The sequence below is a fragment of the Haloarcula salina genome (assembly GCF_049603855.1).
Taxonomy (GTDB): domain Archaea; phylum Halobacteriota; class Halobacteria; order Halobacteriales; family Haloarculaceae; genus Haloarcula; species Haloarcula salina_A.
On the sequence record NZ_CP187146.1, the window covers coordinates 2,706,949 to 2,816,375 of the forward strand.

At 67.0% G+C, this 109,427-nt stretch carries 113 protein-coding genes and 1 pseudogene (2 of these 114 only partly in view); 65 read left to right on the forward strand and 49 right to left on the reverse strand.

Features of this window, described 5'->3' with window-relative positions; genetic code table 11:
• Positions 1-159, reverse strand: partial view of a DUF2332 domain-containing protein gene (locus ACOZ4I_RS13735; protein ID WP_424000466.1) — the start only. Its footprint begins 867 nt before the window's first position; 159 of the gene's 1,026 nt are visible here — the first part of the coding sequence; it begins with the start codon at positions 157-159; its stop codon lies beyond the left edge, outside the window.
• Positions 160-243: 84 nt separating this feature from the next.
• Here ACOZ4I_RS13735 and ACOZ4I_RS13740 point away from each other — a divergent pair, with 84 nt between their 5' ends.
• Positions 244-894: a DUF7095 family protein gene (locus ACOZ4I_RS13740; protein WP_424000468.1), complete on the forward strand. Its 651-nt coding sequence runs from the start codon at positions 244-246 to the stop codon at positions 892-894.
• A gap of 31 nt (positions 895-925) precedes the next feature.
• On the opposite strand, the gene ACOZ4I_RS13745 is transcribed toward ACOZ4I_RS13740, so the two are convergent.
• Complete coding sequence (locus tag ACOZ4I_RS13745; protein WP_424000470.1) at positions 926-1,078, reverse strand: hypothetical protein; 153 nt, start codon at positions 1,076-1,078, stop codon at positions 926-928.
• Positions 1,079-1,229: 151 nt separating this feature from the next.
• Between ACOZ4I_RS13745 and ACOZ4I_RS13750 the strand changes: the two genes are divergently transcribed.
• From ACOZ4I_RS13750 to ACOZ4I_RS13760, 3 genes are read left to right on the forward strand one after another with little or no spacing between them, the layout of a single operon-like run.
• Positions 1,230-2,060: a hypothetical protein gene (locus tag ACOZ4I_RS13750; protein ID WP_424000472.1), complete on the forward strand. Its 831-nt coding sequence runs from the start codon at positions 1,230-1,232 to the stop codon at positions 2,058-2,060.
• A gap of 44 nt (positions 2,061-2,104) precedes the next feature.
• Positions 2,105-2,614 carry a CopD family protein gene (locus ACOZ4I_RS13755; protein ID WP_424000474.1) on the forward strand — a complete coding sequence of 170 codons (510 nt, stop codon included), beginning with the start codon at positions 2,105-2,107 and terminating at the stop codon, positions 2,612-2,614.
• Complete coding sequence (locus ACOZ4I_RS13760; protein WP_424000476.1) at positions 2,607-3,179, forward strand: hypothetical protein; 573 nt, start codon at positions 2,607-2,609, stop codon at positions 3,177-3,179. The genes ACOZ4I_RS13755 and ACOZ4I_RS13760 overlap by 8 nt, the downstream gene beginning before the upstream one ends.
• A 35-nt stretch (positions 3,180-3,214) precedes the next feature.
• Here the strand turns inward: ACOZ4I_RS13760 and ACOZ4I_RS13765 are convergent, their stop codons facing one another.
• The 5 genes from ACOZ4I_RS13765 to ACOZ4I_RS13785 all read right to left on the reverse strand — a co-directional run bounded on the left by ACOZ4I_RS13765 (position 3,215) and on the right by ACOZ4I_RS13785 (position 7,138).
• The gene (locus ACOZ4I_RS13765) at positions 3,215-3,958 is read right to left on the reverse strand and encodes a class I SAM-dependent methyltransferase (RefSeq protein WP_424004817.1); all 744 of its coding nucleotides are present in this window, start codon (positions 3,956-3,958) and stop codon (positions 3,215-3,217) included.
• 174 nt (positions 3,959-4,132) lie between these two features.
• On the reverse strand, positions 4,133-4,966 hold the full coding sequence (locus ACOZ4I_RS13770; RefSeq protein ID WP_424000478.1) for a deoxyribonuclease IV: 834 nt from the start codon (positions 4,964-4,966) through the stop codon (positions 4,133-4,135).
• 41 nt (positions 4,967-5,007) lie between these two features.
• Entirely contained in the window at positions 5,008-5,322 is a 315-nt protein-coding gene (locus ACOZ4I_RS13775; RefSeq protein WP_424000480.1) for a hypothetical protein, read from the reverse strand.
• Between the two features lie 64 nt (positions 5,323-5,386).
• Positions 5,387-6,181 (reverse strand): lipoate--protein ligase family protein, encoded by a 795-nt coding sequence (locus ACOZ4I_RS13780; protein ID WP_424000482.1) that lies wholly within the window; start codon positions 6,179-6,181, stop codon positions 5,387-5,389.
• Between the two features lie 270 nt (positions 6,182-6,451).
• Entirely contained in the window at positions 6,452-7,138 is a 687-nt protein-coding gene (locus tag ACOZ4I_RS13785; protein ID WP_424000484.1) for a helix-turn-helix domain-containing protein, read from the reverse strand.
• Between the two features lie 87 nt (positions 7,139-7,225).
• Between ACOZ4I_RS13785 and ACOZ4I_RS13790 the strand changes: the two genes are divergently transcribed.
• The 4 genes from ACOZ4I_RS13790 (at position 7,226) to ACOZ4I_RS13805 (ending at position 11,136) form a co-directional block, all read left to right on the forward strand.
• Positions 7,226-8,863: an NADH-quinone oxidoreductase subunit D gene (locus ACOZ4I_RS13790; RefSeq protein ID WP_424004818.1), complete on the forward strand. Its 1,638-nt coding sequence runs from the start codon at positions 7,226-7,228 to the stop codon at positions 8,861-8,863.
• Between the two features lie 43 nt (positions 8,864-8,906).
• A complete protein-coding gene (msrA, locus tag ACOZ4I_RS13795; RefSeq protein WP_424000486.1) occupies positions 8,907-9,431 on the forward strand; it encodes a peptide-methionine (S)-S-oxide reductase MsrA in 525 nt (174 codons plus the stop codon).
• On the forward strand, positions 9,428-9,847 hold the full coding sequence (locus ACOZ4I_RS13800) for an acyl-CoA thioesterase (protein ID WP_424000488.1): 420 nt from the start codon (positions 9,428-9,430) through the stop codon (positions 9,845-9,847). The genes msrA and ACOZ4I_RS13800 overlap by 4 nt, the downstream gene beginning before the upstream one ends.
• Positions 9,848-9,936: 89 nt before the next feature.
• Positions 9,937-11,136, forward strand: coding sequence for an AI-2E family transporter (locus tag ACOZ4I_RS13805; RefSeq protein WP_424000490.1), 1,200 nt, complete (start codon positions 9,937-9,939; stop codon positions 11,134-11,136).
• Positions 11,137-11,143: 7 nt separating this feature from the next.
• Here ACOZ4I_RS13805 and ACOZ4I_RS13810 read toward each other — a convergent pair whose 3' ends face one another.
• Positions 11,144-12,376, reverse strand: a complete 1,233-nt coding sequence (locus ACOZ4I_RS13810) for a DolP-mannose mannosyltransferase (protein ID WP_424004819.1) — start codon at positions 12,374-12,376, stop codon at positions 11,144-11,146.
• A 732-nt stretch (positions 12,377-13,108) separates the two neighbouring features.
• Here ACOZ4I_RS13810 and ACOZ4I_RS13815 point away from each other — a divergent pair.
• The 9 genes from ACOZ4I_RS13815 (at position 13,109) to ACOZ4I_RS13855 (ending at position 22,156) form a co-directional block, all read left to right on the forward strand.
• Entirely contained in the window at positions 13,109-14,017 is a 909-nt protein-coding gene (locus ACOZ4I_RS13815; protein ID WP_424000492.1) for a serine/threonine-protein kinase RIO2, read from the forward strand.
• A 391-nt stretch (positions 14,018-14,408) separates the two neighbouring features.
• Positions 14,409-16,358 (forward strand): ABC transporter substrate-binding protein, encoded by a 1,950-nt coding sequence (locus ACOZ4I_RS13820; protein ID WP_424000494.1) that lies wholly within the window; start codon positions 14,409-14,411, stop codon positions 16,356-16,358.
• Between the two features lie 4 nt (positions 16,359-16,362).
• Positions 16,363-17,316, forward strand: coding sequence for an ABC transporter permease (locus ACOZ4I_RS13825; RefSeq protein ID WP_424000496.1), 954 nt, complete (start codon positions 16,363-16,365; stop codon positions 17,314-17,316).
• Positions 17,316-18,353: an ABC transporter permease gene (locus ACOZ4I_RS13830; RefSeq protein ID WP_424000498.1), complete on the forward strand. Its 1,038-nt coding sequence runs from the start codon at positions 17,316-17,318 to the stop codon at positions 18,351-18,353. Before ACOZ4I_RS13825 ends, ACOZ4I_RS13830 begins: the two co-directional genes overlap by 1 nt.
• Entirely contained in the window at positions 18,353-19,501 is a 1,149-nt protein-coding gene (locus tag ACOZ4I_RS13835; RefSeq protein ID WP_424000500.1) for an ABC transporter ATP-binding protein, read from the forward strand. Before ACOZ4I_RS13830 ends, ACOZ4I_RS13835 begins: the two co-directional genes overlap by 1 nt.
• Complete coding sequence (locus ACOZ4I_RS13840; RefSeq protein ID WP_424000502.1) at positions 19,498-20,811, forward strand: ABC transporter ATP-binding protein; 1,314 nt, start codon at positions 19,498-19,500, stop codon at positions 20,809-20,811. The genes ACOZ4I_RS13835 and ACOZ4I_RS13840 overlap by 4 nt, the downstream gene beginning before the upstream one ends.
• A gap of 146 nt (positions 20,812-20,957) precedes the next feature.
• A complete protein-coding gene (locus ACOZ4I_RS13845; protein ID WP_424000503.1) occupies positions 20,958-21,203 on the forward strand; it encodes a UPF0175 family protein in 246 nt (81 codons plus the stop codon).
• Between the two features lie 155 nt (positions 21,204-21,358).
• Entirely contained in the window at positions 21,359-21,562 is a 204-nt protein-coding gene (locus tag ACOZ4I_RS13850; protein WP_424000505.1) for a hypothetical protein, read from the forward strand.
• Between the two features lie 69 nt (positions 21,563-21,631).
• Positions 21,632-22,156, forward strand: coding sequence for a hypothetical protein (locus ACOZ4I_RS13855; RefSeq protein WP_424000507.1), 525 nt, complete (start codon positions 21,632-21,634; stop codon positions 22,154-22,156).
• 22 nt (positions 22,157-22,178) lie between these two features.
• Here ACOZ4I_RS13855 and ACOZ4I_RS13860 read toward each other — a convergent pair whose 3' ends face one another.
• On the reverse strand, positions 22,179-23,267 hold the full coding sequence (locus tag ACOZ4I_RS13860) for a DUF4350 domain-containing protein (protein WP_424000509.1): 1,089 nt from the start codon (positions 23,265-23,267) through the stop codon (positions 22,179-22,181).
• Entirely contained in the window at positions 23,260-24,219 is a 960-nt protein-coding gene (locus ACOZ4I_RS13865) for a S49 family peptidase (RefSeq protein WP_424000511.1), read from the reverse strand. The genes ACOZ4I_RS13860 and ACOZ4I_RS13865 overlap by 8 nt, the downstream gene beginning before the upstream one ends.
• Before the next feature lie 177 nt (positions 24,220-24,396).
• Between ACOZ4I_RS13865 and ACOZ4I_RS13870 the strand changes: the two genes are divergently transcribed.
• The 4 genes from ACOZ4I_RS13870 to ACOZ4I_RS13885 all read left to right on the forward strand — a co-directional run bounded on the left by ACOZ4I_RS13870 (position 24,397) and on the right by ACOZ4I_RS13885 (position 27,496).
• A complete protein-coding gene (locus tag ACOZ4I_RS13870) occupies positions 24,397-25,281 on the forward strand; it encodes an aldo/keto reductase (RefSeq protein WP_424000513.1) in 885 nt (294 codons plus the stop codon).
• 1 nt (position 25,282) lies between these two features.
• Positions 25,283-26,017 (forward strand): class I SAM-dependent methyltransferase, encoded by a 735-nt coding sequence (locus ACOZ4I_RS13875; RefSeq protein ID WP_424000515.1) that lies wholly within the window; start codon positions 25,283-25,285, stop codon positions 26,015-26,017.
• Between the two features lie 289 nt (positions 26,018-26,306).
• Positions 26,307-26,633, forward strand: coding sequence for a cupin domain-containing protein (locus ACOZ4I_RS13880; RefSeq protein ID WP_424000517.1), 327 nt, complete (start codon positions 26,307-26,309; stop codon positions 26,631-26,633).
• Positions 26,634-26,701: 68 nt separating this feature from the next.
• A complete protein-coding gene (locus ACOZ4I_RS13885; protein ID WP_424000519.1) occupies positions 26,702-27,496 on the forward strand; it encodes an HpcH/HpaI aldolase family protein in 795 nt (264 codons plus the stop codon).
• An 81-nt stretch (positions 27,497-27,577) separates the two neighbouring features.
• On the opposite strand, the gene ACOZ4I_RS13890 is transcribed toward ACOZ4I_RS13885, so the two are convergent.
• Positions 27,578-28,597: a transcription initiation factor IIB gene (locus tag ACOZ4I_RS13890; RefSeq protein ID WP_424000521.1), complete on the reverse strand. Its 1,020-nt coding sequence runs from the start codon at positions 28,595-28,597 to the stop codon at positions 27,578-27,580.
• A gap of 269 nt (positions 28,598-28,866) precedes the next feature.
• Complete coding sequence (locus tag ACOZ4I_RS13895; RefSeq protein ID WP_424000523.1) at positions 28,867-29,652, reverse strand: helix-turn-helix domain-containing protein; 786 nt, start codon at positions 29,650-29,652, stop codon at positions 28,867-28,869.
• A 94-nt stretch (positions 29,653-29,746) separates the two neighbouring features.
• Between ACOZ4I_RS13895 and ACOZ4I_RS13900 the strand changes: the two genes are divergently transcribed.
• Positions 29,747-30,142 carry a hypothetical protein gene (locus ACOZ4I_RS13900; protein WP_424000525.1) on the forward strand — a complete coding sequence of 132 codons (396 nt, stop codon included), beginning with the start codon at positions 29,747-29,749 and terminating at the stop codon, positions 30,140-30,142.
• Between the two features lie 24 nt (positions 30,143-30,166).
• Here ACOZ4I_RS13900 and ACOZ4I_RS13905 read toward each other — a convergent pair whose 3' ends face one another.
• The 4 genes from ACOZ4I_RS13905 to dgoD form a co-directional block, all read right to left on the reverse strand.
• Complete coding sequence (locus tag ACOZ4I_RS13905; protein ID WP_424000527.1) at positions 30,167-30,997, reverse strand: DUF7537 family lipoprotein; 831 nt, start codon at positions 30,995-30,997, stop codon at positions 30,167-30,169.
• A gap of 156 nt (positions 30,998-31,153) precedes the next feature.
• Complete coding sequence (locus ACOZ4I_RS13910) at positions 31,154-32,116, reverse strand: C-terminal binding protein (protein ID WP_424000529.1); 963 nt, start codon at positions 32,114-32,116, stop codon at positions 31,154-31,156.
• 384 nt (positions 32,117-32,500) lie between these two features.
• Positions 32,501-33,541: an NAD(P)-dependent alcohol dehydrogenase gene (locus ACOZ4I_RS13915; RefSeq protein WP_424000531.1), complete on the reverse strand. Its 1,041-nt coding sequence runs from the start codon at positions 33,539-33,541 to the stop codon at positions 32,501-32,503.
• A 69-nt stretch (positions 33,542-33,610) separates the two neighbouring features.
• The gene (dgoD, locus tag ACOZ4I_RS13920) at positions 33,611-34,762 is read right to left on the reverse strand and encodes a galactonate dehydratase (RefSeq protein ID WP_424000533.1); all 1,152 of its coding nucleotides are present in this window, start codon (positions 34,760-34,762) and stop codon (positions 33,611-33,613) included.
• Positions 34,763-34,923: 161 nt separating this feature from the next.
• Here dgoD and ACOZ4I_RS13925 point away from each other — a divergent pair, with 161 nt between their 5' ends.
• Entirely contained in the window at positions 34,924-35,697 is a 774-nt protein-coding gene (locus tag ACOZ4I_RS13925; protein WP_424000535.1) for an SDR family NAD(P)-dependent oxidoreductase, read from the forward strand.
• A gap of 20 nt (positions 35,698-35,717) precedes the next feature.
• On the opposite strand, the gene ACOZ4I_RS13930 is transcribed toward ACOZ4I_RS13925, so the two are convergent.
• From ACOZ4I_RS13930 to ACOZ4I_RS13955, 6 genes are all read right to left on the reverse strand, one after another.
• On the reverse strand, positions 35,718-37,172 hold the full coding sequence (locus ACOZ4I_RS13930) for a rhamnulokinase (protein ID WP_424000537.1): 1,455 nt from the start codon (positions 37,170-37,172) through the stop codon (positions 35,718-35,720).
• A 21-nt stretch (positions 37,173-37,193) separates the two neighbouring features.
• Positions 37,194-37,847 (reverse strand): class II aldolase/adducin family protein, encoded by a 654-nt coding sequence (locus ACOZ4I_RS13935; protein WP_424000539.1) that lies wholly within the window; start codon positions 37,845-37,847, stop codon positions 37,194-37,196.
• A 211-nt stretch (positions 37,848-38,058) separates the two neighbouring features.
• Entirely contained in the window at positions 38,059-39,225 is a 1,167-nt protein-coding gene (locus ACOZ4I_RS13940; RefSeq protein WP_424000541.1) for an ABC transporter ATP-binding protein, read from the reverse strand.
• 91 nt (positions 39,226-39,316) lie between these two features.
• The gene (locus tag ACOZ4I_RS13945) at positions 39,317-40,189 is read right to left on the reverse strand and encodes a carbohydrate ABC transporter permease (protein ID WP_424000543.1); all 873 of its coding nucleotides are present in this window, start codon (positions 40,187-40,189) and stop codon (positions 39,317-39,319) included.
• The gene (locus ACOZ4I_RS13950; RefSeq protein ID WP_424000545.1) at positions 40,189-41,121 is read right to left on the reverse strand and encodes a carbohydrate ABC transporter permease; all 933 of its coding nucleotides are present in this window, start codon (positions 41,119-41,121) and stop codon (positions 40,189-40,191) included. Before ACOZ4I_RS13950 ends, ACOZ4I_RS13945 begins: the two co-directional genes overlap by 1 nt.
• 45 nt (positions 41,122-41,166) lie before the next feature.
• Complete coding sequence (locus ACOZ4I_RS13955; RefSeq protein WP_424000547.1) at positions 41,167-42,615, reverse strand: extracellular solute-binding protein; 1,449 nt, start codon at positions 42,613-42,615, stop codon at positions 41,167-41,169.
• 336 nt (positions 42,616-42,951) lie between these two features.
• Between ACOZ4I_RS13955 and ACOZ4I_RS13960 the strand changes: the two genes are divergently transcribed.
• From ACOZ4I_RS13960 to ACOZ4I_RS13980, 5 genes are all read left to right on the forward strand, one after another.
• Positions 42,952-43,986: a zinc-dependent alcohol dehydrogenase family protein gene (locus ACOZ4I_RS13960; RefSeq protein ID WP_424000549.1), complete on the forward strand. Its 1,035-nt coding sequence runs from the start codon at positions 42,952-42,954 to the stop codon at positions 43,984-43,986.
• Positions 43,983-44,786 (forward strand): class I fructose-bisphosphate aldolase, encoded by an 804-nt coding sequence (locus tag ACOZ4I_RS13965; RefSeq protein ID WP_424000551.1) that lies wholly within the window; start codon positions 43,983-43,985, stop codon positions 44,784-44,786. The genes ACOZ4I_RS13960 and ACOZ4I_RS13965 overlap by 4 nt, the downstream gene beginning before the upstream one ends.
• A gap of 223 nt (positions 44,787-45,009) precedes the next feature.
• Complete coding sequence (locus ACOZ4I_RS13970; RefSeq protein WP_424000553.1) at positions 45,010-45,777, forward strand: IclR family transcriptional regulator; 768 nt, start codon at positions 45,010-45,012, stop codon at positions 45,775-45,777.
• Positions 45,778-46,403: 626 nt separating this feature from the next.
• Positions 46,404-46,994, forward strand: a complete 591-nt coding sequence (locus ACOZ4I_RS13975; RefSeq protein ID WP_424000555.1) for a 50S ribosomal protein L15e — start codon at positions 46,404-46,406, stop codon at positions 46,992-46,994.
• Between the two features lie 169 nt (positions 46,995-47,163).
• Positions 47,164-47,310 (forward strand): hypothetical protein, encoded by a 147-nt coding sequence (locus ACOZ4I_RS13980; protein ID WP_424000557.1) that lies wholly within the window; start codon positions 47,164-47,166, stop codon positions 47,308-47,310.
• Between the two features lie 146 nt (positions 47,311-47,456).
• On the opposite strand, the gene ACOZ4I_RS13985 is transcribed toward ACOZ4I_RS13980, so the two are convergent.
• From ACOZ4I_RS13985 to ACOZ4I_RS14000, 4 genes are all read right to left on the reverse strand, one after another.
• Positions 47,457-48,488: a Brp/Blh family beta-carotene 15,15'-dioxygenase gene (locus ACOZ4I_RS13985; protein ID WP_424000559.1), complete on the reverse strand. Its 1,032-nt coding sequence runs from the start codon at positions 48,486-48,488 to the stop codon at positions 47,457-47,459.
• Positions 48,485-49,204 carry a lycopene cyclase domain-containing protein gene (locus tag ACOZ4I_RS13990; RefSeq protein ID WP_424000561.1) on the reverse strand — a complete coding sequence of 240 codons (720 nt, stop codon included), beginning with the start codon at positions 49,202-49,204 and terminating at the stop codon, positions 48,485-48,487. Before ACOZ4I_RS13990 ends, ACOZ4I_RS13985 begins: the two co-directional genes overlap by 4 nt.
• A 49-nt stretch (positions 49,205-49,253) precedes the next feature.
• A complete protein-coding gene (locus ACOZ4I_RS13995) occupies positions 49,254-50,225 on the reverse strand; it encodes a phytoene/squalene synthase family protein (protein WP_424000563.1) in 972 nt (323 codons plus the stop codon).
• Positions 50,226-50,495: 270 nt separating this feature from the next.
• The gene (locus ACOZ4I_RS14000) at positions 50,496-52,073 is read right to left on the reverse strand and encodes a bacterio-opsin activator domain-containing protein (protein ID WP_424000565.1); all 1,578 of its coding nucleotides are present in this window, start codon (positions 52,071-52,073) and stop codon (positions 50,496-50,498) included.
• 182 nt (positions 52,074-52,255) lie between these two features.
• Here ACOZ4I_RS14000 and ACOZ4I_RS14005 point away from each other — a divergent pair, with 182 nt between their 5' ends.
• The 4 genes from ACOZ4I_RS14005 to ACOZ4I_RS14020 all read left to right on the forward strand — a co-directional run bounded on the left by ACOZ4I_RS14005 (position 52,256) and on the right by ACOZ4I_RS14020 (position 56,374).
• Positions 52,256-52,540 carry a DUF7562 family protein gene (locus ACOZ4I_RS14005; RefSeq protein WP_424000567.1) on the forward strand — a complete coding sequence of 95 codons (285 nt, stop codon included), beginning with the start codon at positions 52,256-52,258 and terminating at the stop codon, positions 52,538-52,540.
• Between the two features lie 40 nt (positions 52,541-52,580).
• Entirely contained in the window at positions 52,581-53,951 is a 1,371-nt protein-coding gene (locus ACOZ4I_RS14010; RefSeq protein WP_424000569.1) for an RNB domain-containing ribonuclease, read from the forward strand.
• A gap of 75 nt (positions 53,952-54,026) precedes the next feature.
• Positions 54,027-54,767: an ABC transporter ATP-binding protein gene (locus tag ACOZ4I_RS14015; protein ID WP_424000571.1), complete on the forward strand. Its 741-nt coding sequence runs from the start codon at positions 54,027-54,029 to the stop codon at positions 54,765-54,767.
• Positions 54,764-56,374, forward strand: coding sequence for a hypothetical protein (locus ACOZ4I_RS14020; protein ID WP_424000573.1), 1,611 nt, complete (start codon positions 54,764-54,766; stop codon positions 56,372-56,374). Before ACOZ4I_RS14015 ends, ACOZ4I_RS14020 begins: the two co-directional genes overlap by 4 nt.
• Before the next feature lie 79 nt (positions 56,375-56,453).
• Here the strand turns inward: ACOZ4I_RS14020 and ACOZ4I_RS14025 are convergent, their stop codons facing one another.
• Positions 56,454-57,074, reverse strand: a complete 621-nt coding sequence (locus ACOZ4I_RS14025) for a transcription antitermination protein (protein ID WP_424000575.1) — start codon at positions 57,072-57,074, stop codon at positions 56,454-56,456.
• Positions 57,075-57,144: 70 nt separating this feature from the next.
• Here ACOZ4I_RS14025 and ACOZ4I_RS14030 point away from each other — a divergent pair, with 70 nt between their 5' ends.
• A complete protein-coding gene (locus tag ACOZ4I_RS14030) occupies positions 57,145-58,326 on the forward strand; it encodes an MBL fold metallo-hydrolase (RefSeq protein WP_424000577.1) in 1,182 nt (393 codons plus the stop codon).
• Between the two features lie 9 nt (positions 58,327-58,335).
• On the opposite strand, the gene ACOZ4I_RS14035 is transcribed toward ACOZ4I_RS14030, so the two are convergent.
• From ACOZ4I_RS14035 to ACOZ4I_RS14045, 3 genes are all read right to left on the reverse strand, one after another.
• Positions 58,336-58,629 carry a DUF6432 family protein gene (locus ACOZ4I_RS14035; RefSeq protein WP_424000579.1) on the reverse strand — a complete coding sequence of 98 codons (294 nt, stop codon included), beginning with the start codon at positions 58,627-58,629 and terminating at the stop codon, positions 58,336-58,338.
• A gap of 146 nt (positions 58,630-58,775) precedes the next feature.
• Positions 58,776-59,435 (reverse strand): hypothetical protein, encoded by a 660-nt coding sequence (locus tag ACOZ4I_RS14040; RefSeq protein WP_424000581.1) that lies wholly within the window; start codon positions 59,433-59,435, stop codon positions 58,776-58,778.
• Positions 59,436-59,518: 83 nt separating this feature from the next.
• Entirely contained in the window at positions 59,519-60,643 is a 1,125-nt protein-coding gene (locus tag ACOZ4I_RS14045) for a PKD domain-containing protein (RefSeq protein WP_424000583.1), read from the reverse strand.
• A 126-nt stretch (positions 60,644-60,769) separates the two neighbouring features.
• Between ACOZ4I_RS14045 and ACOZ4I_RS14050 the strand changes: the two genes are divergently transcribed.
• Both ACOZ4I_RS14050 and ACOZ4I_RS14055 read left to right on the forward strand, forming a co-directional pair.
• On the forward strand, positions 60,770-61,618 hold the full coding sequence (locus tag ACOZ4I_RS14050; RefSeq protein WP_424000585.1) for a DUF7093 family protein: 849 nt from the start codon (positions 60,770-60,772) through the stop codon (positions 61,616-61,618).
• 38 nt (positions 61,619-61,656) lie between these two features.
• Complete coding sequence (locus ACOZ4I_RS14055; RefSeq protein WP_162414694.1) at positions 61,657-62,049, forward strand: DUF5611 family protein; 393 nt, start codon at positions 61,657-61,659, stop codon at positions 62,047-62,049.
• Between the two features lie 441 nt (positions 62,050-62,490).
• On the opposite strand, the gene ACOZ4I_RS14060 is transcribed toward ACOZ4I_RS14055, so the two are convergent.
• The 3 genes from ACOZ4I_RS14060 to ACOZ4I_RS14070 all read right to left on the reverse strand — a co-directional run bounded on the left by ACOZ4I_RS14060 (position 62,491) and on the right by ACOZ4I_RS14070 (position 64,648).
• The gene (locus ACOZ4I_RS14060; RefSeq protein ID WP_424000587.1) at positions 62,491-63,258 is read right to left on the reverse strand and encodes an ABC transporter permease; all 768 of its coding nucleotides are present in this window, start codon (positions 63,256-63,258) and stop codon (positions 62,491-62,493) included.
• On the reverse strand, positions 63,255-64,199 hold the full coding sequence (locus tag ACOZ4I_RS14065; protein WP_424000589.1) for an ATP-binding cassette domain-containing protein: 945 nt from the start codon (positions 64,197-64,199) through the stop codon (positions 63,255-63,257). The genes ACOZ4I_RS14060 and ACOZ4I_RS14065 overlap by 4 nt, the downstream gene beginning before the upstream one ends.
• Before the next feature lie 89 nt (positions 64,200-64,288).
• Entirely contained in the window at positions 64,289-64,648 is a 360-nt protein-coding gene (locus ACOZ4I_RS14070) for a cell division protein SepF (RefSeq protein ID WP_424000591.1), read from the reverse strand.
• Between the two features lie 145 nt (positions 64,649-64,793).
• On the opposite strand from ACOZ4I_RS14070, the gene ACOZ4I_RS14075 reads away from it, so the two are divergent.
• Positions 64,794-65,213: a hypothetical protein gene (locus tag ACOZ4I_RS14075; protein ID WP_424000593.1), complete on the forward strand. Its 420-nt coding sequence runs from the start codon at positions 64,794-64,796 to the stop codon at positions 65,211-65,213.
• 3 nt (positions 65,214-65,216) lie between these two features.
• Here the strand turns inward: ACOZ4I_RS14075 and ACOZ4I_RS14080 are convergent, their stop codons facing one another.
• Positions 65,217-65,696: an RNA-binding protein gene (locus ACOZ4I_RS14080; protein WP_424000595.1), complete on the reverse strand. Its 480-nt coding sequence runs from the start codon at positions 65,694-65,696 to the stop codon at positions 65,217-65,219.
• A gap of 87 nt (positions 65,697-65,783) precedes the next feature.
• Between ACOZ4I_RS14080 and ACOZ4I_RS14085 the strand changes: the two genes are divergently transcribed.
• On the forward strand, positions 65,784-66,695 hold the full coding sequence (locus ACOZ4I_RS14085; protein ID WP_424000596.1) for a cobalamin-binding protein: 912 nt from the start codon (positions 65,784-65,786) through the stop codon (positions 66,693-66,695).
• Here ACOZ4I_RS14085 and ACOZ4I_RS14090 read toward each other — a convergent pair.
• The 5 genes from ACOZ4I_RS14090 to ACOZ4I_RS14110 all read right to left on the reverse strand — a co-directional run bounded on the left by ACOZ4I_RS14090 (position 66,692) and on the right by ACOZ4I_RS14110 (position 71,768).
• Entirely contained in the window at positions 66,692-67,057 is a 366-nt protein-coding gene (locus tag ACOZ4I_RS14090; protein ID WP_424000598.1) for a DUF5658 family protein, read from the reverse strand. The two genes, ACOZ4I_RS14085 and ACOZ4I_RS14090, sit on opposite strands and share 4 nt — an antisense overlap.
• Before the next feature lie 92 nt (positions 67,058-67,149).
• The gene (gene ubaA, locus ACOZ4I_RS14095; RefSeq protein ID WP_424000600.1) at positions 67,150-67,965 is read right to left on the reverse strand and encodes an SAMP-activating enzyme E1; all 816 of its coding nucleotides are present in this window, start codon (positions 67,963-67,965) and stop codon (positions 67,150-67,152) included.
• Between the two features lie 47 nt (positions 67,966-68,012).
• Positions 68,013-68,999 (reverse strand): methyl-accepting chemotaxis protein, encoded by a 987-nt coding sequence (locus ACOZ4I_RS14100; protein ID WP_424000602.1) that lies wholly within the window; start codon positions 68,997-68,999, stop codon positions 68,013-68,015.
• 77 nt (positions 69,000-69,076) lie between these two features.
• On the reverse strand, positions 69,077-70,579 hold the full coding sequence (locus ACOZ4I_RS14105) for a carboxypeptidase M32 (RefSeq protein ID WP_424000604.1): 1,503 nt from the start codon (positions 70,577-70,579) through the stop codon (positions 69,077-69,079).
• A gap of 106 nt (positions 70,580-70,685) precedes the next feature.
• On the reverse strand, positions 70,686-71,768 hold the full coding sequence (locus ACOZ4I_RS14110) for a M20 family metallopeptidase (RefSeq protein WP_424000606.1): 1,083 nt from the start codon (positions 71,766-71,768) through the stop codon (positions 70,686-70,688).
• A gap of 128 nt (positions 71,769-71,896) precedes the next feature.
• On the opposite strand from ACOZ4I_RS14110, the gene ACOZ4I_RS14115 reads away from it, so the two are divergent.
• The 5 genes from ACOZ4I_RS14115 to ACOZ4I_RS14135 all read left to right on the forward strand — a co-directional run bounded on the left by ACOZ4I_RS14115 (position 71,897) and on the right by ACOZ4I_RS14135 (position 75,994).
• The gene (locus ACOZ4I_RS14115; protein ID WP_424000608.1) at positions 71,897-72,151 is read left to right on the forward strand and encodes a hypothetical protein; all 255 of its coding nucleotides are present in this window, start codon (positions 71,897-71,899) and stop codon (positions 72,149-72,151) included.
• 61 nt (positions 72,152-72,212) lie between these two features.
• Entirely contained in the window at positions 72,213-74,090 is a 1,878-nt protein-coding gene (locus tag ACOZ4I_RS14120) for a PINc/VapC family ATPase (protein WP_424000610.1), read from the forward strand.
• Between the two features lie 9 nt (positions 74,091-74,099).
• Positions 74,100-74,582, forward strand: a complete 483-nt coding sequence (locus tag ACOZ4I_RS14125; protein WP_424000612.1) for an MOSC domain-containing protein — start codon at positions 74,100-74,102, stop codon at positions 74,580-74,582.
• Between the two features lie 27 nt (positions 74,583-74,609).
• A complete protein-coding gene (locus ACOZ4I_RS14130; protein WP_424000614.1) occupies positions 74,610-75,431 on the forward strand; it encodes a YqcI/YcgG family protein in 822 nt (273 codons plus the stop codon).
• On the forward strand, positions 75,431-75,994 hold the full coding sequence (locus tag ACOZ4I_RS14135) for a cysteine hydrolase family protein (protein ID WP_424000616.1): 564 nt from the start codon (positions 75,431-75,433) through the stop codon (positions 75,992-75,994). Before ACOZ4I_RS14130 ends, ACOZ4I_RS14135 begins: the two co-directional genes overlap by 1 nt.
• Positions 75,995-76,047: 53 nt before the next feature.
• On the opposite strand, the gene ACOZ4I_RS14140 is transcribed toward ACOZ4I_RS14135, so the two are convergent.
• A complete protein-coding gene (locus tag ACOZ4I_RS14140) occupies positions 76,048-76,311 on the reverse strand; it encodes an ArsR family transcriptional regulator (protein ID WP_162414711.1) in 264 nt (87 codons plus the stop codon).
• A gap of 114 nt (positions 76,312-76,425) precedes the next feature.
• Between ACOZ4I_RS14140 and ACOZ4I_RS14145 the strand changes: the two genes are divergently transcribed.
• A complete protein-coding gene (locus tag ACOZ4I_RS14145) occupies positions 76,426-76,722 on the forward strand; it encodes a hypothetical protein (protein ID WP_424000619.1) in 297 nt (98 codons plus the stop codon).
• Positions 76,723-76,724: 2 nt separating this feature from the next.
• Complete coding sequence (locus ACOZ4I_RS14150) at positions 76,725-78,557, forward strand: ribosome biogenesis/translation initiation ATPase RLI (RefSeq protein ID WP_424000621.1); 1,833 nt, start codon at positions 76,725-76,727, stop codon at positions 78,555-78,557.
• Between the two features lie 251 nt (positions 78,558-78,808).
• Here ACOZ4I_RS14150 and ACOZ4I_RS14155 read toward each other — a convergent pair whose 3' ends face one another.
• Positions 78,809-79,600, reverse strand: coding sequence for a hypothetical protein (locus ACOZ4I_RS14155; RefSeq protein ID WP_424000623.1), 792 nt, complete (start codon positions 79,598-79,600; stop codon positions 78,809-78,811).
• Positions 79,601-79,831: 231 nt separating this feature from the next.
• A complete protein-coding gene (locus tag ACOZ4I_RS14160) occupies positions 79,832-80,353 on the reverse strand; it encodes an archaemetzincin family Zn-dependent metalloprotease (RefSeq protein WP_424000625.1) in 522 nt (173 codons plus the stop codon).
• A 39-nt stretch (positions 80,354-80,392) separates the two neighbouring features.
• Here ACOZ4I_RS14160 and ACOZ4I_RS14165 point away from each other — a divergent pair, with 39 nt between their 5' ends.
• The 4 genes from ACOZ4I_RS14165 to npdG all read left to right on the forward strand — a co-directional run bounded on the left by ACOZ4I_RS14165 (position 80,393) and on the right by npdG (position 82,869).
• Positions 80,393-80,797 (forward strand): UPF0146 family protein, encoded by a 405-nt coding sequence (locus ACOZ4I_RS14165; protein ID WP_424000627.1) that lies wholly within the window; start codon positions 80,393-80,395, stop codon positions 80,795-80,797.
• A gap of 19 nt (positions 80,798-80,816) precedes the next feature.
• Positions 80,817-81,689: a TIGR01548 family HAD-type hydrolase gene (locus ACOZ4I_RS14170; protein WP_424000629.1), complete on the forward strand. Its 873-nt coding sequence runs from the start codon at positions 80,817-80,819 to the stop codon at positions 81,687-81,689.
• A 68-nt stretch (positions 81,690-81,757) separates the two neighbouring features.
• On the forward strand, positions 81,758-82,147 hold the full coding sequence (locus tag ACOZ4I_RS14175) for a hypothetical protein (RefSeq protein ID WP_424000631.1): 390 nt from the start codon (positions 81,758-81,760) through the stop codon (positions 82,145-82,147).
• A gap of 53 nt (positions 82,148-82,200) precedes the next feature.
• Positions 82,201-82,869 (forward strand): NADPH-dependent F420 reductase, encoded by a 669-nt coding sequence (npdG, locus tag ACOZ4I_RS14180; protein WP_424000633.1) that lies wholly within the window; start codon positions 82,201-82,203, stop codon positions 82,867-82,869.
• A gap of 288 nt (positions 82,870-83,157) precedes the next feature.
• Here the strand turns inward: npdG and ACOZ4I_RS14185 are convergent, their stop codons facing one another.
• Positions 83,158-83,424, reverse strand: a complete 267-nt coding sequence (locus tag ACOZ4I_RS14185; protein ID WP_424000635.1) for a thioredoxin family protein — start codon at positions 83,422-83,424, stop codon at positions 83,158-83,160.
• A gap of 118 nt (positions 83,425-83,542) precedes the next feature.
• Here ACOZ4I_RS14185 and ACOZ4I_RS14190 point away from each other — a divergent pair, with 118 nt between their 5' ends.
• Genes ACOZ4I_RS14190 through ACOZ4I_RS14200 form a run of 3 tightly spaced genes read left to right on the forward strand, consistent with a single transcriptional unit; the run spans position 83,543 to position 85,514 of the window.
• A complete protein-coding gene (locus ACOZ4I_RS14190) occupies positions 83,543-83,701 on the forward strand; it encodes a preprotein translocase subunit Sec61beta (protein ID WP_162414720.1) in 159 nt (52 codons plus the stop codon).
• A 41-nt stretch (positions 83,702-83,742) separates the two neighbouring features.
• Positions 83,743-84,117, forward strand: a complete 375-nt coding sequence (locus ACOZ4I_RS14195) for a DUF7532 family protein (RefSeq protein ID WP_424000638.1) — start codon at positions 83,743-83,745, stop codon at positions 84,115-84,117.
• Positions 84,114-85,514, forward strand: coding sequence for a DUF402 domain-containing protein (locus ACOZ4I_RS14200; RefSeq protein WP_424000640.1), 1,401 nt, complete (start codon positions 84,114-84,116; stop codon positions 85,512-85,514). Before ACOZ4I_RS14195 ends, ACOZ4I_RS14200 begins: the two co-directional genes overlap by 4 nt.
• Before the next feature lie 27 nt (positions 85,515-85,541).
• Here the strand turns inward: ACOZ4I_RS14200 and ACOZ4I_RS14205 are convergent, their stop codons facing one another.
• Positions 85,542-86,936: an LVIVD repeat-containing protein gene (locus ACOZ4I_RS14205; protein WP_424000642.1), complete on the reverse strand. Its 1,395-nt coding sequence runs from the start codon at positions 86,934-86,936 to the stop codon at positions 85,542-85,544.
• A 77-nt stretch (positions 86,937-87,013) separates the two neighbouring features.
• Positions 87,014-87,595 (reverse strand): LURP-one-related/scramblase family protein, encoded by a 582-nt coding sequence (locus ACOZ4I_RS14210; protein ID WP_424000644.1) that lies wholly within the window; start codon positions 87,593-87,595, stop codon positions 87,014-87,016.
• Positions 87,596-87,806: 211 nt separating this feature from the next.
• Between ACOZ4I_RS14210 and uvrA the strand changes: the two genes are divergently transcribed.
• The 10 genes from uvrA (at position 87,807) to ACOZ4I_RS14260 (ending at position 99,718) form a co-directional block, all read left to right on the forward strand.
• Positions 87,807-90,767, forward strand: coding sequence for an excinuclease ABC subunit UvrA (gene uvrA, locus ACOZ4I_RS14215; RefSeq protein WP_424000646.1), 2,961 nt, complete (start codon positions 87,807-87,809; stop codon positions 90,765-90,767).
• Between the two features lie 87 nt (positions 90,768-90,854).
• The gene (locus ACOZ4I_RS14220; RefSeq protein WP_424000648.1) at positions 90,855-91,622 is read left to right on the forward strand and encodes a hypothetical protein; all 768 of its coding nucleotides are present in this window, start codon (positions 90,855-90,857) and stop codon (positions 91,620-91,622) included.
• Positions 91,623-91,711: 89 nt separating this feature from the next.
• Complete coding sequence (locus tag ACOZ4I_RS14225) at positions 91,712-92,689, forward strand: WD40/YVTN/BNR-like repeat-containing protein (RefSeq protein ID WP_424004820.1); 978 nt, start codon at positions 91,712-91,714, stop codon at positions 92,687-92,689.
• Between the two features lie 67 nt (positions 92,690-92,756).
• Complete coding sequence (locus ACOZ4I_RS14230; protein WP_424004821.1) at positions 92,757-93,731, forward strand: AAA family ATPase; 975 nt, start codon at positions 92,757-92,759, stop codon at positions 93,729-93,731.
• A gap of 67 nt (positions 93,732-93,798) precedes the next feature.
• The gene (locus ACOZ4I_RS14235) at positions 93,799-94,476 is read left to right on the forward strand and encodes a DUF4129 domain-containing protein (protein WP_424000650.1); all 678 of its coding nucleotides are present in this window, start codon (positions 93,799-93,801) and stop codon (positions 94,474-94,476) included.
• Positions 94,473-96,431: a DUF58 domain-containing protein gene (locus ACOZ4I_RS14240; RefSeq protein WP_424000652.1), complete on the forward strand. Its 1,959-nt coding sequence runs from the start codon at positions 94,473-94,475 to the stop codon at positions 96,429-96,431. The genes ACOZ4I_RS14235 and ACOZ4I_RS14240 overlap by 4 nt, the downstream gene beginning before the upstream one ends.
• Positions 96,418-96,921 (forward strand): DUF7519 family protein, encoded by a 504-nt coding sequence (locus ACOZ4I_RS14245; RefSeq protein ID WP_424000654.1) that lies wholly within the window; start codon positions 96,418-96,420, stop codon positions 96,919-96,921. Before ACOZ4I_RS14240 ends, ACOZ4I_RS14245 begins: the two co-directional genes overlap by 14 nt.
• Positions 96,922-97,019: 98 nt before the next feature.
• Positions 97,020-97,445, forward strand: coding sequence for a DUF5518 domain-containing protein (locus tag ACOZ4I_RS14250; RefSeq protein WP_424000656.1), 426 nt, complete (start codon positions 97,020-97,022; stop codon positions 97,443-97,445).
• A 75-nt stretch (positions 97,446-97,520) separates the two neighbouring features.
• A complete protein-coding gene (locus ACOZ4I_RS14255; protein ID WP_424000658.1) occupies positions 97,521-98,603 on the forward strand; it encodes a geranylgeranyl reductase family protein in 1,083 nt (360 codons plus the stop codon).
• A gap of 110 nt (positions 98,604-98,713) precedes the next feature.
• Complete coding sequence (locus ACOZ4I_RS14260) at positions 98,714-99,718, forward strand: AI-2E family transporter (protein WP_424000660.1); 1,005 nt, start codon at positions 98,714-98,716, stop codon at positions 99,716-99,718.
• A gap of 3 nt (positions 99,719-99,721) precedes the next feature.
• Here ACOZ4I_RS14260 and ACOZ4I_RS14265 read toward each other — a convergent pair whose 3' ends face one another.
• A complete protein-coding gene (locus tag ACOZ4I_RS14265) occupies positions 99,722-100,519 on the reverse strand; it encodes a sulfurtransferase (RefSeq protein ID WP_424000662.1) in 798 nt (265 codons plus the stop codon).
• A gap of 264 nt (positions 100,520-100,783) precedes the next feature.
• Between ACOZ4I_RS14265 and ACOZ4I_RS14270 the strand changes: the two genes are divergently transcribed.
• The 4 genes and pseudogenes from ACOZ4I_RS14270 to ACOZ4I_RS14285 all read left to right on the forward strand — a co-directional run bounded on the left by ACOZ4I_RS14270 (position 100,784) and on the right by ACOZ4I_RS14285 (position 105,056).
• A complete protein-coding gene (locus ACOZ4I_RS14270) occupies positions 100,784-101,638 on the forward strand; it encodes a sulfurtransferase (RefSeq protein ID WP_424000664.1) in 855 nt (284 codons plus the stop codon).
• Positions 101,639-101,927: 289 nt separating this feature from the next.
• Positions 101,928-102,212, forward strand: a complete 285-nt coding sequence (locus ACOZ4I_RS14275; RefSeq protein WP_424000666.1) for a hypothetical protein — start codon at positions 101,928-101,930, stop codon at positions 102,210-102,212.
• Between the two features lie 429 nt (positions 102,213-102,641).
• Positions 102,642-103,532: pseudogene (locus tag ACOZ4I_RS14280) on the forward strand (MBL fold metallo-hydrolase); the annotation flags it as partial.
• 201 nt (positions 103,533-103,733) lie between these two features.
• Complete coding sequence (locus ACOZ4I_RS14285) at positions 103,734-105,056, forward strand: hypothetical protein (RefSeq protein ID WP_424000668.1); 1,323 nt, start codon at positions 103,734-103,736, stop codon at positions 105,054-105,056.
• A 13-nt stretch (positions 105,057-105,069) separates the two neighbouring features.
• On the opposite strand, the gene ACOZ4I_RS14290 is transcribed toward ACOZ4I_RS14285, so the two are convergent.
• The 3 genes from ACOZ4I_RS14290 to ACOZ4I_RS14300 form a co-directional block, all read right to left on the reverse strand.
• The gene (locus ACOZ4I_RS14290) at positions 105,070-107,769 is read right to left on the reverse strand and encodes a DUF262 domain-containing protein (RefSeq protein WP_424000670.1); all 2,700 of its coding nucleotides are present in this window, start codon (positions 107,767-107,769) and stop codon (positions 105,070-105,072) included.
• 135 nt (positions 107,770-107,904) lie between these two features.
• Entirely contained in the window at positions 107,905-109,050 is a 1,146-nt protein-coding gene (locus tag ACOZ4I_RS14295) for a tyrosine-type recombinase/integrase (protein ID WP_424000672.1), read from the reverse strand.
• 5 nt (positions 109,051-109,055) lie between these two features.
• Positions 109,056-109,427: the 3' portion of a hypothetical protein gene (locus ACOZ4I_RS14300; RefSeq protein WP_424000674.1), read on the reverse strand. Its footprint extends 90 nt past the window's final position; only the last 372 of its 462 coding nucleotides appear in the window; its start codon lies off the right edge, out of view; its stop codon occupies positions 109,056-109,058.

A 109,427-nucleotide genomic window follows, 5' to 3' on the forward strand; every position in this document is an offset into this window, starting at 1 on the left:
GAGCAGCACGTGTGGGGCCTGCCGGCCCTCGGGGACCGCCGACGCCAGGTCGAGGACCGCGGCGTCTTCGGCGGCCTCCCGACAGAGGTGGGCGTACAGCGGCGAGGTGTCGGCGGCCCACGGGGCGAGGTCGCGGAACTGCGTCTGGAGGTCGGACATGCGCACAGACTGGCGGCGCTGGCTCATCAGTGTTCTCCGCCGGAGAGTCAGGGTTTTGCCCGCTGACCCGGTACGGGGTAAACGATGAGTCTGGACCGTCCGGAGGCAGTCGAGCGGGTCGAAGAGATCGTCGACGCCGTCGAGGAGGAGACGATGCCGGTCCCGGTCCGCGAGGTATGGGTGTACGGCGACGTGGCACTGGGACTGGACCCCGTCGATCGCCTCGACGTGTACGTGACGAAGGACATCCTGTTCAAGGACGCCCCCGAGCGCGCCGCCGAGTTCCAGCGCAGCCACGGCGTCGACGGGGTCGGCAAGACGGTCCGGGCCGCGTGGGCCGACGAACATCCGGAGTACATCCGGGCGAACGCGAGCGGCCACGCCGCCCCGGAGAAGTGTCTGGCGGCGCACCTCTTGCGAGACGACGAGCCGGTCCACCTCGAAGTGTGTAACGCCTCCTTCGAGGACAACGTCACCCAGCGGCTGAAGGGGGCCACGATGCGAGACGACTACGAGCAGATCCTCGACCCCCGCGGGGCCTGCCTGTGGCTCGACGGCGAGCGCTCGACGGACGCCTTCCGGAAGCTCCGGGACAACGAGTTCGTCTTCCCGACGCTGTCCCAGTCGCTGTCGATGCTCGGGCTGGAGGACGACGAGGCGAGCGAGGCCGCCGACGCCGTGAAGGCCTACCGCGAGCGCCAGGAGGGCGCGACGGTTCGCGGCGACGTGGTCTGACGGAAGAGAGCGACAACGGGCGGCGACGCCGTCACTGGAGCCACGGCGAATCCGCGACGGCGAACTCGTGGCCGCAGTCGGGACAGGCAACGCGTCGCGGAGCGCCGTCCTCGACGACGGTGAACCGGCGGCTCCAGCCGAGGTGGCCGCAGTCGGGACAGCGGCGGACGAGCGGTGGGATCATGGGTCGAGGGACCGCATCGCCGCCGGCTACGTGTCCGCGGCACATGGGTCTGCTGTCTCGGCCGACCCGACAGGCGCGCTCGACCATGACAACTACAACTGGCGTTTGAGCGTACGGAAAGGCTACACCCTCGCCGCGCGGAGCACGGGATATGAACCGAACGAGACGCGAGGCGCTGGGACTGGTCGGCGGCCTCGCGGCGGGCGTCCTGAGCGGGTGTCTGGCACCCGGTGGCGGCGACGGCCGCGACGGGACGGACAGCGGCGGCGGCGAGGAGTCACCGACGCTCCCGCCGCCCGTCACCGAAACCGACGACGGAACGCCGACCGATACCGGGGACGAAACGCCGACCGAGACCGAGGACGGAACGCCGTCCCAGACGCCCAGGGGCCTCCCCGACGGCGTCGAGCGGGTCGACACGCCGCCGTACGACATCGAGGACCCACCCGAGTGCGCGGGAGACGGGCAAGACGAGGATTACGACCCCCGCTATCTCTGTGCGAACATGCCGGCCGAGCCGTCGCTCGCGTTCGAACAGCAGCCGACGCGGGGCACGGTGTTTCGCGACGAGGGGCTCCAGTTCTCGCCCGGCGACGACGACCCGTCCGGCGATCAGCTCTACGCGACGCTGCTGACCGACGACGACGACCTCGACCGACTGAATCCCGACCGAGACGAGATACGCGCGTTCGTCTCCGAGACGGACTTCGAGCGCCGCGCCGTCCTCGCCGTCCAGACCGGGTGGGGGTCGGGGTCGATACTGCCACACCTGAAACGCGTCGAGGCGACCGACACCGGGATCCACGCCTTCGGCTGTTACACCCGGCCCTGCGTCTACACCGCCGACTACACCGCTCGAACGACGGTGGCCCGATTCGAGCGCCCGGACGCGCTGGAGACCGGGCTGGTCAGCCTGACCGTCGATCCCACGACGCGCTACACCGTCGCGACCGGCGAGGGCGTCGTGACCATCGACCGGTAGCGACGACCCCTTGTTCTATTGGACCGCGCCAAGTATTCTCGACCATGGGAGCCCTGACATCCCTCGCGATCCGAACCCTCCACGTCCTCGCGATGGCAGTCCTCGTCGGGGGATCGGCCGCCGCGTGGTACGGCTATCGGTCCGGCGCGGTCGACGGTCTCGCGGCCGCCGACAGATTCGAATGGCTGTTCTGGGCCGGCGTCGGCGCGCTCGTCCTCACCGGCGTCGGCAACCTCGGCGCGCTCGGCCCGCCCGGGCCGACGACCGACTGGGGCCGGACGCTGCTGGTGAAACTGACCCTGGTGGTGGGCCTCGTCTGTGGCTCGGCCGTCCGGACGCTGGTCGTCGTGCGCGCACGCGAGGCCGTCCGCCCGGTCGCCGACGGTGGCCGGGAGAGCGACGACGAGACGGACCCCGAAGACTGCCCCGCCAACGACACCCCCGACAGCCCGTCTCCCGACCCACACCGCGCAGTGCTCTCGAAGGCATATGGCGCGACGACCGGGCTACTGCTGGTGCTCGTCGTGCTCGCGGAGGTGCTGGCTCATGGGTGAGTCCAGCGACCGGCAGCCGTCCCGGCCGACCGAGACGCCCGTCGAGTCACCCACCGCCTCGGTCGCACTCGGCGGCCGGCTCTCGCTCTCGTCGTGGGCACTCGCCACCTTCGACGTCGCCCTGTTCGTTCTGGTCGCCGTGCTCGCGGGCCACGCGAGCGGGGCGCTCGCCGACCTGCTCGGCGGGCTGAACACGCTCGTCGGCGCGGCCGTCTTCTGCGTGGTGTGGGCGCTGTTCGTCCTCGCCGTCCGCTGGGTCGACTCAAGGGTGTCGCTGTCGGACTCGCTGTGGACGCTCGCCCTGCACGGCTTCGCCGCGGGCGCGATGGCGGGCGTGGCCTTCCTGCTCGGACTCGTCGTCGTGCTCGTCGTCCCCGCGCTCGCGGAGGGGATCGCCCTCGGAGCGGCGACGCTCCCGGCAGTCGGGAGCATCGCGTTAGTCCTCCTGATCGGCGTCGCCGTCGCGAGCGTGGTCGGCGGCGCGGTCGGCCTGCTGGTCGGCGTGCTGGACGGACTCTGTTTCAGACTGGCGGGCCGCGTCCTCGCGGCGGCCGACGGCCGCTGACGGCGCGGCCGCCGCCAGCGAAGCGCGGCGTCGCCTCACACCGTCCCGACGGTGACGAAAAACGGAACCGTCTCGCGGCGCTCGTACTCGCCGTCCTGCATCTGGTCGACGACGGTGCGACCCATCGACCGCCAGCGCTCGCGGAGCGCGTCGTACTCGGCTGGCGTCGCCTCGCCGTCAAGCATCGTCTCCCGATCGTCTTCCAGCCCGGCCGCCGTCGCCTTCCGGCGGGCCGCTCGCACGGCGTCGTCGCCGTAGGGCGGTTCGACACGCCGCTCCTGGTCGTACCGCGTCGTCGAGACGACCGAGAGGCCTGCGTCGCGGAACACGTCTGCGGCCTCGCGGCCCAGGGTTACGTCGGTCCGGACGCCGTCGAGGAAGAACTGCCTGGCGCGGCGGGCCAGCGTCGGCTCCGCATCGACGGTCGACTCGACGGTGACGGCGGCGTTGTTCGGCTCGATGGCGGCCACCCGGTCCGTCGCGACGCGGGCGAACTCCCGAACCGCCGCTTCCGGGTCCGGGAGATTGATGAGCAGTGCTTGACACACGACGAGGTCGAAAGCGCCGTCGGCGAACGGGAGCCGCGTCGCGTCGCCGCGAACGACCGGCCCGCCGACCGACGACAGCAGGCTCGCGTCGGCGTCGAGGCCCACGACGGTCCCGTCGACTTCCTCGCGGAGCACGCGCGTCAGTTCGCCCGTCCCACAGCCAACGTCGAGGACACGGTCGCAGGCGTCCAGGTGCAGGTCCGAGAGCGCCGCTCGGGAGTCGGCCCACATCCCGCGGCGGGTGGATTCGAGGTAGTCGGCGGAGAACCTGCGCACGTCCGCGTAGAGTCGACTCGGGTCCAAAAGCGTCGCGGTCCGATGGCGCGTCGGACGTTTCCCCTCACAGTCCTTCGAGGGTAATTCGACGAATCAGATCCGGACGGCCCGTTGAGAGGTCGCGGGACGCTACTCGGCTCGGAGTTCTCGGACGCGCTCGATGTTCCAGGCGAAGCTCTTGCCGTCCTCGGTCGGCGTTTCGAGCACGAGCGGCACGTCGACGATCGCGTCGTGGTTGACGAACGCGCGCATCCCGTCCTCGCCGATGTGTCCCTCGCCGACGTGGGCGTGCTCGTCCTTGTTCGTGCCACACTCGTGTTTCGAGTCGTTCAGGTGGACGCAGGCGAGGTCCTCGAAGCCGACCACGTCGTCGAATTCCGCCAGCGTCTCCGCGACCGCCTCGGGCGTCGAGAGGTCGTAGCCCGCCGCGAACATGTGGGCGGTGTCGAGGCAGAACTCGATATCCTGCTCGGTGCGTTCCCGGACGGTCGCGAGGTGCTCGAAGTCGCCGCCGAGTTTCGTCCCGCTGCCGGCATCGGATTCGACCAGGACGGTGACGCCGTCGGGCACGTCGAGTTCGTCGAGCGCGCTGGCGGCGTTGTCGAGGCCGCCGTCGACGCCCGCGCCGGTGTGAGCGCCGAGGTGGACGTTGACGTACTCGATTCCCAGTTTGGCCGCGGCGTCGACCTCCTTTTGCATGGAGTCGACGGACTTCTCGCGGAGATCGTCCTTGGGCGTACAGAGGTTCACCAGGTACGACGAGTGGATGACCCACGGCCCGACGCCGTGTTCGTCGGCGAGGTCGCGGAATTGCTCGGCCTCGTCGTCGTCGATGTTGGGGTCCTGCCAGACCTGCGGCGAGTGCGAGAAGATCTGCCCGCAGTTGCCGCTGTACTCGACTTGCTCCTCGACGGCGTTGTAGACGCCGCCGGCGATAGAGGTGTGTGCGCCGACTCGTACCATGCACACGGGTGGGGGGTGACCGACAAAAGAGGTTCCGAACTCTACAGCAGGTCGCGAACCGACGGAATCACGCCCAGCGACGATGCGAACAGGTAGGCACCGCCGACGACGAACACGGCGGCGATGGCCATCGCGACCGGCGAAGGATCGGAGATCTGCAGCAGACCGGAGAGGCCGCCGAGAAACAGGGTCAGGCCGAGGCCGGCGAGCAAGAGCGTGCCAATCGCACCGAGCACCGCGTCCTCGGCCGCGACCCGGACGAGGCCGTACAGTTCTCGCTCCGAGAGTTCGGAGACGCTCCGCGTCGACGGGGAGGCCGATTTCGTATCGCCACTATCGGTTGATGGAGGGACCATAGGGCCACTCCTCACGATGGTGACAAAAATGTGTCGCAGGCGGGAGAAGCGCCGGTACGGCCCCTCACGGGGTCTTGCGTACCCACTCGCGCGCCCCGAACTGCTCCTTCGCACGCTCGCGTGCGCGAGCGAGTTCCTCGTCGGTCCACCCGCCCGCGTCGGCGTCGACCCACTCGGCCAGCGTCGACCGGAGCGCTTCCACGACGGCCGAGCGCTCGATATCGACGTACTCGTCGATCGCCCCCACGCGGTCGGCGAAGGCGTCGGGGTCCGGCTTGGCGGTGAAACAGCCGCAGTGGCGATCCGGCCGCAGCGACACCGAGAGCGAGCCGTGCTGGATCACGGCGTCGCGCTGGCGGTACTGGGCGTTCCCGCTCAGTTTGCATCCGTCCGGGCCGACGATGTCGTGTGCCGGATGCAGTTGCCGGAGGTAACAGGCCGGCTGGTGGAGTGCCTCGTGTTCGTCGTCGGCGAAGGCGGCGTCGACGCCCACGCGGCCGAACGCCTCCAGTATTGGCTGGCAGAACTGCTCGTAGCACGTCATGAGGTCTCCGGGAACCGCGTCCGCAGGGGCGACGATTCCGTAGGAGACGTCTGCGACGCGGTCGTGATAAATCGCGCCGCCGCCGGTCGGCCGCCGCGTGACGCCGATGCCCTCGCGCTCGCAGTACTCCCAGTCGATCGTCTCGGGGTCCTGGCCGTAGCCCAGCGAGAGGGTGTCCGGCCAGGTGTACACCCGGACGGTCGCCGGGCCGCCATCGGCCACCGTCTCCGCGGCGACCGATTCGAGCGCCATCGTCATCGGTCCGGGGCGAGTCTCCTCGCCGACGACGCGCCACTCCAGGTCGGCAAGTGTCATGTCGGCCGTTGGGAGGGGGACGCGTTAGGCGTTGCGGGCCGGCAGCTGTTCGAGTGGTATTTTCGGCCGTAATCGGCAAATCCTTCGGTTAGAGTGGATATATCGCACAATTTGGCGACCAGGTGTAGCACGGGAAAGAACACCAGCCGCAGCTTAATAAACTGTATTTCGCGATATCAAATACCGGGTCGTGCGAACCATCCAGTCGATAGCAGAACGTCGCAGAACGCCTCGTTCGTCCGTTCACCGGTCGATTTCCGGGACTCGATGTCAGCCGGGGCCCGCGCTCGGCGAGTCGTCCTGGCCGAGCATGTCGCGCATCACGCGCGCCTCGGCCTTCCGGAGGTGTTCGGCGGCGGTCCCGGGCGCACAGTCCAGTCGGTCGGCCACGTCGGCGACGCTCCCCTCGCGGGGGTTCGCGTAGTAACCGCAGTCGACGGCCGCGGCGACGGCCTCGAACTGCCGGTCGGTGAGCGCCGACCCGGTGTCGAGGCGGCGGCTGTCGTACTCGCCGACCTCCCGTACGTCGACGGAGATGCCGTCGGGGACGGCGTCGACGGCCCGCTGGACCGCGTCGCCGGGACCGACGAGCGTGAACCCGACGGAGCCGTCGGCACGGTAGGCGACGGGCGAGACGACGACCAGCCCGGTCTGTGTCACGGCCCGGATCAGGTCGTGATCCGCGTCCGAGGGGCTGTCCTGCACGTAGAGGTAGAACGTCTCGTCGGGACACGTCGAGATGGCGTACTCCCGGACGGTATCGGCCCGTTCCAGCGCGTCTCTGTACGGGTCCGGCGGGAAGCCGTCGACGTGAAACAGTAGCGTCTGGACCTCGGTGCCCATCTCGTTGCCCCGGAGGAGGTAGCTCGCCTCGTAGCCGTCGTGCTCGACGACGAACTGGTGCATCGGATGGCGAATCTCCGGGGCCATCCACAGCGAGAGCGTGACGTACTTCACGGCGGCCGTTCGGCGACCGCGTATAAAGGTGCCTCGCCGGTGAGGGACCACTCCGAGGGCGTCGCGGGGCGAAGCGCCGACCGACGGATGGCCCAGACAGCCCCACCCACGGAACAGCCACAGTCGCTCGTCGAACCGATCGCCGACCGCGTGCTGACGACCGAGGACCACGAGAACGCCCCGGCGGTGGTCGTCCGCGCGGACGAGGTGCAGGACGCCCTGTCGACGCTGCGACGCGAGTCCGGGCTGGACCACTGCGCCTGCGTCACCGCCCAGGAGTATGCCGACCGCTTCGAGACGATCTACCACCTGCGGAGCTACGACGATCCGACCCGCGAGCTGTCCGTCGTCATCCCGACCCCCCGGGACGACCCCGAGAGCGAGTCGGCCGCGCCGGTCTATCGGACGGCCGAGTGGCACGAGCGCGAGGCCTACGACCTCCTCGGCGTGGAGTACGACGACCATCCGGACCTGCGCCGCATCCTCCTGCCCGAGACCTGGCAGGGCCACCCGCTGCGCGAGGCGTTCAACCAGGACCAGCCCCAGATCGTGCCCTTCCGCGAGCACCAGCGCCTGCTCGAAGACACCCGCGAGGGTCCCGAAACGATGCACGTCAACGTCGGCCCCCACCACCCCTCGACCCACGGTGTCCTCCACCTGAGCGTCGAACTGGACGGCGAGCAGGTCGCGGCCGTCGACCCCGACATCGGCTACATCCACCGCTGCGAGGAGCAGATGTGCCAGTCCAAGACCTACCGCCACCAGATCATGCCCTACCCAGACCGCTGGGACTGGAGCGGGGCCGGTCTGCTGAACGAGTGGGCCTACGCCCGCGCGGCCGAGGACCTCGCCGACATCGAGGTCCCCGAGTACGCGCAGGTCATCCGGACGATGTGCGCCGAACTGTCACGCATCCTCTCGCACATGCTCGCGGTCGCCACGTACGGGCTGGACGTGATCGGCGAGTTCACGCCGGTGTTCCAGTGGGGCGTCCGCGACAGAGAACTCGTCCAGGACATCCTCGAAGACCTCACCGGCCAGCGCCTGATGTTCAACTACCTCCGGCTGGGCGGAGTCGCGTGGGACCTCCCCGAGCCCCGCGAGGCGTTCTTCGAGGGGATCCGATCGTTCCTCGACGACCTCCCGCGCAAGCTGGGCGAGTACCACGACCTGCTCGCCGGCAACGAAATCATCCAGATGCGGACCGTCGACACCGGCCACCTGCCGCCGGAGACCGCGAAAGCCTACGGCTGTACCGGCCCGGTCGCGCGCGGGTCGGGCATCGACTACGACCTCCGCCGTGACGACCCCTACGGCTACTACGACGAACTCGACTGGAACGTCGTCACCGAGTCGGACGGCGACAACTTCTCGCGCCTGCTGGTCCGCCTGCGCGAGGTCGAGGAGTCCGCGAAGATTATCGCTCAGTGCGTCGACCTGCTGGAAGACTGGCCCGAGAACGACCGCGAGATACAGGCGAACGTTCCCCGGACGATTCGGCCCGACCCGGACACCGAGATCTACCGCGCCGTCGAGTCCGCGAAGGGCGAACTCGGCATCTACATCCGCTCTGACGGGACCGAGACGCCCGCCCGGTTCAAGATCCGCGGCCCCTCCTTTTCGCACGTCCAGACGCTGCCGGAGATGGCCCGCGGCGAGTACGTCGCCGACCTCGTCGCGACGCTCGGCAGCCTCGATCCGATCATGGGCGACGTGGACCGCTGACCGCGTCACGCGAGTTTTGTATCCCGAGCGCGTACGTGAGGTGATGACCGAGCAAGCGACGTTCGCAGGCGGTTGCTTCTGGTGTACGGAGTCCGTCTTCAAGCAGATCGACGGGGTGACCGACGTCGTTTCCGGCTACGCCGGTGGCCACGTCGAAAATCCCAGCTACGAGGCGGTGTGCCGCGAGGAGACCGGCCACGCCGAGTGCGTCCAGGTCACGTTCGACCCGGACGTGGTGAGCTACGAGGACTTGCTCGCGGTCCACTTCACGACGCACAACCCCACGACGAAGGACCGCCAGGGCAACGACGTGGGCACGCAGTACCGCTCTGCCGTCTTCTACCACGACGAGGCCCAGCGTGAGGCGGTCGAGGCGTTCATCGAGGAGATCCAGCCCGGCTACGACAGCGACATCGTCACCGAAGTCGAGCCCCTGGAGGCGTTCTACCCGGCCGAGGAGTACCACCAGGACTACTTCGAGAAGAACCCGAATCAGGGGTACTGCCAGCTGACCATTCCGCCGAAACTGGAGAAGCTCCGGCAGAAGCACGCGGAGCTCCTGGCATGAGCTTCGAGTACACCACCGAAGTGGCGGTCCGCTACGCCGACGTCGACACCTACGGCCACGTCAACAACGCGGTCTACGCGACCTACGTCGAGGAGGCTCGAATCGACTACCTCAGCGACGTGGTCACCGACGGCGAGACCCTGCTCGCCGACGACGAGTCGGAGACCGGAATCGTCGTCGCGAACCTGGAACTCGACTTCGAGCGCCCCGTCCGATTGCGCGAGTCTGTCACCGTCGCGGTCCGCGTGCCGCGCCTCGGGGGGAAGAGTTTCCCGATGGAGTACGAGGTCCGAACCGACGGAGCGGTCGCGGCGACCGGCGAGACGACCATCGTCGCCTACGACCGCGAGGAAGGGGCCGCGCGACCGATCCCCGACGACTGGCGCGACGCGATCACTGCCTTCGAAGGACTGTAGCCCGGCGCCAGATACGCCGCCGTCGCCCGAAAAATACATCGATCTGACCGGTGGTTTTATTTCGTCTCGAAAGGTTGTATCGGGGACATATGCAACTCAGTGCCGCCCTCCGACGACGTGTCCTCCTGGCGCTCGTGGGCACTGGCCTCCTCCTCGCGGTCGGACTGGTGCTGTCCCAGTTCATCCCGACGCTCGTGTTCACGATCTTCCTCTACTACGCGAGTCGACCGATCTACCGGCGGCTCGCGGCGCTCCCGTTCCCGGATTCCATTCGGGAACACGCTCTCCCGTACCGCCGGCAGGTCCACGCAGCCGCGACGATCTTCTTCTTCCTGTTGCCGTTCATCGCCCTGCTCGGTTACACTGTCATCCTCCTCGTGCCCGAACTCCAGACGTTCTTCGGGTCCGGGGGACTCGGTGCCGCGTACCTCTCCTCGCTCCAGGACCTCGAACCGGGATCGCTTCCGGCCCCGCTCGCCGCCCTCGGCGCGGACGACCTACTGACGATGGGCCCCAGCGAACTGGTCGATTTACTCAGGAACTCGACGGTCCAGGCCTGGCTGGGACGAGTGTCCTCCACCCTCGTCGACTCGGTGAGCGTCCTGGCGACGATCCTCCTCCACGGATTCATCATGCTGGCCGGGACGTACTACTTGCTCACGGACGGCCCGCGGCTCGTCGGCTGGTTCCTCGACAACTTCGACGGCTCGGGCGTCCTCCGCGAGTACGCGTCGTCCGTGGACGACGAACTCTCGTCGATCCTCTTTGGCAACATCTTGAACGCGCTGGTGACGGGCATCATCGGCATCTTCGTGTTTTCGCTGTACAACGTGTTCGCGCCGGGATCGGTACAGGTCCCGTTCGCGCCGCTCGTGGGCGCGCTGACGGGCATCGGCAGCCTCATCCCCGTCGTCGGAATGAAAATCGTCTACATCCCCGTGGCCGGGATACTCGCGGTCTCCGCGGTCGCGGCCGGAGAGCCGTCCGCGCTGGCCTACGTCGCCGTGTTCCTCGTGGTGACGCTGGTCGTCGTGGACACGATTCCCGACTTCCTGGTGCGGCCGTACGTCAGCGGCAACCGAACGCACGTCGGCCTCCTGATGTTCGCGTACATCCTCGGCCCCATCGCCTTCGGCTTCTACGGCATCTTCCTCGGCCCGATCCTGCTGGTCCTGATCGCGCAGTTCCTTCGGGTCATCGTCCCCTACGTGATCACCGGCCAGGCCGAGTCGAGCGAGGCCAACGCGGATCAGACCGCTCTCACGGAGTTCGAATCCTCGGAGTCGTAGCGTCGATTCACCCCCTTGCGAGTGTACTCCTCGCTGTCGCGAGGTCGACGCAGCGGTCGCCGGGCGTCGATCCGATTTGATCGAGCCACTGGAGTTCCATCATCGACAGCCGATAGTGACACGTCGAGGGCCGGATCTTGTTCCAGTAGACGTACCGGACGTCGGGCCTCGGTTCGAGCCCAGCGCGGTCCTGGGTGTAGTCGTCCGTTTCGAGGTCGGACATGGGTACGGGTCCTGGCGTCTCGACGGGGGTGAAGACGAGCCCGACGCTTCCGAGCATCGCCACGTTGACGACGAGCACGGCCGCGAGCACGCCACCGAGTGACCACCGGAGGCGTAGGTCGCCGAGCCGGGCCGCGACGAGTCCGACGCCGATGGCGACGAACGCGAGCCCGGGGATGAGGTCGGTGTAGCCGCCCGTCTCGAAGTCCACGAAGAAGACCAGGAACGCGAACCAGGCGGCTCCGAGCGGAATCCACCACGCCGAGCGACCGACGTCGCCGTCGGCGCCGGTCACCTGCTCCCAGGCGAGGCGAGCGAGACCGTATCCGCCGGCGAGGACGAATGGGCTGGCCCACTTGAAGTGGACGATGCCCGCCACGATTCGGGTCAGCAGGGGGGTCTGTTCGTGGGTGGTCAGCGGGACGAGGACGGCCTGCACCACCATCTGAGAGGCCGAACCCCAGAGGACGATGACCGGAACGACCATCGCGACGGTGAACGCCAGCCCGCCGGCGACGACCCGGACGAGGCCCTGTCGGTTCCGTTGCTGAACCGCCAGGCCGACGAGGATGAGCGGAAAGACGGCCCCGGCCTGCCAGTAGCCCACGCTGGCCGCGGCCGCCGCTCCCCCGAGTGCGGGGTATTCGCGGGTGTACAGGTACACGGCGAGCAGCCCGCACAGCACGACCATGTACTTCGCCTTGTAGCCGTAGGCCGGACGAACGGCGAAACCCGGCAACAGGAACAGGGACAACCCGGCAATGGCGGCCGCGACCTCGTTTCCGGTGAGGTCGTGAACGTGAATCACGACGAGGCCGACGATGGCACACACGGCGGCGATCATCAGCAAGACGCTCAGGAGATGCAGTCGATACATGTCGCCACCGGAGAGGACGGCCAGGACGCCCGTCGTCTCGTAGGACAGTGGCAGTTTCGGTTCCCACGCGTCGACGTACAACCGACCACCCTGCGTGAGGTACCAGCCGATGTGCTCGAAGATCGCCGCGTCGGGGGCCATCGGCGGCCGTTCGGTGTGGAGTGTGATCGACCAGAAAAAATACAGCTCAGTGATTACGGCGAACAAGACGGGGACCACGAACCGTCCGTCCCGCTGTTGGAGGGCGAGCGCGGATGACAGGTCGTTCAGGAGGTCCTGATTTCTTCTGCTCACGCCGAAACGGTACACCGTAAGTGATGAAAAGTAAAGAGTAGTTTAGAAAGTAACAGTTCCTAGACGAGAGGATAGGCGCATTATTGATACGGCCGCCGACGCGACGGATGTCACATTGCTACCACGATTTCGCACATCAGTGGCGTGTGACAGGAATCCGACACCCACGGTCGACAGGGAGAGACCGAGGTCGGTAAAGCGGATTTTGAGCCACGATCGCTCGAATTGTCGACGGAGACGGACTCTCGCCGTGCATGGAACTATCGGATTACCGTCCCGGAATGCGAGTCTTACCCGGTGTCGGGTCGAACGCGAGACGACGCAAGCGCCGGCTTGGAATCGACGACAGTGCAACCCTGCCGAGTCAAGCCGAATCGGTGGACGACGCTGGTCGTTCGGCGCGTGCGCGACAGATCGAAAAGTCGATTCCGGCGAGTGCAACGCGGTGGCCGCACCCGCGCCGAGTGTCAGATCCGATTCCGACACGGACGACCACATTCGATATAGCGGTTAATAGTTTATTAGCACCCCTTCGGGAACGCGTCGGCCTTTTACCGGTCGACCGAATAGAGGTCCCTAATGGTCCAGAACGTGGCTTCGGTGATGGCAGAGTTGGAACCCGAGGACTTCCACCTGCTGTCGGGCGTCGAACAGGGAATGCGGTTCTCGGAGTACGTCGCCCGCGAGAAGCTCACCGACTTCTCGCGCCTGACGGCGGAGAACGTCGACTACCGGCTCGACCGGTGTGCCGACCGCGGGCTGGTGGAGCGAAAGACCATCCAGTACGAGGGGTTCAAACTCACCTTCGAGGGCTACGACACGCTCGCACTCCACACGTTCGCCGAGCGCGACACCATCCAGGGCGTCGGCGCGCCGCTGGGCGTCGGAAAGGAGAGTGACGTGTACGAGGCCCAGTCGTACAAGCCCGTCGCGCTGAAGTACCACCGCGAGGGGTACACCAACTTCCGTGAGGTGATGAAAGAGCGGGAGTACACCGCCGACCGGGAACACGTCTCCTGGCTCTACACCGCCCGAAAGGCCGCCGAACGTGAGTACGACGCGCTCGAAACGCTGTATCCCGACGTGTCCGTCCCGCAGCCGATCGACGCGAACCGCCACGCAATCGTGATGGAGAAGGTCGACGGCGTCGAGCTCTCGCGGACGAAACTCGAACCCGAGCAGGTCCTCCCCGTCCTCGACCTCGTCCTCGACGAGATGCAGACCGCCTACCGCGAGGGGTACGTCCACGCGGACATGAGCGAGTACAACGTCTTCGTCACCAGCGACGGCGTCGTCGTGTTCGACTGGCCCCAGGCGGTCCCGACCGACCACGAGAACGCCCGCGAACTGCTCGCGCGCGATGTAGACAATATCGTGAGCTACTTCGCGCGCAAGTACCCCCAGCAGATCAGCGCCGTCGACGACGACGCGCTCGCCGACGCCCTGGCGAGCGAGTCCTTCGAATCGATCCGCGAGTTTCTCGACTGAGCCGAACTGAGTGGTGGCTGACGACCGGCCGATCCAATCGCACGGCGCCACAGCGACGCCAGCCGCCTTCCCATCGATTTCGAACGCTGTAGCGATTTCTGCGCCGGTTTCCGAGTGCCTAGCGGATCTCGGGCAGACGGGTGATAAATCGAATACCGCGATACGAAATCGGCAAATCGGAGTCCGTCGGCGCGACGCCCGAAACCGCTGACAGAGCGGCGTCCGATCCACGGAACGGAAGAAATAATGGCCCCGAAGGGCCGAGTCCAGATGACGAATCACGCATCGAACCGTCCGCCGTCTTGCACTTTCGACCGTCGAAACTGCCGGCGTGATGTGTTATAAGTGTGTGGCTAGACAACACAAGACAAGAGCCCCGAGGAATACGTGAATGTCTCCTAACGCAGCCCCCACCGACCCGAGTACAGTATCGCGACGGCGCGTCCTGCAGAGCGCGGGCGCGGCCGGTCTGGCCGCACTCGCGGGCTGCAACACAGGAAGCGACGGGGGCGGCGTGGACAGCGGCACGGGGAGCCTCGACCCGGTACGCGAGCGCGTCGAAGTCGATATCGACGAGATACAGACCGGCGGGACGCTCAGGTTCGGCCTGGGCGCCGGCATCGACTCGTTCGATCCCTCCTACAGCACCAGCGCGCCGGCCGGCAACGCCCACGGACTCGTCTACGAGAGCATCATCACCCAGGACGCCGCGGGAACCGTCTACCCGTGGCTGGCGACGTCCTGGGAGCGCATGGAGGTCAATGACATCGACCGGAGTGCCTACGAACCCTACATGACGTCGGCGGAGACGGACGAGAACGGCAACCTCGTCGCCGACGAGCAGATCATCATCCGCGACCCGGACGCCGGGCAGGTGCTCACCGTCGCAGAGGCCCCCGACGCCGTCGCCGACGGGACCTTCGGGATGCGCTACCGGGCGGAACTCCACGAGGGCGTCACCTTCCACAACGGCGAGGAGATGACCGCCGAGCACGTCGCACGGTCCTACGAGGTCCTCGAGAACTCCTCGATCTCGGCCCAGACGTTCGATTCCTTCCTCTACGCCGAAGTCGTCGATGACTACACCGTCGATATCTACGGTCAGGTGCCCGACGCCGAGGCAGACAACCAGTTGCCGTCGACGGCGGTCTACCCGATGGAGCACATCGAGGAGTACCCCGACACGGGCGCGGACCCGCGCAACGACCGCACGCCTATCGGGACCGGCCCCTTCACCTTCGAGTCCTACGAGACCGGCGAGCGCGCCCGGTTCAGTTCCTTTGACGATTACTGGCTCGACGACATGGGCCTCGACGCGCTGGAGTGGTGGGACGGACCCGAGGGCTTCCCGACGAGTCCGGTCGTCGACGAGGTCGTCATCTCCATCGTTTCGGACAACGCGACCCGGGCGGCGGCGCTCAACAACGGCGAGATCGACCTCACCTACGGGCTGTCGAGCGACACGTACGGCGAGTACCGCAGCGCCGAGGACTTCCGGCTCAGCGTGACCGACGCCGGCGCGTACAACTTCCTGCAGTATCCGGTGACCGTCTCGCCGTGGGACGACGAGCGCATCCGGCGCGGCGTCAATCAGCTGATCCCGCGAGCAGCGATCGCCGAGAACGTCTACAACGGCTACCGGAACCCGGCGTACGTCCCGCTCCCGGAGATGGCGGCCGACGAGGGGACGGCGGACTACGACGCGCTGGTGGAGGAACTCCGCCCGCAGACCGAACAGGACACCGAGGCGGCGACGAGCCTCCTGCAAGAAGCCGTCGACGACCTCGGGATCGAGACGCCCATCGAGGTGACCATCGAGACGAACACCTCCAGCGACCGCGTCCGCGAGGCCGAACTCGTCGCGCAGGTGATGAGCAACACGGAGTTCTTCGACGTCGGCGTCGAGACGTTCGAGTTCACCACGTTCGTCCAGCGCATCCTCGGCCCCGAGTACTACCAGCAGGGCAACATCGTCCTCATCGGGCTCTCCGGGACGTTCAACCCCGGGAGCTTCTACGACGCCGTCAACTCCATCGACAACTTCGGCCAGTGCTGTAACTTCCAGCGGGTCGACACGCCGGACCTGGACGAGATCGCCACCGAGGCGCGCTACTCCGTCGAGGCCGTCGAAGACCCCGAGTTCCGCGGCCAGCAGTACGACGAGATCTGGCGAGGACTCATCGAGCAGGTCCCGAACAGCTACACCGTCTTCGGGACGAACGTCTCGTCCCTGTCGACGGACTACGTCGGCCACAACACGTACACGTTCTCCTCCGGCATCTTGCCCTACGGACTCCACGCGCCGACCGACGAGCAGGTCGCCTATCTGGATCGCGGGTGATCCGATGAGCCTCAGACGCTTCGTCGCGATCCGCGTGGCCTCGACGATTCCGATCCTGTTCGGCGTCTCGGTGTTCACGTTCGCGCTGGTCCACCTGACGCCGGGCGACCCCATCGACCAGCTCGTCGCCCTGAACCCACAGATTTCGGCGGCCGAGGAGGCGGCGATACGCGCCAGATACGGCCTCGACGGGCCCGTCTGGCAGCAGTATCTCACGTGGATGAGCAATCTCCTGCAGGGCGACTTCGGGACGGTCATCGCCGTCGACCAGCCCGTCGGCCCGTACATCATGGCCCGTCTGCCCGAGACCATCGCGCTCGGCCTGTTCGGGTGGGCCATCGCCCTGCTCATCGCCATCCCGACCGGCATCTACGCGGCGGTGAACAAGGACACGCTGGGCGACGACCTCTCGCGGGTGTTCGCCCTCTCGGGCATCTCGCTGCCGAACTTCTGGCTCGGCCTGATGCTCATCCTCGTGTTCGCCCTCTGGCTCGACCTCTGGCCGGTGCTGGCCCCGGACAAGCCGCTGCTGTCGCCGGCGATGCTGTGGTACCTCGTGCTTCCGGGCGTCACCATCGGCACGGCCTCCTCGGCGACGCTGATGCGCGTGATGCGCTCGTCGATGGCCGAGGAGCTGAACAAGGAGTACGTCACCGCGGCGCGGGCGAAGGGCCTCCCCGAGCGAACGGTCGTGCTGAAACACGTCCTGCGGAACTCGCTCATCTCGGTGACGACCATCGCCGCGTTCCTGACGGCGGGCATCTTCGCGGGGGCCGTCGTCGTCGAGCAGGTGTTCGCCTGGCCCGGCCTCGGCCGCGCCTTCGTCCAGGCCATCATCGGCCGGGAGGTGGACCTCATCATGGCCATCACGCTCTTTACCGGCGTGACCATCATCCTCGCGAACCTGCTCGCGGACATCGTCTACGCGCTACTGGACCCACGAATCAGGTACGACTAATGAGCTCTGAACGAGGCCGCATCCGGATCACGGGGTTCGACGCCGACGCCGTCGAGCGCCGCGAACCGCTGTCTGACTGGACCGAGCACCGAGAGGGAGAGACGGAGAGCCGCTGGGAACGCGGCTGGCGGGAGTTCCGCCAGAACCGCAGTGCAATGTTCGGCCTGTACGTCGTCACGGCGATGGCGCTGCTGGCGGTGTTCGCCCGACCGATCACCGTTGCTGGCGTCACCGTCCAGCCCTTCGCGCTCGCGCCCTACCGGCCGGACGCCATCCTCTACGTCCAGGGGCTCGACGTGAGCGCCTACGAGGGCCCGTCGCTCGCGCACCCGTTCGGGACCGACGGCTCCGCGCGGGACGTGTTCTCCCGCGTGCTGTACGGCGGGCGCTTCAGCCTCTCGATCGGCTTCATCGTCGTCTTCGTCACCGCCGCCATCGGGCTGGTGTACGGCGCGGTCGCCGGCTACTACGGCGGCTGGATCGACGAGGTGATGATGCGCGTGCTCGACCTCATCTTCGCGTTCCCGGGGCTCCTGCTCGCACTCATCATCGTCGCCGTCCTGGGCAAGGGCTACTGGGAGCTGGTGCTCGCCTTTACCGCCATCGGCTGGGCCGGCTACGCCCGGCTGATACGCGGGGAGATCCTGAAGGTCAAGGAAAACGAGTACGTCACGGCGGCGAAGGCGCTGGGCGCGCGGGACCGCCGCGTCATCTTCCGGCACGTCGTCCCCAACGCCGTCGCGCCGCTGATCGTGCAGGCCTCGCTCTCCATCGGGACGGTCGTCATCGGCGTCGCCGCGCTCGGCTTCCTCGGTCTCGGTCTCCCACCCAGTTCGGCCGAGTGGGGGACGATGCTGGACCAGACGCGCGAGACCATCGTCCAGGGCCCCGGCGGGACGATTCCCTGGTGGGTCACCGTCTTCCCCGGCGGCGCGATCTTCCTGTTCGTCATGTCGATGAACCTCATCGGCGACGGCATCAACGACGCGCTCGACGCCCAGGAGGGCGAGGACGTGGCCCGCGGGGGCGAGGTCTGATGGCCCTCCTCGAAGTCGACGACCTCACGGTGAACTACTACACGGAGGAGGGCGTCGTCACCGCCGTCGAGGACCTCTCCTTTCGGATCGACCGCGGCGAGAAGTTCGGCGTCGTCGGCGAGAGCGGCGCGGGCAAGAGCGTCACCGCCCTGTCGCTGATGCGCCTCGTCGAGCGCCCGGGCCGCATCGAGAGCGGCGAGATCCGCTTCAAGGGCGAGGACCTGCTGTCGATGCCGGACTCGGCGGTTCGGGACATTCGGGGGAGCGAGATCGCGATGATCTTCCAGGACGCCCAGACCGCGCTGAACCCGGTCTACACCGTCGGCGAACAGATCGCCGAGGCGATCCGCCACCACCTCGACTACGGCGAGGAGGCGGCCCGCGAGCGGACCGTCCGCCTGCTCGACGACGTGGGCATCCCCGAACCGGAGACGCGCTACGACGACTACCCACACGAGTTCTCCGGCGGGATGCAACAGCGCGCCGTCATCGCGATGGCGCTGTCCTGTGACCCGGACCTGCTCATCGCCGACGAGCCGACGACGGCCCTGGACGTGACCATCGAGGCGAAGATCCTCGACCGACTGGAACGCCTCGCAGACGAGTACGACACGGCCATCCAGCTCATCACCCACGACCTCGGCGTCATCGCGGAGGTGTGCGACCGGGTGCTGGTGATGTACGCCGGCCGCGCCGTCGAGCGGGCCTCGGTCGAGGAGCTGTACTACGACCCGAAACACCCCTACACCGTCGGGCTGATGAGCGCCATCCCCCGCATCGGCGACCGGCAGGACCGCCTGCAGACGATTCCCGGGACGATGCCGGACCTCGTGGAGGTCCCGTCGGGCTGTAGCTTCCACCCCCGCTGTCCGTTCGCCGAGGAAGCCTGCACGCGCACGCGACCGCCGCTGGTCGACCCGGCGACGGGCGAGCGCGCCGGCCCCGGCGACCGGTCAGCCGCCTGTCTGGCCTACACCGGCGATCTGGACGGCGAACTCGACTACGAGGTCGAGGTGCGGGGCCGCGACGCCGACCCGGCGGGCGAGGCGTCCGAACCGCCCGAGCCGGACGGCGGCGCGGTCGGCGACGGAGCGAGCGAGAGACCGACGAACGCCGACGCGGATTCCGACGCGGGAGAGCAACGATGACTGCGGCCGACGACCCCATCCTCGAAGTCGAGGGCCTCACGAAGTACTACGAGTCCGGCGGGGGACTCGTCGACACCCTGCTGGGCCGGAGCCGGGAGGTGAAGGCCGTCGACGGCGTCGATCTCGAACTGTACCCCGGCGAGACGCTGGGCATCGTCGGCGAATCCGGCTGTGGCAAGACGACGCTCGCACAGGCGCTGTTGCGGCTCATCGAACCGACCGCCGGGACGGTCCGCTACCGGGGCGAGGACCTGACGGCCGCCGCCGACGACCGCCTGCGGGAGCTCCGAAAGGAGATCCAGTACATCTTCCAGGACCCCTTCTCCAGCCTCAATCCGCGGCTCACGGTCGGCGACATCGTCGGCGAGCCCCTCGACATCCACGGCATCGCCGCCGGCGAGGCCCGCACCCGCCGCATCTACGACTTGCTGGAGACCGTCGGGCTCAGCCAGCGCCACGCCCACCGCTACCCCCACGAGTTCTCCGGCGGCCAGCGCCAGCGCATCGGCATCGCCCGCGCGCTCGCCGTCGACCCCGAAGTCATCGTCTGCGACGAGCCCGTCTCGGCGCTCGACGTGAGCGTGCAGGCCCAGATCCTCAATCTCCTCGAAGACCTGCAGGACGAGTTCGGCCTCTCGTACATCGTCATCGCCCACGACCTGAGCGTCGTCGAGCACATCGCCGACCGCGTGGGCGTCCTGTACCTCGGGGAGTTCGCCGAGATGGGCGCGACCGAAGACGTGTTCGGGCCGCCACACCACCCCTACGCCGAGGCGCTGCTGTCGGCCATCCCGGAGCCCGACCCCGGCTGGGAGGGCGACCGCATCTTCCTCTCTGGGGAAGTCCCGTCGCCGCTGGACCCGCCCGCCGGCTGTCGGTTCCACACCCGCTGTCCGAAGGTCATCCAGCCCGAGGGCTCGACGCTGTCGCAGTCTGAGTGGCGCTCGCTGCTGGACCTGAAACAGCGGCTCCGCGACGCCGAGGCGCTGGAATCCGTCACCGCGGTGGCGGAGTCCGACGACGGGGCCGCCGAACCGACGGCCCTGTCGCGGGCCGCCCTCGACGAGCGCGTGCGCGAGGAGTTCGACCTGCCCTCGCCGGTCAGCGACGACGCGGCCGAGCGGGTGCTGTCGGAGGCAGTCGACCGCCTCCACGACGAGGACTTCGACGCCGCGCGGGCAACCATCGACGAAGCATTCGAGTCCCCCTGCGAGCGCACCGACCCGCCGCTGTACGAGGTCGGCGACGGCCACCGAATCGCCTGCCTGCTGTACGGCGAGGACTACCCCGACGAGCCGGAGCGGGCCTGAGAGACCGGGACAGTCTCGGCGTCGTGAGTGGTTTCGTGCGGACAGGCTAGGTCTGAATGGCCACACAGCAGGGGTTGTGGCTGTAACGCCGCGCGGACAGGACACACGGCCAAACACTCAATAATCGGCTTATCCAACGGTGACGTATGGCGAGCATCGAAATCGACGAGGAGGTGTACGAGGCGTTGCAGGTCCCCGACGGAGAGCGGTCACAGACGATGAAAGAGGAGTTAGCCGTGTCGCTGTACGCACGCGATGTCCTCTCGTTCGGGAAGGCACGCACGTTAGCAGAGCTGTCTACGCGCGAGTTCCAGGCCCTCCTCGGAGAGCGAGAAATCCCGCGCCATTACACCGAGACCGAACTCGCCGAAGACCTCGACTATGCCGAATGACGAGCTCGTCGTTTCGGACACGTCACCGCTTCTGAACCTCACCCAGGCAGAGGGATAGCTGTTCGACGAGAGCGCCGTCCATCCTGTTCCGTATTGAACCTGCACCACGGCTGATACCGCAATTTTACACGTCCGGTTCGCCAAGTTCCTCGCGCATGGATCCCCGACTCAAATGGGGCCTGGGAACGACCCTCCTCGGCCTCCTCGGACTCGTGCTCCTTGCGAGTACCGGGGCCGTCCAGAACCTCCTCGGTCCCGACATCCAGAACCGCCCCGTCAATCTGGCCGCCGTCGGCGGCTCGCTCCTCCTCGTCGCCGCGGGCGTCGCGACGCTGGTACAGGCGCGCCAGACCGGCTGACGCGGCCGCCAGCGAACGGAATCGGTCCCGCGGCCAACGCTTTTGCCGCCCCGACACGCAGTCCCGACAATGCGTCGAATCTACGGACCGGGGGACGACAGGGGTGATGGGACCCCGAACGAACCCGGCCGCGACGGCGAGTCACCGTCGGCCGCGCGGTCGGTCGACGCCGCCGCGTGGAGCGACCGACTGCTGCCGACGTGGCTCCGCTACCGCGCCGTCTCGGTCGACGTAGCGGTCCCGGACGGTGCGTCCACCCGGACCGAGATTCCCTTCGTCGTGACGATGAAGAACGCACTCCCGGTGCCGGTCACGATTCCGACAGACTCGCTGCGGCCGTGGACGTGGTACGTCGACGGTCTGCCGGAGGCCTCCCACGTCGACAGTGTCCCGAGCGAGGCGAGCGCCATCCGGTTCGACCGCGGCGAGCGAAAGCGGTTCCGGCGGCGCTGGGACGGGCTCTTCCGCGTCAGCGAGGACGAGTGGGAGCCCGCGGCGGCCGGCGAGTACACCATCGGCGCGGGGCTGAGCGTGCCCGACGCCGCCGAGCGCGGCCTCTACAGCGAGGCGACGGTCAGCCTCGTCGAGCGGTGAGAACGGGAGCGAACCGACGCCGTCAGGTGTCAGCGCCGGGCGTCGGTCCGGGGGTCGGCGTCGGCACCGGCGTCGGCGTCGGTTCGGGAGTCGGGGTGAACGGTGCCGGCTCCGTCCCGTCCGAGTCGGTGGGCGGCGTCTCCGCGCCGGTTCCGGCGCTCCCGCTCGGCGCCGCACCGCCACCGGTCGCCTCGCCGCCCGCGAGGAACGCGAGGAGGTTCGAGACGAACACCTCGTTGTCGGCGTCGTACACCTCCGAGGGCGCGACGAACGAGGCGTCGGTGACGAAGACGAAGTTGTCGTTGCGGACGACGACCGGGTACGTGCCGGTTCGCCGGGTTTCGAGCGTCCTGGTTCCCTCGACGGCAGAGATTTCCGTTTCGGCCTCCGTGTCGGCGGCCAGGACTGCGTAGCCCGCGCTGTCGAACGTGACGCGCTCGACGCCGTCGGTCAGTGGCCCGTCGCCGGCGGGTGTCGCGTAGATGCTCTTGAAGTTGTTGTCGTTGGCCTCGTCGTCGACGTTGTAGAGCTGTTCGGACCCCATGCGGACGCCGTACTGCGCGGTGGCGTTGTTGGCCCCGAACGCCACGGTAGAGGTCGAGGAGGTGAGAAAGCCGGTCGAGAGGGTCGTCTGCGTGGGCTCGGCGAGGACCACCACGCGGCCGCCCTCGTCGGTGTACTCCTGTAAGGCCTCGCGTTCGTCGGGGGTGTAGCGCGCGAGCGGCTGGATGACGAGGACGCCGTCGTACTGCGAGAGGTTCGCGGCGAACGCCCCGCCCGTCCCGAACTCGACGGTGTGGCCGGCCTCGAACATCGCCTCGACGATGGGCTCCAGGTCGGCCCGCTCGTACTGATTGGTGTGGCTCGTGTCGACGAGGATGCGCTTGCCGCTCTCGGCCGTATCGACGGCGATGGTCCCGTCTTCGGGATCGACGGCGCTGTTGAGCGCGTCGGGCCGGAACTGCGACGGGGACTGCCCGTCGACCTGCTGTCCGTCAGGCGGGCCCGAGGTTCCGGGGGCGGCGAGAGCGAGCAGGACGGTCCCGCCGAGGAGGACGACGAGGACCACGATGAACACGCTGAGCGGCTTGACGATGCGGCCCTCAGTCATCGCGGATCACCGTCCCGTTACCGGCGTCCGCTGGAACGCCCCAGACGGCGTAGTACTTGACCGGCTCGCGGAAGGTCGTCCCCTCCGACTCGGGCCGGACGACGTACGTGACGTTGTCCGACCCCTGGATCGTCTGGGCCCCGCTGGGAACGACGATGACGTTGAAATTCGCGCTTCCGGCGCCCTTGTAGTAGACGTCGTACTGCTCGCCCCGGATGCCGTCGGCGCGCGCGGCGGCCCGCTCGATGGCCACGCCGCTGTCGCCCATCGTGTCGGCGAACCCGTTCTCGACCGCCCGCGGCCCGAGGTAGGTGTTGCCGTTGGCGACTTCCTCCCGCGAGAGGGTCAGATTGGCACCGCGGTGGCGCATGACCGTGCCGACGAACGACCGCTGGAGGAGTTCGATGTCCTCGCGAATTCCGTCTTTCGTCACCAGCGCCTTGTCGGGCCCGGAGCGGACGAACGTCTGGCCCTGCTGTTCGGCCTGCTCGATGGCGCTGAGCGGGGCCTGGACGATGACGCCGATGCTGCCGACGTTGGAACTCGGCTTGACCACGATCTCGTCAGCGGGGACGATACCGTAGTAGCCGCCGGAGGCCGCTGTCCCCTCGACGTAGGCGACGACCGGCATCTCGCTGGCAGTCCGGTTCACCGCGAGGTAGAACTCCTCGCTGGAGGTGACCGGGCCGCCGGGACTGTCGATTCTGAGGACGACCGCTTCGACGGAGTCGTTGGCCCGTATCTCGCGGAGGTCCTGCGCTACGGCGTTGACGTTGGCGTCGGTCGTCCCGCCCCGGAGGGTCACGACGGCGACGCTCGGCGTGTCGTCGCCGCCGGTGGGTGCGGCGCTCCACACGACCGGCGCGAAGATCGCCGCGGTGACCAGCGCGAGGGTGACCGCGACGACGTACGACGCCGTCATCGCCGAGAACAATTGGTCTCTACCGAACATGTCACGACCGCATCTTGGGACCCCCGTATGATAAAGCCACGTCGAGAGTTCACATACACCAAAGCCGTGTCAACCGGCAGTCAATTCTCGGTGCGAAACGGCGGTGTTCAGGCATCCTGAACGCTCTCGCGGCCGTGAGCGACCAAGCGTTATTGGGGTCGGGTTCCATGGCCCGGTATGGAGACACGACCGCTCGGCGACACCGGACAGGAGAGCACGGTGATGACCTTCGGCGCGATCGCGCTCAACTGGCTCGAACAGGAGGGCGCGAACCAGATGGTCGAACTGGTGCTCGACCACGGGGTCAACCACTTCGACGTGGCCCCGACCTACGGCGACGCGGAGCTGAAGCTGGGGCCGAAGCTCCGCCAGCACCGCGAGGAGATCTTCCTCGGCTGCAAGACACAGGAGCGCGACTACGAGGGCGCAAAGCGCAAACTGGACCGCTCGCTCGACCGCCTCGGCGTCGACAGCATCGACCTCCACCAGTTCCACGGGCTGGAGTACGAGGAGGAACTCGACACCATCACCGGCGAGGGCGGCGCGCTGGAGGCCTACCGCGAGGCCAAAGCCGAGGGGAAGATCGACCACATCGGGCTGACCAGCCACGGCGACCCCGACCTCATCCTCGACGCCATCGACCGGATCGACGACCTGGAGACGGTGATGTTCCCGTACAACCCCGTCGTCGCCGGCAAGGACGACGCGGACCACGACTACGAGGCCGTCCTGGAGCGCTGCGAGGCGGAGGGCATCGGCACGCTCGGCATCAAGGCCTTCGCGAAAGGGCCGTGGCCGTCGACCGACGAACTGCCCCAGGCGGACCGCCCGTACTCGAACTGGTACGAGCCGGTCGACTCGCCCGACGAGATCCGCGAGCGCTTCGACTTCGCCGCTTCGCGCGGCCTCGACACCGTCGTCAATCCCGGCGACCCGAAGCTCGTCGCGATGGTGCTCGACGCGGCCAGCCGCTACGAGGGGATGGACGAGGCTCGCCAGCGCGCGCTCATCGAGGAGCTTCGCCACGAGGACAGCCCCGTTCCCGAACAGCTCCACCACTGAGGTGGGCGTCGACGTTCCGCGGACCGTCCGCGCCGCACTGGCCGACCGGCCTGTCGAGGGTCGCGTCTGTCTCGAAGCCGGGGCCGGCGTCGGCAACGCGACGGCCGGCCTGCTGGAAGCCGGCGCGAGCCGCGTCTACGCCGTGACGAACGACGCCGAGCACGCCGCGGCGGTCCGCGAGCGCGTCGGCCGCGCACACCCGGACCGGCTGGTCGTCGTCGAGGCCGACCTCCGGGCGACGCCGCTCGCGACCGACAGCGTCGAACTGGTGACCGCCCACGGCCTCTGTAACGTCCTCGACCCGCCGGCACTCGACCGCGTCGCGGCGGAGCTGTCGCGAGTCGCCGCCCCGGACGCGCACCTCGTCGTCGACGACTACGCGCCGCCGCCAGCGGAGGCGGCCGTCTCGCGGCTGTTCGCGCTCGAAAACGCGACCGCCCAGCTCGTCGACGGCCGGCCGCTGCTCACCTTCTACCCGGCCGACCTGCTCGCCGGCGTCTTCGCCGGCCACGGCTGGCAGTTCGAGCGGTGCGAGACGCTGCTGGACCCGGTCCCCTGGACAGCGGCGCACCTGACCGCACACGCGAACGAGGTACGCGAGCGCGCGGCGGCGCTCCCGTCCGCACTCGGCGACTCACTGGAAGCGATGGCCGACGACCTCGTCGACGACATCGGTTCGGAGCGAGCGGGGACGATGTACAGCCTGGCGTTCCGCCGGGCGGACGGAGATGGGTGATACGGCCGCTGACCCCCACCGGAGCAGCGCGCGAACGGCCAGCCACCGTACCGTATCACGTCCGACCAGCCGACGCGGGCGGGACTGAAAGGGGCCGCCCGCTCGCGCCGGCAGCGTCGCCTGAGCGACCCCTCTCCGAGCGAGCGACGCGAGCGCGGAGATGTCGCTCAGCGACCGCGAGCGGGCGGGGGCTTTCTGGCGGTTTCAGAGGGTGATTGTGGCGGCTGTTCGAACCGAAACACGAGCGGGTGGACCAATCGTATAAGAGACCGCCGGCCGACGTGCCGGTATGACGCTCGACCGACTCTCATCGTTCGACGCCGACCCGGCGACGGGCGAGGTCGTCGACGGCGAACTGGCGGTGACAGACGACGTGCTCGTGAAGGCGTTCGCACTCGGGCCGGACGCCGAAATCGACCCGCACGAACACGGCGACGCGACGAACGTGTTCCACGTCCTCCGCGGCGCGGTGACAGTCCAGCGAGACGACGAGGAGGAGACGGTCGCCGCGCCGGCCGTCGTCCTGAACGAGCGCGGGCAGGTCCACGGCGCGCACAATCACACCGACGAGGTGGCAGTGCTGACCGCCAGCCTCTGTCCGTTACCCGGACAGTAAGGGGAGCCGAGCGACGGGCGGCGCTCGCCCGCAGCACGCTTATTGTCACCACGGCCCACAGACTCGATATGGCCGGACCACTGCCGACGAACGGGCTCCGCGCACAGGTCGAGGGCGGCGGCGTCGCGCTCGGCGTCCTCGACAACACGTACAGTCCAACGCTGGTGGAGTTCTACGGCGACCTCGGCGTCGACTTCGTGTGGCTCGACTTCGAGCACGGCGGGCCGGATCCGTGGGACGCGGCCACCGTCGAGAACCTCCTGCGGGCGGCCGACGGCACGGGGACCGAACTGCTCGTCAGGCTGCCGGACTCGTCGCCGACGCTTGTCCGCAAGGCGCTGGACCTGGGCGTCAAGAACCTCTTTCTGCCGCGGGTCGAGTCCGCCGCGGAGGTGCGCGAGGCGGTCAAATCCGCGCGGTTCCGGTACGACGGCGCGGCCGGCGACCGGGGACTGGCCGCGCCGCGGGCGCGCCGGTGGGGCCTGGGCGAGAACTACGTCGAGGCGTCGGACCGGGAGACGCTCGTCGGGACGACCATCGAGACGGCGGCCGCCGTCGAGGACATCGACGCGATACTGGACGTGCCGGAACTGGGCTTCGTGTTCATCGGGCCGTTCGACCTCTCGGTGTCGCTGGGCCACCCCGGCGAGATCGATCACCCCGAAGTCGAGGAGGCCGTCGAGACGGTCCGCTCGGCGGCGGTATCGGCGGGTGTCACCGTCGGCGGCCTGGGCTTCGGGATGGACGACGTGAACGAGAAGGCCGAGAACGGCTACCAGATACTCCACGTGGGGAGCACGACCGGCGCGCTGCAGAACGCGGTCCGTGGATGGCTCGAGGGCTTCGAGGGAGCACGGAACTAACTCGAGTGCGAGAACAGCACAAGTCGGACCGGATATCAGGGGGCGGAAAGAGAACCGGCAGACGCGGCGTCGACGCGCCGCTCAGGCGCTCGCGCCGGACTCGGAGCAGGCCGCGGCGTCGACGGCGCTGTCGTCGAGGTCGGCCTCGGCTTCGAGCAGTTCGCGGTAGCGTTCGCGGATGGTGACGGTGCTGATGTCGGTGGCCTCGCTGACCGTCTCCTGGGTCATCTCCTCGCCGAGCAGCAGGCCGGCGGCGTAGATGGCCGCGGCGGCGAGGCCGACGGGGCTCTTGCCGCTGTGGACGTTGGCCTCCTTGCCGGCCTCGATGAGGGCGCGGGCCTTGCGCTCCAGTTCGTCGTCGGCGTCGAGTTCGGAGACGAACTTGCTGACGTAGGTGGCGGGGTCCGGCGGGCCGACCTGCAGCGCGAGTTCGCGGTTGATGTAGCGGTACGCGCGGGTGAACTCCATCTCGTCGACGCGGCTGACGACGGCCATGTCGTCGAGCGTCTGCGGGAGGTTCGCCTGCCGGATCGCGGCGTACAGCGACGCCGTCGCCATCCCCTCGATGGACCGGCCCGGCAGCAGGCCCTCGTCCAGCGCGCGGCGGTAGATGACGCTCGCCGTCTCGCGGGCGCTCTCGGGGACGCCGAGGGCGCTGCCCATCCGGTCGATCTCGCCGAGGGCCTGCTTGAGGTTGCGCTCGGCGTGGTCGCGCGTGCGGAAGCGCTCGTCCCACGTCCGGAGGCGCTGCATCTTCTCGCGCTGGCGCGTCGACAGGGAGTTGCCGTAGGCGTCCTTGTCCTGCCAGCCGATGTTGGTCGACAGGCCTCTGTCGTGTTTCAGTTCAGTCGTCGGCGCGCCGACGCGGCGCTTGGCGTCGCGCTCCTGGCTGTCGAAGGCGCGCCACTCCGGCCCGTGGTCGATCTCGCCCTCGTCGACGACGAGTCCGCAGGACTCACAGACGGTCTCGCCGCGACTCTCGTCGGTGGCGAGCGTGCCGCCACAGTCCGGGCAGGCGTGGCCGGTGCTCGCCTCGTGCTCGGCCTGTTCGTCCACGCTGTCGCCGCGTTCGTCGGGTGAGTAGATGCTGCGTGTCGTCATTGTGTGTGGGTGCGAGCGCCGGGACCGTCGCTCGCGCTCGTACCGATATAATTGGGTGCATCGGGCATCATTACTCGGTTGGCATACGCCGAACCGTAAACAGTGAGTCAGTTTATTCGAGTTGCGTGGATCGACTCGGGAGGCCGACGTCCCGTGGTTTCACCGTCGTGACCGGCGATGCCCTATTCCGGCAATCAGTCCCGTTCGACTCCACCAGCGGCTTCGAGGTGCGCGGGAGACGCGACACCGAGAAAACGAGCGGCCGAGCGCTACACGCCGGAGCGGCCGATGCGGAGCCGCCCGCCTTCGGCGACCTCCTCGTCGGCCTGGACGGGGCCCATCGAGCGGGTGACGAACGAGCGGACGATCCACGCCTCGGCGCGCTGGAGGCGATACTGGAGCGTCGACCGCGACACGTCGAGGCGCTCCGCGAGTTCGGTGAGCGAGATGTCCCGCGGCGTCCGGTAGTAGCCGTGTTCGACGGCAGCCTCGACGGCGGCCTGCTGCTCGGGCGGGAGTTCCGCGAGCGTTACGGCCTCGTCCACCCAGTACGAGGGGGAGCCGAGCTGGCGGAACTCGACGGTGAGCCCGGGCCGGAGTTCGGCCTCCATCGCCTCGAACAGGCCGTCGACGCCGGCGTCGTCGCACAGCAGGAGTCGCCACTCACAGCGGCTCTGACGGCGCTCGGTCTCACAGAGGACGCCCGGACCGACGTGTTCGATGGCCAGCCGCGGGATGGAGTGGCAGTCCCCGGCCTCCGAGCGGTAGCTGTACACCGTGCGCACGCCGGGCTCGGACCCGATGACCTCGTAGCACCAGTCGGTCTTGCAGTCGCGAGTCCCGATGCACTCCGTGCACTGGACCGGGTCGTCGTAGACTTCGTCGAGGCGTTCGAGCGCCGTCTCGGGGCCGGCGACCCGCTCCAGTCGCCACATCCCCTCCTCGGTGACGTTGCACGCGATGGTCCGCGAGTGGGCCGACGGATGGTCGATGAACACGTCCATCACGGGGTCGACGCCCCGTTCGTAGTCGATGGTGAAGATGAACTCCCGCATACGCTTTCAGAGGGGCGCCACCCGCTTTAGCCATGCGGTTCGTTCGGCGCATGCCAACCGAGTGGTCATACTGAGAGACGGCCACCTTTGGAGTATGTCCTGTCCGTGCTCACTCGACGCCGGCGCGCCGCCGAGCGGGTCGACTGCCGACGCCGAGGACGCCCCTGCTCGCGAGCGCGGCGGTCGGCTCCCGACTCACAACTGGCGACACACCGTGGTGTACGGCCTCGTGTTCTGGGCGACCGTGCTCGCCGCGTGGGTCGCCGTCCCCGCCGGCCACCCGTTCCAGCTCGGGGTCGCGCTCTCCGGGCTGTTCGCGGCCCCACTGTTGCCCGTCGCGCTGTGCTGTGACTACCGGCAGGCCAGGCGCTTCGGGACGTGTGACCCCGGCGTCCGGGCCTACCTCGCCAACCTGGCGGCCGACCTCGCGACGGCGATCACCGGCCGCCGGCCGCTCGGCGACGAACGCCGGGAGTTCATGCGCTGCTGAAACCTCTTTTGCGGCGAGTCCCTCTCACGAGCCCGCACCGGACCCCTGCGCGCGAGCCTCGTCCAGCCAGTCCGGGTCGGGAACGCTCGTCGACCCCACGTCCGTGACCTCGTAGCGCCACTCGACCGAGACCGTCTCGCCCGCGTCGGTCTCGCCGGTCAGCGTCCACGTCGTCTGGCGCGCCAGACCGTCCTCGTCGACCAGCACCGCGACGGTGAAGTCCGTCACCGTCACGTTCTCGCTCGACCCCATGGTTCCGGCCCCGAACTGGCGCCAGGCGGCGAGGTCCGAGTACTCGTAGCGGTCCACGGTGACGCCGTCGAACGTCTCGGTCCCGACGAAGCGGGCGTCGTCGACGGTCTCGTAGCTGATCGCGCCGCGGTCGACAGCGGACTGGAACGCGGTGTCGTCCTGGGGCCTGCTCTGGTAGAACGCCTCGCCATCCGCCGCGTACCGCGTGTAGGCCGACCCGTCGGCGACGAACGTCTCGAAGTCGGTCTGTGACTCCGCCCCGGTCATGGTGAACGTCTCGAGCGAGCGGTTCTCGCGGAGGTCGACCCGGTAGGTGTCAGTGATGGTCGCGGTTTCGCCGTTCTCCGTGGTCGCGTACGACCACGTCGCGGTGAAGCTGCCCGCCTCGCGCAGGAGTCGTTCCGTCTCGCCCACGTCGAACTCGTCACTGTCGGCGACGCCGCCGCCGTCGCCGCCCGAATCTGATTCGCCCGCCGACGAACCACCGTCGCCCGCCGACGAACTGCCGTCGCTCTCGCCGTCCGTCACCGGTCCGCCGCCGCCGAGACAGCCGGCGACGACGAGCAACGACACGACCAGTACCGTGAGCATCCCTGACCTCATGCACCCACTGACGCCGCCGAACGAGATAAGCTAGTACGATTGATACGACGGCGAGATGACAGCGGTGGTCGGGCCCGAAACCCGGTCGAGAACCACCCTGTGGCGCGTTCCGTGGTTCCCACGACGGGTTCGGCGAGTGTCAGCACGCCCGCAGACTTACAGCCAGTCGGTGTCCGGGTCGATACGGTCCGGCGGCGTCTCGCCGGCGAGTACGGCCCGGACGTTCGCCGCGACGGCGTCGTTCAGGTCGTCCCGGGCCTCCTCGGAGTACCACGCCGCGTGGGGCGTGACGACGCAGTTGTCGAGGCCGAGTAGCGGGTGATCCGCGGCCGGCGGTTCCTCGGTCAGCACGTCGAGGCCGGCGGCGGCGATGGTCCCGTCCTCCAGGGCTGCCCGGAGCGCCGTCTCGTCGACGAGGCCGCCGCGGCCGGTGTTGACCAGTATCGCGTGGTCCCGCATCGCCGCGAGCGCGTCGGCGTCGACCATCCCCCTGGTGTCGTCGGTCAGCGGCGCGTGCAGGGAGACGTAGTCGGCCCGCTCGTAGAGGGCGTCCAGCGTGACCTTCTCCACGTCCGCCGCGGCCATCTCGTCGGCGTCGACGTACGGGTCGTAGGCGATCACGTCCAAGTCGAACCCGCGTACCAGTTCGCGCGTCCGGCGGGCGAGCGGGCCGAAGGAGACGAGGCCGAGCGTTCGCCCCCGAACGCGGCGGACCGCCCGAGTCCGCTCCCAGCCCCAGCCGCCGTCGCGGACGTCGCGGTCGTAGGCGGCGACGGCCCGGACGCAGTCGAGCAGCAGCGTCACCGTGTGGGTCGCCACCTCGTCGGTGCAGTAGTCCGGGACGTTCGTGACGGTGACTCCGTTGTCCGCCGCCGCCCGCACGTCGACGTTGTCGACGCCGACGCCCGCTCTGGCGACGATTTCGAGGTCGTCGAGCGCGTCGATGACGGCAGCCGTGACCGGCGTATTCACGTCGACGACGAGTCCCTGCGCGCCCGCTGCCGCCGCCCGGAGGTCGTCCTCGCTGTCAGTCTCCGCGGCGACGACCTCGGCGTCGAGCGCCGCCCGCAGTCTCTCGGTGTCGATCATCGGATCGTCGCTCGCGACCACTCGTGGCATACCCGGAGGGAAGTGTCCCCCAAGTAAAACGGGTCGGTGACGTTCCCACGGGGCCGGAATACCGACGATAGTACGTGAGGGACAGGTGAGCATGCGCAGGGGGAGACCCGACACCGGCACCTATCCATCATATTTTCAATATAGACAGATAAAATATATACTCGTCTACCGATATAGTTCTCACGTGGGAAAATACCGCTAAATCCACCACACTGGGCCGTATATCGGGAGCTCCGATATCCACGAGAACGACATCTTTGGCGCAGTTGCCGAGATTTACACCATTTCAGACACACAGTCGGTCGAATCGTCGCCAAAATACCTCATCGAAGCCAAATTTACAAATTTAGTGACTATTTATTTGAATAGACAGATATACTATGTTTACCGATCGCCGTTACCGAGCGATATCATTCCCTTGATCGTCGTCGGTTCCATCGCCCGGTGGAAGGCGTCGTCGATGTCTTCGAGCGACGACTCGAAGTCGATGATTCCCGCGACGTCCACCTCGCCGTCGGCGAGCAGGTCGACGGCCGCGTCGTAGGTGTTCTTGTACCGGAACGACCCGTGCACGTCGATTTCGTTGTCGATGACCTCCAGCACGTCGAAGGGAACCTCGGCCTCGCTCGCGAGACCGACCAGTACGACGGTGCCGCCCCGGCGGACGACGTCGATGGTCGACCGAATCGACGGTTCCGCGCCGGAGGCCTCGACGACCACGTCCGCGCCGACGCCGTCGGTGTACTCCGCGACCGCCGCTTCGAGATCGGTCTCGGTGACGTCGACGGTCAGGTCAGCGCCGCGTTCGGCGGCGAAGTCGAGTTTCTCCCTGACCACGTCGGTGACGATCACGTCCGTCGCGCCCGCCGCACGGGCGGCTTCGAGGACCATCAGGCCGATCGGACCGGCACCCGTAACGAGGACGGTGTCGCCCGTGCCGACGGACCCTCGGCGGCAGGCGTGGATGCCGACCGAGAGCGGTTCACAGAGCGCCCCCTCGGCGGTCGAGACGTTCTCGGGCAGTTTGTAGGCGAAGTCGGCCGGCCACGAGACGTACTCGGTGAACGCGCCGTCGTGGGGCGGCGTCGCCATGAACCGAACGTCCGCACAGAGGTGGTAGTCGCCGCGTTTGCAGTGGGCACAGCGACGGCAGGGGACGCCGGGTTCGAGCGCGACGCGGTCGCCCGCGGCGAGTCCGGTGACGTTCTCGCCGACCGCCACCACCTCGCCGGCGCTCTCGTGGCCCAGCACCAGCGGGTCCTCGACGACGTAGTCGCCGATGCGCCCGTGTTCGTAGTAGTGCACGTCCGAGCCGCAGATGCCCACGTCGCTGACGGCGACGAGCACGTCGTCCGGACCCGGCGATGGTTTCGGGCGATCCTCCAGTTCGAACTCGGTCGGTTCGACTAACACAGCGGTTCGCATACCCCAGATCACGTGTCGGACCACCAAAAACATACGGGCGCAGCGGCCGTGCTCGTCGCCGGCGGTCGCTCACCACTCGGCGACGCTCCCGTCCTCGTGGTGCCAGACGGGGTTGTACCAGTTGACCTGTGCCTGGGCCTGCTCGCGGACGTACTCCTCGTCGACTTCGATGCCGAGTCCGGGGCCGGTCGGCCGCTCAACGTAGCCGTTCTCGAAGGTGAACGTCGCCGGGTCTTCGAGCAGTTTGAGTCGCTGGCTCGCTCCCGGGTCGTGCAGGTCGAGGTCCTGTTCCTGCATGACGACGTTCTGCGAGCAAAAGCCCACCTGCAGGCTCGCGGCGAACGCCACGGGCCCGAGCGGACAGTGCGGGACGACGGCCACGTCGAAGGCTTCGGCCATCGAGACGACCTTGCGCATCTCGCTGATGCCGCCCACGTGGGTCACGTCGGGCTGGATGACGGACACCGCCCCGTCGGTGAACAGCTGCTTGAAATCGTAGCGGGAGTAAAAGCGCTCGCCGGTGGCGATGGGGACGGTCGTCCGGTCGGCGATGCTGGCAAAGGAGTCGGCGTGCTCCGGGAGCAGCGGCTGGTCGACGAACATCGGGTCGAGGGGTTCGAGCCGACGGACGAGTTCGGCGGCCATCGGCTTCGAGACGCGGCCGTGGAAGTCGACGCCGACGTAGGCGTCGTCGTCGACGGCGTCACGGACCGCCGCCACGCGCTCGACGGCGCGGTCGACGGCCGCGGTCGTCTCGATTGGGCGGAACTCCCGGACGAAGTTGAGCTTGAACGCCCGGTAGCCGCGGTCGTAGTCCTGTTTGGCTGACGCGGCGATGTCGTCCGGGTTCTCGCCGCCGAGCCACTGGTAGACGAGCAGCCGGTCGCGGACGTGCCCGCCGAGCAGTTCGTGGACCGGCGCGCCGTAGTGTCGCCCCTTGATGTCCCAGAGGGCGTGGTCGATGCCCGCGAGCGCGCTCATCAGCGCGGGGCCGCCCCGGAAGTAGCCGCTCTGGTAGAGCTTCCGCCAGTGGTACTCCGTCCGCAGCGGGTCCGACCCGAGCAGGTACCCCTCGACGAGCTCGGTGACGGCCGCCCGGACGGTCTCCAGTCGCCCCTGGATGATTGGCTCGCCCCAGCCGACGATCCCCTCGTCGGTCTCCAGTTTCAGGAGTAACCACCGCGGGGGCACGGCGAACAGTTCGAAGTCGACGATTTTCATGGCTAGGTGTATCTGCGAGCGCGCACTTGTAATGCCGGGGCCGCGTGAGGGTGGTGTTTACTGTGGAGCCGAGCGGTCTGTGAGCCCATCGGTCCGTACCGAGACACGACCGACCGAGGCGTAGATTTAACACCGATGCCACCCCAGAACCGAACGTACGCATGAGTGTACTGGAGAGTTTCTCCCTCGACGGAGAGACGGCTATCGTCACCGGAGCGGCACAGGGTCTCGGCAAGCAGATGGCGACCGCACTCACGGAGGTGGGGGCGGACGTGGCCATCGCCGACGTGAACCTCGACAAGGCCGAGCAGGCGGCCGACGAACTCGACGGCGAGACGACGGTCATCGCCACGGAAGTCGACGTGACCGACGAGTCATCGGTCGAGGCGATGGTGGCCGACGTGACCGACCGTCTCGGCCCCATCGACGTGCTCGTCAACAACGCGGGCATCGTCGAGAACTCGCCGGCCGAGGAGACGGACATCGAGTCCTGGCGGCGCGTCGTGTCGGTCAACCTCGACGGGGTCTTCCTCTGTGCCAAGCACGTCGGCCAGCAGATGTTAGAGCGCGGCGAGGGCCGCATCGTGAACATCTCCTCGATGTCGGGCTTCGACGTGAACGTGCCCCAGAAGCAGGCCAGCTACAACACGACGAAGGCGGGCGTCAGGATGCTGACCCAGTCACTCGCCGTCGAATGGGGCGACCGCGGCGTCCGGGTCAACGCCATCGCGCCGGGGTACATGCGGACCGAACTCGTCGACGAGGTGCTGGCGGAGAACCCCGAGATGGAGGAGACGTGGCTGGAGAACACGCCGATGGGGCGGCTCGGCCGCCCGGAGGAACTGCGGGAACTGGTCGTCTACCTCGCCTCGGACGCGTCCTCGTACATGACCGGGTCGACCGTCGTGATGGACGGCGGGTACACCTCGCGGTGAGGCGCGGTCGCGTCGTGAGGTTACGCAGCTAGCGCAGTCAGTCGTTCTTTCGCCCGCTCCCACCCGCCGGGAGCGCGCGGCTCGTAGGTCGTCGTCTCGAAGGCCGATTCGACCAGCCGCCGGCCCGCCGCCAGGTCGGGGAGCGTCCCCGCGGCGACGGCCTGCGTGAGCACGTTGCCGACGGCCGTCGCCTCCACCGGTCCGGTCGACACCGGCCGCCCGGTCGCGTCGGCGAGCAACTGGCAGAACAGTTCGTTGCGGACGCCGCCGCCGCCGAGGACGACGTTCTCCGGGGGCTCGTCGACGACCGCCGAGAGGCCGTCGAGGGCGAGCGCGACCTTCGCGGCGAGGCTGTCGAGCAGGCAGCGGACGACCGCACCCTGGCTCTCGGGGACCGGCTGATCGGTGCGCCGGCAGTACGCGCGGATCTGGTCGGGCATCGGTTCGTCGATGCTGAAGCCTTCGGCGTCCGTGTCGACGAGCGCGGCCCGCGGCTCGGCCTCGCGCGCGGCCGAGAGCAGCGTCCCGTAGTCCACCGGCTCGCCGGCCTCGCGCCACGCTTCGCGGCACTCCTCTAACAGGAAGAAGCCGTTGATGTTCCGCAGGAAGCGGACGGTCTCCTCGGCCCCGAGCTCGTTCGAGAACGCTTGCTCGAAGGCGGCGTCCGACAGGATCGGGTCGTCGCGCTCGACGCCGAGGATGAACCACGACCCGGTGTTGAGAAAGGCGCTGTCGCCGTCGAGTGGGAGGCCGGCGACCGCCGACGCAGTGTCGTGGCTCGCGGGCGTGACGACCTCGGGCGTCGACGACAGCGACGCGGCCACGTCGTCGGCGACCGGGCCGAGGTGCTGGCCCGGTTCGGCGAGGTCCGGGAGCAGGTCAGTCGGCAGGTCGAGTTCCTCGAGCAGGTCCGTCGCCCACACGCGGCGCTCGGGGTCGGCCATCTGCGTCGACGAGGCGATGGTCACTTCGCCGGCCGGTCGCGCCCCGAGCAGTGACGAGAGCAGTTGGGGCATCATCAGGAGGCCGTCGGCCCGCTCAAGCACCTCGGGCTCCTCGCTGGCGAGGGTGTGGAGCTGCCAGAGCGTGTTCGGCGTGTTCCAGTTCGTGATGCCCGAGGCCTCGAACAGCCGGCGCTTCCCGACGACCTCGAACACCGCCTCGCGCGTCGCCGTCGAATCTGGGTCGCGGTACGAGATTGGGTCCCGCAGGACCTCGCCGTCGCGCAGGAGACCGAAGTCCAGCCCCCACGTGTCGACGCCGACCGTGTCGAGGGCGGCCCGCTCGTCGGCGGCCTCGATGCCGGCGACCATCCCCTCTCGGAGCGCGTCGAGGTCCCAGACGTAACGCCCGTCTCGCTCGACCGGGCGGTTGTCGAAGCGGTGGACCTCCTCGACGGCGAAGTCGTCGGGCGTCACCTCGCCGCGGTAGACGGTGCCGCCGCTCGCGCCGATGTCGATTGCGACGTGGTTCATGGTGTCACTCGTGCACGCGGGTCACTGGCCATAGCTGTCGAGCTTCTCGCTCAGGCGGTCGATCTCGTCGTCCGGGAGGATCTCCGGCTCGCCGATGGCGCGGGCCTGGTAGTGGATGCGCGCGCAGTACTCCACCATCAGCGCGACCGTGTAGGCGCTGTCGAGATTCTCGTCGGCGGTGAGGACGCCGTGGTTCCGGAGCAGCGTCGCGTTGTACTCGTCGCCGAGGGCGTCGACCGCCGCCTCGCCGAGTTCCTGCGTGGCGTGGGTCTTGTACTCGGCGACCGGGACCTCCGAGCCGGTAAACGAGAGGAGGTAGTGCGACGCCGGGATGGCCTCGCCGAGCGACGCGAACGTCGTCGCGTACGGCGAGTGCGTGTGGACGACGCCGCCCACGTCGGGCCGGTTCTCGTACACCGCGAGGTGCATCGGTAGTTCGGTCGAGGGCTCGACTTCGCCCTCGACGACCGTGCCGTCGGTGCGGACCACCGGAACGTCCGCCGGCGTGATGTCCTCGTACGGGACGCCAGAGGGACTGATCGCGATGTGATTCTCGTCGAGGCGCGCGCTCAGGTTCCCGCCGGTCCCCGTCGTCAGGTCGTCGTCGAGGAGGCTGCGGCCGTACTCGCAGATGGCGCTGCGCGTGTCGTGGTGGGAAAGATCTGTTTCGGACACACGTTGACTGTCACTAGCGCGCTATAAATTTGCTTCGGTGCGACGCGAGAGCGATCGTGGAAAACGTCGGCTTACGGCCCTGACAGGTGCGATATAGCGCGGTTAGGAATCCGCACCTGCGGCTCTCGAACGGCGGCGAGAGACTGACCGACAGACCGGCCCGACAGCGGCGAGACGCGACCGCGCGACAGGCGCGGGAGACGCGACTGGGCTACTCGCTGTTGACGGCGTGGAGCCGCTCTTCGAGGGCGACCTCGGCTTCTTCGTCGAGCTGTCGCTGGTGGATGGTCTCGCCGGTCTCGGCGTCGAACAGGTGGACGTCCTCGTCGGGAATCTCGACGTAGACGTGCTCACCCTCGGAGATCGGCCGCTGGCCGTCGATCTCGACGACGAACGTCTCCTCGCGCTCCTGTGCCTTCGCGCGCAGGTAGACGTAGGAGATGCTCCCCATCGGCTCGACCACGTCGACGACGGCCTCGAACTCGTGGTTCGAGTTCGCCCGGTCGTGGAGACTGATGTCCTCGGGGCGCGCACCGAGCGCGAGGGCGGTCCGGCTCCCGACCGCGGACTGCATCCGCTCGGTCAGGTCGTAGTCGAAGCCGTCGGCCCGCAGGGTGCCGCCCTCGACGGAGCCGTCGAAGAAGTTCATCGACGGCGAGCCGAGGAACCCGGCGACGAAGCGGTTGGCCGGCCGGTAGAAGCACTCCAGTGGCGTCCCGACCTGCTGGAGGTCGCCGTGGTTGAGGACGACAAGCCGGTCGCCCATGGTCATCGCCTCGGTCTGGTCGTGGGTGACGTACAGCGTCGTGACGCCGAGTTCGCTCTGGAGGCGGTTGATCTCGGTGCGCATCTCCGCCCGGAGCTTGGCGTCAAGGTTCGACAGCGGCTCGTCCATCAGGAACACGTTGGGGTCCCGGACGATAGCGCGGCCCAGCGCGACACGCTGTTGCTGGCCGCCCGAGAGTTCGCCGGGCGTGTTGTCCAGCAGCATGTCGATATCCATCATCTCCGCCGCCGAGCGGACCTTCTGCTCGATCTCGTCGTCGGACATGTCCGTCGACATCTTCAGGCCGAAGGACATGTTCTCCTCGACGGTCATGTTCGGATACAGCGCGTAGTTCTGGAACACCATCGCGATGTCCCGCGCGCGCGGCCCGAGTTGGTTGACGAGCGTGTCACCGATGTGCACGTCGCCCTCGGTCTGGGTCTCCAGTCCGGCGACGATACGCATGAGCGTCGACTTCCCCGACCCCGACGGGCCGACGAAGACCACGAACTCGCCGTCGGTGATGTCAAGCGACACGTCGTCGACCGCGACGATGGACTCCTCGCCCTCTCCGAACTCCTTCGTTACGTCGTCTATCGTGATCTTTGCCATTAGCGTTCCTCCGTGGCGCGGCTAATTGAAGCTGTCCCCGCCGCAGGGGCGTCGTTCGCGAGCGATGCGCGTCGTCGAGTCGATGTCGTGCTCATTCTTTGATCACCACGCCGAAGCTGAGTCCGGCAGCGAGGTACTTGTTCACCGCGATCAGGAAGACGACGACGGGGAGGATCATCGCCGTCGAAGCGGCCGCCAGCATGCCCCACTCGATGGATCGGGAGCCGATGAACGAGTAGACGAACAGCGTCACCGGCACGGCCTTGAAGCTCGTCAGTACGAGCCCGAACAGGAGCTCGATCCAGGCGAAGATGAAGCTGATGATGGCCACCGAGAAGATCCCGGGTTTGGCCGCCGGCAGGACGACCTTGCGAAAGCCCTGGAACCGGGTCGCGCCGTCGACGCGGGCGGCCTCTTCGAGCGTCTCGGGGATGCCGTCGAAGAACGCCTTCATCACCCAGACGACAAGCGAGAGATTGATGCTGACGTACATCAGCACCATCCCGATGCGCGTGTCGAAGAGGTTCAGCTCCCGGAAGATGATGAAGAAGGGGAGCACGACGGCGATAGGCGGGAGCATCCGCGAGGAGAGGATCCACACCAGCACGTCCCGCTCCATCGGGATGTCGTACCGCGAGAGGACGTACGCCGCCGGCACGCCGATCAGCAAGACGAGGACGACCGACGCCGACACCATCAGGAGGCTGTTGGCGAAGGCCGTCACGAACTCCGACTGCTGGACGAGCTGGATGTAGTTGTACACCGTCGGCAGGAAGATCCAGTCCGGCGGCAGCGCGTTCGCCTCGCCCGGGGGCTTCAGCGACATCGACGCCAGCCAGTAGAACGGGAAGATGACGACGACCGACCACGTCAGCAAGACGGCGTGGCGGACGACCTTCACGAGCGTCTCGCGGGTGTCCTTATCGAGGCGCTGGGACGAGCCCGGAACGGAATCCGTCGCCATCAGTCCCACACCCCCTCGAAACCGACCTTCGCGATGATGACGTTACACAGCGCGACCACCAGGACGAGGTAGACGATCGCGATGGCCGCGGCGACCGTGATCTGGTTGTTGATGAACATCTGCTCGTAGATGTTGATGCTCACCAGCTGGGTGGCCGTCCCGGGACCGCCCTGGGTCAGCCCGTACACGACGCCGAACGTCCGGAACAGGTCGATCAGCCGGATGAGGGTGGCGACGAACACCACCGGCTTCATGTACGGAATGATGACGTGGACGTAGCGGCGCCACAGCGGCGCGCCGTCGACTCGCGATGCCTCGACGAGCGTCTCAGGCACCGAGGAGAGGCCGGCGTAGAAGATGATGAACATGAACGGCGTCCAGTTCCACGTATCCAGCAGAATCACGGTCAACAGCGGGATGTCCGAGAGGAACGCCGGCGCGGCAAAGGGCGTCACCGCGTTGATGATGTACGGGATGATCCCGATCTCGCTGTTGAGCATGATCCGACCGATGGTCGCCATCGAGACCGGCGCGACTGCCATCGGGAGGATGAACAGCACCCGGTAGAACGACTTGGCCCGCGAGGACTCGACGCCGGCGACGAACGCCGCGAGCGCGAACCCGAGGACGCTCTCCAAGAGCAGCGCGCTGACGACGACGGTGATGGTGACGACGAACGAGTGCAGCGCGCCGCCGCGGGTAAAGGCCGTTCGGAAGTTGTCGAGGCCGGCGAACTCGGCCGCGAAGACGTTCAGCGTCGGCTCCTCGATCAGCGCGAGGTACAGGTCGTAGGCACCGGGGAAGAAGGTGATCATGATCATCACCAGCACCATCGGCGCCATGAACCAGTACGGGAGGTAGTCGTTCCAGAGCTCCCGGAGCCTGGCCGAGGTCGGCTGCGAGGTCGATTCCGTTTGCGTTGGTGTACTCATTTGTGAGAGGGAGTGTTGTGGCTGGAGTGATATAGTGGTATGCTATCAGCTGTAGATGTCCTCGGCGATGGACGCTGCCTGCGTCATCGCCTCCTCGGCGGACTTCTGGCCGGCGATGGCCCGCTGAAGTTCCTCGGAGTAGCGCTGGCCCCACTGCGGGTACTTCCGGTCGAACGGGTCCGGCGCCGCTTCCTGCAGGGATTCGAGCGTGACCTGCGCGAAGTTCTCGCCGACGCGCGAGCGGAACTCGTCGTTCTCCCAGACGGACTGACGAACGGAGAACGCGGCCCCGTTCTCCAGGTGCATCCAGGTGTTGGTCGGCTGGGAAGTGGCCCACAGCATGAACAGGAACGCCTGTTCGGAGTTCCGGGCGTTCTTCGACGTGGAAATCTGCCAGTTGAACGCGTTCGGGGAGAACTGGCCGTCGGCCGGCCGGGGAGCCTTCGCGATGCCGATGGTGTCGGCGACCGAGGAGTCGGAGCCGGTGAGGCCGGGCCAGAACAGGTTCGCGTCGGCGACGATGTGGCCGGCGCGCCCCTCCTGCATCGTCGAGAGCACGTCGGACCAGGTCTGCGTCGACGCGCCCTCGGGACCGTAGTCCTGGAGCAGGCTCACGTACCACTCCGCCGCGTTGATGACGCCGTCGGTGTCGAGCCCCGAGTCCGTCGGGAACTCGGTCCACAGCGAGGAGCCGAACTCGCGCAGGAACGTGTTCAGGATGTAGATGTTCATCCCGTAGCCCTTCTGCCCGCGGCCGACCGTGCCGACGACGTCGGACTCGTTCTCGTGGATCGTCTTGGCGTTCTGGCGGAACTCTTCGAGAGTCTCGGCGACCTCCAGGTCGTGTTTCTCGTAGAGGTCCGTGCGGTAGAACTGGGTCTGGACCTCGACCGTGATCGGCAGTCCGGTCCAGGTGTCGCTGTAGCCCCCGCCGTGGGCCTGCCACTTCGAGGACTCGAAGAGGTCGTCGGGCTTGTACCACGCCTCGTCGTAGAGGCTGCTGTCCTCGAAGTAGGGGTCGAGCGGCTGGAGCCACCCCTCCTCGCGGAACTGGTTGACGACCTGGTCCATGTAGAACACGTCGAACTGCCCGGCCCCGGTGCTGACGTCGGTCTGTCGCTTCGTCCGGAACTGCTGTTCGGGCAGGATGTTCCAGACCACGTCGATGCCGGTCAGTTCCTCGAACACCGGTACCGCGGGCTTGATGGCGGATACCCAGGGGTGCTGGACCGCGCCGATGTTGATCTGGGACCCCTCGAACTGCCGCCACTCGATGTCGGCGTCCTCGTACTCGCTGAGCGGGATGGCGAGGTCGTCACCGCTCCCCTCCGACGACGTCCCACTCCCGCCGTCGCTTCCGTCACCGCTCCCGGAGCCGCCGTCGCTGCCGCCGTCTCCGGAGCTATCGCCGCCTCGCGTACACCCCGCGAGACCGCCGAGCAGTCCAACTCCCGTTGCTTTCAGAAAGTGCCGTCTGTTGCGCTTGCTGGGCATGTCTGTTGACCTCGTCACTATCGAATTACCCATCAATAATAAAGCTAATCATTTGTAACGTATATTACCCATCGAGTGTCGGCCCCGTTCGTCTCACCTGGGGACGACCGAACGCCTCGAAAATCGCTCCGAGACCTCGTCACACGCCGATTCCCGACGGTCGTGGCAAGATTTTAATAGGCGGTCCGAATATACCGCACCCACGGACCGATGCCGAGCCCGCCGACCGGACGGCCGACGGCGGGCGCGGCGCGACCGAGATATGATCCGAGTCAGCACACCACACGATCGATGGACAGTGACAGTGACCGCCGCCGAGCGACGGGAGGGTCGGTGATGCGCGCGAGCACACTGACCGACGTGGGCGAGATAGCCGTCGAAGAACGCGAGCGGCCCGAGCCGGCCGCCGACGAGGTACTGGTACAGGTGGGTGCCTGCGGCGTCTGCATGACCGACTACCACATGTACCACGGCACGTTCGCCGTCGAGACGCCGCTGGTGCTGGGCCACGAGAGCGCCGGGACCGTCGCCGAGGTGGGCGACGACGTGGCGGGCTTCGAGGTCGGCGACCGCGTCGCCATCAACCCCACGGTCCCGTGTAACGCCTGTTCGTACTGCAAGCGCGGCGAGACCCACCTCTGTGAGAACAACACGAGCATCGGCGGGGCCGGCGACACCATCCTCGACGGCGCGTTCGCGGAGTACGTCCGCGTTCCCGCCATCAACGTCGAAGACATCGGCGAGATGGCCTTCGAACACGCGGCGCTGGCCGAACCGCTCGCCTGCTGCGTCCACGGCGTCGAGGAAGTGGGCGTGAAACCGGGCGACAGCGTCGCCATCATCGGGGCCGGCCCCATCGGCCTCCTCCTGCTCCAGGCGTTCCGCAACGCCGGGGCCGCGCCCATCGTCGTCTCCGAACTGGACGAGGAGCGGCGCGAACTGGCCGCGGAACTGGGGGCGGACGCCGTGGTCGACCCCGAAGCGGAAGACCCGGAAGTCGCTATCCCGGAGGCCGCGGGCGGTCCCGTCGACGTGGGCGCGGAGGCCATCGGCCTCGTACCGACGATTCAGCAGGCCAACGCGGTGACCGCGCCGGGCGGGTCGACGCTGGTCTTCGGCGTCCCGGACCAGGAGGCGACGATGGAGATCAGCCCGTTCGACGTGTTCTTCGACGAGGTCGGCTACCGCGGGTCGTTCTCGCTGACGACCGAGGACTTCGAGCGCGCGGTGACGCTGCTTCGGTACGGCCGTGTCGACGCCGACGCGCTCGTCACCGAGCGGATCGGGCTGGACGACCTGCCCACGGCGTTCGAGCGCATGGGCGACGCCGAGGGGCTGAAGAAGGTCGTCGTGCCGGGCGAGGGCGAATGAACGGGTTCGACCTCCTCGACACCGACTCCGGGAACGCGGTCGTCGTCGCGCTGGACCACGGAATCGGCATGGGCGCGATGGACGGCTTCGAAGACCCACAGGCGACGCTCGACGCCGTGCTCGCGGGCGAACCAGACGGCGTGCTCGTCGGCCCGTACTTCGCCGAGCGCTTCGCCGACACGTTCGCGGCGTCGTCGACAGACGTGCTCGTGACCGCCGACTTCGTGTCGCCGTCGAGCCAGCCCGGCGAGGACGTGGGCCCGTGGGTCCAGGCGAACGCGTTCGACACCGACCGACTGCTCGCCTGTGACCCCGTCGGCGTCAAGTCCGTGCTGGCGTTCGGCCGGCAGAACCGCCGCGCGTTCGAGCGCAACGTCGAGTACGTCACCGAGATCACCGAGTCCCTGCGCGGAACCGGCGTCCCCCACCTCGTCGAGACCGTGCTGTGGGGCAAGGAGGTCCCGGACCGCTTCGAGACGGACCCGCAGTACGTGGCCAACGCCTGCCGGATCGGCTGGGAACTGGGCGCGGACGTGCTGAAGGCCCCCTACACCGGCGACCGCGAGTCGTTCGAGCCCATCGTCGCGAACGCGCCGGTCCCGGTGATGATCCTCGGCGGCCCGGCGTCCGGGTCGGTCCGCGCGATGCTCGACGACGTGGCTGGCGCGATGGCGGCCGGCGCACGCGGTATCGTAATGGGCCGTAGCGTCTGGCAGACCGAGGACCCCGCCGCCGTGATCGACGCACTCGACGGGATCGTCCACGACGGGGCCGACCCCGCGACCGCCTGGTCGGTCTGAATCGCTCGTTTTCCGCCGTCTAGCCCGTCCCAAAGTGTTCTCTCTCTCCCGACACATGGCGTTCTTCAGAGCAGAACGGATAAATTTCAGCCCGGATTCGTCGGAGCAATCGCACATGATCGATAAACCATGAAGAATTCGTGGCGTGAAGAATCATTATAGATCCGAGCCGTTCTGCTCTAAAGAACACACTTTTCACCGCGGAGCGTGTACCCATTTCACAATGACCGACGAACCCCGATACGCGGTCGAGGCGACGGAGACGTCGCTCGCCGTGCTGGAAACGCTCGTCGAGGCCGAGGACACGATGGGCGTGACGGCCCTCGCCGACCGCGTCGGCGTCTCGAAGAGCGTCGTCCACAACCACCTCGCGACGCTCCGGGCGGCCGGCTACGTGGTCAAGCAGGGAGCGCAGTACGACGCGTCGCTCCGGACGCTGACCCTCGGCGAACGGACGCGTTCGGGCATCGACGTCTACGGCGCGGCAAAGCGGAAACTCGACAACCTCGCTGCAGCGACCGGGGAGACGACGACGCTGTTCGTCCTGGAAGAAGACGCCGGCGTCCCGGTGTACGTCGCCGAGGCCGACGACGGCTGGTCACCGCCGTTCGTCGAGGGCGAGCGACTGCCGCTGCACGTGAACGCACCGGGGAAGTCGATACTCTCGTCGCTACCGGCCGACCGCGTCGACAGGATCCTGGAGCGCACCGACTTGATCGCGCCGACCGACGCGACGACCACGGACCCGGACGACCTCGTCGAGGAACTTCGGCGGATCCGTGACGACGGGATCGCGTTCTGCAGAGGAGAACAGTACGAGGGCGTCGTCGGCGTGGCCGCGCCGCTCCCCGAGATCGAGGGGAGTCGCGTCGCTGCACTGGGCGTCTGTGGCCCCGTCGACCGCCTGAACGGCCGGTACCTCGAAGAGGACATCACCGGACAGGTGCTCAGTACCACGAAGTCCGTCCAGGTCGACCTCACCGCCGACTGACGACGCTAACGAGCGTACCACTGTTACCGGGTCACGACGAGACGCCCACAGCACTAACGACCGTACGACTGTTATTCAGCTGGTCGAAAGCGCGACGTCACTGGCCGGAGAGGACCACTCCCTGTCCGAGACTTATTCCTCGAACTGACGTGAGATGGTAAACTGAGTAAAGAAATCCTTCCCCTTCTAACCATATTTCTCCAGTATATTCCTCAATACAGAATTCTGGCTACAGATAACTGAAGATAATTCTATTTATGAGGTATCTGCTGGAATAGGATCTGCTAACTCTATAGGTGGTTCGATATTTCGACTATATGCTAATATAATACCGCATATGCAGCCAGTATGCCAACTACCAGACTAAAATAGGGATACCCAGCGTATCGAGGGTGGTTTCCACGCAGGCCGGTATCTGACCCGAGTCCCCCCGGTCACAGTTCCGGCACGGTCGGCCGCGTGAGGTCGTCACACCCGTGTCTGCAGTCCGAATCGCTTAAGAGTCCCAGTGGCAAATCCCGTAGTAACTCGCTGGACGACGGGCACCAGCGGGCACCTGCGTGTGCAGGTCGGGATGTGAGTCGCGGGACGCGACTTGAACCACGCAACGCCCGTGGTGAACACATATGGCACGAAGTGCATACTCCTACATTCGAGAGGCCTGGAAGAACCCGGGCGACGGACAGCTCGCAGAACTGCAGTGGCAGCGCCAGCAGGAGTGGCGCGACGAGGGCGCGGTCGAGCGCATCGAGCGCCCGACGCGCCTCGACAAGGCCCGCTCGCAGGGCTACAAGGCGAAACAGGGCGTCGTCGTCGCCCGCGTCTCCGTCCGCAAGGGCGGCGCACGCAAGCAGCGACACACGGCCGGTCGCCGCTCCAAGCGCCAGGGCGTCACGCGCATCACCCGCCGGAAGGACATCCAGCGCGTCGCTGAGGAACGCGCCTCCCGGACCTTCCCGAACCTCCGCGTCCTCAACAGCTACTCCGTCGGTCAGGACGGCCGCCAGAAGTGGCACGAAGTCATCCTCATCGACCCGGAGCACCCGGCGATCCAGAACGACGACGACCTCAACTGGATCTGTGCCGACGATCAGGCCGACCGCGTCTTCCGCGGTCTGACCGGTGCCGGCCGCCGCAACCGCGGCCTCGGCACGAAGGGCAAGGGCGCAGAGAAGACCCGTCCGTCGCTGCGCAGTAACGGCGGCAAGGGCAAGTAACGCCGACGAGCCGTTTTTCTCGTCTGACGCGTCCAGTCGCGACACGCTCGTTCGGAAGGCCAGCCACCAGACTCGCGCAGCACTATTGTCTAAATGCATCCATTATTAATGGACGTATGAACTATTGTGTATGAAAAGTTTATACGTTTGGGTGCCAAAGTGGTGTTTAATGAGAAAACCACAACTCAAACTACTGTCCGAAGACGTACAGAAGTGGCTGGGGAAGAAGGTCCAGCGGTCCGCGGGGTCCGACTCGACCGTCATCGCCAGCGACAAGTCCGCCGCCCTGCGACTGTTCCCGCCGGGCGGACTCTGATCGGTCGCTGAATCGAATCTGAACCGCTGACGCGGTTTTGTCGTCACGTTCTTCGAAACGATCGGCTATCAGTGGCGACGACGCCCAATGTCCTGGGTCCGGACGGACTACGCCCAGATACGCTGCTCCTGTGCGGTCCGGCCGGACTACGCCCAGATACGCTGCTCCCGATCCATCACCGTCACGACCACGACGTGCGGGAGGGTGACGACGGCGATGAACACCAGATACAGCGCGACCCAGCCAGGAACAGTCGCAGGTGGGTCCGGGACGAGGGCGTAGAGGCCGCCAAGAAGCGCGAGCGAGACGACGGTCAGGGGGAGTGCGTCGCGGGCGAAACGGGCGACCGCCCTCGTGAGGTCGCCGTCACCGAGGGCGGCTGCGGCCGCGTCGTCGACGAGAAGAAGTCGAGCGACGTGGCGCAGCGAGTGCCACAGGCAGAAGTACACGCCGATAGCCAGCACCGGGGGCACGACGGCGAAGTACGCGACCAGGCCCAGCGTCTCGGCGGCGTCGAGCGCCCACGGGCGGCGGGACTCGGTGCGGGCGTAGCCGAGCGCCAGCGTCGCAACGACGAGCGCACCGTACGCGACGGCGAGAGCGGCGCGAACGTCGGGTCGGAACGCCCACGCGAGGGCGGCGGTGTCGGCGGTGAACAGCGACACGAGATCGGTGGCGACGCGGCGATACCACGCGGGGAACACGAGCAGCGGGACCAGCATCGGCAGGCCGCCGCGGACGAGGACCGTCGCGGCCCGCTGGGGGAGCGATCGGAGGTGGTCGGCGTCCGCCAGCACGACGAGAGCGTACAGGTCGCCCTGCCCCCAGTGGAACCACGTCACAGCGATAAAGAGGGCGAACGACACGGCGGGCGCGAGGAACCAGGCCGCCGCGTAGGTCCCGCCGACGAGGCCGTAGAGCGCGACGACGCGACCGACGGCACGCAGGTCCGGGGTCTCGCCTCGCGTGCGTGCGACCGCGAGGTGGTCGACTGCGCCGTGAGGGAGTCCCAGCACGGCGACGCTGGCGACCAGCGGGACGTACTGCAGCGTCGGCGGGACAGAGACCCCAGCGAGAAACGGGACGACGAGCGCGGCGCTGGCGGCCCATCCGGGCACCAGTGCGACCCGGGAGAGCGTCGCGCGGGCGGCGGCCGTCGCGTGTGCGGTCAGCGTCATCTGTCGAGGAGCCAGACGTACAGGACGACCCCCTGGACGACGAACAGCGACGTGAGGAAAAAGAACACCGCTTCCTCGATCGGCAGGCCGACCAGTGGAACGGCGAACCCTGTCGTGTACTGTCCCGAGAGCGTCCAGAGACCCAGTCCGAGCGCGAGGGCGTCGATGCCACAGAGGTACGCCGCGGGGACGAGCGTCGCCGCCGCCACGGTCCGCCACTCGCCGGCGAGGAAGTGCCAGCCGAAGCCCCACTGGAGGGCGAGGATCGGCGCGCTCCAGGCCAGGAGGGAGCCGAGATAGAGCCCGGCGTCGGCCCGCAGGAGGGCGAGGCCGACCGCCGCGACCGCTCCGGCGGCGGCGAGGCCGACCAGCCGCGTCGGAAGCGGCGTCGCGAGCGGGCGGTCGGTGTCCACGCGAAACCGGGCGGTCCACAGCCCGACGCCGACCGTCTGGAAGACGAAGAAGAGGTACTCGCCGAGCGGGATGGACCAGAGCCGGACCAGCACCGCCCCCTCGCCGTACCACCAGACGCCCCGGCGGATGAGCGCGCCGTCCCACGGAATCGTGTAGACGACGGCCAGCCCGGTCAGGAGTGCGGTTCCAGAGAGGACGGCCCGTCGGCTGCCGAGGCGATACGTGGCCGTCAGCGCCAGCGCCGCGAGTACCGGCGCGACGAACAGGGCGTGAAACTGCAGGTACGAGAGCGGCGGCGTCATCGATCCGTGGCGAGGGGTCGACGGGATGTGACCGGCGCTGTGGGGCGCGTCATCCGCGCCACGTCGGCTGTCCGTGACCGTGGACCTCCGTCGGACGCTCCCCGGCCCCGCGCTCGGAGACGGCGCTCACCGTGTAGAAGGTCGCTTCCGGGTCGCCGTTGCGCCGCCAGTGCCACCAGGTGCGGGCGAGCAGCCAGAGGCGGCGGCGACGGCTGAGTTCCGGCGTCTCGGTCAGCACGTCGTAGCCGCGGTCGCGGATGAGCCGGTGGTGTTCGGCGTACAGTACCGCCGCGAGCAGGACGCCGAACTGACAGTCCTCCGGGAGGTACCGGATGCCCGCGACGCCCTCGCGGTACAGCTCCTCCGTGCGGGCCAGTTCCTCCTGCATCACCGCGCGGAACCCCTCGTCCACCTCGGCGTCGGCCAGTTGCGATTCCGTGACCCCGTGGCGGGAGAGGGTCTCCTGGGGCAGATACACCCGGCCGTAGTCGTGGATGTCCTCGCGCACGTCGCGCAGGAAGTTCGAGAGCTGGAAGGCCTCGGCCAGCGCCTCCGCGTGAGGCAGGGCCGCCTCCTTCTGGGGCGGGTCCATCACCTCGGTCATCATCGTCCCGACGGCGACGGCCGACCCCGCCATGTACTCCCGGAGATCCTCGAAGGTCTCGTAGCGGGCCTGCGCGATGTCCATCTCCATCGCGTCGATGAAGACGTTGATCGTGTCCTCGGAGATATCGTGGCGCGCGGCGAGGTCCTGGAACGCCGCCATGACGGCCTCGTGGTCGGTGTCGGCGGGGTCGACGTTCCCGAGCGCGGCCTCGCGGATCACTTCCAGTTGCTCGTGCTGGACCGTCGGCGGGGGTCCGTCCCGCCGGTCGACGACCTCGTCGGCCACCCGGAAGAAGGCGTACATCACGTACGTCGGGTGGCGGATCCGTTCCGGGAGCAGGCGAGTGGCGAGGTGGAACGTCCGTCCGGTCTCCTGCTGTATCGATTTGCTGGTCTGGATGTTGTCAGAGTGCATGGAAAGCGGTCGAGCGGTCTCTCGGTGCGCGGTGCGTCGACGGCGCTGTCCGAGCCGGGGACCGAGTGGGTGCTGTCGGACGTGGCAATGCGCTCAGGGGAGTCTGTGTCCCGCCGAATCGGCGATCGAGTACGGGACACGGGTGCTGCGTCACTACTCCGAAATACGGCCGTGACGGGGATAAGCAGACTACCAAATCACTTCGGGGACGGCGACGGGACTCGGCGCGTGGCGGCCTGTTCCCGCCGGTCGTCGGTCGGCTGGCCGCGTTCACCAGTTGTCGAACACCTCCTCGAGGAGTTTCCGCTCGCCAGCCCGGAGGTGCTGGTGGAACGTCGACGGGCAGATGTCCATCGACTCGGCCAGTTCCTCGCCAGACACGTCCCGCGGCCAGTCGAAGAAGCCGCCGAGGTACCCCTTGCGTAGCGCCGTGAGCTGTCGGTCGGTCAGTCGCTCCTCGACGGTCGCGATGAATGCCTGCCGGGAGACCGGCGGCTCGTCGCGCTCCTGGACCGAGAGCAGTTCCGTCTCGGGGTAGCGATCCCGGACCTGTTCGACCACGGCCCGGGTCTCCGTCGTCGCCGGGAGTGTGACCGTCACCGTCGCCGCGCCCGGTTCGACCACGATGCTCTGCGTCTGCGCGCCGCGGTCGGCGACGGTCGAGACGACCGGCGGGTCGTCCACGGCGAACTCGAACAGGGCGACCCCGTCGGCGGTCGAGACGTGCGAGACGCCCGAGACCTGCGGGTGGTCGGCGGCCACGGCGCAGACGGCGGAGGGGTCGTCAGTCTCGACGAGGAAGAACATCACCGTCGCCTCGCCGTCGGGAACGCTCCCGCCGTACTCCATGGAACAGCCGAGTTCGCTCGCGACCGCGATGTAGAACACCTCGGGATCGGTGATGCGCAACTGCAGTTCGGTGACGTTGTCGGCGGTCAGCAGCCGACTGGTCTCGCGGGCGTCGATGGCCGCCGCCGCCGCTCGGCCGATGGTCCGGAGCACCACCTGCTCGCGGGGGTCGAACGCGTCCTCGCCGTCGGCGTACACGGTGAGGACGCCGTACAGCGAGTCGCCGGAGACCAGCGGCACGGCGGCGACCGACCCCACTTCGGCCCCCGCGAACTGCTCGTGGCGCTCGTCGAGGTCGGCGGCGACCTGGAGTTCCTCGGTCCGGGCGGCCGTTGCGACGGGGTCGTCGGCGTCGAGGGGAATCGACGGCGGGTCGTCGCGGTCGGCCGAGAGCGCGACCGGGGCCAGCGTCTCGTCGCGGAGGTCGAGGTCGGCCACCCACGCGAACCGATACCCTTCGGTGGCCGCGAGTCGGTCGCAGACGGTCTGCTGGATCGACTCGCGAGAGTCCGCGGTCAGCACGTCGCCCACCACCGCCTTGAGGAGGCCGTCGACGCGGTCGACGAGGTGTTCGAGGTTCCGTCGCTCTGCGCGGAGTTCCTCGCTGCGGCGCTCGGCCGCGAGTTCGGCGAGCTTCCGTTGCGTGATGTCGATGTGGGCGACGACCGCGCTCCCGGACTCGGTGTCCGACAGGGGCGCGACCCGCATCAGGAACCACTGTTTCTCCTCCGGGGAGTGACACGGGTACTCCATCGTGAACAGGTCCTCCTCACCGTCGATGACCGACTCGATGCCCGCGACCGCCTTGCCGGCGTACTCGTCGGCGTCGACGTCGGTGGTCGCGAAGTAGTTCGTGCCCTCCATCTCGTCGTCGGCGTCGTTCGAGAACTCCCGCCAGGCGCGGTTCGTAAACAGTATCGTCCCGTCAGCGTCGAGGACAGCGATGTTTATCGGCAGCGTATCCAGTGTCGAGCGCGTGAGTGTCTCTGGTGGCTTCATTCGGTGTCCCCGGCTCCGAGTAGCCGATACCCTCTCTAGTGGCGGCCGGTGAATAAACGTGTGGCCCGACGAGGCGAGCGAAGCGCGCCGACGGGACCGGCACAGGCAGCTGGCGGGGAGCAGTGCGGTCAGACGTTGCCCCTGCGAAAAACTCAATACACTGTCAGGCACTACCAACGGGTATGTTCGGGTCCCGGAATGCCCGGGAGCGCTCGGTCACCTGCATCGCCTGCGGTGACTCGGTCGCCCGGTCGGACGCCCGCGAGTACGACAAGCACGGTGACCGGTGGGACCGGCGGGACAAGGCGTTCGAGCACCTCTGTAAGCCCTGTTTCGCCGACCTGTGTCGCCAGCCCCGCGAGGGACTCGAAACCACCCTCGACGCGGCCGGCGCCGGCGAGACCGACCGCGACACGTTTCTCAAACGCTTCCGGGAACTCTCCGAAGGCGACAGCGCGGCCGAGTGACCCCGACAGTCCTAACTACACCCTGTTCGTACCCGGCTACATGACTACCGAGGACGCGCAGGCGGCGGCCGGGACCGCCGAGGGGCAAGGCCCCGTCCAGATCGACGAGGAGCTGGCCCGGCACTTGGAGAACAAGCGCGAGGAACTGTTCGAGAAGTTCGGCATCCCGGACGAGTTCCCGCCGGAAGTCCTCGAGGAAGCGCGCGAGCGCACCGAGGACGTTCAGGCCGAGATCGAGGAGGAGGTCGAAGAGCGAGCGGACCTCCGGGAGATGACGACCTGGACGACCGACCCGGTCGACGCACAGGACTTCGACGACGCCATCTCCGTCGAGGAGCGAGACGACGAGTACGTCCTCTGGGTCCACATCGCCGACGTGACCCACTACGTCAACCCCGACACGGAGATGTGGGACCAGGCCGTCGAGCGCGGGAACACGGTGTACCTCCCGGCCTACACCGTCCACATGCTGCCGCCCGTCCTCGCCGAGACGGTGTGCTCGCTGGTCCCCAACGAGGACCGACTGGCCCACACCGTCGAGATGCACCTCGACAAGGAGAACCTCGGCTACGACGAGATCGAGATCTACAAGTCCGTCATCCGCTCGGACGCCCGGCTGACCTACACCGAGGCCGAGCGCCTGCTCGACGACCCGGACAGCGCCGCCGACCTGCTCGAAGACCAGAGCGTCGACCTCGCGGAGAAGACCGAGCAGGTCTGGGAGCTGGCTGACCGGATGCACGAACAGCGCAAGGAGGAGGGGTCACTCGTCCTCAACCCCGCGCGGGACCGCGCTCACACCATCATCGAGGAGTGCATGCTCAAGGCGAACAAGGCCGTCACGCACGAGCTGATGTGGTCACGCGGCGTCGAGGCGATGTACCGCGTCCACCCCCAGCCCAGCCCCGACGAGTGGGACGAGGCGCTGGTCGAGATCCAGGAACTCGACGGCGTCTCCATCCCCGGCGACGCGTGGGACGACCCGCGAAAGGCCGTCAACGCCACGCTCGAACAGGCCCCCGGCCGCCAGCTCGATAAGATCCAGTGGGCCGTGATGAAGGTGATGCCCCGCGCGAAGTACATGAACGACCCCTTCGGCGGCCACCACGCGCTGAACTTCGAGATCTACGGCCACTTCACCTCGCCGATCCGGCGGCTCTCTGACCTCATCAACCACTGGATCGTCTACACCAACGACGTGCCCGAGGACCTCGTGGCGCTGTGTGACCGCGCCAGCGACCGTCAGAAGGACGCAGAGCAGTGCGAGCGCGAGTACAAGCAGTTCCTCCAGGAGGTCGGCCTGGACCCCTCGGCGGTCAACAACCGCGGCATCGAAGTGGTCGAGGACCCGGACGACGAGGAAGCCACAGAAGACGAGACTGCGGACGACGACGAGGCGGCCGAGGAGTAGCGCCGCCCGAGCGCGCCCGGACGGTCGGTCACACCAACAGGAAGACCTTTTTTCCGGCCGGTCGGCACTGCCAGTATGTGCCCTCCAGCACCGGCGGTTGCGACTGACGGACTGACGAAGCGCTACGGCGACACGAGCGCCATCGTCGACCTCGATCTCACCGTGCCCCGCGGGAGCGTCTTCGGCTTTCTCGGCCCCAACGGCGCGGGCAAGACCTCGACCATCCGCATCCTGACGACGCTGACGAACCCGACCTCGGGGACGGCGCGGGTCGCGGGCGAACCGGTCTCCGACCGGGCCGCCGTGGTCGACCGGATCGGCTTCCTCCCCGAGGAACCGCCGCTGTACGACGAACTCACCGGTCGCGAGCAACTGGAGTACGTCGCGGGCCTGCGCGGCCACGAGGACTGGGAGCGCGTGGAGTCGCTGCTCGACCGCTTCGACCTCTCGGCGGACGCCGACCGCCGCGTCGAGACGTATTCGAAGGGGATGAAACAGAAGCTCGGGCTCGTCCAGGCGCTGTTACACGAGCCCGAGGTGCTGATTCTCGACGAACCGACTTCGGGACTCGACCCGCGGGCGGCCCGGACGGTGCGTGACACCATCAGCGAGGTCGCGGCCGCGGAGACGACCGTGTTCCTCTCGACGCACATCCTCCCGGTGGTGGAGGAACTGGCCGACACCGTCGGGGTGCTGTACGACGGCGACCTCGTCGCCGAAGGCACGCCGGCCGAGCTGACCGACGAAATCGCGGCCGGCGGGACGCTCGAAGACGTGTTCCTCGACGTGACCAGCGAGCGGCCGGCAGAACGATGAGACGACCGGACGGCCGCCGGGCGCTGCTCGTCGCGCGGACCGAGCTTCGGCGGACGTGGCGAAAGCTCCTCGGGACGGCTCGCGGGACGCTCACGCTCGCTGGCGGCGGTCTCATGATCTCACTGTACAGCCTCGCCATCGGCGCGGCGGCGCTGTTTCTCGGCGGCGCGCTCGCCGAGAGCGACCCGCACGCCGTCAGGCTCGCGACGACGGGCGCGATCGGCGGCCTGCTGGGACTCGTCGGCTTCGTCACGCTTCAGCACGCGGTGAAGTCGACCGGCGAGCCCGACGCCGCGGACGGGCTCCTGACGACGATTCCCTACGAGGACGCGCTGGCCGGACTCGTCGTCGCGGAAGTCGGTCGCGTGCTCGCCGGGCTCGGGCTCCCACTGCTGGCGCTGACGCTCGGCCTCGCCGCCGGGAACGCGGGTCTCGGCGTCGCGCTCGTGGTCCTCGTCGGCTCGCTCCTCGTCGCGGTCCTCGGGACGCTCGGCGGCTACGGGCTGGGACTCGTGACGAAACTGGTCGCCAGTCGGAGCGCCGTCGTCGCCCGCCACCGCGCGAGCTTCGGCGGGCTCGCCTCCCTCGCGCTCGCGGTCGGTTGGATCACGATGACGACGATTCCGTCCGTGCAGACGCGCATTCTCCGACTGGCCACGCGGTCCCCGCTGTCGTGGACCGCCGACGCGGTCTTACTGGCGCTCGGGAATCCCAGCGCCGACCCCGTCCACGCGGGCGTCGCGACCGTCGCACTCGCAGGGAGCCTCCCGCTCGGTGCGGTCGCGTGTCTGTGGCTGGCCGGGCGGACCTGGTACGCGGACCCGGTCCAGCCCGACCACGAGTTCGACCCCGACGAGCGGACGCTCTCGGACCGACTCCTCCGGGGGCGGGTCTCGACGGCGACCCGCGTCGTCGCACAGAAGTCGTGGCTTCGGACGAAGCGCGCGCCGATCACCGTCCAGTACGCGGCCATGCCGTTCTTCTTTCTGGTGTTCCAGCTCCAGACCGTGGTGCTGGAGGGCGTCGTCCCGCCGACGTTCCCGCTGACCGCCGGGCTCGCGACCGCGGCGGCCGCGGGTGCGGCGTTCACGCTCAATCCGCTCGGCGGCGAGGAGCGCGTCCTCCCGCTGACGCTGACCGCGAACGTCTCCGGGCGCGCCTTCGTCTCGGGGCTCGTCCTCGCCGGCGCGCTCCCCGGCGTCGCGCTCACGGCAGTCCTGGTCGGCGGCGTCGGCGTCGCCGCCGGCACGCCGCCGCTGACGCTCGTCGTCGCTCTGGCGACCGCACTCGTCGCCACCGTCGGAGCGCCCGCCATCGCCGTCGGAACCGGCGTCGTCTTCCCGAAGTTCGAGCGGTCCTCCGTCTACGGGCGCGAGGTGGTCGTTCCGAGCGGCTGGGCCTTCCTCGGCTACCTCGTCGTCCTCGGCGCAGTTGTCGCGCCGGCGAGCCTGGCGTTCCTGTTCAGCGTCCACGACCTGTTCTCGCTCGGCGACGAGCCGTGGCTCCTGGGCGGCGGCCTGGCGGCGACGCTCCTCCTCTGTCTGGCGAGTGCCGCCGTCGGCTTCCGCTACGCCGCGAACCGCGTCGCCACCTACCGCTTCGATTGAGCGCGAGCGGTCAGTGCGGCGCGACAGACAGTGCGATACGAGCGGCCACCGGACCCAGACCAGCGACGGTCCGCCCCGCTCAACAGATCGGCTTCGGGTCGAGCCCCATCGCGTCGAGCGTCTCGGCGTAGCCGTCGTAGGCGGCCTCGACCGCCTCGGTCGCGGCCGCCGCCGCGTCGCCTCGCTCCGAGTCCGAGAGGGCGGCGAGGGCGGTCTCGGCCCGGTCGAGCGACGACGCGTCGGATCTGAGTTCCCGGGCGAGGTCGGCGCGACCCTCGTCGGCCTCGTTGACGAAGAAGTTCACCACCTGCAGGTAGAAGCGGTCGGCGACCAGCGGGGCCGCGACGAGTCCGGCCCCCACGCGGTTGACGGTCCCATCCACGGTTTCGAGGTGCGCCGAGAGCGCGTCGGGCTCCCCCACGTCGGCGTCGATCCGGTCACGACGCTCGGCGGCCGCCGCGGCCGCCTCGTCGATCGCGGCTGCGACTTCGCCTTCGGCTTCCGCGTCGTCCGATATCTCGTCACTCCACTGTCCCAGCGCGCTCGCCAGCCCCGCCTCCCGGGTCGCGGTGGCTTCGAGGACCGCGTCGGGCTCCAGCGACGCGCCGGTGGCGGCGACGAGCGCCTTGTCCGACCCGAGTCGGTCGCGTTCCGTCTCCGTGGCGTCCCGCACCGCGTCGATCGTGGCTCGCGCGTCCATACGCTCGCTGGGGCCGGCGCGGGCTTCAATTCCCCGCCCGGTTTATCTGCCGGAGCGACCTACGTCCGGTATGGCCGAGGACTACCCGGAACCCCCGACGGAACCGCAGTCCCTGTCGGCGGCGGTGCTGCAATCGCGGCTCGACACCGGCGACTCCGTCCGACTGCTCGACGTTCGCGACAGAGACGAGTACGAGGAGTGGCACATCGCCGGCCCGTCGGTCACGGCGACCCAGGTCCCGTTCCCGAAGTTCCTGCAGGCGAAGGTGACCGGCGAGGTCGACCCCCTCGTCGCGGACGTGGCCGGGTCGGGGCCGATAACCGTCGTCTGCGCCCGCGGCGAGGCCAGCGCCTTCGTCGCCGGCCTCCTAACAGAACACGGCGTCGACGCACAGAACCTCGCCGACGGGATGGAGGGGTGGGCGCGCGTCTACGAGTCCCGTGAGATCCCCTGCGACGCGGCCACCGTCGTCCAGTATCGACGCCCCGCGTCGGGCTGTCTCGGCTACATGGTCGTCAGCGACGGCGAGGCCGCCGTCGTGGACCCGCTGCGGGCCTTCGCCGACCGCTACGTCGCCGACGCCGCCGAACGCGACGCGACGCTCCGCTTCGCCGTCGACACGCACGTCCACGCCGACCACGTCAGCGGCGTCCGACGCCTCGCAGACGAGACCGACGCCGAACCGGTCATGCCCGCGCGAGCCGTCGCCCGCGGCGTCACGAGTGAGGTGACCGCGCTGCCCGACGACGGAACGCTCGCCGTCGGCTCGGCGACGCTCCGCGCCCATCCCCTGCCCGGCCACACCACCGGCATGACCGGGTTCGCGGTCGGCGACGTGCTGCTGGCCGGCGACAGCGTCTTCCTCGACGGCGTCGCTCGACCGGACCTCGAAGCCGGCGCCGAGGGCGCGCGCGACCTGGCCCGCGACCTCCACCGCACGCTGATCGACCGCCTCGCCGCGCTCCCCGATGACACGCTCGTCGCGCCGGGCCACTACGGCGAGACCTCGACGCCCACGGCCGACGGTACCTACACGGCCGCGCTGGGGAGCCTTCGCAACAGTCTCTCCGCCTTCTCGATGGACCGCGAGGCGTTCGTCGACGCCGTCTGCGACGACATCCCCCCGCGGCCGGCCAACTTCCAGCGCATCATCGCCATCAACCTCGGGACGGAAACCGCGGACGACGACACCGCCTTCGAACTCGAACTCGGGCCGAACAACTGCGCCGCTACGCCGACGGCCGACGACTGAGCGCCCCAGCTAAAACGGTAACCGCTCGCGAATCTGGTCCAGCAGCGATCTCTCCTCGTCCGGCACGTCGTCGCCCACCACGTCCTCCCCCGGCAGAATGACCGTCCGCTCGCCGTTGTCTTCGACTTCGATGAGGTCGTCCGCCTTGAGGGCCGCCAGCGCGTCTTCGATCCGGTCGATGTTCTCCTCCGTCCGCGACCGAAGTTCGAAGACGGTCATCCCCTCCTCGCGGCGGTCAGCGAGCGCGTCGAGCACCGCAACCTCGGTCTCGTCCCGGTCGCGATACTCCGGCTTCGCTCTCATGTTCCCTTCTATAACCGGACGGGTCTAATCTTTGTCCCTCATTAGGAACAGTGAAGCGCTGTCGGAACCGGTCGAGATTGAATAAACAATACCAGCCCTGAGAAGTAGTTAGAAATACGGGTATCAAGCATCACGATTATCTGTTCTTAGTTATCCTGATAGTTAGGTCCGGCTGGACCCCCTTCAAGTGATCCAGCGTATTTGACAACGTAACGATATAGCGACATGGATCCTTCGTGAACCTTGTATGCCCAGATGTATTTGATATATGCTGTCTCATACACTTCACCATCCGGAGTCACAGCGGTAACATTCACCGTGTCGGGTATCCAAGTATGATCCCATTCACTACTCTCTGAATTCGCATCGTCGACAATAACGGAATATGTGAAAATCAATCCTCGCCGTTCTTTAGCGCTGATCGTTTTATTTTCCGGATTGTTCATCACATATCTTACGTGATAACTCTCATTTGCTGGGAAAATCTTGGTAGTACTAATATTCGTTGAAGGATCAATCTTGGCAGTCTCTCGAAATTCCTTATCGAATTCTTCATACTTACTACGCCGTTCGCTATAGGGATCTACCTCCGTCGGCTCTGGTGTAGAAATAACGATACTTGCAGTTTGTCCAGCTGTCGGCGTTGACTCTTCCGTCTTTGCTATTTCTGTTGGAGACTCTGTTTCCTTCGATGTCAGTGTAGAGATTGATTCGTCGTTCTGATTTGTCCCGAGTGTAGAGCAACCAGCGGACGTAGTAAGCAGTACGATGGTGACGATAGTGAGGATCGTTTTTGTTCGAGTCATTATTTTTCGATTTTTCTCATGCGATATCAAATAACATTACTTCGTTCTAGACGAGTCATTAACCCTATCGTATTCGTCAGGCATTATACTCCCCAAGCTGGCCCATTCCAGTCACTGCTGCCGTAATCCTTACTCCCTGTGTTCCCCTCATTGTTATCCCCACTATCAGTGTCAGTAGAACCATCAAACAGTTGTGCGATATGGCCACTGTCAGAAGGTGCTCCGTCACTATCACCATCATCTCTACTACTGTCATCTTCATGGCTACTACTGCTCGATTGCTTCGAGGCTTTCTCCTTCTCGTAGTTTTCGGTTAGTTTACGTTTATCAAAAGTTTCACCTCTCCCGTTTATTGAAAGTGCATCTACTTCATTCGGACCAGCCATTTGGACAAGTTCGTTGTTCTGGTGCAGCCATACACCAGGTTTCCCATCCACGTCCACGACAGTGTCATCAATGACCATTGATGCGGTATCAGTACACCCTCGGTTCTGATTGGAGCTATCGTAGTAGTTGATCGTGCCGCCCGGACACGGCTCGGAGCCGATGCCACCGCCACCGCCGCCGGTCGAACTGACGACGCGAACGGTCTGATTAGCGGCTCCGCGGCGGCCGGCGGCGTCGTACGCGACGGCGCGGACCGATATCGGTCCGGTGGTGTTGAACGTCCACGGCTGCGTCGTGGTCGCGTTGTCGCCGGCGAGGGGGGCTCGCTGCACCAGACTCCCGTTGACGAGCCAGGCGAGCGACCGGAGGGACGCGTCGCCGGCCGTCACGCTGGCCGAGAGGTTCCGCTGCGCACCGACGGGGAGCGCCGTGGGCGACGACAGCGAGACCGTCGGTCCGCTGGGGTCGGTCACCGAGACGTAGAGCGTGTCCACGCGGGTGGTCCCGTTGTCGTCGGTGACCGCGACGGTGACGTTGTACTCCCCGAGTTCGGTCGGAGTGAACGCTGTCTGGACACACGTCGGGCAGTCAGGCGTGCGCGTTGCGCCGTCGGGAGTTCGAATCGTCCACTCCACGCGGCGAACGTCGCCGTCGGGGTCGCGCGACCCGTTGGCGTCCAGGTGGACGGTCGTTCCGCGCTCGACCGACTGGTCGAGGCCAGCGTCGGGCAGCGGCGGTTCGTTCGCCGCCGCTGCGCCCGTGCTACCGAGGACCGGTAGGAGCAGGCACAGCGCGACTATTGCCGCGGTCGTCCGACGCATTGACGAATCGTAGGATCGCTATCTGTTATAAAATTTTGTAAAAAGGTGTGAAATAAAATCTGGGCTGTCACGTGACGACGGGCGAACGGGCAGGGTTTAAGTATACCACGGCGGGAAGTTCTGACAATGGGTCTCAAATGTTCCGTCCTCGGGCACAAGTACGGTGAGACCACCGTCGAGCGCGAGCGCGAAGAGCAGGGTAGCGAAGTCGTAATCACCATCCAGGAACGGGAGACCTGCGAACGGTGTGGAGACACACGGATCGTCTCGGAGAACAAGGAAGTGACGTCCATCGAGACGCCCTCGGACATCGCGGGCGACCTCGTCGACGACGACGCTGACGCGGCGGAAGCCGAACCGGGAGAGAGCGAGTTCGAACCCCCCGAAGACGACGAGACGGACGACGCGTCCGAGGGCTGGGACAGCGTCGACGAGGGCGTCGAGAAGGAGCCCGTCGACACGGATGTCGGGGACGTGGGAGGCGTCGGAGCGGACGAGGAATCAGAGCCGATCGACCCGTCGGCCGACGATGCCGAGATCATCGACGACGACGAGAGCGACGACGAGGGCGAAAGCGGGGACGTAGAACTGGACGAACCCACGACGTCGGTCGACGTGCCGGACGCCGAGGGCGATGACGCGCTGGCCGGTGACGAGACGGACCCCGAGGAAGACGACGGTCTCATCCTCGGCGAGGAGGACGACGAGGAGACGAGCGGCGACCGAGAGCCCGGCGCGTGGCCCGAGGAACCGGACGACGGCGGCGACGACTGGTCGCCCGAGACGATGCCCGCGGATGACGACGACGAATCCGACGTCGAGCCCGTCGGTGAGAACGCCGTGACCGTCCCCGAGGGAGAGTTCCGCTGTCCCGAGTGCGGGTTCACGACCGAGGTCGAATCGACCTCGCTGCGCGCCGGCGACTTCTGTCCCGAGTGCCACAAGGGGTCACTTATCAATCACCGCGACGAGTGAACGCAAAGGGTAAGACAGCCCCTCGCAAAAACTCGCCCATGCGAGAGTACAAGATGCGACGGGGCGAGCATCTCGAAGACCGCGTCCCTGACATGGAGGCGTTCGTCGAGGAATACTTCGGACCAGTAACTGACACAGAGGAGTACGAGGGCAACGACCTGCTGGTCGTCGACGAGCCGGACAACCCCGTGTTCGAGCGGGTCGTCGCCGGCCGCGTCGAGTACGGATCGAAGAAGGACAAACTCGCACTGCATATCGACGAGCGCCCCGCAGAGGAGGTCATCGCCGAGGGGCACGTCGACGCCGCCGAGGACGCCGTGGCCAAGAAAAACGACTTCCTCGAAGAGGCGACGGACCGCGACGCGAAGGCGCGCCGCGACTCGCTGAAGCGCTCGGTCGAGGACGACGCCGACGCGCCGGACAACGTCTAAGGTCCGGCCGTCGCGGAATTTCTGCGGGCGCGATCGAAGTCCGAGCACGCAGTTCCGGTTCGTGAGCGGCGAGAGACTGCATTTTGAAGCCGCGTGCCGACGTGCTACCTGAACGAGCCGTCCGTAGCGACTGCTCCGTCACAGCGGGTCCGAGTATCACCGCGCGTCAGACGGGCGTCACACCTAAATGCCTACATGTCATAATCTAACATACGCCACACCTGGAGGCGCTCACAAGTATCCGGGTCACGAGTCCACTCGTGTCGCCACGGAACCCGGTTCCGGGGCACCCTGTCATAGTTTGTCCGCCCGCCGGAGCGGACCCAATCCGGCATTCCGAATCCGGGTCAGCCGCCGAGGGCACGTCCCCCTTTTACAGATCCTAACCGACGGCGAGTGGCGTCGCGCGACCGGCGAGTGCGACGCCCACCGGTTGGGATCTCACTCCGTCAGACCGTAACCGCGCTTGAACAGCGCGAAGTCGATGGACAGGACGACCACAGTCACGCCGGTCAGGACCGCGAGCGACGTGTTCGGGTCGATTTCGGTGACGCCGATCATGCCGTAGCGAACACCGTTCACCATGTAGACCATGGGATTTAGTAGCGAGACGCTGCGCCAGAGCGGCGGCAGTACGTCGAGCGAGTAGAACACCGCGCCGAAGAACACCAGCGGCCGGAGGATGAACTGGTTCATCACGGTGAGGTAGTCGAAGTCGCTCGCCCACAGACCGCCGACGACGCCGAGGCCGCCGAACAGCGTAGTGATGACGAGGACGAACGCGACCAGGTAGCCCGGATGCGAGACGGGAACGGACGTGAACACCAGGCCGACGCCGATGATGAGCAGCGACGTGATGACCCCCCGGAGCGCGCTCGCGGTCACGTAGGCGGACACCATGCTCCGGTTCGACATGGGCGAGGTCGTCACGGCCTGGATGTACTCGTTCCACCGGCCGTGGAAGATGGTGAACGAGGCGTTCTCGAAGCTGTCCGAGATGGCTCCCAGCACCACCAGCCCCGGGAGGACGAACTGGATGTAGCTCACGCCCGCGATGGACCCGATGCGGCTGCCGAGTATCACGCCGAAGACGGAGAAGTACAGCGCGTTCGTGATGATCGGCGGCAGGAACGTGTTGTAGGGCCGGCGCACGAACCTGAGAACCTCCCGACGGACCAGCGTCAGCAGCTGGGTCGCGTTGGGGTTCACGCCGACACCTCCGCGTAGTCGCGTTCGTCGCGGGTCATGTCGACGAAGACCTCTTCGAGCGACGCCCGGCGGATGTCGAGCGAGGCGACGGTGTGACCCTGTGCTTCGAGTTCGCGCATGAGCGCCGGCGCGGTCTGGCTCCCGCCCATCGCGGTCACGGACAGCCCCTCGTCGGTCAGTTCCACGTCCGTGACACCCTCCACGTCGAGGCGCGGAGCGGTCCGCGGGGGGTCCGCGAGTTCGAGGACGATGGTGTCCGTGCCGCGGGCCATCAGGTCGTCGGGCGTCGCCACCTCGACCTTCCGGCCGTCGTCCATGATGGCAACGCGGTCACAGAGACGCTCGGCCTCCTCGATGTAGTGGGTCGTCAGCAGGATGGTCGTCCCCGCGTCGTTCATGCGGTTGATGATGTCCCAGAGGTCGTGGCGGAGCTGCACGTCGACGCCCGCCGTCGGCTCGTCGAGGATGAGCAGGTCGGGGTTCGAGACGAGCGCGCGGGCGAGCATGAGCCGGCGCTTCATCCCGCCGGAGAGCCAGTCGAAGCGCGTGTCGCGCTTGTCCCAGATTCCGACGGTCTTGAGTGCCTCCTCGGCCCGCTCGCGAGCCTCCTCTCGCCCGATCCCGTGGTAGCCGGCCTTGTGTTCGAGCACCTCGATGATGGGAAAGAATCGGTCGACGTTGAACTCCTGGGGGGCCAGCCCGATGCGGTCGCGGACCTCCCGGTAGTCGTCTTCCACGTCGAAGCCGAACACCTCCGCGGTGCCCTGGTCCTTGCGGACGAGGCCGACCAGGGTGTTGATGAACGTCGTCTTTCCCGCGCCGTTCGGTCCGAGCAGGCCGAAGAATTCCCCCTGCTCGACGGTCAGTTCGAGCCCGTCGAGCGCCTGCACGTCGCCGTAGCGCTTTCGTACCCCACTGGCTCGTATCGCCGGGTCTGTCATTGGCGTCGCTAGCGCGGCGACACCGAAAAACGCATTGAACCCCCGACGAACCGGCCGTTACACTGAAATGAACGCCGCGGCGAGGTCGCCTATCGGCCGAGCCGTTCCCGGGCGATGCCGACGCCCGCGGGCGTGATGATGAGCTGGTCGTCGTCTTTCTGGACGATGTCGCCGCCGACTTCGTTTGCGACCTGCTTGAGCTCGTCGCTGATGTGTTCCATCGTCCGGTCCTGCGTGGAGTGGCGCGTGATGTCGGCGATGACCACGTCGCCGTCGTAGACGGCGTCCTTGATCTCGATGACGTCCTGCTTGTCGCTGATGCGGGCGATTCGGACCTGCCGCTCGGCCTCGGTCCCGCTCATGTCGAATTCGTTGGCGTTCAGCTCGACGTAGTCCTCGGTGTTCCGAGACGACCCCGACTCGCCGAGAATCTTGCTCATCAGTCCCATGTCACTCTCGGCGTGCGCAACCGGTTTCAACTTTTCGTCCATCGAATGTATCGCCACATCCCCCTGATTGACCATGGTAGTGACCGGGGCCGGTGCGCGGACAGGGGCAAAGCGTTACTCAGCGACGGACCAACGGCCGATAGCGATGCGCTTGCCCTCCATTGAGACGACTCACAGCTCCGTCGCAGTCGTCGGTGGCGTCCTCTATGCCATCGGCGTGCTGTCGTGGGTATTTACGAACGGCGTCCGCTTTTCGTCGCAGGATCCCGCGACCCTCACGTTTGGAATCGGCTACGCCGCCGTCGGGATGTTCCTCACGGGTGCCGTCCCGCTGTTCCTCTGTGGCCGACTCTCGCTCGGCACACCGGTACTCGTGACGCTCTGGCTGCTCGGCAACACGGTGTTCGAGTGGCTCTACGGAGCGCACCTCCACCCGCTGTCGTCGTATCTCACCGTCTGGCCCCTGCTGCTTGGGGTCGCGGTGGGTGCCGGCGTCGTCGAGGCGGCGGTCAGAATCGGCCTGAGCCGGAGCGTCGGCCGGTTCGGACTCCGGCCGCTGGGGTAGGACTTACACCGAGAACTCGAAGAGGTCGTCGCCGACGTGGTGGAGCGACTTGACGACTTTCCCGCTGTCGCCGACCATGTCGTCGCCGTCGGTCTGCGCCCGCCCGACGGCGAGGAACTTCCCGTGGGACTCCTCGTTGACGACGACGAGGTCGCCCTCGCTGATGTCGTCGTCGGCCTCGGTGATGCCCGGTCGCATGATGTCAGCGCCGTCGGAGACGAACGAGACGGCCCCGGCGTCGACGGTGACGACGTGCTTCTGTGGCGGATGCTGATTCGCGCCCTGGACGGTCAAGAACGGTTCGTCGTCTAAGTAAAGGACGAGCGGGTCGCCGTCGACGAGGACGACGTCCCAGTCGCTGTCGTCGAACGCGACCTTCTCGAAGCTGTCTGCGTCGAGGTCGACCCCGAGGTTGTCCGACAGCGCCGTGGTGATGGCGTCCACCTCGTCGGAGCGGAGGTGGTGACGCGACTTGACTTCCATACTCCCGTCTCGTCGGCGGTGGAGGGTAAGCGTAACGAAGCGGCCGGGCGGGGAGAGGCTTTTGCGCTCCCGGTCGAACACAGAGGTATGCGAGTCGTCACGCTCCTGCCCTCGGCGACGGAGATCGTCTACGCGCTCGGCGTCGAACCGGTCGGCGTCTCCCACGAGTGCGACTACCCGCCGGCCGCCCGCGAGCGACCGTCGGTCAACCGTTCGCGCGTCGACCCGGACGCGTCGAGCGCCGAGATCAACGAACAGGTCGCGGCGGCAGAGGAAGGCGACGGCGTCTACGCCGTCGACCGCGAGACGCTGGCGGAACTGGACCCCGACCTCGTCGTCACGCAGGGCGTCTGTGACGTCTGCGCCGTCGACCACGTGCTGGTGGCCGAGGCGGTCGAAGAACTGGGGCTCGACGCCGAGGTGCTGACGCTCGATATCCACAGCCTCGACGACCTCTTCGAGTCCATCCACCGCGTCGGGTCGGCGGTCGGGCGCGACGAGCGCGCGGCAGGGCTGGTCGCCGACCTCCGGGACCGGGTCGCGGCCGTCGAGACGACGGCGGCGCGGGCCGAGACGCGCCCTCGCGTGGCCGTCCTGGACTGGCTCGACCCCGTGATGGTCGCCGGCCACTGGGTGCCGGAGATGGCCGAGACGGCGGGCGGGCGCTACGAACTGGAAGCGGCCGGCGCGCACTCCCGGCCGCGCGAGTGGGAGACGGTCCGCGAGTACGACCCCGAGGTGCTGGCGGTCGCGCCCTGCGGGTTCGACGTGGCACAGACTCGCGAGAACCTCGCCGACCTGACCGAGCGGCCCGGCTTCGACGACCTGACGGCCGTCCGCGAGGGTCGGGCGTACCTAATGGACGGCCACCACTACGTCAATCGGTCGGGACCGCGGCTGGTCGACACGCTGGAGTTCCTGGCGGCGCTCGTCCATCCAGACCTGTTCGAGGCCCCGCCGCGGGACGCCGTGGCCGAACTCGGCACGGTTCGGGCCTAGGCGACCGCGGCCAGTCCGACGTAGGTGTTCCCGAGGACGACGAGCGCGCCGACGGCGACGACGCCGAGAAGCCAGGCCCGCCACAGCGGGACCCGCTCGACGAGGTCGCGACACTCCAGCAGGACGACGCCGACGTAGAGGACGACCGCCATCTTCAGCGCGACGACGAGCAGCGGCTCGTGAAACAGCAGCGCCCGGATCCAGGGGTTGGCCTCCAGTCCCGGCCCCGCGAAGCGCGCGGCGAACAGCGTCGACAGCGCGTCGCCGAAGCCCCAGACGAGCACCAGCGAGAACACCAGCTCGACGTAGCCGGGCTTCTGCAGGCGAATCGAGAGGGGGTGGGGGCGCTCAGTCTCCGGCATGTGACTCGATGACAGACCTCGGGACTATCAGCGCATAAAGCTCGGTGTCGCAGTATTAGCTGTGAGAATCGACGAGGCAATAGAGAGACAGCTCAGTCCTGGGCCAGCGAGCAGCGCCCCTCGTAGGTCGCGTCGGCGACGCTATCGATGGCCGGGTCGTCGCCACAGACCGGGCAGTCGGGGTTCGGGGCCACGGGAATCTCCTCGAAGGACATCTCGGCGGCGTCGTAGGCGACGAGTCGCCCGTCCAGCGTCTCGCCGTAGTCCATCGCGAGCTTGACGACCTCGGTCGCCTGCATGCAGCCGATGGTTCCCGGCAGCACGCCCAGCACGCCGGCGGTCGCGCAGTCGGGGACCGTCCCCTCCGGCGGCGCTTCGGGGAACAGACAGCGGTAACACGGGCCGTCGCCGGAGAACGTCGTCACCTGGCCCTCGAAGCGAAAGATCGCGCCGTGTGAGAAGGGCGTCCCCGCGAGCGTGCAGGCGTCGCTGACGAGGAAGCGCGTCGCGAAGTTGTCCGAGGCGTCGACGACGATATCGTAGTCGGCGACGAGGCCGGGGGCGTTCTCCCGTTCGAAGCGGACCCCGTGGCGGTCGACGGTCACGTCGGGGTTCAGATCGGCGACGAACTCGGCGGCGCTGTCGACCTTCGGCCGGCCCACGTCCGCGTCGCCGTGGATCACCTGCCGCTGGAGGTTCGACCGCTCGACGGCGTCGTCGTCGACGATTCCGAGCCGACCGACCCCGGCGGCCGCGAGGTACTGGAGGACCGGCGACCCGAGCCCGCCGGCCCCGACGACGAGCACCGACGTATCGAGCAGGGCCGCCTGCCCCTCGGGCCCCACGTCGTCCATGATGATGTGCCGGGAGTAGCGGTCGAGCTGTTCCGGGTCGAGGTCCGGTCGCATAGCGGGACTTGACCGGCCGGAGAAATAAACGGCGTGTTCGCTCGTCCTCAGGCGTTCCGTTCGAGGTCCGCCACGAGGTCGTCCATCGCCTGGTTGATGTCCGCGAGGAGGTCGGTCTGCTCGACGGACTCGTCGGCGATGTCGGCCGTACTGTCGGCGATTTCCTTCGCCGCCGCGGTCGACTGGTCCATCATGCTGGCCACCTCCTCGGTCGAGGCCGCCTGCTGGTCGGTGGCCGTGGCCACCTCGGCGATGCCATCGTTGACCTCGCGAACGGTATCGTCGATCTCTCCGAGTATCTGGGTCGACTCCTCGACGGTGTCGATCCCGTCTTCTATCTCTCTGTTGCTCTCTTCGAGGCTCTCGACGGCGTTCTCGGTGTCTTCCTGAATCCCGTCGATCATCTGCTCGATGGTGGTCGCCTGCGACTGTGACTCCTCGGCGAGGCTCTTGACCTCGTCGGCGACGACGGCGAATCCCTCCCCCGCTTCGCCGGCGCGAGCGGCCTCGATAGAGGCGTTCAGCGCCAGCATGTTGGTCTGATCGGCGATGTCGTTGATGACCTCGACGATCTCGTCGATCTCGGCCACGCTCTCCTGGATTGTCTTGACGTCGTCGGCCACGCTGTCGGCCGCCCGCTGGATGTTCTCCATCGCCTCGTGGACGTCCTCGGCGTTGCCCTGGCCTCGCTCCGCGAGTTCTTTGGCCTCCCGCGAGGCGGCCGATACCTCCTCCGAGGACGAGGCGATCTGCTGGACCGACGCCGAGAGGTTCGACACCTCGTTCGCGATCTCGGTCATGGCCTCGTGTTGCTCGGCAGCCTGTGCGCGGATGTCGTCCGTCTCCTGGGCGACGTCGACCGAGGAGTTCTCCATCTCGGCCAGCATCGTCTGGATCTCGCTCGCCGCCTCGTGGCTGTATCCGGACTGCCTGTCGATGTCCTCGGCGATCTCGTCTTCGATATCTGCGTCGATATCCTCGTCGATATCCGAGGTACTGGCCATCGGCTCAGCGTCGACGTGCTTTTCAGACATTCTATCCGGAAGAACGGACGCCAGAGGGAAAAGGCCACTACCAAAAATTTTCACTACCGATACTGCCAGACCGCGACTCAGCAGTCGTACAGCGCGCGGTACTTCTCGTCGGCGTACTCGAGGAAGTGGTCCGCGGTGAACGACTCGCCGGTGGCCTCGCGAACGAGATCGTCGGTCTCGTAGCGCGCGCCGTGGCGGTGGACGCGCTCGGTCAGCCAGTCGTGGATGGGGCCGAACTCGCCCGTACGGACGTGCTCGTCGAAGTCGTCGATGTCCTGGCGGGCGTGGTGGTCCAGTTGCGCGGCCAGCACCGACCCGAGCGAGTACGTCGGGAAGTAGCCGAACGCGCCGTTCGTCCAGTGGATGTCCTGCAGGCAGCCCTCGGCGTCGGTGTCGGGGCGAACACCGAGGTACTCCTCCATCTTGTCGTTCCAGACCTGCGGGACCTCGGACACCTCGAGGTCGCCACGGATGAGGTCGCGCTCGATCTCGAAGCGCAGGACGATGTGCATGTGGTAGGTCAGTTCGTCCGCTTCGACCCGGATGAGGTTGTCGTCGTACACCTCGTTTGCGGCCTCGTAGAACTGGCGGGGCGACGCGTCGGTCCCGAGGTGGTCGTTCGCGGTGTCGGCGAAGAAGTCCCAGAAGGGCTCCGAGCGGCCGACGTGGTTCTCCCAGAATCGCGACTGGGACTCGTGGACCGAGAGGTCGCGGTTGTCGCCGAGGGGCGTGCCGTAGTCTTCCTGTGGCAGGCCGAGCGTGTAGGTGGCGTGGCCGAACTCGTGGATGGTCGACCCGAGCGCGTCCAGCGGGTCGTCGGGGGTGAAGCGCGTGGTGACGCGGGCGTCGAACTGCGTGCCCATCGAGAACGGGTGGGGCGCGGTGTCCAGTCGGCCGCGGTCCCAGTCGTAGCCGAGGGCGTCGAGCGCCGCCTCGACGAGCGCGTGCTGGTCGTCCTCGTCGTAGGTCCCCTCGAACGGGTCGGCGAGGGTCACGTCGCTGTCGGCGATGTCGTCGATGAGGGGCACGAGCGCATCCCGCAGGTCAGTCAGCACCTCTTCGGCGGTGTCGATGCCGAGATACGGCTCGTACTCCTCGAACAGGACCTCGTAGGGGTCGCGGTCGGGGTCGATGGCCGCGGCGTACTCGCGGCGGAGGTCGACCAGTTCTTCGAGCGTGTCGGCGAAGGCGTCGAAATCGTCCTCGGCCTTGGCCTCCTTCCAGACCGGGAGGGCGTTCGAGGACGCCTCCGAGAGGCGCTCGACGAGGTCGGCGGGGACCTTCGTCGCCCGCTCGTGGTCCCGACGGACCTCCCGGACGACGGCCGCCTGTTCGGCGTCGAGGTCGGCGTCGGCCAGGTCGTCGAGCCAGTGAGCCAGGTCGTCGTCGGTCAGCAGTTCGTGATGGAGCGTGGAGATGGCGGAGGTCTGCTTCGCGCGGGCGGGGGTCCCGGCGTCGGGCATCATCACCTGCTGGTCCCAGTTCAGGACGCCGCCGGCGTCCTGGACGTAGTGGAGGCGGCGGACGTGGTCGAGGAACTGCTCGTACGTGGACTCGCTGTCCTCGCTCGCTGTTGCCATACGCCGTGGTTGGGCGGGCGGCCCTAAAGACCCGGTGTCGGCGGTAAGGAGTGCGCAACCGGCGCGGAGATGAGCGATTAGCGCTGACGCGGTCCCGACCCCGGATTCACGCCGGCGGCCACGTCTCGGCGACGCGCTCGTAGACCTCGCGACAGCGCCCCAGTACGGCGACCGAGACGCTCTCGTCGGCGGTGTGGGCCTCGCCGGGTTCGGCCGCACCGACGACCACGCAGTCGGTGCCCGCCTGCGCGAGCCAGCCGGCGTCGGTGGCGTGGGGCTTGACGACGTGTTCGGGCGTGCCGTCCTGGGCTCCAGCGGCGGCGTCAAGCAACGCGTCGGCGAAGTCGGCGTCGCCGCAGGCCATCGGCGGGAGGTCCTGGTCGACGCGCCAGGTGACGCCGTCGACGGCCTCGGCGCGGGAAAGCGGGGCGCGCTCGCCGGGGACCGTCCGCTCGTCGACGGTGACCGCACAGCGCTCGGGAATGACGTTCCAGGCCGACCCGCCCTCGATTTCGGTGACGGCGACACTCCCCCGGAGGTCGTGGCCCAGCACGGTAGTCTCGGGAAAATCGAGGTCCCGGACCACGTCGACGGCGTCGGTGGCGCGGTAGATGGCGTTCTCGCCGGCGTCAGGCTCGCTCGCGTGGGCCGCCGCGCCTTCGGCGACCAGCGTGGACCCGCGCCGGCCCTTGTGCGCGACGGCCACGTCAGTGACGCCGCCGGCGGAGTAGCCGGTCGAGCCCTCGCCGACGACGGCGTAGTCCGGTGCGAACCCGTCCTCGATGGCCGCCTGACAGCCCACTCCGCCCTGCTCCTCGCCGACGAAGGAGGCGAAGACCAGTTCGCCCGCGGGGTCGGCGTCCCGGAACGCCAGCATCGCCGCGGCGACACAGCCCTTCATATCGGCAGTGCCGCGGCCGTGGAGGCGGCCGTCGCGCTCCTCGACGACGTAGCCGCCGTCGGCGTCGACCTGCGACTCGTCCGGCGGGACCACGTCGTGGTGGCCGACCAGGGCGAGCGACGCGTCGCCGTCGCCCCGTCGGGCGGTCACGTTCCCGCGGTCGTCCCGCGTGACGGCGGCGTCGGTGTGGTCTCTGAGCCACGATTCGACGAAGTCGCCGGCGGCAGACTCGTCCTCGTGGCTCGGAATCGAGACGAGGTCGCGTGTGAGCGACGCGAGCGATGACATACACTGTTCGGAGAGCGGCCGGGGCAAAAAGTCACGGCCAGCGGCCGGCGTCGAGGACCGGTCGCGGACTACCATACCCCAACGATTCGGGAGTGGGGCTATCGGCCGCTCTCGCGTACCAGTAAACGATGGAACGCGAGCACACGGTCGACGACCTCACGTCCGATTCTGCCACCGAACTGCGCCGCGCGGCCCGCGGGAACGAGCGCGTGGCGGTCGCGGACGCGCCCGACGACTCGGTTCGACTCGTCGGCGAGGCCGAGGGCCTCCGGGAACTGGTTCGGACGCTCTGGGTCCGCGAGCTCTCGGCCCGAGAGTTCGGCCAGCCCGGACTCGCCGCGGCGGACCGGGCGGTTCGGATGCGACTCCAGCGGCAGGTGTAACGACGCGAACGCCAGCTATCGACTCCACACCCTTTTCAACGTCAGCCCTCCAACGGAGCGTATGGAAATCGTACCGGACACGAGCGTGGTCATCGACGGCCGCGTGTCCGAGCAGATCGAAGCCGACGCCGACCCCGACACCGACGTGGACGGCATGGGCTTCGCCGGCGCGACGGTCGTCGTCCCCGAAGCCGTCGTGGGCGAACTCGAAGCACAGGCCAACGACGGCCGCGAGACCGGCTGGGAGGGCCTCGAAGAGCTCCAGACGCTCGTCGACCTCGCGGACGCGGGCACCATCGACCTGGAGTACGTGGGGCGGCGCCCCGACGCGGTCGAGAAGCGCGAGGCCGGTGAGGGCCAGATCGACGCGCTCATCCGCGACGTGGCCCAGGATCGCGGGGCGACGCTCGTGACCAGCGACGACGTGCAGGCGGAGGTGGCCCGCGCGAAGGGCCTCGAAGTGGAGTACGTCGAGCCGCGCGGGCGCACCGTCGACCGCCTCCAGATCGAGAACTTCTTCGACGAGGGGACGATGAGCGTCCACCTCAAGGTCGGCGTCCAGCCCTACGCGAAGAAGGGCTCCATCGGCGACATGCACTACCAGCCCATCCGCGACGACATCGCCACGGAGGCGGAACTGCGGGGGTACGCCGAGGACATCGAGGAGGCCGCCCGGTCGTCGCCGGACGGCTTCGTCGAACTCGACGAACCGGGCATGACCATCGTCCAGTTCCGCGACCTCCGCATCGCGATGGCCCGCCCGCCCTTCTCGGACGCCCGCGAGATCACCGCCGTCCGCCCCATCGTCAAGACCGACCTCGACGACTACGAGCACGCCGACGAACTCCGTGACCGCTTCACCGAGCACCAGCGCGGCGTCCTCATCTCCGGGTCGCCCGGGGCCGGGAAGTCGACGTTCGCGCAGGCCGTCGGCGAGTTCCTCGTCGACGCCGACTACGCCGTCAAGACGATGGAAAAGCCCCGAGACCTCCAGGTCGGGCCGAACATCACCCAGTACACCGAACTCGGCGGGTCGATGGAGAAGACGGCCGACTCTCTGCTGATGGTCCGGCCGGACTACACCATCTACGACGAGGTCCGAAAGACCGACGACTTCGAGGTGTTCGCGGACATGCGACTGGCCGGCGTCGGGATGGTCGGCGTCGTCCACGCGACCCGCGCCATCGACGCGCTCCAGCGCCTCATCGGCCGCGTCGAACTCGGCCTCATCCCCCAGATCGTCGACACCGTCGTCTACATCGAGGCCGGCGAGGTCCACACCGTCTACGACGTCTCGACCGAGGTCAAGGTCCCCCAGGGCCTGATGGAGGAGGACCTCGCGCGACCCGTCATCATGATCAAGGACTTCGAGACGGGCCGACCCGAATACGAGATCTACACCTTCAACCGCCAGGTCGTCACGGTCCCGCTCAACGACGACGAGGACCAGCCGGACTCCGGCGTCGACCGCCTCGCAAAGCAGGAAGTCGAACGCGAGATCCGCTCCATCGCGCGGGGCCACGTCGAGGTCGACCTGCGCGGGCCGAACACCGCCGTGGTCTGGGTCGAGGACGACGACATCTCGCAGGTCATCGGCAAGGGCGGCGGCCGCATCTCCGACGTGGAGAACCGCCTCGGCATCGACATCGACGTTCGCACCTTCGAGGAGCGCCCGACCGGCCCCTCCGGCGGCCCGCAGACCGAGTCCGGCGGCGAGCAGGGCGAGATCGTCCAGCCGGAGGTCACCTCACGGCACGTCATCGTCCCGCTGGACGGGCATGCGGGCGACACCGTCGAGCTACAGGCCGACGGCGAGTACCTGTTCACCGCGACCGTCTCGCGCGGCGGCGAGATCCAGGTCTCGCGCGGGTCTGGCATCGCCGAGGAACTGGAGCGGGCCATCGACCGCGGCAGCACGATCACGGTCGTCCCGTCGTAGGGAGCCGAGATGCCGGGAACAGTCACACGGATCCACGTCGCGCCCGAACAGGGAGCGGAGCCGGAGCCGATCGAACGCGTCGAGGCGGTCGCCGGCGCGGGCCTTCGCGGCGACCGGTACTTCGACGAGTCCGGGACGTTTACCGACCGGGACGGGTGTGACCTGACGCTCATCGAGTCCGAAGCGCTCGCGGCGGTCGAACGCGACCGCGGCATCGCGCTCGAACCGGGCGCGCACCGGCGAAACGTCACGACGGCCGGCGTCGCGCTGAACCACCTCGTCGGCGAGCGGTTCCGCGTCGGCGACGCCGTCTGCGTGGGGACGGAGCTGTGCGAGCCGTGTTCGTATCTCGAAGACCACCTCGGCGAGTCCGGCGTCCGCGAGGCGCTCGTCCACCGCGGCGGGCTCCGATGTCGGATCGTCGAGAGCGGCGAGATATCTGTGGATGATCGTGTAGAATCCGCCGGAGAGCGCGACGGAAACGACAGCTAAATTCGAGTCGAGCGCGTCGGTGTGCGTATGACCGACGCTGTCGTCGGCGGGCTCGTGGACCAGGCGACGCTGGCCGACCGGGTCGAGCGCGGGGTCGCGCCCGACTGGGTCGCCGACCACTGGCGGACCTTCAGCGAGGGACTGACCGGCGAGCGAAACGACACGCCCTTTCCCTGTTTCTTCGGCGCGGAGTCGGTCCGCGACGGCGTGCCGCTGTACACGGCCGTCCCCTCGACCAGCGACCCCGACGCGCTGTTCGATCTGGGCCGGACGATCCTCGACTACCTCGACACGTATCGCGACCACAGCGAGCGGGCCTCGCTGGTGACCTTCTTCCGTCCGCCCGAGCGCCCGCTGACGGAGGCCGAGTACCACGACCGCCTCTGGCACGTCCTCCAGTTCCTGCACGTCCACGACCCGGCGCCCTGGCCCGAGGACATCCCGACCGATACCGACGACCCCTACTGGGAGTTCTGCTTCGGCGGCGAGCCGATGTTTCCCACGTGTCGCGCGCCGTTTTACGACACGCGAAAGAGCCGCTACTGCCCGATCGGGCTGGAGATCACGTTCCAGCCGCGGACCCTGTTCGAGGACCTGGACGTGACGGCCGACACCGAGGCCGGCCAGCACGCCCGCGAGGTCATCCAGGACCGGCTGGGGGACTACGACGGCGTCTGCCCCCACGCCGACATCGGCGACTGGGGCGTCGAGGGCGACCGCGAGTGGCCCCAGTACATGCTGTCCTCGGACGAGACCCAGGCCCCCGACGAGTGCCCGATGACCGTGACGCGCGAGCACCCGAAGTCGAAGTGGCTCGTCGACGCGCCGACCCCGGAGCCGGCCGACTGATGGCGGCGCTCTCGCTCCCCGCGGATCCAGTGCTCGTGCTGGTGGACTTCCAGCGGGGCTTCGACGACCCGGCGTGGGGGACACGGAACAACCCAGACGCCGAGGCGACCGCCGAGCGGTTGCTGGAAGCGTGGCGCGAGCGCGACCTGCCCGTGGTCCACGTCCGCCACGACTCGACCGAACCGGACTCCCCGCTCCGGGGCGACGGCCCGGGCTTCGCGTTCAAGCCGGGGCTGGAACCTGAATCCGGGGAAGCGACGTTCGAGAAGCGCGTCAACGGCGCGTTCGTGGACACCGGACTGGAGGGGTGGCTCCGCGAGCGCGGCCACGAGACGCTCGTCGTCTGCGGGCTGACGACCGACCACTGCGTCTCGACGACGACGCGGATGGCCGAGAACCGCGGGTTCGACGTGGTCGTCGCGAGTGACGCGACGGCGACCTTCGACCGCGCGCTCGACGACGAGCGCTTCGACGCGCCGCTCGTCCACCGGACGGCCCTGGCGCACCTCCGGGGCGAGTTCGCGGCGGTGGCGACGGCTGCCGACGTGATCGAGTCGCTGTGAGCGCGGCGGAGACGCCGCTCGTGGCGCACGCGAGCGACCGAAAAAGAAAGGAATCAGTCCGAGACAGCGGCGTCGGCTTCCGCGGATTGGTCGATGATCTCGTAGAGGTTCTGGCGCGCGTCCGCGAAGTACACGTCTTCCTCGATGACGCCGACTTCGTCGAGTCGTTCCAGAGCGTAGCGGACGGTCCGCGCCGACAGCATCGACTCCTCGACGATGCCTTTCTGTGTCAGCGGGCCGTCGTACTCCAGAACCTTGTACACGAGCTTTGCGCTCGGTGGAAGGTCTGCGATGTCCTCCCCGTCAGAGTCCGTCATTATCCGTATCGAGTAGCGCCGGCCGCATAAAGATTGAGGAGTTGGCCTCGCCGCGACGGCGAGTAGCGGCCCCGAACCGCGCCCCTTTTGGTTGCGGGTAGTGGAAGGTGAGGTATGGCTACGGAAACGGCGGACGGGATGAGCTCGCACATGCGCGGGCTCACTGTCACGACGCTGACGGCCGTCGCTGGCATCGCCGCCGCGTTCGGGTCGAACGCGCTCGCGACGAGCGCGTCGGACCCACAGGGCGTCCTCGTCGTCGCGGTCGCCGTCGCGGCACAGTTCCCGATTCTGCGGGTAATCGGCATCGACACGGACGACCTCTCGACGAAGGACTTTCTCTACGTCGGGTTCATGACCTTCGCGCTCTGGTTCGTCTCGTGGGGCATCCTGCTGACCACGGGAGCGTAAGCATGGCCGAGGACAGCATCGCAGTCGTCGACCTTGAGCGGTGTCAGCCGGACCGCTGTAACTACGAGTGCATGAACTACTGCCCGCCGAACCGCAGCGGGAAGGAGTGCATCGTCAAGCGCGAGGACGCCTACGAAGAGGACGAACCGTTCGAGGGCGGCCCCGATCAGGTCCGTATCTCCGAGGAGATCTGTCTGGGCGAGTCCTGCGGTATCTGCGTCAACAAGTGCCCGTTCGACGCCATCGAGATCATCAATCTACCACAGGAACTGACCGAAGAGCCGGTCCACCGCTACGGCGAGAACGCGTTCGCCCTGTACGGCCTCCCCAGCCCAACCGAGGGGCAGGTCACCGGGATTCTCGGCCCGAACGGCATCGGGAAGACGACCGCCGTCCGCATCCTGGCCGACGAGATGCAGCCCAACCTGGGCCGCTTCGGCGAGGAGCCGGGGTGGGACGAGATCCTCGAGGAGTACCGCGGCACCGCCCTCCAGGAGTACCTCGAACAGCTACGCGACGGCGACGTGACCGTCGCGCGCAAGCCCCAGTACGTCGACCGCATCCCCGACCAGTTCGACGGGACGGCGGCGGAACTGCTCGAACGGACCGACGAGCGCGGCGAACTCGACTACCTCGTCGAACGGACCGGCATCGCGCCCGTCGTCGACAGCCACATCGGCGACCTCTCGGGCGGCGAACTCCAGCGGGTCGCGCTCGTCGCGACGCTGGCCCGCGACGCCGACTTCTACTTCCTCGACGAGATCACGCCGTACCTCGACATCGGCCAGCGCATGACCGCGGCGCGACTCATCCGCGAACTCGCCGAGGACGGGGACCGGTCGATGCTCGTCGTCGAGCACGACCTCGCCATCCTCGACCTGCTCGCGGACAACATCAACGTCGCCTACGGGACCCCCGGGGCGTTCGGTATCGTCACCTCGCCCAAGTCGACGAAGAAGGGCATCAACGAGTACCTCTCGGGCTTCCTCGAGAACGAGAACATGCGGATCCGCCAGACCGAGATCGAGTTCGAGGAGCACGCCCCCCGGAGCGCCTCGACCGGCGACGTGGTCATCGAGTACCCCGACTTAGAGAAGAGCTACGGCGAGGGCGAGTTCGCCCTGTCCGTCGAGGCCGGGACCATCCGCGAGAGCGAGGTCCTGGGTGTCGTCGGCCCGAACGGTATCGGGAAGTCCACGTTCGCGAAGATGCTCGCCGGCCGTCTCGACCCGACCGAGGGCTCGGTCGACAGCGACCTCGACATCGCGTACAAGCCCCAGTACATCGAGATCGACCAGCCGATGCGCGTCGACGCGTTCCTCTCCTCGATCACCGACGACTTCGGCTCGTCGTACTGGACCACCGAAATCGCCCAGCCGCTCCAGTTGGAGTCCGTCATGGAGCAGCAACTGACCGATCTCTCGGGCGGCGAGCGCCAGCGCGTCGCCATCGCGGCCTGCCTCTCGAAGGACGCCGACCTCTACCTGCTCGACGAACCCTCGGCGCACCTCGACGTCGAACAGCGGGTGCTCGCCACGTCCGCCATCCGGCGCTACGCCGAGAACCACGACGCGACGGCGCTGGTCATCGACCACGACATCTACATGATCGACCTGCTGGCCGACCGCCTGCTCGTCTTCGACGGCGAACCGGCCCGGAGCGGCCACGCCGCGCCGCCACAGGGCATGCGCGAAGGGATGAACGAGTTCCTCGAGAACCTCGACATCACCTTCCGCCGCGACGAGCGAACCTCACGCCCGCGGATCAACAAGCCGGGCTCGCAACTGGACCGCGAGCAGAAAAACGCCGGCGAGTACTACTACTCACCCAACTGAGTTTGTATTTCGAGGGGTATCCTCGCTCGTTCCGCTCGCTGCGGGGACCCCCGCTTGCAAGACTGTCGTTCAAAAACACCGTTCCGCGAGCGGAGCGAACGGGACGTGAACCGACCGTCGCGAGTTCGGGGATGATTGTGTGACCCGCTCGTACGGTGAAATGCGAGGCGTCCACCTGGATCGTTTCGACTGTGTGCGAGGTAGAGAGCGCGACGGTCCGGGGATCGACGCAGTCGCTGCCGGTCGGCCCCTCACGCGGCGGACTCGTTCGCTGCGGCGAGCCCCCGAGCGGTCTCGACCCAGCCGTGGTCCGGGAAGGGAGCGGGGCGTACGTCGTACGTGTACCGATACGTGCCCTCGTCCGCGTCGAGCGTGAGGTCGAACGCGTAGATTATGCCGTCCTCTACTCCGAGCCGGAGTGTGCCGTTGCGGGGCGGTGGGACATCGGCGGCGGTCGTCCGTTCGCCCGAAACGCGGTACGTGATGACGGGGACACCGTGGTGAGTCGTCCTGTTGGTGGCCGTCCACGTGTACGCGTCGAGGATGTCGGGATGGCGGCCGATGTTCGTGGGGGCGATCTGTCCGTAGTGCGGGTCGTATCGGTAGTACGCGTCGGTGGCGTTGTCGTAGACGAACAGCGGGTCAGACGAGAACTGTTCGCGTTGGTGCTCCGGGAGACTGTCGGCCGGCTGGAGGAACGCGTAGGTGGTCCCGTTCCGATACACTGTCGCGTTGTCCCATCGGTCTGCGAGGATCTCACCCGTCGCGGAATTGATGTAGTAGTCGCCTTCCACGAGTCGGCGGTCTGGTGGCGCATCGTAGACGATGGCGTACGAATCCCAGTGCGCCCGCGGCGCGTGCGAAACGTTCGTCTCGTCCGCGTCGAGCGCCGAGAAGTTGATGTGGTCCGGTCCCGCTCCCTCAGGATACGTCTGCTCGGACCCCGGGGAGGATGCCTGCGGAGCCCACACGGTCGCGAAAGCGACCGCACCGATACCGAGCGCGACGAGTGCGGCGAGGCCGACCAGGTAGCGACGGTCCATACAGAATCAAATCACAGCGCCAGTAAGTAGCTGGCCAAGGCTCAAAATCGCTCTTGTGTGTCACGGAGGTCCACAGATTGAGCCACTTCCTGAACGAGACAGTTGCTGCACCGGGCACAGTTCCGAGGTGACACACAGATTGGAGGTCACTCGTCGCTTCCGTCGCGACGCGAACGGACGGTCAGTGAGACGCGATAGCGAGAATGAGCAGTCGTCAGGCGGCCTACCCGCTCAGAGCACGTGGCGCTGACAGGAGCCACACAGTGAGACTTCCTTCACGTCGACCTGCCGGACGGTTGGCGAGAAGTTCATCACGCAGCGCTTGTTGTCGCAGTGTTCGAGGCCGAGCGTGTGGCCGACCTCGTGGACGACCTCCTTGCGGACGCGCTGGGAGAAGATCTCGCCGGCCGAGCGGTTCGAGAAACCGCCGTCGGAAGAGGTCTGGAGGCGGTACGTGGAGATAACGCTGCCGGAGCCACCGAGGTACGCGAGGCCGAAGACGTAGTTCCGCCGGCGATAGAAGAGGTCCTTGGGTGTGATGGCGATGTTCTTGCCGCCGGAGCCGACGCGCCGGGCGAGGTCGATGAACTCCTCGGCGCGGTACTGGTCGCGATCCCCATCGTACGCGCCGGCGGGGACGGACTGTGGCTCGTGCATCGAGACCTCACAGTCGTAGACGGAGCGGAGTCCGTCGGAGGCCTCGCGCTTGACCTGCGCGGAGACCTCGCCCACCGGCACGATGTCGACGTGCATGCGAACGCATATGCGCCGGCGTGGCATAAATCTCGCGACGTGAACGACCCCACCGAGGCCCTCGTCGCGCGATTGGCGTCCGTCGATTCCGTCGTCGAGGTCGGCGTCGGAAACCGGCCGGACGTGGCGGCGGCGCTCGCCGAGCGCGGCGTCGACGTGACGGCGACCGACATCTACGAGCGGCCGGTCCCCGACGGCGTCTCGTTCGTCGTCGACGACGTGCTCGACCCCGACCGCTCGGTGTACGAGGGGGCCGACGTAGTGTTCGCGCGGAACCTCCCGCCGGAACTCCACCGGCCGCTGCTCGCCGTCGCGCGGGCGGTCGGCGCGGCGTGCTGGTTCACGACGCTGGGGGGCGACCAGCCGGCGGTCGCCGTCGAGCGCGAACAGCTTCCGGGCGGCGAGACGCTGTACCGGGCGCGGGATAGCAAGGCGCTTGAGTGAGGGCCGCGTTCGCCCGGGCATGAACGTCGACGCGGTCGTCCTCGACATCGACGGCGTGCTGGTGGACGTGGCCGACTCCTATCGCCGCGCCATCGTCGAGTCCGTCGACCGGGTGTACGGCGACACGATCGAGAAGGCGGCGATCCAGCGGTTCAAGGACGCCGGCGGCTTCAACAACGACTGGGAACTGACCTACGCCGCGGCGCTGCTGGTCCTCGCCCGCCGCGAGTCCGCCGTCAGCGACGTGGCGGCCTTCACCGACGCCATCGCCGAGCGCGGCGGCGGCCTCGACGCGGCCGAGAGCGTGGTCCGCGACCTGCTCGACGAGCCGGCCGCCGAGCGCGTCTTCGACGACTGGGACCCCGAGCGGCTCCGCGACGTGTTCCAGGCGCTGTATCTCGGGTCAGAGCTGTACCGCGACCTCGAAGGGGGCGAACCGCCGTTCGACGCGCCGGGGTACATCAACGACGAGCCGCTGTTGCTCGACGAGGCGACGCTGTCGGACCTCCGCGAGCGCTTCGCCGTCGGCGTCGTCACCGGCCGCCCCGCGGCGGAAGCCGACATCGCGCTGGAACGCGTCGGACTGGACCTCCCCGACGAGCACCGCTTCACGATGGACGACTGGGAGGAGGGCAAGCCCCACCCGGCGGCGCTGGTGACGCTCGGCGAGCGCTTCGACGCCGAGCGGATCGCCTTCGTGGGCGACACGCTCGACGACGTGGAGACGGCGGTCAACGCCGACGCGACGGACGAGGACCGCGTGTACTACGGAATCGGCGTCCTCACCGGCGGGCTGACCGGCGAGGCCGGGCGGCGGGCGTTCGCCGGCGCTGGCGCGAGCGCCGTCGTCGAGTCGGTGACCGATCTCCCGGACCTGCTCGACGCGGCGTGAGCGCTACCGGCGACCGGCCGCCGTCCGCAAACGGCACCGATTTCACCGATGGGCCAGAGTCACCGACTATGCGACGACTGTCGACCGCTGGCTGGGCGTTCCTCGTGAGCCTCTGGGCCGGCATCGTCGGCGGCGCGGTCATCCGCGAACCCACCGTCGACCTGGTCCCGACGTACGCCGTCGGCTGCCAGGTCGTCGCGCTGGCCGCGGCTTACTGGACGATGCGTCGCCACGACGACGTCCTCGCGTCCTCGCACCGACCGGGCCGGGTCGCGCTGTTCATCCTCACGCTGTTCTTCGTGACCGTCCCGCTCGTGATCGTGCTCGATCTCCTCCTCGGTCACTCGACCCCGCTTGGCATCGCGGCCCAGTGGCTCGCGTATCTGCTCGGACTCGGAGCCGGACTGTACGTCGCCTTCGCCGGCGGCTTCGACTGGGCGTGGGCAGAGTACACGTAGCCGAGTGAATCTGTCGCACAACGTTTATTCGGTGGTCGTCCGACCCCGTAGGTATGGACATCGCGTTGCTCGGTGGCACCGGAGACATCGGTCAGGGCCTCGCCCTCCGGTGGGCCTACGACACGAACCACACGATCATCATCGGCTCGCGCAAGGCCGAGAAGGCGGAGACCAAAGCCGAGGAGTACGAGACGGAACTGACCAGTCGCGGGCTCGACGACGTGGCCATCGACGGTCTCGGGAACGAGGCCGCCGCCGCCCGCGCTGACGTGGTCGTCGCCGCCGTCCCGGCGTACCACCTGACGGATACCGTCGAATCAGTCGCGGACGAACTCGACGACGCGACGCTCGTCGCACCGGCCGTCGGGATGCAGCGCGACGAGGACGGCTTCCACTACAACCGTCCCGGTGCCGGCAGCGTCACGCAACTGGCCGCCAACGCCGCCCCGGACGACACGCCCGTCGTCGGCGCGTTCCACAACCTCGCGGCCGGCCGCCTCGCCAATCTCGACGCCGACCTCGACTGGGACACGATCGTCGTCGGCGACGACGCCGACGCCAAGGACACCGTCTGCGAACTCGCCGAGGGCATCGAGGGGCTGCGCGCGCTCGACGGCGGCCCGCTCGCCAACGCCGCCGAGGTCGAGGGGCTGACACCGCTGCTCATCAACGTCGCCCGACACAACGACGGGATGCACGACCTCGGCGTGAAGTTCCACTAGCCCCTTTTTCCGTCACCCCCTCTGCTCGGGCGCCCGCAAGGCGCGCTTCGGGAGCGCGTTCGCAACAATCGACGCTACAAACGACCTCCGAGTCGTGGCCCCTCGGCCGTGCTCGGAGTGAACCCCCGCGCCGGCGGCGCGCGGGATGCCTGCCGCGACTGCACAGCCGCCGGCAGCACTGTCATCGCGGGGCCTGCTTCGGCGGCAGCCCTGCCCGTCCCCGACGCCAGCGACGAGACGCTGGCACGGCCGCTAGCGGGCGTGACGAACCGCAGAAAAGCTGTTTCGTTACGCCGAGGCCTGCTGGAGCGCGTCCTCGATGTCGTCGGCCTGCGTGACGCCGACGAACCGCTCGACGATGCCGTCGTCGTTCTCGACGATGAGCGTCGGCAGCGAGCGGACCTGGTACTCGTTGGCCACGTCCTGTTCCTCGTCGACGTTGATCTTCTCGAACTCGACGTCCGTCCACTCCTCCTCTAAGTCCTCCAAAATCGGGTCCTGGGTCTTGCAGGGGCCACACCAGTCCGCGTAGAAGTCTTTCAGTGTAACGGTCATTGTGCTCTCTTCGGGTTAGTCTGTGGTGTCAGATAAGGGTTATCCATGTGCAGCAGCGGGCACACGACCGGCGGCCCGACCCGAAAGGCTTACCGCCGACGACGTGACAGTTCCGTGTATGAGTAGCGATAGCGGCGGGCTGATGTCCAGTGCCGGACTGGTCCGGTACTTCGACGCCGAAGACCAGAACACGATCCGTATCGACCCCCGGACGATCGTCGCCTTCGGGATGCTGTTCGGCCTGCTGATGCTCGTGCTGAACGCGATGGTCGTCTGAGTTTCCGCACTGTTTTTGTCGGCCGTCGCGGACTCCCAGACATGCACTTCACGCAGCGCGAACAGCAGGCGCTCCGCGAGGCCGGCGTCGACCAGGACACCATCTCGGCGGCGTCGGAGGCCGTCGTCGAAGCGACCGACGAGGCGGCGGCGGACCTCGAAGCGTTCTTCGACGACCGCGAGACGGTGTACTCGGACATGGACCGCGCCCACAGCGCCAGCGAGATTCAGGAACACGCCGTCGAGTACTGCGACCTGTTCACCCACGCCGACGACATCCGCGGCTACCTGCGCTTCGAGCGGTGGGGCGTCCCCGTCGAGGGCGGGCGGGTGCTGAGCGACGAGGTGATCGAGCTGTCGCTCGGCCCGACGGTCCACGACCGGGTGCGCTTCGCCGCCGACGAGGACGCGCTATGACCGTCAGGGTCAGGGGCATCTACGCGACGGCGCTGACCCGGATCCTTCGCGACGACGGCCACGACATCGTCCAGGCGTCGGGGCCCATCGAGGCGCGCTTCGACGGGGAGTTCCCGGACGAGCGAGCGGCCGTGACCGTGGAGACGACGGCAGACCAGCAGGGCGTCGGCGTGGTCGGCGACCGCGACGCCGCGGCGGCGGTCGTCGACCGCCTGCGTGACGTGGGCCGCGACGCGCTCCGCTGGGACGACCCGACGCCGGTCGGCGCGGTCTACGACGGGACGGTGACCGAGACGCTGGGCAGCGGGGCGGTCGTCGACCTCGGCGACGGCGAGGGGTTTCTCCCCTACGCCTCGTCGGCCGAGCGCGTCGAGACCGGTGACGCCGTCCGCGTGCAGGTCGTCGAGGCGAGCGCGCCGTGGGACGACGACCGGCCCGTGCTGGAGACGACCGTGGCCGTCCGCGGCGACCTCCTGTCGCTCGTCCGTGGCGGGAGCGGCCCGTCCTCTGGGACCGGCGGCCCGGCGATGCTCGACGTGATCGCCGCGGACCCGCGGGACGGCTGGGGCGTCTCCTGGGAGGGGGCGAGCGAGGACGCGAGCTTCGACGCGCTGGCCGACGCCCTCGACGCGGCGAACGAGCGGGCGGCCGAGATCGACGCGGCGCTGACCGACGCCGACGCACCCGCCGAGCGGGCACCGGTCCGTCACCACTCCGGGTTCGCGACGACGTGGTGCTGGTTCGGCCGCGAGAGCCGCTTCGCGCTTGACGACGCCCGCCGCGAAGTGACGGCGACGATGCCGGGCCACCACCGCGTGAAGGCCGGCGACCGCGCGGCCAGCGCCGCCGTCGACTACGTGGAGGCGCTGTGCGACGACCCCGATACCGACGACTCCGACTTCCCGTTCGCCGTGACGGCCCGACAGTTCGGCCCGCGGGTCGGCGGCTCGCTCGCGCTCGGGCACGGCAAGCCTGACGGCCGCCTCATCACGCTCGGCAGCGGCGAGGTGCAGTCGGTCGACGCCGACGGCACCGTGACGATCGAGCGGGAGCTGAGCGCCGGCGGGACCTACGACGCGCTGGGCGTGCCGAAGGAAGCCGGCGACGTGGCCGAGACCAAACTGAAGGAGGGACGCTGGTGGTACCCGACCGTCTACCGCGACCGCGACGGGGCGAAGAAGGGGACCTACGTCAACGTCTGCACGCCGGTCGAGATCTTCCCCGACACCGCCCGGTACGTCGACCTCCACGTCGACGTGGTGAGACACGCCGACGGGACGGTCGAGCGGGTCGACGACGACGAACTCGACGCCGCCGTCGAGCGCGGGCACGTCCCGGAAGACCTGGCCGACCGGGCGCGCAGCGTCGCCGCCGCGGTCCAGAGCGCGCTGGAGTGACTCCGCTGGAGTGAGAACTGGGCGGCCTCAGCGCCGGGCGCGCCAGGCGGCGAGCGCGACCGCCGCGAGCGCCGACCCCACCCCGAAGCCGGGGCCACCGACGCCCAGGGCGGTGCCGTTCGCCTCGGTCCCGGCGGTCGAAGCGGTCTCGGTCGGCGTGGGCGTCCGAATCCGCGGGTCGGGAAACGTGTAGACGCCGGGCTGGACCTCCGTCCCGCCGTTGGCGTCAGTGCAGGCGGCGACGAAACAGCCGTCGGCCCGCCGGGCGGTCCAGAACGACGCCGTCTCCGAGTCGCGCCACTCGAACACCAGTTCGGGGGCGGCGGGGTCGCGCACGTCGTGGACGCGGACGCCGCCGTTGTACCACGCCGAGTAACAGCGGCCGGCGGTCAGTTCGAAGTTGTGGGCGGTGGTCAGGATCCCGCCGGGCGAGGGGTCCGAGGTCGACGGCGGGTCGAGCGTCGACATCAGTTCGGGCGCGGTCGGGTCCGTGATGTCGTACAGTTCGATACCACTGGGGCCGCCCGTGCCGTCGTCGTCGATCTCCCACGACTCGCCGCCGACGCCGAGCAGCGACGCGTCGTCGTCCACCGTGACGAAGTGGTCGTTCCCGGGCGGTTCGCTCCGCTCGACGCGCGGGTCGTCGAGTGCCGCGAGTTCATCCGGTGAGCGTCCGCGGACCGTCGAGACGGCCGTCGGCTCGGCGGGGTCAGTCACGTCGAGGATCCACGTCCCGCCGTCCCAGTACGCGAGGTACGCGCGGCCGTCCTGCACCCACACGTCGTGGAGCGGCCACAGGCCGGACGGCACGTCGTCCCAGGCGTCGTCCGCGTCGAGCAGCGACCACGTGCCGACCTCGCGACCGGTCTCGACGTCGACGATCGACAGCGGATTGCCGTCGCGGCTGTTCGCGGTCAGGTAGGCGTAGCGGCCGTCGAAGTCGCAGTTGTGGATGCGCGTGTCGAGTTCGACGCCGGCGATCCGCTCGGGGTCGCGGCGGTCCGCCACGTCGAAGACGACGAACCCCTGCGCGCCGTCGGCGGGGTGTGCCGGGCCGGCGACGAGCAGGCGCGTCCCGCTGACTTCGAGGTCCTGCACGCGCTGTATCGGGCCGTCGTCGCTGTCGGCCAGCAGGTCCCGCTCCACTCCGATGAGCCGCGGGTTCGTCGGCGTGACGAGGTCGACGAACGCCACGCCGTCGCCGGTCGCGACGTAGGCGGTGTGGCCGTCGGGACTGGTGACGACCTCGTAGACGGTATCCAGGGCGAGGACGCCGAGCGGGTCCTCGCCGGTGGGCGTGCTCGCCGGGTCCGGCGCGGCCGTGCCGCCGTCGGTCGGCGTCGGGTGGGCGTTCGCGCGTCCCGCAGTCAGCCCGATGCCCGCTCCGGCACCGAGTCGTCGGAGGAACGTCCGGCGGCGCATGGCTGTGCCTGCGGGAGCCACGGCAAGAAGGGTTCCGGTGGGACCGACCGGTCATCGCGTGCCAACTGCCAGCGCCGTCAGTTGCCCTGAATGGCGTCGATGACCATCGCGGCGGCGACGATGGGCTCTTTCGGGACCGAACTCGCGTCGTCGATGGTGATCTCGTAGCGGTCCTTCAGCGAGAACTGGCCGTCGATGTTGCCGACGTGAGTGCCGTCCTGGTCCGTGATCTCGTACTTGTGGGGAATCCAGCCGCCGAACGGCACGACGTTCCGGGCCAGCGTCACCAGCGCTCCCTGTGAGTTGATCTCGGCGATCTTGGCCTCGGTCTTGGCGTCGCGGATCTTCCACGTATCCTGGAGGATGGAGTAGTCGTTGTCGAGGATCACGATGTCCTCGCCGGTCTGGGAGTCGGTGAGGACGTAGTTCCCCGCCACGTCGATGATGCCGCCGGCCTTGACCTGAAACACCTCGGTCCCGTCGGCGTCGACGAACGGGAACTCCTCTTTCATCTTCAGCATCTTCTGCTTGCCCCGAAGGACGACGTTCCCGGCCGCGTCCATCGCCTTGTACTTGTTTCGGATCAGGCTCTGCTCGACGACGTAGCGGTCGTCGCTGAGGTCGATTCCCGCGATGTCGTACTCGCTCGTCTCGCTCATACACCCCCATTCCTGATCCCGGTACTAAAACTTTCGTACGCATTATTTTTAGATGAATAAATTTGAACGGTGTAAGATAATTGATATCTGGTGGACGCTGGCACGGCAAGCACTGTCCGAGTCAGGGTCGTGGTCGGCGAGCCTCCCGCCGATCGGCCCGGCGTTCGCAACCGACAGGGTTTCGGCGGTCCCGCACTTGGGGAACCCATAGATGAGCAAGGACGTTATCGAGGTCCGAGGGGCCGAGGAACACAACCTCAAGGACGTCGACGTGGAGATTCCCCGCGAGGAGCTGACGGTCGTGACGGGGCTGTCCGGCTCGGGGAAGTCTTCGCTCGCTTTCGAGACGGTGTACGCCGAGGGGCAGCGCCGGTACATCGAGTCGCTGTCGGCGTACGCGCGGAACTTCCTGGGCCAGATGGACAAGCCGCAGGTCGAGAACGTCGAGGGGCTGTCGCCGGCCATCTCCATCGACCAGAAGAACGCCGCCAACAACCCCCGCTCGACGGTCGGGACCGTCACCGAGCTACACGACTACCTCCGCCTGCTGTACGCCCGCGTCGGCACGCCGCACTGCCCCGAGTGTGGCCGCGAGGTCGGCGAGCAGTCCGCGCAGAACATGGTCTCGCGTATCCTCGAACTCCCCGAGGGGACGCGTGCGAAGGTGTGCGCGCCGGTCGTCCGCGACCAGAAGGGGGCCTTCGAGGACCTATTCGACGACCTCGTCGGCGAGGGGTACAGCCGCGTCGAGGTCGACGGCGAGTCCTACGACCTCACGCTCGACCGGCCCGAGTTAGACGAGAACTACGACCACACGGTCGACGTGGTCGTCGACCGCGTGAAGATCGCGCCGGACGCCCGCTCGCGCATCACCGACTCCGTCGAGACCGCGCTGACCGAGGCCGACGGGACGCTGAAGGTCATCCTCCCGGACCCGCCGGAGGGCGCGGCCGAGACGCTCGGCGGGTCGGACGCCCGCGCGACGGGCGACCTGGCCGACGAAGGCGACGCTGGCGACCGCCTCGTCGTCGAACTCTCCGAAGACCTCGCCTGCACCCACTGTGGCATCGACATCTCCGAGATCGAGACGCGGTCGTTCTCGTTCAACTCCCCCCACGGGGCCTGCCCCGAGTGCGAGGGCCTGGGCGAGACCAAGGAGGTCAGCGAGGACCTCGTGATCCGGGACCCTTCGAAGCCGCTGAAGAACGTCTTCGAGCCCTGGAGCTACGACCGGACGTACTACTCCCGGCAGCTGGACAACGTCGCCGAGCACTTCGGCGTCTCGCTGTCGACGCCGTTCGAGGAACTGGACGAGGAGATCCGGCGGCAGTTCCTCTACGGCACGGACGACCTCGTCCACTTCCAGTGGCGCACGAAGAACGGCACGCGCGAGAAGACCGAGCGCTTCGAGGGCGTCATCCCGAACCTCGAACGCCGCCACGTCGAGACGGACTCCGACCGCGCTCGCGAGCACATCGAGGAGTACATGGCGACCACCACGTGTCCAGCCTGTGAGGGGACCCGGCTCAAGGCCGAATCGCGTGCGGTGCTCGTCGACGGCGTCTCCATCACCGAGGTCAACGAGCTGTCCATCGGCGACGCGCTGGAGCACTTCGAGGGGCTGGAGTCGAACCTCTCGGCGCGCGACCGCAAGATCGCCGAGGAGATCCTCAAGGAGATTCGCGCCCGCCTTGGCTTCATGACCGAGGTGGGGCTGGACTACCTGACGCTGGACCGCGAGGCGTCGACGCTGTCGGGCGGCGAGAGCCAGCGTATTCGGCTGGCGACCCAGATCGGCTCGGGGCTGGTCGGCGTGCTGTACGTCCTCGACGAGCCCTCCATCGGCCTCCACCAGCGCGACAACGACCGCCTGCTGAACACCCTGGAGGAACTGCGGGACCTCGGCAACACCCTGCTCGTCGTCGAGCACGACACGGAGACGATGCGACGGGCCGACGCCATCATCGACATGGGCCCGGGACCGGGCAAGCGCGGGGGCGAAGTCGTCGTCAACGGCCCGTTCGACGAGGTGACCGCTTGCGAGGAGTCGGTGACCGGCAAGTACCTCGCGGGCGAGCGGGCGATCCCCGTCCCCGATGAGCGCCGCGAGCGCGACGGCGAACTCGTCGTCAGAGGCGCGCGCCAGCACAACCTCGCGGACCTCGACGTGACCGTCCCGCTGGGGACGTTCACGGCCATCACGGGCGTCTCCGGCTCCGGCAAGTCGACGCTGATGCACGACGTGCTCTACAAGGGGCTGGTCCGGCGGATGAACGACACCGACGTGAACCCCGGCGAGCACGACGACATCGAGGGGATCGACCAGATCGAGTCGGTGCGGCTCATCGACCAGTCGCCAATCGGTCGCACCCCGCGGTCGAACCCGGCCACCTACACCAACGTCTTCGACCACATCCGCGAGCTGTTCGCCGAGACGAGCCTCTCGAAGCAGCGGGGCTACGAGAAGGGCCGCTTCTCGTTCAACGTCAAGGGCGGCCGCTGTGAGGCCTGTGGCGGCCAGGGGACGGTCACCATCGACATGAACTTCCTCTCTGACGTGACCGTCCCCTGCGAGGAGTGCGGCGGCGCGCGCTACAACGACGAGACGCTGGACGTGACCTACAAGGGAGCAACCATCGCCGACGTGCTGGAGATGACCGTCGAGGAGGCCTACGACTTCTTCGAGAGCCACTCGGGGATCCGCCGCCGCCTCGAACTCCTGAAGGACGTGGGGCTCGGCTACATGCGCCTCGGCCAGCCCTCCACGACGCTCTCCGGTGGTGAGGCCCAGCGCGTGAAACTCGCCGAGGAACTGGGCAAGAAGGACTCCGGCGAGACGCTGTACCTGCTCGACGAGCCGACCACCGGCCTCCACCCGGAGGACGAGCGAAAGCTCATCGACGTGCTCCACCGCCTCACCGACGACGGCAACACCGTCGTCGTCATCGAGCACGAGCTCGACCTCGTGAAGAACGCCGACCACATCGTCGACCTCGGGCCCGAGGGCGGCGAGAACGGCGGCGAACTGGTCGCCGAGGGGACGCCGGAGGCCGTCGCCCGCACCGAGGCGTCCTACACCGGGCAGTACCTCCGCGACCTGCTCCCCAGCGTCGACCTGGAGGGGCCGCGGGCCGACCGCGACGTGGCCCAGCCGGCGGCGGACGACGACTAATCGGCCGCCGTCGGACGGTCGCGCCCCGGTGACCGGCGGAGCCGGCCACCAACGCTTTTGTCGGGGGAACCACCTGATATAGCAGACATGGCGCAACCGACAGCGGACCGCACCGAGCGGAAACGGGGTATCGGTGGGCTGGCGAAGCAGGCGAATCCGGCGTTCGCGGCGGGGGCGGTGGCCGTCCCGCTGCTCGCGTTCGCGGGGGCCGTCGCGAGCGGGAACCTCCGGGCGCTGACGTACGTCCACGTCATGGCCGGCGTGCTGTGGACCGGTATCGACCTGTTCATGGGACTGGTGCTGGGGCCGGTCCTGGGCGGCCAGGAGCCCGAGGCGCGGGCCGACTTCTTCGCCTCGTTCACGCCCAAGATGACGTTCCTGATGCCGACGCTGGCGACGGTGACCATCGCCGGCGGCATCCTGCTGTCGCTCAAACTGGGGAAGTTCCCCAACGCCGACCCGTGGCTGGCGCTTTTGACCGCCGCGACGCTCATCCCCGTTATCCTCCTCATCGGCTCCCAGTTCGACGCGCTGACCGACCCGAAGACGCTGGGTATCCTCGCGCTCGCCGTCGTCGGCTCCGGCGCGTACCTGGCGACCGCGCTCCCGGCGTTCGCGATGACCTCGTGGTGGATCGTCGCCGCGCTCGCCATCGTCACGGTGCTGTCCGTGCAGGGCTTCGGCGTCATCCTCCCCGGCGAGATCCGCATCTACCGGCAGGTCGTCTCCGAGAACCCGGACGTGGACCTCATCTCCGACATCGGGATGCGAAACGCCAAACTCGGCGGTATTCAGGGGCTCATGCAACTGGCCATCGTGTTCGTGATGGTCGGTATCCGCTGGTGGACGCCGTAGGCGGACGAGAACCGACCATCGACCCGTCGTCGAACCGACGGAGCGACCTCGGCGACACCGTTCTCACCCCTCGGTACCTATCACTCGGTATGCATATCGCCTACGCCGCGCTCTCGGATCGCGTGCTCGCTACCGACGGGACCACCGTCTCTGACTGTCTCGTCGGCCACGACGTGGAGTGCGTCGCGGCCGACCCGGCCGCCCCGGACCGCGCCTTCGTCGGCACCGTCGACGCCGGCCTCCAGCGGACGACCGACGGCGGAGCGGCGTGGGAGCGAGTGCTGGCGGCTGGCGACCGCGTGACCAGCGTCACCGTCAGCCCGCACGACACCGACGTGGTGTGGGCCGGGACGGAACCGAGCGCCGTCTACCGCTCGACCGACGGCGGTGAGACGTGGACGGAGCGGCCGGGGCTGACCGACCTCGACTCGTCGTCGCGGTGGTCGTTCCCGCCGCGGCCCCACACGCATCACGTCCGCTGGATCGCCCTCGCGCCCGACGATCCCGAGCGGGTGTACGTCGCCATCGAGGCCGGCGCGTTCGTCCGCAGTCCCGACGGCGGCGAGACGTGGGTCGACCACCCCGAGGGCGCGCGACGGGACAACCACACGCTGGCGACCCACCCCGACGCGCCGGAGCGGGTGTACAGTGCGGCGGGCGACGGCTACGCGCTCTCGACCGACCGCGGCGAGACGTGGTCCCACCCGCAGGACGGGCTCGGTCACCGCTACGTCTGGGGACTGGCCGTCGACCCGTCGGACCCCGATGGGGTGGTGGTCTCCGCCGCCAGCGGCCCGCGGTCGGCCCACAGCACGAGCGGCGAGAGCTACGTGTACCGGTGGACCGGCGACCGCTGGGCGGTGGCGATGGCGGGGCTCCCCGGACCCGAGGGGCTGGCCCGGCCAGTGCTCGCGGCCGACCCGGACGGCGGCCTCGTCGCGCTGACGAACCACGGCCTGTTCCGGTCGGAGACCGGGGCGGAGTGGACCGCCGTGTGGCCCGAGACCGGCGTTGCCGACTGGCCGAGCGAGTACGACCAGGTCCCAAGCGGCCTCGCGGTCGTCTGACCCCGTTTTCTCGGTGAGAAACTCGGTTGTCACTACTATGACAGCCGCGGCCCCACCGGTGAACGACATGGACATCGCTGACGCCCGCTCGGACTGCGAGCGGGTCCTCCAGGCCGTCGAATCGAGCGTCGTGGCCGACAGGGAGTTCCTGGAAACGGTGCTGACCGCCGTCCTCGCGCGGGGGAACGTCCTCATCGAGGACGTGCCCGGGACGGGCAAGACGCTCACCGCCCGGAGCTTCGCGTCGGCGCTCGGGCTCTCCTTCTCCAGGGTCCAGTTCACGCCGGACCTCCTGCCCGCAGACGTGACCGGCACGCACGTCTACCGCGAGGCCGACGAGGCCTTCGAGTTCTCGCCGGGGCCGATCTTCGCGAACTTCGTGCTGGCCGACGAGATCAACCGCGCCCCGCCGAAGACCCAGGCCGCGCTCCTCGAAGCGATGGGCGAGGGGCAGGTGACCGTCGACGGCGAGACCCACGCACTCCCGGAACCGTTCGTCGTCGTCGCCACGCAGAATCCCGTCGAGAGCGAGGGCGTGTTTCCGCTGCCGGAGGCCCAGCGCGACCGCTTTCTCGTCAAGACGGCGATGGGCTATCCCGACGCCGACGCGGAGCGGGGGCTGTTGCGCCGCCGGACCGAGCGCGAGTCGCGGACGCCGAGCGCCGACGCCGTCCTCGACCCTGCGGCCGTGCGCCGCCTCCAGTCCGTCCCGGAGGACGTGACCGTCGACGAGGACGTGCTCGGCTACCTCGTCGACCTCGTCGCCGCGACCCGGCGGGACGCCCGAACCGAGGTCGGCGTCTCCCCGCGCGGGACCCAGCGCCTGCTCGAAGCCGCCCGGAGCCGCGCCGTCGTCGAGGGCCGGGGGTTCGTCCGGCCGGCCGACGTGCGGGCGGTCGGCGAGGCGGTGCTCGCCCACCGGCTGGTCCTGACCGCCGACGCGACGGTCGAGGACGCCGCCGCGAGCGATGTCGTCGCCGACGCCTTCGACCGCGTGTCCGTGCCGACGGTCGATGCGCCGGCGGCGAGCGGGACGGAGTGAGCGATGGCGGCGCAAGCGCTCGTTCGGGCCGCGGCTGCGGGGGCGAACGCGGACCGGGAGGCCTGAGATGGCGCGACTCGGTTCGATAGCGCTGGCCGCCCTCGCCGTCCTCGCGCTCGCGACGGTCGCCGCGTCGGTCGAGACAGTCTCGACCGCACCCGCGGTCGAGGGCGGGGAGATAACGGGGACGCCAGAGCAGTATGGCGGGCCCGGAAGCGGAGCGGAGACGCCGGGAACGCAGTCAGCGACCGCGGTGGAAGAACCGGACGAGGAGACGGCGACGCCCGCGAGCGCGTCGAGCGACGGGCCGCCGCCGTGGCAGGTGGCGGCCGGCCTCGCGCTGTTCGTCTGCGGCGGGCTGGCGGTCCTCTACGGGCTCACGCGGGGCACCACGGACGAGTCGCCGACCGACGGGGACGACCCAGTGCCAGCGCCAGCGTCACCCGACCCGGACGCCGTCTCACTCGCGGCGGACGCGCCGGCGGACAACGACGTGTACCGGGCATGGGCGGCGCTCCGAGAGCGCGTCGAGACGCCGGCAGACGCGTCGACGGCCGCAGACGTGCGGGACGCCGCAGTCGCGACCGGCCTGCCCGAGCGACCGGTGTCGGCGCTCACCGACCTCTTCTGTGCGGTCCGGTACGGCGACGCCGACGCGACCGCCGAGCGCGAGCGGCGGGCACGGTCGCTCGCGAGCGACCTGTCGCTCCCACTCGAACCGACCGAGGAGGGCGGTGCGTCGTGACCGCGACCCGGCGGCTCTGGATCGGCGTCGGCCTGCTGTCCATCGCCGGCGGCGGCCTCCTGCTCGCGCTCCCGGCGGTGGGAAGCGGGCTCGTCCCGCCGGCCGTCGCGACGCTCCTCACCGTGGCCGTCGGCGCGGGGGCCGTGGTCATCGCGGGCCGGCGGCTGTTCGAGTCCGACGAGCCGCCCGTCCGCCTGCCGTCGCCGGAGTTCCGGCCCCGCTACCGGACGCCGGGGTCGTCGTTCGCCGCGTTGCTCGACGACGTGAGCACGGTCGGCCGCCGGGCCGTCGACGAGTCGGACGACTGGGACGGGGACGGCGAGCGCGTGCCCCGAGAGCGGGCGTACGCCGCGCTCCACGACCTCGCGATCGCCGTGCTGGCCCGGACCGAGGGCCTCGATGCAGGAACGGCCGCCGAACGCCTGTCGGAGGGGCGCTGGACCGACGACGCGGAGGCCGCCGCGTTCTTCGCGGAGGGGCTCCGGCCGCCGCTCCCGCGCCGGGCCTCGCTTCCCTGGGTCCGCCCCGAACTACCCGTCGCGCGGCGAGCGCGCCACGTCGTCGCCGAACTCGCCAGTCGCGTGGCCGCCGACGCGCCGGATCCGAGCGAGGCCGACACGGCGGACCCCAACGAGGTCGTCGAGACGACGGTCACCGACGCGGAAAGCGGGTCCTACTGGCCGACCGCCGACCTCCCGCGGGAGCGCTCGACGGGCCGGACCCGTCGCGTCACTGTGGCGGTCCTGCTGACCAGCGCGGTCGGCGTGGTGGCCGGCCTGCCCGGGACGGTGCTGACCGCGGCGTTCGGCGTTGCGCTCGCCGGCGCGGCCAGCGTCTGGCAGCCAGACGCCGATCTCGCGGTGTCGCGGTCGGTCAGCACGCGGACGCCGGCCCCCGGCGAAACGGTCGAAGTCACCGTCACGGTCCGCAACGTCGGCGAGTCGACGGTCCCGGACCTCCGCCTCCTCGACGGCGTTCCGGCCGGCCTCGGCGTCGCCTCGGGGACGGCGCGGTTCGCGACGGCGCTCCGGCCCGGGAAGGCGGCGTCGACCACCTACACCGTCGAGGCGGTCCCCGGGACGCACGCGTTCGAGCCACCGGTCGCGGTCGTCGGGGACGTGGCCGGTGCGCGCGAGACGGTGCAGGCCGTCGAGGATGTCGACGGGCCAGCGACGCTCGACTGCGGCTTCGAGCGCCGCGGACAGGAGAGCGAGGCCCCGCGGCCACAGGTCACGCTCGCGCCCGGCCGCCGAACCGCCGGCGTCAGCGGCGCGGGCGTCGAGTTCGACGCGCTCCGAGAGTACCGCCCCGGCGACCCGCCCGGCCGCATCGACTGGAACCACCGCGCGAAGACAGGCGACCTGGCGACGGTCGAGTTCGAGGAGCCGCGGCGACCGCGCGTCGTCTTCGTGCTCGACGCGCGCCGGGCGGCGTACGTCGCCGAGACGCCGCACGGCGTTCCCGCGCCGCGCCACGGGGCCACGGCCGCATTCGCCGTCGCCGACGGGCTGTTCGAATCGGGAGTTCCGACCGGGCTCGCGACCGTCGGCGCGACGGACTGCTGGCTCCATCCGACGACCGGGAGCGCACACCGCGAGGCGCTCCGCGAGCGGCTCGCCGGCGACCGGGCCGTCCCGTGGACCGCGCCCGGTGAGGAGACGGCCGTCAGGGACGCCGCCGCGGACCTCGCCGCACGGCTCTCGGCCGACGCGCAGGTGGTGCTCGTCACCCCGCTGTGTGACGACGGCGGCGTTTCGCTCGCGAGGCGACTCGACGCCGCCGGCCACCGCGTCTCGGTCGTCAGCCCGGACTGTACAGTCCCGTCGTCTGTCGGCGGGGCGTACGGCCACCTGACCCGGCGCGAACGAGTGGCGACGCTCCGGAGCCGGGGCGTTCCGGTGCGGAACTGGGACCCGACGACGCCGAGTTCGGAGGTGTCACATGCCGACGGGTGACCGGGTGCCGTCGGCGGCGCTACCTCGGTTCAGCGTCGCGGTCAGTGCACTCTCGGTGCTCGTCGTCTGTGCGCTCGTCGCCCCCGCCCCCGCGCCGCTCGCGTTCGCGCTCGGCGGCGGCCTGGCGCTCGGCGCGGGGCTGGGACGGGACGCCGAGTTCGCGCTGACGGCCGGCGTCGCCGCCCTGTTCGCCGCCGTCCTCGTCGCCGGGAGCGAGGGGCGGTCCGTCGAGTGGATGCTGGCCGCGGCGGTGCCGGTCGTCCTCGCGTGGGTCACGGCCAGGCACGCGCTCCGACTGGGCGCGCAACTCGGCCGCGCCGCCGGGACGCTACGGGTCGAACTCGTCCACCTCGTCTCGACGACGGTCCTGCTGGCCGTGGGCGGCGGTGTCGGCTACCTCGCGTACCGCTCGGTCACGGGCAGTCCGTCGCCGCTGGCGCTCGGCCTGCTCCTGCTCGCCGTCGTCGCGTTCACCGCCTCGCTCCGGTGAGCGGCGTCCCGCAGATGTCCGCACAGCCGCTGTTCGCCGCGTTTCCCCGACATATCAACGGGGAACACTGATGGTGCCGGCCGTCGTAGCGTTTCGTGATGTCCCTCCAACTCGACCGCTCGGATACGTGGACGTACGCCCTGCTCGGTGGGCTGCTGGCCGCCCCCTTCACTGCGTTAGAGGTGATTCAGTCCTCGGGCACCATCAGGTTCAACATGGTCCTGGTCGGCGGCGCGCTCGCCGGCTATCTCGTCAAGCGCCGCGGCGGGAACAGCACCGCGACCGGACTGCGGGCCGGATTAATCGGCGGCCTCCCGGCGCTGTGGGGGGTGGCCGAGTTCGTGTGGTCCATCCCTTCCGTGCCGAACCCGCTGTGGTTCCAGGCGGTCGGCGTCGCGATGGGGCTGGCGATCGGGATGATCGCCATGCTCCTTCCGGCGCTCGGCGGCGCGCTCGCCGGGCGCTTGGGCGGCTGGCTGGCCGAGCGACGCGGCCACGGCGGGGCGACGCCGACGGCCGGATAGACCCGGAATCGGACGCTCGGGCGCGGGTCGGGCGAATCGCGAAGCTATTTGGTTCGTGACACCCAGGAGACGTGTATGTACGACGTTGTGGTCGTCGGGGCGGGGCCGGCCGGCTCGCGCTACGCGCGCCGGGCGGCCGAGCGGGGGCTGGACGTGGTCGCCTTCGAACAGGGGGAGATCGGCGAGCCGCTGGCCTGTTCGGGCCACGTGAGCACCGACGTGTGGGACTTCACCGAGGACGCACGCGAGGAGCTCTTCCAGAACGAGATCTCGGGCGCACGATTCCACACCGGCGGGCCGGGTAGCGCGGCGCATCCGTTCTACAAGGACGAGGTCATCTCGAACGTCATCGACCGCGTGGGCCTCGACAAGCACCTCGCGGGACTGGCCCGCGACGCCGGTGCCGACGTGCGCGAGGATCACTCCGTCGTCGGCGTCACCGAGGAGCGCGACGGGGTCACCGTCGAGGTCCGCGGGCCAGACGGGGTCGAGACCCACCGCGCGAAGATGGTCGCGGGCTGTGACGGTCCCAAGAGCCGCGTCCGGCGGGAACTCGGACTCCCCGAACCCGACGAGTTGCTCCACGGCGTCCTCGGCTTCAGTGACGAGGTCGACCACGGCGACTTCGTGGACGTGCACCTCACCGTCCCGCGCTTCTTCGCGTGGCGCATCCCGCGGGGCGAGGCCGGCGTCGAGTACGGGCTGGCCGTCCCGCCGGGCGACGACGCTCGCGGGCGGTTCGAGGAATTCGTCGACGGCTACGGCGTCGAGACCGACCACCGGTGTTCGGGGCTCATCCCCATCGGCCCGCCCCGACGGGTCACCGGTCGGCGGTCGTTCCTGATCGGCGACGCCGCCGCACAGACGAAGCCCTTCACCGGCGGCGGCATCCGCTACGGCATGACCGCCGCAGACCACGCCGCACGGGAAATCGACCCGGACGACCCGGCGACGCTCGGCGACTACGAACGTGCCTGGCGCGACGACCTCAGACAGGAGATCCGTCTCGGCCACGCCGTTCGGGCGGGCTACTCCGCACCGACGCCGATACAGAAGGCCGGGATGGCCGCCTTCGAGGGCGAGATCGGCGTCCACATGGACCGGCCGACGACGCTGTTCTCCCGCGAGCAACTGGCGGCGCTGTTCTCGCGGTCCTGAGCGGCGGGTCCGCGGTCACCCATGGAAGGCGAGTCCGCCGTCCGGCACTCACACTCACGTTCGCTGTCATCTCCGGGAACGCTTTTGCCGGCCGGTGCGGAAGCAAGGGCGTGGTTCGACGCAGACGGACGTACGTGCTCGCGGGCCTGCTCGTCCTCGTCGGGATAGGGACGACCGTGCTCCTCTCGAGCGTGCTGTCGACGGTGTTTTTCGCCGTGACCGTGGCGTACGTGCTCTTCCCGCTCTCCGAGTGGCTCGTCGGGCACGGCCTGCACAAGCGGCTGGCCGCGGCGCTGGTGACTGTCATCGCGTTCGGCTCGGGGACGCTCGTTCTCGTGCCGCTCGGTGGCGTGTTGTACCTCCGACGGATGGATCTGTTCACGTTCGTCCAGCAGCTCCCGGACACGCTGACGCTGGAGATCGCGGAGTTCGTCTACGTCGTCGACATCGAATCGGCGCTGGTGGCGGGCCGGGCGGTGCTCGCTGGCCTCGCCGTCGACCTCGCCAGCGAGTCGCCCGTCATCGCGCTGAAGGTCGTGCTGTTCGCCATCCTCGTCTACGCGATGCTCTGGCGGCCCCGCGCTCCCGCGGACGTCGTCTATCGGACCGTGCCCGGCGAGTATCACGACATCGTCGACCGGCTCCACAAGCGCCTGCGAGGGACGCTGTACGCCATCTACGTCCTGCAGGGGGCGACGGCGTTCGGGACCTTCCTCACGGCCTGGCTCGTCTTCTGGCTGCTGGGGTATCAGGGCGCGTTCGCGCTGGCGGTGGTCGCGGGCATCCTCCAGTTCGTCCCCGTCGTCGGCCCGAGCATCGTGGTCCTCGCCATCGCCGCCGCCGACCTCGTCGCCGGCGACGTGAGCAGCGCGGTGGTCGTGACCGTGGTGGGTCTCGTCTTCGTCGGCTTCCTCCCGGACGCCGTCATCCGGCCCCGGCTCGCGCGCTACACCACCGGACTTCCAGCGAGCCTCTACTTCGTCGGGTTCACCGGCGGCGTGCTGTCGCTCGGCGCGGTCGGGTTCATCGCCGGCCCGGTCGTCATCGCGCTGCTCGTCGAACTGACGTCGATACTGGCCGACGAGCGGCTCAACAGCCGACACCAGCCCTCCTGAGCGCTAGCTCGTCTCCAGCGGGCGGTCCTGTGCCTCCCACTCGGTGAGGCTCCCCTCGTAGAAGTCGACCCGCTCGAAGCCGAGGTGACGCAGGACGACGTAGGTGTGGCTGATGCGCCGGGCCGTGTTGCAGTAGAGGACGACGCGCTTCTCGGGGACGATGCCGGCCGATTCGAGGACGGACAGCGCCGCCTCGCGCGCGAGCAGGCCGCGGGTCTCGTCGTCGACGAGGTCCCGCCAGTCGAGCGGGACCGCGCCGGGGATGTGGCCCGCGTCGTACTCCTCGTCCTCTCGTGTGTCGACGACGACGGCATCGGGGTCGTCGGTGGCCGCGGCGACTTCGTCCGGACCGACAAGCGGCGTCGACGCCGGCCGGTCGACGACGTAGTCGGTCGACTCGACATCGGGGGCTTCGCTCGACGTCTCGCGTTCGAGCTGCCAGCTGGAGAAGTCCCCGTCGAGCAGGTGCAGGCGCTCGGGGTCGTGGCCCAGCAGTTCGGCGGTGACCAGGAAGCGCGCGGCAAAGACGCCGTGGTGGTCGTCGTAGGCGACGATTTCGCTCTCCCGGTCGATGCCGGCCGACGAGAGCAGGGCCGCCCAGTCGTCCTCGTCCGGGAGCATCCCGCTGCCGTCACCCTCGTCCGCTTGCGCCGCGTGCTCGTCGGCACGGAAGGAATCGAACGGGACGTTCACTGCGCCCGGCAGGTGGCCGAGGCCGTCGTACTCCCAGGCGTCGCGAACGTCGACCAGCCGCAGGTCCGATCGGCTCGCGACCCACTCCGCGGAGACGAAATCGGTCATCGTCGTGGCGTTTCCGCTCCGAGCGCTTGAAATCTCCCATCGCGGCCGGTCGAAGACGGTGGCAAATGTATCCGCATCTCGGCCTGCGGGGAACCGCTGCTACCGATCCCCTGCCAGCCCAGGCGTCGCGTCCGTCGCAGGCTCGTCGTGTCAGCCCGGCGATCCCTACAGTGTCGGCAATATATGCCTCCACGGTGGACGAGTGGCCGAACATGCCGAAAGTCGTGGTAATATATGTTCGGTAGGCTTACGAGTGGATGCACGATGACCGAATACGCCAACGACGTGCTCGTCTCCGCCGACTGGGTGAGCGAGCACCTCGACGATTTCCAGAGCGACGATCCGTCCCACCGACTGGTAGAGGTCGACGTGGACACGGAACTGTACGACGAGAGCCACGCGCCCGGCGCGATCGGCTTCAACTGGGAGACACAGCTCCAGGATCAGACCACACGCGACATCCTCGACAAGGACGACTTCGAGGACCTGCTGGGCAGTCACGGCATCAGCGAGGACTCGACGGTCGTCCTCTACGGTGACAACTCCAACTGGTTCGCCGCCTACACCTACTGGCAGTTCAAGTACTACGGCCACGACGACGTGAAGCTGCTCGACGGCGGCCGCGAGTACTGGGTCGAGAACGACTACGAACTCACCGACGACGTCCCCGAGTTCTCCGAAGTCGACTACGAGGCCTCCGGCCCGCGCGAGTCCATCCGCGCCTACCGCGAGGACGTCGAGAACGCCATCGAGCGCGACGTGCCGCTGGTCGACGTTCGCTCGCCCGAGGAGTACTCCGGCGAGATCCTCGCGCCCCCTGGACTGCAGGAGACCGCCCAGCGCGGCGGCCACATCCCCGGCGCGCAGAACATCTCCTGGGCCGCCGTCACCAACGACGACGGCACCTTCAAGGACTACGACGAACTCGCGGAGCTCTACGCGGAACACGGCATCGACGGCGACTCCACGACGGTCGCCTACTGCCGCATCGGCGAGCGCTCCTCCGTCGCCTGGTTCGCCCTCCACGAACTGCTCGGCTACGAGGACGCCATCAACTACGACGGCTCCTGGACCGAGTGGGGCAACCTCGTCGGCGCACCGATCGAGAAGGGTAACTGAACCGCCGAACGTTTCAGCGCGAGGCTGCAGTTTTCTTCTCGGAGAGAAGGGCGAGGCCGAGTAAGCGACAGCGCACGAGGCCTCGTAGCGAAACGGCGAGCGGAGCGAGCCGTGGAGCACGACGCAGCGTCTTCGAGCAGTAGTTCCTTTCTCGCAGAGAGGCCGAGGAAGCGACAGCGTACGAAGCCTCGTGGCGAAGCGAACGACTGAGCGACAGCGCCCGAGGCCTCGAATCGGTGCGCCCACAGCGACCGTAGATTCAAGTCGGAGGGGCGGCCTACACGCAGACGTGGACCGACAGGAACTCGAACGCGAACTTCGCGAGACGTTCGACGGCGACCCGGCCCTCGTCCCGGTCGTCGCCCGGCAGGCGCGGGACCTCTCCGAGTCCGAGCAGTTCGCGACCGACTTCGGGGACGAACTGACGGTCGCGGACGTGATCCGAAACCTCGCGGACGCGCCGGACGACTACGGACTCGCCGAGCGATGGAACTGGTGGCTCGGCGCGCTGGACCTCTCGCACGGCGGCTACGCGCGCTTCAGCGTCCGCCAGGACATCGATACGCCGTCCTAACCGTTCTTCGAGGGCGCGAAAAAACGTGGTTGACGCCAGTCAGTGTACGCTGAGCCCGTGTGCCTCTCGTGCGTGTTCGAGGAGTTCCTCCGTCGTGTCGAACTCCTCACCGCAACTGCACGTGTGGTACGTCGTCGGGGTCTGCTGGCGTGTCGCCATGACAACTGAACTATCGGACCGTAGTGTAATAATTGTTTATGCTAGTACGGTACCATTACACAACCGACACGTCCATATGTCACAGGATACCACGAGACTGCGGCGTGGCGGTGCCGATTCGGGTGCGTAGTTCACGCAACCTGACAGTGCGTCGGGGAGCAGGCCGCCCAGCTCACACGGCGGGGTGACGCCGAGCGACGTCCACCGCGAGTCGGGAGCGGGAACCGCGAACCGACGAACGGAAACCGGCCGACCCGCTACGGTGACGCGATGGAGGTCCAGTTCCTCGGCGGCGTCGGCGAAGTCGGCCGGAGCGCGCTCCTCGTCGACGAGTCGCTACTGGTCGATTTCGGGATGCTGACCGGCAACCCGCCGCAGTTCCCGGTTCGGACGCCGTCGCCCGACGCCGTCGTCGTCTCCCACGGCCACCTCGACCACGTCGGGACGATCCCGGCGCTGCTGGCCGGCGACCGCCGCCCGCCGATTCACTGGACGCCACCGACGTCCGAACTGGCGATGACGCTGGCCCGCGACACGCTGAAGCTACACGGCGGGACGCTCCAGTGCCCGTTCACCGAGACGAACCTCCGGCGGGTCACGCAGGTCTCCGAGACCCACGGCTACCGGGAGACCTTCGAGGCCGCCGGCTACGAGGTCACGTTCTACGACGCCGGCCACATCCCCGGGAGCGCGCACGTCCTCGTCGACGACGGCGAGACGCGACTGCTCTACACGGGCGACTTCCACACCGACGACCAGCGCATCGTCTCGGGGACCACTGCGCGACCCGACGCCGACGCAGTCATCTGCGAGAGCACGTACAGCGACGTGGAACACGAAGACCGAGGGACGGTCGAGGAGCGCTTCGCCGAGAGCGTCGAGACGACGCTCTGGGAAGGCGGAACGGTCGTCGTTCCGGCCTTCGCCATCGGGCGCACCCAGGAGCTGTTGCTCGTCTGCGAGGCCTACGACATCCCCTGTTACGTCGACGGGATGGGCAAGCAAGTGACCGAGATGCTCGACCAGTACCCGGAGTTCCTCCGCGACGGCGACGCGTTCCGACGGGCGAAATCACACGCGCGCTTCGTCACCGGTCGCGACGGTCAGCGCGAGCGCATCACCGAGCAGAAGGCGGCGATCGTCACCACCAGCGGGATGCTCGGAAACGAAGATCCGCTAGCAACTGCTTGTTAACACTATTCTGTGACCAGTTGGCCCAGAGTTTCAGTTTTGATCCCTAAAAGAGAAATGTGGATGAAAGAACAATCGGATATTGGAGAGCACTGGTAGCCTTAACCTGATTATGGCAGGTTGTCTGAGGAATATAAATATATACGAGCATAGGTTCACAGTGGGAATAAGATGACCGCTATCTCGGGCAACTATGATATAGATCCAGAAGACTATAAATTGGATACTGTACCTGGAACTTTTGCATATCTCATAGAGATCGCAGTCCAAGTTGAGGTTCGAGGAGATGGAACGGATGATCCGGACCAATTAAAGGATCAAATCGACAGATCAACGCTCTATCTTCATAGCCCCGATTTTCTGACGCTCTTGGCAGAAGTTGAGTGTGAATTTGACTTTCAAGACCTTTTCCTGAATCCAGATGAAATGCCAGATATTTTGGCTAAGAGGGGCACTCATGGATATAATAATAAGGTAGCCTATGAAAACAAACTATCTTCGAATGAAGAGGCGGAAATTTGCGGTCTAGTCGCTCTTCTAGTATATTATTTTAGAAATAACAGAACAGAGGATCTGAAGCAAGAATTTGAAGCCAACTATGAGCGTTTTGATGATAAGCGGGATGGCTATTTGTTGGACTTATTCAGATCCCATATCGGGACTAACATCACCGCAGATAGAAGCTATGGAGAGCTCTCCGAGCCAATTAAATATGCCAATAACGCCTGTCGTTCAGGGCCAGAACATCCAATACTAAAACTCAACTTGGCAGAGTCAATAATCAGAGCATGTGAATTGCGTTTCGACTACGAACCAAATATTTCGGGATTACCTCAGACGCGAACAGAAATTTTAGAACATGCAGTAGAACAAGCAACAGAGGCGAAGCAGCGAAACCCAGAGTTCAGCCGGGTTCATACTACTCTTGCTCGTGGGAATGCATTACTGCATAATTTTGATTCAGCATGGAGCAACCTCAATGAAGCCATTCTAAACGAGGATCCATCTAACTCAGATGCCCATCTAACAGAAGCGAAACTTGAGCAACTTCAGCAGAACATCAATGCACGATACCAGACACACAGTATAGAGGAGGAAGTGGAGTCAGCAAAAGGCAACCTTAGGAGTATTAAACAAGAGTTCGATTCATTAGAATCGGAGCTTGATTCTACTTTAGATAAATATAGAAAAAATAACTTAAGCTTTATTGGATTTTTCGCTGCTTTGATAACTCTCGTAGTTGCATCCGTTGAGATCATTAATGGGACGGAAAGCACGATTCGCGAATCCGGGAGACTAATCATTATGCTCTCTGGCGGTATGCTTGTCGCGTTTGGCGGGTTCGGCCTGATACTGCCAAAGACTTCCGAGAATCCAGAAGCGGGACTTTCGCAGGATGCGCGAACAATAGCGATTGCAGTGATAGGGGCCCTTCTAATTGGGATCGGTTACCCCGGATTTCTGTCGGGGATTGTTTCGGCACTATTGCCCTGATCTCCCCATTATTTTAGAGATGTCTACTATATGTGTATTTTAACAGCTCATTCCGTCCCTGAATTTCATCGTTGACTATATTCCCAATGTCGACATCTTCGAATTCACTAGCATCATATACGGAATCGTCAAACGAAACACTGTCCGAAGTACATTCTTCGAAGCCGATTAAATCTGTTAGTAGCTCCAGTATTACTTCGCTATTGCTTGCGACCCGATCAATTGTCCATTCATCGTCAAAATCAGCCACTGTAGATTCTAACTCTTCTAACCTTTCATTCGTCCACGCTTCTTTGTCTTCGGCATCATCAACATCATCTGGGCCAACATCAATTTCATCCCAGTTTGGATTACCCTGTTTGTACTTCATCAGCCGCCCATACTCCTGTAACTCCCTAGCGTCACCACCTTGGAGATCGTTTTCTACGATATGCTGACTGGTAGCTAATTTTTCAAACCCGTCAGTAACACTGTATCCAGCAAGCTTTCTTCCATATCGAGAATCTGCAATAGTTGCATTAGTTTCTCCAAGTAGCAATACACGGTTACCAATCAGCTCGGAGAACTCATTACAGATGTTGGCCACCTCCTCCCCATCATCTTCCTCTATCAGGGTTTTGACGACGGTTTTGACCCCCTTCAAATCATCATCGTCTGGAATGTCGCCATCTGGGATTGAAAAGAAAGAACGCACCCATCCATACCGATTGTCATCACCATTTAACGGTGAGTTCGGGAAGATATGTTCAACTTGGATTTGCTCGTTGCTTATTCCTAATCTAGAATAGACCATTTGTTCATCATCTTGGTCGTTAAGCTTCTGAGATGCGATCTTTCGCAATACGGCTCTCGCCTTTTTATTCGACCAATCATTCCTCATCAGTTCTATAATTACATCATTTCCAAAAATTCCTTCTTCGGATTTAAACGCGGTTTCTACAAGTTGCTTTTCAACCTCTCCCCCAATTCCGTGAGCATCGTAGGCTTCGATAGCCTTCTCGTAAGTGTTATCTTTAGAGTTCACAGATCCAGCAACAGAGAACCGGATAACGAGGGACTCAATAGTATTGAGCAAAGGAATCAACCATTCTTCGTCGCCTTTGCCCTCTTTCACATCGGAATATGCAGCAAGAACTAGTGGTTCCCAAATGTCTGTTCCTGCGTCTTTCATTCGTAGTAGAACCTTGTTGCTCCTCCGCTCAACCGCATCTGAATCCAGTTCGAAACCGTAGTTGAGCGGGTCCTCTATATGGTGGTAGTATTCTGCATACTTTTCAAGATCATCGACCAGTTCTTTTGCATCACTAACCGTCCCTACACGAGAATCGAGTATTTCTTCATCACCGCTTGGTTCGGTGAATGCTTCAAGCAGGTGATTACTAACCTGCCCACGAGATGTTACCCCATTTTCTGTGGCGACAAAGTAAGTCTCTAAAAATGAGACAACCCGTTCCGGATCTTGGTTAAACTCTGAGACAACAGATTCCCATTTTGATTTATATTTTTCATACTCTGAGTCGCTCTCTTCCCGGAAATGCATCACGAGCCGTGTTCGAATCAAGTCCGTGATCTTTAATTCTACACCATGTTCATTCAGAACTTCAAAAATCCTCATCAATAACTGTGGTTGACGGTCATTTACTTTGAAATATCCTACTCGGAAAGAGTTCAATACATAGTTTTTAATATTAGTTGCTAAACGATACTTTCTCTCGCTTATCACCGTCTCTTTGTCTTCTATGCTGTCGTCAACGTCCTCGCAAGCAGACATTGTCTCTTCGACCTTTTTCTCAAAGAATTCATACGCCTCAAGAAGATGTTCTTCGGAGACTGTGAACGAGATTTTGTTCTTACGTATGTAATCGCGGAAATCATCATCAATATCGTCAACAGAATCGGCGTTCCGGATTACACTCATTTTACTTGAAATGAGATTAGGGCGATTAACACCCTCGAAGTTGTCATCATCCAGTAGTTCTTCAAGATAATCATCCATATCTATGTCAAAGACTGACATATACTTGCCCATCGGAATCACTCCTTTTCGGGTGTTATTGTGCTTCTGCTCACGAGTTAGTAAGTGGTCAATCTGAGCGTCTTTCCCCTTCATGATTGCCTCATAAAAAGTGTCATCTGAGATCCGGTCCATACCTACACCGCTGTCTTGCCGTATTAGCGATGGTCCAGACTCAGTTTCACCGCCAATAAAGATATGATTGTTGAGTAGACCTACATGTTGTGAGTATTGAGAAATGAACTCACCACTGCAACCACTCAATTCGTCTACTAAGACATCAGATAATATCTTGAGAAGTATCGATACCGTGGTAATCCGCTGCTGCCCATCAATTATATCATACACGTCACCATCAATCTCATATCGGGAAACCACTGATGCATCCCGTTCAGAAAGGAACATAGACCCGAAGAAGACATCGGTAGTCTGCGTCGACGGATCTGATTGGTTGTAATCTATATAAGATTGGATTCGGCCCCAGAGCTCTTCCCACTCTTTATTTGTCCACTGGTAATCACGTTGATAGTCAGGGATTCGGAAAACACGGTCGAAGAAATTCTGTAGAGGCCGCTGGTCTATGGTGATGTTCGCTTCTGTTCTATCATCAATTACATTTCTCACGGGAAGCTCGCCAGATTTTGTGGACTCTTTATCAAACCTGACGATATACTCGCTCAGATCCAGCGTGGACGACATGATGGTTCATATTGATTGCTACTGGGCTAAAAAGCATTCATGCAGAAATTGCGCTGGCCATCACATATAGGGATTTATTCCGGATAATAGTAGGAATTAATTATTCACAGGGTCAGGAATGGGGATGGAATTTAGTCAATATGGTCCAATACCTAGCTTGAAAATGTTCTCACGGTAGATGTTCTCGATGTCCTCATAGTACGTGTGGAGATACACATCGATCGCTTCACCGTAGTCGACTGCTGCGTCGCCGATCGCGTCTCCGCGCATGTACTTGACTAGTTCCCGGTTGAGATCCTGGTCGATACGCCAGAAGCTGGAGAACCAGTGTCGTCCGAAGTGACTCGTCACTGCTTCGTGGTGCTCGGTTTCGGCGTACTTGGGATGGAACCCGGTCTTCCACGCCTCGTTGATCCTTTTAGGCCATAACTTGTCATGGCGCTGGTCGGAGAGGAACAGCCACGGCTCACCGTTGTCGGGTCGAATGAGCAGCCACTGGACGAGGAGTTGACGCATTTCGTCGTCCAGCGGCAGGACGCGCCCTCGTTTGGACTTGTTCCTATCCCGCTCGTCTGCGGGCGGGATGTAGATTGCATTTTCGTAGTCACGAACCTGGGGATGCGTCCCCAGCTCCGGATAGCTCTCCTCGATTCCGGGGTGCTGGATGCTCACGTCTTTGAGCTTACTGTTGCAGACCGCTCCTGCTCGCATCCCCAACTTGAGCTGCGCGCAGACAAAGCATCTGTCTCTGATGTGCTTGATCGCCCGAATCCCCTCTCGTAGGTCTTCGAGGGGGACATTCGGGTGATCCTTATCTGATTCCTCTTTCTTCCACTCACGGAACGGAATCTTCTCGCGAGCAGCCTCAATCGGGTTGAAATCTTCACCGTGAGGAAACACCGATTCACGCTGCCAATACTGATATGCACCGTTCAACACTCGCAGCTGTGGTTTGATAGTCCCGACATCATGGTCTCGATCTGTCCGCTGCGCTTCGGCGAAGCTCGTGATGTGGCTCGTGTTTGCGCAGGCGTAGTGCCGACCCTGCTCTTCCATGTGCTCTTTGAACTGCCGGAAGATCCTTCGATAGTCGTTTTCCCGCTGGCTCGAGAGCCCTCGCGACTCAATCACCTCTTTCATGTATACCTCGAGAGGGTCGACATCGAGGGTCTGAAACTGTTCTTCATACTTCGCGAGCGGATCAGCCTCTAGGTCGAACGCGTCAGCGAAGGCCTGGCGCTGTACGTCGATACCGTCGTTATTCCTGTTTTCATTACTCATGGGTGTTACCTCGAACTGACTTTTGCGTCCCAAATTCGGCCAGCGGTATCGTACTCCACCGCAGCCATCAGGAACGGCTGGTACACATGTGGATGATCAGTTCGTGCGAGCAGCCAGCTGTAGAACCGCTCTAAACGAACCCAGTAATGGTTGTACACCGTCCTAACGTTCCGTCGGTCCAGTAGTGATTTACACCACTGGTCGACGTCAGCAGGGGTCGCGAGTGCGTGGTGGCGACCACGATCGGCCATGTGTTCCTTCCAGAGCTGTCCCGCACGGCGAGTGTCCTGCTGATACCGATCGCTCGAATACTGCGGGAACAGATGGTCCTCAAGGAACGTCTCCCAGACGTCTTTGTCGCGGTATGCCGCAGCGTG

Excerpts from the sequence above, each read along its gene's own strand:
- ACOZ4I_RS14120 (WP_424000610.1), top strand. The coding sequence starts at position 72,213 with ATGGAAATCGTACCGGACACGAGCGTGGTCATCGACGGCCGCGTGTCC.
- ACOZ4I_RS13765 (WP_424004817.1), bottom strand. The coding sequence starts at position 3,958 with ATGTGGGCCGACTCCCGAGCGGCGCTCTCGGACCTGCACCTGGACGCC.
- ubaA (WP_424000600.1), bottom strand. The coding sequence starts at position 67,965 with ATGCGACCGGACCTCGACCCGGAACAGCTCGACCGCTACTCCCGGCAC.
- ACOZ4I_RS14005 (WP_424000567.1), top strand. The coding sequence starts at position 52,256 with ATGTTCGGGTCCCGGAATGCCCGGGAGCGCTCGGTCACCTGCATCGCC.
- ACOZ4I_RS14220 (WP_424000648.1), top strand. The coding sequence starts at position 90,855 with ATGGCGCAACCGACAGCGGACCGCACCGAGCGGAAACGGGGTATCGGT.
- ACOZ4I_RS14080 (WP_424000595.1), bottom strand. The coding sequence starts at position 65,696 with ATGGAAGTCAAGTCGCGTCACCACCTCCGCTCCGACGAGGTGGACGCC.
- ACOZ4I_RS13790 (WP_424004818.1), top strand. The coding sequence starts at position 7,226 with ATGGCCCAGACAGCCCCACCCACGGAACAGCCACAGTCGCTCGTCGAA.
- ACOZ4I_RS13940 (WP_424000541.1), bottom strand. The coding sequence starts at position 39,225 with ATGGCAAAGATCACGATAGACGACGTAACGAAGGAGTTCGGAGAGGGC.
- ACOZ4I_RS13980 (WP_424000557.1), top strand. The coding sequence starts at position 47,164 with ATGAGAAAACCACAACTCAAACTACTGTCCGAAGACGTACAGAAGTGG.
- ACOZ4I_RS13890 (WP_424000521.1), bottom strand. The coding sequence starts at position 28,597 with ATGACGACACGCAGCATCTACTCACCCGACGAACGCGGCGACAGCGTG.
- ACOZ4I_RS13955 (WP_424000547.1), bottom strand. The coding sequence starts at position 42,615 with ATGCCCAGCAAGCGCAACAGACGGCACTTTCTGAAAGCAACGGGAGTT.
- ACOZ4I_RS13870 (WP_424000513.1), top strand. The coding sequence starts at position 24,397 with ATGGAGACACGACCGCTCGGCGACACCGGACAGGAGAGCACGGTGATG.
- ACOZ4I_RS13775 (WP_424000480.1), bottom strand. The coding sequence starts at position 5,322 with ATGGTCCCTCCATCAACCGATAGTGGCGATACGAAATCGGCCTCCCCG.
- ACOZ4I_RS14195 (WP_424000638.1), top strand. The coding sequence starts at position 83,743 with ATGCACTTCACGCAGCGCGAACAGCAGGCGCTCCGCGAGGCCGGCGTC.
- ACOZ4I_RS14065 (WP_424000589.1), bottom strand. The coding sequence starts at position 64,199 with ATGACAGACCCGGCGATACGAGCCAGTGGGGTACGAAAGCGCTACGGC.
- ACOZ4I_RS14035 (WP_424000579.1), bottom strand. The coding sequence starts at position 58,629 with ATGAGAGCGAAGCCGGAGTATCGCGACCGGGACGAGACCGAGGTTGCG.
- uvrA (WP_424000646.1), top strand. The coding sequence starts at position 87,807 with ATGAGCAAGGACGTTATCGAGGTCCGAGGGGCCGAGGAACACAACCTC.
- ACOZ4I_RS14090 (WP_424000598.1), bottom strand. The coding sequence starts at position 67,057 with ATGCCGGAGACTGAGCGCCCCCACCCCCTCTCGATTCGCCTGCAGAAG.
- ACOZ4I_RS14210 (WP_424000644.1), bottom strand. The coding sequence starts at position 87,595 with ATGAGCGAGACGAGCGAGTACGACATCGCGGGAATCGACCTCAGCGAC.
- ACOZ4I_RS13850 (WP_424000505.1), top strand. The coding sequence starts at position 21,359 with ATGGATCCCCGACTCAAATGGGGCCTGGGAACGACCCTCCTCGGCCTC.
- ACOZ4I_RS14150 (WP_424000621.1), top strand. The coding sequence starts at position 76,725 with ATGGCCGAGGACAGCATCGCAGTCGTCGACCTTGAGCGGTGTCAGCCG.
- ACOZ4I_RS14255 (WP_424000658.1), top strand. The coding sequence starts at position 97,521 with ATGTACGACGTTGTGGTCGTCGGGGCGGGGCCGGCCGGCTCGCGCTAC.
- ACOZ4I_RS13900 (WP_424000525.1), top strand. The coding sequence starts at position 29,747 with ATGTCCTGTCCGTGCTCACTCGACGCCGGCGCGCCGCCGAGCGGGTCG.
- ACOZ4I_RS14140 (WP_162414711.1), bottom strand. The coding sequence starts at position 76,311 with ATGACGGACTCTGACGGGGAGGACATCGCAGACCTTCCACCGAGCGCA.
- ACOZ4I_RS13800 (WP_424000488.1), top strand. The coding sequence starts at position 9,428 with ATGAGCTTCGAGTACACCACCGAAGTGGCGGTCCGCTACGCCGACGTC.
- ACOZ4I_RS13995 (WP_424000563.1), bottom strand. The coding sequence starts at position 50,225 with ATGCACTCTGACAACATCCAGACCAGCAAATCGATACAGCAGGAGACC.
- ACOZ4I_RS13750 (WP_424000472.1), top strand. The coding sequence starts at position 1,230 with ATGAACCGAACGAGACGCGAGGCGCTGGGACTGGTCGGCGGCCTCGCG.
- ACOZ4I_RS14105 (WP_424000604.1), bottom strand. The coding sequence starts at position 70,579 with ATGGCAACAGCGAGCGAGGACAGCGAGTCCACGTACGAGCAGTTCCTC.
- ACOZ4I_RS13885 (WP_424000519.1), top strand. The coding sequence starts at position 26,702 with ATGGCCGGACCACTGCCGACGAACGGGCTCCGCGCACAGGTCGAGGGC.
- ACOZ4I_RS14290 (WP_424000670.1), bottom strand. The coding sequence starts at position 107,769 with ATGTCGTCCACGCTGGATCTGAGCGAGTATATCGTCAGGTTTGATAAA.
- ACOZ4I_RS13825 (WP_424000496.1), top strand. The coding sequence starts at position 16,363 with ATGAGCCTCAGACGCTTCGTCGCGATCCGCGTGGCCTCGACGATTCCG.
- ACOZ4I_RS13865 (WP_424000511.1), bottom strand. The coding sequence starts at position 24,219 with ATGTTCGGTAGAGACCAATTGTTCTCGGCGATGACGGCGTCGTACGTC.
- ACOZ4I_RS13760 (WP_424000476.1), top strand. The coding sequence starts at position 2,607 with ATGGGTGAGTCCAGCGACCGGCAGCCGTCCCGGCCGACCGAGACGCCC.
- dgoD (WP_424000533.1), bottom strand. The coding sequence starts at position 34,762 with ATGAAAATCGTCGACTTCGAACTGTTCGCCGTGCCCCCGCGGTGGTTA.
- ACOZ4I_RS14000 (WP_424000565.1), bottom strand. The coding sequence starts at position 52,073 with ATGAAGCCACCAGAGACACTCACGCGCTCGACACTGGATACGCTGCCG.
- ACOZ4I_RS14115 (WP_424000608.1), top strand. The coding sequence starts at position 71,897 with ATGGAACGCGAGCACACGGTCGACGACCTCACGTCCGATTCTGCCACC.
- ACOZ4I_RS14160 (WP_424000625.1), bottom strand. The coding sequence starts at position 80,353 with ATGCACGTCGACATCGTGCCGGTGGGCGAGGTCTCCGCGCAGGTCAAG.
- ACOZ4I_RS14175 (WP_424000631.1), top strand. The coding sequence starts at position 81,758 with ATGCGACGACTGTCGACCGCTGGCTGGGCGTTCCTCGTGAGCCTCTGG.
- ACOZ4I_RS13880 (WP_424000517.1), top strand. The coding sequence starts at position 26,307 with ATGACGCTCGACCGACTCTCATCGTTCGACGCCGACCCGGCGACGGGC.
- ACOZ4I_RS13855 (WP_424000507.1), top strand. The coding sequence starts at position 21,632 with ATGCGTCGAATCTACGGACCGGGGGACGACAGGGGTGATGGGACCCCG.
- msrA (WP_424000486.1), top strand. The coding sequence starts at position 8,907 with ATGACCGAGCAAGCGACGTTCGCAGGCGGTTGCTTCTGGTGTACGGAG.
- ACOZ4I_RS14015 (WP_424000571.1), top strand. The coding sequence starts at position 54,027 with ATGTGCCCTCCAGCACCGGCGGTTGCGACTGACGGACTGACGAAGCGC.
- ACOZ4I_RS13965 (WP_424000551.1), top strand. The coding sequence starts at position 43,983 with ATGAACGGGTTCGACCTCCTCGACACCGACTCCGGGAACGCGGTCGTC.
- ACOZ4I_RS14020 (WP_424000573.1), top strand. The coding sequence starts at position 54,764 with ATGAGACGACCGGACGGCCGCCGGGCGCTGCTCGTCGCGCGGACCGAG.
- ACOZ4I_RS14040 (WP_424000581.1), bottom strand. The coding sequence starts at position 59,435 with ATGACTCGAACAAAAACGATCCTCACTATCGTCACCATCGTACTGCTT.
- ACOZ4I_RS13950 (WP_424000545.1), bottom strand. The coding sequence starts at position 41,121 with ATGAGTACACCAACGCAAACGGAATCGACCTCGCAGCCGACCTCGGCC.
- ACOZ4I_RS14295 (WP_424000672.1), bottom strand. The coding sequence starts at position 109,050 with ATGAGTAATGAAAACAGGAATAACGACGGTATCGACGTACAGCGCCAG.
- ACOZ4I_RS14285 (WP_424000668.1), top strand. The coding sequence starts at position 103,734 with ATGACCGCTATCTCGGGCAACTATGATATAGATCCAGAAGACTATAAA.
- ACOZ4I_RS13970 (WP_424000553.1), top strand. The coding sequence starts at position 45,010 with ATGACCGACGAACCCCGATACGCGGTCGAGGCGACGGAGACGTCGCTC.
- ACOZ4I_RS14050 (WP_424000585.1), top strand. The coding sequence starts at position 60,770 with ATGGGTCTCAAATGTTCCGTCCTCGGGCACAAGTACGGTGAGACCACC.
- ACOZ4I_RS13755 (WP_424000474.1), top strand. The coding sequence starts at position 2,105 with ATGGGAGCCCTGACATCCCTCGCGATCCGAACCCTCCACGTCCTCGCG.
- ACOZ4I_RS13930 (WP_424000537.1), bottom strand. The coding sequence starts at position 37,172 with ATGAACCACGTCGCAATCGACATCGGCGCGAGCGGCGGCACCGTCTAC.
- ACOZ4I_RS13740 (WP_424000468.1), top strand. The coding sequence starts at position 244 with ATGAGTCTGGACCGTCCGGAGGCAGTCGAGCGGGTCGAAGAGATCGTC.
- ACOZ4I_RS14055 (WP_162414694.1), top strand. The coding sequence starts at position 61,657 with ATGCGAGAGTACAAGATGCGACGGGGCGAGCATCTCGAAGACCGCGTC.
- ACOZ4I_RS14125 (WP_424000612.1), top strand. The coding sequence starts at position 74,100 with ATGCCGGGAACAGTCACACGGATCCACGTCGCGCCCGAACAGGGAGCG.
- ACOZ4I_RS14135 (WP_424000616.1), top strand. The coding sequence starts at position 75,431 with ATGGCGGCGCTCTCGCTCCCCGCGGATCCAGTGCTCGTGCTGGTGGAC.
- ACOZ4I_RS13780 (WP_424000482.1), bottom strand. The coding sequence starts at position 6,181 with ATGACACTTGCCGACCTGGAGTGGCGCGTCGTCGGCGAGGAGACTCGC.
- ACOZ4I_RS13830 (WP_424000498.1), top strand. The coding sequence starts at position 17,316 with ATGAGCTCTGAACGAGGCCGCATCCGGATCACGGGGTTCGACGCCGAC.
- ACOZ4I_RS14190 (WP_162414720.1), top strand. The coding sequence starts at position 83,543 with ATGAGTAGCGATAGCGGCGGGCTGATGTCCAGTGCCGGACTGGTCCGG.
- ACOZ4I_RS14085 (WP_424000596.1), top strand. The coding sequence starts at position 65,784 with ATGCGAGTCGTCACGCTCCTGCCCTCGGCGACGGAGATCGTCTACGCG.
- ACOZ4I_RS14185 (WP_424000635.1), bottom strand. The coding sequence starts at position 83,424 with ATGACCGTTACACTGAAAGACTTCTACGCGGACTGGTGTGGCCCCTGC.
- ACOZ4I_RS13745 (WP_424000470.1), bottom strand. The coding sequence starts at position 1,078 with ATGATCCCACCGCTCGTCCGCCGCTGTCCCGACTGCGGCCACCTCGGC.
- ACOZ4I_RS13860 (WP_424000509.1), bottom strand. The coding sequence starts at position 23,267 with ATGACTGAGGGCCGCATCGTCAAGCCGCTCAGCGTGTTCATCGTGGTC.
- ACOZ4I_RS14170 (WP_424000629.1), top strand. The coding sequence starts at position 80,817 with ATGAACGTCGACGCGGTCGTCCTCGACATCGACGGCGTGCTGGTGGAC.
- ACOZ4I_RS13985 (WP_424000559.1), bottom strand. The coding sequence starts at position 48,488 with ATGACGCTGACCGCACACGCGACGGCCGCCGCCCGCGCGACGCTCTCC.
- ACOZ4I_RS13810 (WP_424004819.1), bottom strand. The coding sequence starts at position 12,376 with ATGGCCCCCGACGCGGCGATCTTCGAGCACATCGGCTGGTACCTCACG.
- ACOZ4I_RS14045 (WP_424000583.1), bottom strand. The coding sequence starts at position 60,643 with ATGCGTCGGACGACCGCGGCAATAGTCGCGCTGTGCCTGCTCCTACCG.
- ACOZ4I_RS13925 (WP_424000535.1), top strand. The coding sequence starts at position 34,924 with ATGAGTGTACTGGAGAGTTTCTCCCTCGACGGAGAGACGGCTATCGTC.
- ACOZ4I_RS13905 (WP_424000527.1), bottom strand. The coding sequence starts at position 30,997 with ATGAGGTCAGGGATGCTCACGGTACTGGTCGTGTCGTTGCTCGTCGTC.
- ACOZ4I_RS13805 (WP_424000490.1), top strand. The coding sequence starts at position 9,937 with ATGCAACTCAGTGCCGCCCTCCGACGACGTGTCCTCCTGGCGCTCGTG.
- ACOZ4I_RS14270 (WP_424000664.1), top strand. The coding sequence starts at position 100,784 with ATGACCGAATACGCCAACGACGTGCTCGTCTCCGCCGACTGGGTGAGC.
- ACOZ4I_RS13910 (WP_424000529.1), bottom strand. The coding sequence starts at position 32,116 with ATGCCACGAGTGGTCGCGAGCGACGATCCGATGATCGACACCGAGAGA.
- ACOZ4I_RS14155 (WP_424000623.1), bottom strand. The coding sequence starts at position 79,600 with ATGGACCGTCGCTACCTGGTCGGCCTCGCCGCACTCGTCGCGCTCGGT.
- ACOZ4I_RS14145 (WP_424000619.1), top strand. The coding sequence starts at position 76,426 with ATGGCTACGGAAACGGCGGACGGGATGAGCTCGCACATGCGCGGGCTC.
- ACOZ4I_RS14100 (WP_424000602.1), bottom strand. The coding sequence starts at position 68,999 with ATGTCTGAAAAGCACGTCGACGCTGAGCCGATGGCCAGTACCTCGGAT.
- ACOZ4I_RS14235 (WP_424000650.1), top strand. The coding sequence starts at position 93,799 with ATGGCGCGACTCGGTTCGATAGCGCTGGCCGCCCTCGCCGTCCTCGCG.
- ACOZ4I_RS14205 (WP_424000642.1), bottom strand. The coding sequence starts at position 86,936 with ATGCGCCGCCGGACGTTCCTCCGACGACTCGGTGCCGGAGCGGGCATC.
- ACOZ4I_RS14225 (WP_424004820.1), top strand. The coding sequence starts at position 91,712 with ATGCATATCGCCTACGCCGCGCTCTCGGATCGCGTGCTCGCTACCGAC.
- ACOZ4I_RS14075 (WP_424000593.1), top strand. The coding sequence starts at position 64,794 with ATGCGCTTGCCCTCCATTGAGACGACTCACAGCTCCGTCGCAGTCGTC.
- ACOZ4I_RS14110 (WP_424000606.1), bottom strand. The coding sequence starts at position 71,768 with ATGTCATCGCTCGCGTCGCTCACACGCGACCTCGTCTCGATTCCGAGC.
- ACOZ4I_RS14250 (WP_424000656.1), top strand. The coding sequence starts at position 97,020 with ATGTCCCTCCAACTCGACCGCTCGGATACGTGGACGTACGCCCTGCTC.
- ACOZ4I_RS13895 (WP_424000523.1), bottom strand. The coding sequence starts at position 29,652 with ATGCGGGAGTTCATCTTCACCATCGACTACGAACGGGGCGTCGACCCC.
- npdG (WP_424000633.1), top strand. The coding sequence starts at position 82,201 with ATGGACATCGCGTTGCTCGGTGGCACCGGAGACATCGGTCAGGGCCTC.
- ACOZ4I_RS13815 (WP_424000492.1), top strand. The coding sequence starts at position 13,109 with ATGGTCCAGAACGTGGCTTCGGTGATGGCAGAGTTGGAACCCGAGGAC.
- ACOZ4I_RS13960 (WP_424000549.1), top strand. The coding sequence starts at position 42,952 with ATGCGCGCGAGCACACTGACCGACGTGGGCGAGATAGCCGTCGAAGAA.
- ACOZ4I_RS13840 (WP_424000502.1), top strand. The coding sequence starts at position 19,498 with ATGACTGCGGCCGACGACCCCATCCTCGAAGTCGAGGGCCTCACGAAG.
- ACOZ4I_RS13770 (WP_424000478.1), bottom strand. The coding sequence starts at position 4,966 with ATGGTACGAGTCGGCGCACACACCTCTATCGCCGGCGGCGTCTACAAC.
- ACOZ4I_RS13835 (WP_424000500.1), top strand. The coding sequence starts at position 18,353 with ATGGCCCTCCTCGAAGTCGACGACCTCACGGTGAACTACTACACGGAG.
- ACOZ4I_RS13975 (WP_424000555.1), top strand. The coding sequence starts at position 46,404 with ATGGCACGAAGTGCATACTCCTACATTCGAGAGGCCTGGAAGAACCCG.
- ACOZ4I_RS14030 (WP_424000577.1), top strand. The coding sequence starts at position 57,145 with ATGGCCGAGGACTACCCGGAACCCCCGACGGAACCGCAGTCCCTGTCG.
- ACOZ4I_RS14025 (WP_424000575.1), bottom strand. The coding sequence starts at position 57,074 with ATGGACGCGCGAGCCACGATCGACGCGGTGCGGGACGCCACGGAGACG.
- ACOZ4I_RS13915 (WP_424000531.1), bottom strand. The coding sequence starts at position 33,541 with ATGCGAACCGCTGTGTTAGTCGAACCGACCGAGTTCGAACTGGAGGAT.
- ACOZ4I_RS13820 (WP_424000494.1), top strand. The coding sequence starts at position 14,409 with ATGTCTCCTAACGCAGCCCCCACCGACCCGAGTACAGTATCGCGACGG.
- ACOZ4I_RS14070 (WP_424000591.1), bottom strand. The coding sequence starts at position 64,648 with ATGGGACTGATGAGCAAGATTCTCGGCGAGTCGGGGTCGTCTCGGAAC.
- ACOZ4I_RS14200 (WP_424000640.1), top strand. The coding sequence starts at position 84,114 with ATGACCGTCAGGGTCAGGGGCATCTACGCGACGGCGCTGACCCGGATC.
- ACOZ4I_RS13945 (WP_424000543.1), bottom strand. The coding sequence starts at position 40,189 with ATGGCGACGGATTCCGTTCCGGGCTCGTCCCAGCGCCTCGATAAGGAC.
- ACOZ4I_RS14130 (WP_424000614.1), top strand. The coding sequence starts at position 74,610 with ATGACCGACGCTGTCGTCGGCGGGCTCGTGGACCAGGCGACGCTGGCC.
- ACOZ4I_RS13990 (WP_424000561.1), bottom strand. The coding sequence starts at position 49,204 with ATGACGCCGCCGCTCTCGTACCTGCAGTTTCACGCCCTGTTCGTCGCG.
- ACOZ4I_RS14230 (WP_424004821.1), top strand. The coding sequence starts at position 92,757 with ATGGACATCGCTGACGCCCGCTCGGACTGCGAGCGGGTCCTCCAGGCC.
- ACOZ4I_RS14265 (WP_424000662.1), bottom strand. The coding sequence starts at position 100,519 with ATGACCGATTTCGTCTCCGCGGAGTGGGTCGCGAGCCGATCGGACCTG.
- ACOZ4I_RS13845 (WP_424000503.1), top strand. The coding sequence starts at position 20,958 with ATGGCGAGCATCGAAATCGACGAGGAGGTGTACGAGGCGTTGCAGGTC.
- ACOZ4I_RS14010 (WP_424000569.1), top strand. The coding sequence starts at position 52,581 with ATGACTACCGAGGACGCGCAGGCGGCGGCCGGGACCGCCGAGGGGCAA.
- ACOZ4I_RS14245 (WP_424000654.1), top strand. The coding sequence starts at position 96,418 with ATGCCGACGGGTGACCGGGTGCCGTCGGCGGCGCTACCTCGGTTCAGC.